The following is a 115,343-nucleotide window of genomic DNA, read 5'->3' on the forward strand; positions in this document are numbered from 1 at the left end:
CAATATGCGTTTGAGAACGGCAGAAACTGGCCCTTGTGTTTGGCGCAATTACAAAGCGGGTGAGTCTTCACGATACGGTCTGTGCAGCTTACTTCCAGGACAATCAGGCTCTAGTTGACTGGGTGCAATGGCAACCTCTCCGTTCCGTTGTCCTCTGCATCGGTGATGGTCATGATGGCATTTGGAACGTGATCAAACTCCTGGCTCCTGAGTATCAACGGCGTGAAATCCTCGACTGGTATCATCTGATGGAAAATCTCTACAAGATAGACCCCAAGCAATGCTGCTTAGAGCGACTGAAAGCTTTGCTCTGGTCTGGTTTTGTCGATGAGGTCTTAGCCATACTCAAACCCCTCCCACATCACCCTGCTCAGTGTTTTCGGGCTTATCTGCGCAAGCATCGTCGCCGTCTTGTCAATTATTGCTTATACCAGTCTTTGGGACTTGACATTGGTTCTGGGTCTGTTGAGTCTACCGTGAAGCGCATTGCTGCCCGTGTCAAACTGACTGGTGCTCAGTGGCTTTCTTCTTCTGCTCCTCACATTCTTCGCCTTCGTTGTGCCTATCTTAATGGTGCTTTTGTCCTAAGCAATAATACTTAGTTCTAAACTGGGATGCTCCCGGTTAGGAAGAGGATGGGTGTTCAGATTGACAGCGTTGCCAGGTAGCGATCGCTTCCATCATTGCATCAATAGCCTCGCGCTGTTCCTGCACCGATCGCGCCGTGCGATTCACCACAATGCTAAACACCAGCGGCGTGGGACTGCTGGGGCGGAGATAGCCCGACAGCGCCGAAACTCCCGTCATTGTGCCTGTTTTCGCGGCGATCTGACCCCGCACAGTGGCAGATGTAAGCCGACGGCGCAGCGTGCCGCTTGTGCCGCTGATCGGGAGCGATTGGATAAACGGGACAAAGATGGGCGGGGGCTGTTGGGTCATGGCTTGGAGGAGTTGAACGATCGCATCGGGGCTAACGAGGGTATGGCGAGACAGGCCCGAACCATCAACGAGGGCGTAGGCATCGGAATCAACGCCAATGTTGCTCAGTTGCACCGCGATCGCTGTTAACCCGGCCTCCCCTGGGCCCAACTGTTGCAGGAGGGCTTCGGCGTAGAGGTTGTTGCTGGGTTGGTTGGTGGCGTGGACGAGGGATGCGAGGGTGGGGGATAGGTGGGTGGTGCTAGGGGCGATGTCGGGTGGGGGCGCGATCGCACTGTCGGCCACGGTAATGCCCGCACGATTGAGGGCAAACCGCAGGGTGGCGAGAAAATAGGCCGTCGGGTCAAATACCGCCATCCCCCAAGAGGAATACCGCCCCGCATTGGCCGCCAATTCCCCGGTGATCGTTAATTCATTCGTGCCAAAGCGGCGGCGAATTTCCATACTGTAGGGGGTATCATCGGGAGCCGTCACCCCTTGATTAATCCAATCCCATTGCCGCAGCGCGATCGCATCGTCGCTTTCCAACCGCACCGCCTCCCCCACCCCTTGGGGCAACAGCGTGATTTGAAAAGCATTGTCATTGAGCATCAGCCGATTCACCGCCATGCCGTAGTAAAAATTGAGGTCGTACTGTTCCCAGGTGTCGGGGCGTTGGGCAGAGGCGGGAACCGCATCATCAACGGTGAGTTGCTCAATGTGGCGCACCCCTTGCGATCGCAACGCCTGGGCCCATTGGGTTAAATCCGCCGTCTTCAGGCTCGGATCACCGCGCCCGGAGAGGTGGAGGCGATCGAGGCGGGGGGCAGTGCCGAGGCTATAGATGGGCGTGGAAATTTGGAAATCGGGGCCGAACTGGAGCAGGGCGGCGGCGGTGGTGAAGAGTTTGACATTGGAGGCGGCGATCGTGTGGATCGCGCCGTTGTGATTGTAGATCGGTTCACCTGTGGGCGGCGCGACGACAATACCCCAGTGCGATCGCGCCCATTGGGGCTGCTCGATCACCCCCTCCACTGCGGCAGCCAGGGAAGCCGGACAGGTGGCCGCTGCCATTGCCCCCGGCATTTTTACCCCAAACCCCCCCACCAACAGAGCCGCGATCGCGCCAATCTGCCGACCGCGCTGCCGTGGGTGAGCGTCACCCTGTACAGTAGCCCTAAGCTCCCTCATTACTTCCCCTTGGGTCATGATTAAACTCTATACCAACCGCCTCTCGAATAATGCCCGCCGCGTCCAGGTTGCGCTGCTTGAAAAAGGGCTAGAGGCGGAGTTGATTCCAGTTAAGCTCAACGGTGAACAGTTTCAGCCCGATTTTCTCGCCCTCAACCCCTTTCACAAAGTGCCGGTGCTCGTCGATGGCGATCTAACGTTGATCGAATCCTTAGCTATTTTGGACTATCTCGACGCTCAATATCCCGATCCACCACTATTACCCACGGCCCCCCGCGATCTCGCCCAGGTGCGGATGCTCACCCAGGTGCAGGTGCAGGAAATGACACCGTTAATTTTTCCCCTGCTCAAGGAAAAAGTGGGGATTTCCGTGGCGGCGGACGTTGTGGAAACGGCCCAAACTCAGATGCAAATGGTATTGAGTTTCTACGATCGCCACCTGATCGAGCACGATTTTTTCATCCCCGGCCAATTCACCCAAGCGGATATTGTTGTGGGTGTATCGGTGGCGATTTTAGATGCGTTTTTAGGGTTCGATTTAACACCCTATACTAATCTGGCCGCCTGGTACGATCGCCTCTACCAGCGCCCCAGTTGGCAAACCACCCAACCCAACCCCATGGAAGTGATGACCGCCCTACCTCAAATCCGCGCCGTCTTGAAACAGCGGAGTTAAGGGGATGATCTGGCGTTGGTTACGGAGGAGTGCGATCGCGCTCTTAGCGATTTGTGTCATTCTCCTCGCCTACATGACCCAAATTGAACCCCGTTGGCTCCAGGTGCAGCGGTTGGATCTCACCCTGTCCCATCTGCCAGCGGCGTTTGAGGGGTTTAAATTGGTACAGATTAGTGATCTCCATGTGGATTCCCTGGACGATCGCACCTTGGCCCGTGCGATTCGTCTCGTCAATCGCCAAACCCCGGATCTCGTCGCGATCACGGGGGATTTCGTCACCCAAAAGGATAATTTAGAGCGCGATCGCGATCGTCTCGCCATTCTCAACACCCTCCAGTCCCAAACCGTCGCTGTCTTGGGCAATCACGACCATTGGACGAATCCGATCATCGTACGGCATATCCTGCGTGTGGCAGGCATTGAGGATCTGAGCAATCGTGTCGTGCGGATTGAACGCGAGGGGGGACAGGTGGCGATCGCAGGTATTGATGACCTCATGGGCGGTCATCCCGATCTCCCCCAGGTGCTCGACGCACTCCCCCCGGATAGCTGCGCGATTCTCCTCGTCCATGAGCCGGATTTTGCCGACTCCGCCGCCGCCACCCACCGCTTTGATCTCCAACTGGCGGGCCATTCCCACGGCGGCCAAATTCGCATCGGCCCGCCCCGCATCCTCCCCCCCTACGCCCGCCGCTACCCCCTCGGCCGCTACCAGGTTGAGGAAATGATCGCCTACACCAATCGCGGCATCGGCATGACCTCCGTGCCGATGCGCTTCGGGAATCGCCCGGAAATCACCGTGTTTCACCTCCATGCTCCGGTTTAACGGCCCTAGCCCTCTCCAGTGGATTAGGTACTGGACTGACAGGGTTAAAACAGGACATTAGGGAGTGCTGGAGGCAGTTGCCGTTGAATTGGGAAGCCCGTTTCTGGATGCGAAGCATCAGAGTCGGGTAGTTCACGCTCAGCCCTCAATCTCTGCTTTTGCTGTCCAGATTTGGCATGAGATGCGCCCCGATCGCCCTATGATGACTGTTAATTTTAAAGACTCGCCATGACCTTCCTCGACTATCCCTACGCCTCCCAACGTCGCGTCACCTTTGGCACTCGGGCCATGGTGGCCACCAGTCAACATCTGGCCAGTTTGGCGGGGTGGGAAATGTTCCAAGCCGGGGGCAATGCCGTCGATGCGGCCGTCGCCACAGCGATCGCCCTCACCGTCGTTGAACCCACCGCCAACGGCATCGGCTCCGATGCCTTTGCGATCGTTTGGGATGGGCAACAACTCCACGGCTTAAACGGGTCGGGGCGCAGTCCGGCGGCGATGGAGCGCGATCGCTACGGCGACACCATCCCCACCACCGGCTGGCCCACCGTCACCGTTCCCGGCGCAGTCTCCACCTGGCAAACTCTCTCCGAACGCTGGGGAAAACTCCCCTTCGCCCAACTCTGCGCCCCCGCGATCCGCTACGCTGCCGAAGGCTTCCCCGTGTCCCCCGTCACCGCCCAAACCTGGGAGCGGGAAGCGCGACGCTTTGCACAGGTACAAGGGGCAGAATATGAAGCATTTAAAGCGGTGTTTTTCCCGGACGGTCGCGCCCCCCAAGCCGGGGAAATTTGGCGCAGTCCCGGCCATGCCGCCACGCTGCAAACCCTTGCGGATGAGGGCGGCGCGAGTTTTTATCAGGGGAGTTTAAGCGATCGCATCGTCCGCTTCGCCGCCCAAACCGGAGGCAACCTCACCGCTGCCGACCTCGCCCAACACCGCAACCACTGGGTCACCCCGATCAGCACCCCCTACCGCGATGTCACCGTTTGGGAAATCCCCCCCAACACCCAAGGCATCGCCGCCCTGATGGCCTTAAACATCCTCGAAGGCTTCGACCTAGCCGCCGATCCCCGCGATTCTGTAGCCAGTTTTCACCGCCAAATCGAAGCGATGAAGCTCGCCTTTGCCGACATCTACCGCTACGTGGGCGATCCGGGAACGATGGAACTCACCACCGCTGATCTCCTCTCCAAGGACTACGCCGCCCAACGTCGGGGCTTGATTGGCGATCGCGCCCTGCCCCTCGCTGACCCCGGTTTCCCCAAAGGCGGCACGGTCTATCTCTGCACAGCGGATGAAACCCTGATGGTCTCCTTCATTCAGTCCAATTTTGAAAACCTCGGCAGCGGTATCCTCGTTCCTGAAACGGGCATTTCCCTACAAAATCGCGCCTGTGGCTTCAGCCTCACCCCCGGCCACCCCAACGAACTCGCCCCCCGCAAACGTCCCTTCCATACCATCATCCCCGCCTTCCTCACCCGCAACGGCCAAGCCCTCGGCCCCTTCGGCGTGATGGGCGCACAGATGCAACCCCAAGGCCATGTGCAAATGGTCGTCAACACCACCGACTACGGCATGAACCCCCAAACCGCCCTGGATGCTCCCCGCTGGCGATTTTTACGGGGCGATCGCGTCCTCCTAGAAACAGGCGTGAACGCAGATATCGCCGCCGGTTTGGAAGCCTTGGGCCATCGGGTCAGCATCACCCCCGCCTATTATGAATTCGGCAAGGGTCAGATGATTCTCCGCGACGGCTCTACCCTCATCGGCGGCACAGAACCAAGGGCCGACGGGAGTGCGATCGCGCGTTAACCATGCCGATATTTTCGAGTAAAAAAAGCCGCATTCAGACGCACAGCAGCATTTAGCCTGAATGCACTCGCGATCGCTACCTCCGGCTCATAAAGTTTATGGTGTAAATTAATCAAAACAAAATAATGTCTAGTTCAGGCTCAATTAGTGCTGCTCATCATTGATCCCGATGGCTGTGGTTGATTAGACAAAACAAGTCTTGATGTTTTTTTACATTTCTTACGAAATAGCCCTGGTTCGCTATGACCAGGAAACCCATCATTGCTATACTCATAGTTAGAGCTTCATGCATTAGCACCGTTGATTTTAACGACGTTGTGACGGTTTCAGCATTAATCCTGAATTAGATATTCAAAACTAAAATGACTGAACAAGAGTCTGATTTTACGGCTGACTATCACATCGATTGCACCAAGCCATCAGTTGACGAAAAATTGCGCATAGCCTGGCAAAAAATTGTGGATATGCTTGCAGAGGTGACCCGTGTTCCGGCGGCGTTGGTGATGCAAATTCATCCCACGACCATTGAAGTTTTTTCCACTTCAAATTCGGAATCGGCTAATCCTTATGAGCGGGGAGAGACTGCGGATCTAGGCAATGGGTTGTATTGTGAAACGGTGTTGCGATCGCAAGCCCCGCTCCTCGTTTCCAATGCCCTCGCTGATCCGGATTGGGATCATAACCCTGATATTGAACTAGGGATGATCTTCTATTACGGTGTGCCCATCCTGTGGCCTGATGACACGTCCTTCGGGACATTATGCATCCTTGATAATCAAGAACATCAACTCGATGACTGGATGCGTGACCTCATTCATGTGCTCAAGACGAGTATTGAATCCGGTTTAAAAATTCTTTATATGCAGCAGCAACGTCTGCAAGCCACCCTCCAACTCAATCAAGTCCTCGAAAGCACAATCATGGCCTTGGTGAGTACCCTGGCTTGTCGTGATCCCTACACGGCCCAACATCAAAAACGAGTAGCAGATTTAACGGTAAGAATTGCCGTCCAAATGGGACTTGATTCTGCACTGCACCAAGGCTTATATCTCGGAGCAGCTATTCATGATGTCGGTAAAATTTATGTTCCTTCGGACATTTTAAATCGTCCAGGTAAACTGTCCGTCGCTGAGTTTGAAATCATTAAATCTCACCCGATGGTGGGGGCGCAAATTGTGAAAGATATTGCTTTCCCCTGGCCGATTCAAGATCTCATTTTGCAGCACCATGAACGTCTTGATGGCAGTGGCTATCCTGCGGGTCTAGTCGGTGATCAGATTTTGCTCGAAGCCCGGATTTTATCGGTGGCGGATGTGGTAGAAGCGATGAGTTCCCATCGACCCTATCGCAGTGCCTTGGGTTTGGATGCGGCTCTCGATGTGGTGCGATCGGGGCGTGGCATCCTCTACGATGCGGATGTGGTGGATGCTTGTTTATTGCTATTTGAACAACAGCAATATCGCAACAATTGGGACAGTAAAATTTACGCCGATCAACGATATCAATAGGGCATCTTTTCAACCCAAGTGGCTAGCTGAATCTGGGCTGAGTGAGCTAGAGGCTCACACTACTATTATTGAAATTCTCTCTGCACCAGTTTCCCCGTCGAGCCTGATGGATGAGCAAAAGCCCTCTGGGAGAGGGCTTTTGAGCAATATTGAAGCGGATTAGGGATGGCGAGGCTTAGAAGCGATGACCCACGCCAAACTGAAGGCGGCTGTCGCCCGTGTTGGTGATGCCAAAATCAGCCCGCAGGATGCCGATGGGGGAGTTGACGCGCACCCCAGCACCGTAACCAAAGCCAGTTCCTGGTTTCGTGGCTTCCGCTTCACCGCTTTCGCCCACTTGGGCAGGGGTGGAACCGAGATCGCTGGCAAAGTCAGCAAAGACTACCCCGGAAACCGGTGAACTAAACAAGGGCACGCGATATTCTGCCGAAGCGAGGACGTAACTGCGACCGGCGGCTAAATCACCAGAACCGAAGCCCCGCACCGTATTCGCCCCGCCGAGTAAGAATGTTTCATAGGGGGGTAAATCACCGATGGTTGTGCCGCCTTGGACATTGAAGGCGAGGACTTCGGGATTGTCTTGATTCAAAATGCGGGTGGCTTGGTAGGTGGAGTAGCTGGCGTTGACTTGGTTCATCAAGATATTGCCGCTACCGAGGGGGATCGATTGTTCGCTACTGAGGGAGACAACCGAGCCGGAGGTGGGGTTGAGGGGGTTGTCGCGTTGGTCGTTGCGGAGTTGGGCGCGGACGGTGTAGATGTCGTCAATGCCGGATTCGCTGGCGGAGAGGGCGTTACCGTATTGATCAACGGGGGCAAGGTCGCCGTCGGCATCGCGAATGCTGACGCGGCGGAAGTTGACCCCGACGGAGGTATCCCACTCATCGATCGCACCATTGACCGCGACACCACCCCCAAAGCGACCTTCACGGGGGCGATCGCCATTTTCTAAATACACATCTTGGTCGAAGTTGCCGGAAATCCCCCGTTGGCGGAAGGCGGTGATGCTGTAGCCCAGTTGATCGGGGTTCGTGACGCGATAGGCGCGGCTGAATTCGGTGTTAAATTGCATATCCCGCGTCCCGATCTGGAGGTCAAGACCGAGATTTTGACCAATGCCGCCGACGTTGCGATCGTTATAACTGACGGAACCAAACACGCCGGAATCTTTGCTATAGCCACCGCCGACATTCACGCCCCGCGTTGCAGCTTCATTGAGTTCGTAAATCACATCAATGGTGTTGTCACCGCGATCGGCAAGGGCGATCTGGGCGTGCTCGAAGAGGCCGAGGCTGTAGAGTTGGCGCAAATCCGCTTGGGCCTGTTCGACCTTGAACACCTCTCCCGGCTTGACGCTCAGGTGTTCGAGGACAAAATTATCACGGGTGCGGCCATCGGTGACCATCCCTTCATCATCGGTAAACTGAGCCTGCACTGATCCCACTACCCCTTCACTGACGGTGATGCTGAGGCTGCCGTCTTGCTGCGATCGCACATCCTGCACTTTCGCCAATACATAACCATTGTCCTGATACCAGGTGTTGAGCCGTTCAATCCCGGCGTTAATGGTGCTGGGTTGCACTGCTTGACCGAGTTGCTGGTCAAAGAGGGTGGTGGCAATCTCTGGGGTTAAAACGCGGGCATTATTGAGTTGCACTCGACTGACGACGACGGGATTGAGGGCGTATTGCACTTGCCAGCCTTGGTCGTTGGGGATGGCGTTGACCTGCACATCGTTGAAGAGTTGGGTGCGCTTGAGGGCGGCGAGATCGGCGTTGAGTTGGCTGGCACTGGTGGCCTGGCCGGGTGCGGTGGCGATCGTGTTGCGGGCAATTTGGATCAGTTCGGGGTTGGCTCCGATGATCTCTACGTCGGTGGCCATGACGGCGAGATCCTGCGTGATCGGGGCAGTGGGGCGGCGGTTGGCAGCTTGGGGTGAAAATTCAGGCCGTTGGGAAAATTCGGGGGTGGCTTGGACGGTGACAGGTTGCACCGGATTCGCAAAGGCCGCGGGTGCAATCAGAGTCAAGAGGGTGGTGGGGAGGAGAGCAGAGCGCAACATAACGATTATCCTTGTGAATCGGTGCTAGATAAACGTTATGACTGCTGAAATCCCCACGGGTTGCGGGATTTGGAGCGGTTTGTCATCTGGCACAGGGGGCACTGTGACAGTTAAACAGGCGGCGATCGCCCCTTTTCCCCAAACCAGACCAGGCAGCTTTAGCCCCTTGCCCATCAAAAAAATCCCCCTGAATTCACAGGGGGAGCGCAGGGGATACTGTGCAAAATTACCGATTACAGCGTGAAGCGAAAATCGGGCTTAAAGCCTAAGGTGAGGGGGTTTTGGGGGGCGTATTCGTTGAATAACTCCGTGGGACTGGATTTGATCTCGAACAGCGGCGCGGGGGTGTTGAGGGCGATCGCACTCTGCCACGCGGGGCTGATGGGGATAATTTCGTAGGCCTCAAACACACTCTCCCAATCGCCAAACAAGCCATCAAATTCTGTCGCCAGATCAGCAAAGGACACAGCGGTTTCGTTCAAAAAGTCCGCTCCAAATCCGAGATCCTCAAACTTGAGGGCAAACTGGGCATTCTCCCAAGGGGACAGATCTGTAAAGGTGGCGATCGCCTCATCCCAATTCACCACCGACAGTTTCAACGCCGCCAGATTAAACTGGGGCATCGTAAACGCCGTGCTCAGATTCACGGATTCCCACATCATTTCGGCGGTGGGGGCGTTGGGGTTGGCGGGGCTGAAGTAGCTCACCTCGTCGCCGTCGGGAAATGCCGTCACGTCCATCATGAGTCCCGATTCTAACGGGGCACGACGCACAGAACCCACCACATCTTGGCGAATGGTGTCCAGATCCCGTTCAAGCTGTTGGAGGAGGGGAGGAGTGGCCGCCCCAGCAGAAGCGGAGACGGAGCGGGCCGGAGCGGGCGATCGCCGTACCACAGGCGGCACAGGAGACGGGGCGGGAGCTTGACGGGCCACCTGTGCCGCCGGTAAGCCGCCTGTCCGTTGGCGATTCGCCGCCGTGGACGGGGAAATTAAATCATCAAAGCTGCGGTTGTTGCGGTTGATCTCCTGAAAATCCATTGTCCGCACCGCCGACTGTTGGGCTGGCGTTTGGGGGTTAATCGCTGTCCGCACCATAGGGTCATTTTCAATGGGGGTGGCCGTCGGCATGGGGCTTGGGGCGGGAGGGGCGGCCTGGGGTCGAGGTGGCGGTGGGGCAATATTGACCGAGGGGGTGGGTTCGACATCGAGAACGAGGGGGGCAGGCGCTGGGATTGGGGCGGCGATCGCTTCGGGGGGGGTCACGATGGGTTGCGATGCGATGGGTTGCGATGCGATCGCCTCTGGCGCATCGGGCATCGCTTGGGCAAGCTGAATATTATTCGTTTTCACCAAGGTGCGCTCGACCAGGGAAACATCTTCCACCGCTTGAGCCGCCATATTCCCCAGAGCCACCCAACCCAAGGCCACCGAAGTGGAGTAGGTCATAAACCAAAATTTTGTCATCTTAAACATCCCCTTATGATTATTTCGTCGCTCAAATCACTCATGATCATCAATCTATGATCACCATTAATAGATCATAGACAGTGAAGCCGCATCCGTAGAAGGGCAACATCGCTGAATTATGGTGAATGTTTACACCAGTTAGCAATCTTGATCGTGCAATACCCGTGAGCACAGATGGCCAAGTACGGGTTTAGGGCGCAATGTGGCCCACGAGTTCCGGCCCAGTCCATTCGAGGGTGTCGCCGATCGCATGACCGTCATGATAAGCCGCAAGGAGCACTTCACTGGTTTTGCCCCAGGCGATCGCACCATCCGCCGCCAAGGAAATCGCCCCCAGATCCCGCTTATTTTGGGACGCTTCGGCCATGGATTTTGCGATCGCATCCGCCAAGCTCATCCCATCCGTCACCCGAATCACAATCTTCGCCGCCAAACATTCATCGATAATATCTTCGCCGATGCCCGTACAACTCACCCCGGCTTGAGGGGTGGCGTAGTTCCCCGCCGGCATTGCCGAATCACTAACCCGACCAATCCGCTCAAACCCTTTCCCCCCCGTGGAGGTTCCCGCCGCAATACGCCCGGCTTGATCCAACACCACCACGCCAATCGTGCCGCGCCCTGCTTCGGACTCTGCCCCTAGCTCCTGCTCGGCAATCACCCCCGCCATGGTTTTGTCAAAATCGCCCTTACGCTCGGCGAGCCATTCATTCAAGCGCAGATCCGTGAGGGGATTATAAATCGGGGTGTTGAGTTCCCGGAGCAGTTCCGCTGCGCCCTGGTCAGAGAGGACGCGATCGCTCTCCGTTTGCAAGGTTTGAGCCAACTGGATCGGATGCTGCACCCGCATCACATTAATCACACCGCTAAACCGTTGGGCCGTCCCATCCATCAACGCCGCACTCATCCGCACCTGGCCATCAGACTGCAACACCGACCCCGTCCCGGCGTTAAACCGGGGGTGATCTTCGAGTAATTCGCACCCCTTCACCACCGCCGCCGCCGCCGCCGCCCCCTGGAGGAGATCGTCATACACAGCGGCGACAATGCCATGGAGGGCCTCCCGCACCACAGCCAAGCCCCCTTTACCTTTTAAAGAACTACCGGCTCCACCATGGATAATCAATTTCGGTTGCATGGGTTTTACGTTGGGATGGGAAATTTTTGCATTGTTGATCTTATCGCGTCTTGGGTTAGAGTTTTAGGAGAGATCTGAGTATGAATCTGGAATGTTCATGCATCGGGTCTAACCGTTGTATTCTTGGTGCCGGAGCAGGTATTTGTGCCGAAACAGTCCCAAAAATCGCTACTGGGGTCAATGGATGATATTCCCATTGCCCAACGGGATCTGCCCAACTCATCCCCACGCCGATCCCCCTGGTTGATCCTCGTGGGGGTGGTGCTGGGGGGAGGGGCGATCGCCGCCGGACTCGCCTTCTGGACAATGCAACAACCCCAACCCACCGCCACCGAATCGGAACCGATCGAAGCCGCCGACCCCCCCGATCCCGTGGAAAACATCCTCGGCCATTTACCCTACGAGGAAGCCAACCCAGACGATTTAACCGCCATCACCGCCGATGGCTCCATTCGGCTCCGTCCCGCTGCGGCAGACCGCTGGGTCGAAATGGTGGACGCGGCCCGCCGTGATGGGATTACCCTCGCCGCCCTGTCGGGCTATCGCACAGAAGCAGAACAGGATTATCTCTTTTTCGAGGTTAAAGAACAGCGCAATCAACCCCCCAGCGAACGCGCTGAAGTGAGTGCCCCCCCTGGCTTTAGCGAACACCACACGGGCTACGCGATCGATATCGGCGATGCCAACCGCCCGGACACTCACCTGACCGTAGACTTTGAAAATACCCCCGGCTTTCAATGGCTGGACACCAACTCGGCGCGTTTCGGCTTTGAACTGTCGTTTCCCCCCGACAATCCCCAAGGCATTGCCTATGAACCGTGGCACTGGCGATTTGTCGGCGATTCAGACAGTTTAGAAACCTTTTACCGTGCCCAAAATTTACCCCAATCCCCCGCAAGCCCATGACCTACGAACTGGAAAACCGTGAATGGTGGGTGGAGCGGTGGCTAGAACTCCTTGATTCCTATCGATTTAAAAAACGGCTAGAGCGGGCCCGTCGCTATTCCACCGAAGGCAATGTGATTAGTATTGACTTCCAGGGGGCGCGGGTGGTGGCCCATGTCCAGGGCAGTGATGAGGAACCTTATGTAGTGTCTTTGTCGCTGAATCCGTTTAGTAATGAGGATTGGCGCTATGTGATTAGCACCATGTCTCAGAAATCTCTCTATTCGGCGCAGTTGTTGGCGGGGGATATGCCGGCAGAAATTGAGGAGGTGTTTACGGCTAATGGGTTGAGCTTGTTTCCGTTTACGCTGTCGGAAATTCATTCGCGCTGTACCTGTCCGGATAAGGCGAACCCCTGTAAACACATTGGGGCGGTGTATTACCAGTTGGGCGATCGCTTCAGTGAAGATCCCTTTGTCCTGTTCCAATTGCGCGGCCGCACGAAGGCCCAGATCCTCGATGCCCTGCGCCAATTGCGCGGCAAGGGCAACCGCAAGAGCCGCAACCCGAAAAAAGGCGGCACGAAGCCGGGTACAGTGCCCTTGGTGATGAAGCAGTTTTGGGTCTACGATGAACCCCTTGATCCCTCTCTGGTGGCGATCGCACCCGCCCCGGATCAGCAAACCGTCCTCGATCGCCTCGGCCCGATTCCTCTCCCCACCGCCGAAGCCCAAGACCTCCACCGCACCCTTGCCGAGGCCTATAACCAGATTTGCCAAAATGCGATCGCCCTGGCCCTCAACCGCGATTGATACAGACTCAATCCCCCCTAACCCCCCTTGATTAAGCTAATCCTGTAGGGGTTTGGAGACAGCCTGAGCCCCCTGCTTAACAAAGAAAAAACGTTCAATCGCAATAGCCAGGACTTTGACCCCTGGCAGTGGTTGCCTTCGAGAAGGAGCAAAGCCCACTAACTTCGTCAACGCCAGCGTAGCCTGTCGCAGGGAGTCAACAGCTTGGCCCGAGAGCTGATGCAACAACCTGAGTTCATCGGCATCAAAAAGCGTCTGAGCCGACTGTTCAGGGTCTTGACGCAAGGCATAAGTCAACCCGAGAAGCCGCCAAGCGACCACCGAGTAAAAAGTTAAGGCATTGACCAAGGTATGCACATCGTCAAATTGGAGCCGCTCCACATTTAACGCCCCAGACTTGAGAGTGAAGTGAAGCCGTTCAATGCGCCAACGCAGAGCATAGAAACGGAGGATGCGTTGGACATCCGCTGCCGTTGCCACCGGTAGACTGGTGAGCAAAGACCAGCACAGACTGTTGTCAGCGTCGAAGCAGTCCACCTGCGTTTTCCCATCGACACAAGCGACCTCGGTAGCCATAACCAGCGTAAGGGGCTGCGTCTTGTGGCGAGCGGGGCTCAAATCTTGACGCGGGTAGATGTAAACGGTTGCCGCCTGCAACTGCAAGGTCACGTCTACCGTTCGTCCCTTGCCCTCATACAGCCGCTCAATCTGCACTGAATACTGCCCGTAGTCGTCGAGCTGCTCAGCGACATCCGGCAATGGACAGACCGTTCCGGCGGCAGCCACTTCGACGCGGCGGGGTTGACACACCCGCACCAGCAAATCCACATTGGGCTCACGCTCAGCTTTGAAGAACTCGAAAATATCCCCTTCTCGGTCACAGATGACCACCCACCGTCGGTTTGACCCTTGGGCTTGTTGGTTGACCGCAACCAAGCCCTTGAACCACTTTTGAGATTCTTTTTGCGGCGACGGCCAATCTATCGCCCCCCCTCGCGTCCAGTACTGTTGATGGATTAGTCCTAGGGGCTGCCCCTCCTGCTCCATGAGCAACACATTGTGCTGCTTAGGGGGTTGAAGATATCCTGAGAGATAAAGCCCAGTAAGGCTATGGAGGTTAGACTATGCCCAAAATGATGAGGAGTAAGCACAGTAGAGATGTCAGAGTTTAGCCAACTCAACGCCTTCCGCCCCCAGGTAAAAAAAGTCTGAACCAAGCCTATGAACGTGCCTACGAAAAACCCAACTTGTCCTTTTCGAGTTGTATGGGCAACAGCTTTAGGCAAACAGTGGCCGGTTTGTTTGCCCGCAAGGACATGAACAGTGCAACGATGTTGTCCGGTCACGTGGCATCCACCCAAGCCCGAGTCCAAGCCAGTGAGAGTGAGTATCTCATCGCGGCTCAGGACACAACGTACTACAACTACTCAGGTCAGACGCAGATGTCGGGATTGGGGAGAATCCAGGGTAAGGTGCGGGGACTGATGCAGCACAATGTGTTGCTCATGGAGCAGGAGGGGCAGCCCCTAGGACTAATCCATCAACAGTACTGGACGCGAGGGGGGGCGATAGATTGGCCGTCGCCGCAAAAAGAATCTCAAAAGTGGTTCAAGGGCTTGGTTGCGGTCAACCAACAAGCCCAAGGGTCAAACCGACGGTGGGTGGTCACCTGTGACCGAGAAGGGGATATTTTCGAGTTCTTCAAAGCTGAGCGTGAGCCCAATGTGGATTTGCTGGTGCGGGTGTGTCAACCCCGCCGCGTCGAAGTGGCTGCCGCCGGAACGGTCTGTCCATTGCCGGATGTCGCTGAGCAGCTCGACGACTACGGGCAGTATTCAGTGCAGATTGAGCGGCTGTATGAGGGCAAGGGACGAACGGTAGACGTGACCTTGCAGTTGCAGGCGGCAACCGTTTACATCTACCCGCGTCAAGATTTGAGCCCCGCTCGCCACAAGACGCAGCCCCTTACGCTGGTTATGGCTACCGAGGTCGCTTGTGTCGATGGGAAAACGCAGGTGGACTGCTTCGACGCTGACAACAGTCTGTGCTGGTCTTTGCTCACCAGTCTACCGGTGGCAACGGCAGCGGATGTCCAACGCATCCTCCGTTTCTATGCTCTGCGTTGGCGCATTGAACGGCTTCACTTCACTCTCAAGTCTGGGGCGTTAAATGTGGAGCGGCTCCAATTTGACGATGTGCATACCTTGGTCAATGCCTTAACTTTTTACTCGGTGGTCGCTTGGCGGCTTCTCGGGTTGACTTATGCCTTGCGTCAAGACCCTGAACAGTCGGCTCAGACGCTTTTTGATGCCGATGAACTCAGGTTGTTGCATCAGCTCTCGGGCCAAGCTGTTGACTCCCTGCGACAGGCTACGCTGGCGTTGACGAAGTTAGTGGGCTTTGCTCCTTCTCGAAGGCAACCACTGCCAGGGGTCAAAGTCCTGGCTATTGCGATTGAACGTTTTTTCTTTGTTAAGCAGGGGGCTCAGGCTGTCTCCAAACCCCTACAGGATTAGCCCGTGGGAGAGGGTTGGGGTGAGGGCATGATTTAGAGTTGCTGATCGATCGCTTCTCCCGCTTCGATGCCGCGTCGGATGCAGTCACCGAGGGCGACACCGTCGGTGTAGTTGCTGCATAGGGTGAGGTGGGGGTGGGCTTTGAGGTGTTCGGCCATGACGGAGAGGCGATCGCAATGCCCTAGGGTGTATTGGGGAATCGCTTTTGACCAGAGTTTGACGGCGAGGACTTTCGGGGTGCTGTCGGGTTTGACGAGAATGTTACTGAGGTCTTGGTGGACGGCTTGGGCGATCGCGCCTTCATCCATCGTCGCCACCGCCGGATCAGTGGAGCCACCGATAAAACTACTCAACATCACCCAACCTTCGGGCGCACGACCGGGGAAGAGGGTGGATGACCAGATGGTGCCAAGGGTGCGGATACCTTGGCTGCGGGGGTTGAGGTTGCCAAAGCCGTGGAGCGATCGCACCAACGCCGTTTTGGGATAGGCCATCACGGTACAGGCTACGGCAGGATAGGGAATCGCTTGTAATGTGGTGCTTAACTCCGGCATCAGGGGCGCGAGGAGGGGGGCCACTCGATGGGCAGGAATCGCCAAAACGAGGGTGCGCGTCTCGATGGTTTGGCCGCCGTCGGGGGTGTCAAAATGGGCGCGATAGCCCTGTTCCAACGGTTCGATCTGGGTCAGCGTCCAGCGGCAGCGGAGGCGATCGCCCAATCGAGCAGCGATCGCGTTGGGTAGCATCACCATGCCCTCGCGAAATGACCCCAACTGGCCCGGCTTCGTGGTGGGCAGATTGGGATCAACAGCGGGGCGATCGGCTTTACCTTGCCGCCGCGATCGCATCGCCCCCGCCACAAGGCCACCGCCCAGGGTTTCGAGGCGATAAATTTTCCGAAAGGCTGCCGCCATACTCAGGGCGTGGACATCCCCAGCATAGACCCCCGACACAAAGGGCGAAATCAGCCGCTCGGCCACTTCTGGGCCTAAATGACGGTTAATAAATTGCCAAATGGTTTCATCGCCGCCTTGGGCCTGAATGTGGCTTCCGACCAAGGGCGGCACAAACCCCAGCGCCCCGAACAGGGCCCGCAGTTTCCCCGGCACACTCAGCAGGGGCGATCGCACCGCAGTCCCCGGACTCATGGGTACAGCCAAGAGACGACCTTGCCAATAGACCCAGCGGGGCAGTTTGCGATCGGCAAAGACGAGGTCATCCTTTAGTCCCACATCCACCGCCAATTTGAGCAGGGTCGGATTCGGTTGAAAACTGTTTGGGCCCTCCTCCCAGAGAAATTCACCCTGTTGGCGGCTAATAATATTGCCCCCCACATCGGGGCTAGCTTCCGCGACGAGAATATTGCGATCGCGCTGCTGCAAGGTATGGGCAACGGTCAAGCCACTGAGACCGGCCCCCACAATCAGACTGTCTAACATAGGAGGAGAGCATAGAGAAACAGGGCTTAGTTTACCACTTCATCAGGTGTGAAATAAGGTTTCCAAGTACGCCTTGGCGCAGGCCGGATCGAGGGATTGCGTGGATTGCAAGGGGCGCTGACTTTGGCTGAAGAGCAAGAAAAACGAGAGCGCGGCTGTCATCACTTGGTCTTGATCCCAGGTGGGATGCTGATCGAGGTAATTCCGCAACGATTGGTGTAGGTCTTCAGGGATTTCTGTCAAGATGCTGATTTGAGTTGTCATGATGACCTCACGAGCAGGGACTAAGCAACGAAATGATCGTCAGTGTTGCGAGCGTTGCTCACCACCAACACAGCCGAAGAGGGGAGCCGTGGCCAATCAGCCTCGGGTGAGTGACAGTGGGTTATCACTGGCGATCGCCCCAATGACAACACCGCAGGGAGAACAGCCGACGCAGGACAGGTTCACACCACAATGACCATCGGCAAGGCACGAATGTTGAAAAACCGTGGGCGTGACTGGCAGGTTTTTCACGACTGTTAATCGTAGGTTAATTACGACTCTATTCCTATTTCGGGGAAAATGGGGGGATTTGTCAATGCTGAGAAATGTTAACAGCTACTTTAGAAAAGCTAAAGATTTACGACAGAATAAGGGTCTGAAGCCCTTTTTTGTTACACAACTTTACCTAAACTCAGTGTGCCCACCTTTGCCCCAGCGCACCACCGCCAATCGCTGATCACACCAGAGACTCGGTCTTCGCTTTTTGATTCTGTGGAGAACCCGTTTTTTTCTGGGGAAAACCGCCGTAAAACCTGTGGAAAAGCTGGGGATTGAGTTGGGGAAAAGCGATCTAAAAAATAAGAATTACAAAGTTGCTTTTTCGTGGCCTGTGGAGGCCCGATCGCGCCGCCATCGGGTCATTATTGCGATCGCACTCGGCGATCGCGTTCCCCTCCCCAGCCGATCAACCCACACCGTATGATGAATAGGCGCAGCCCTCACTTGTGGAACCCATGCCCACCTCCCAAACTCGACTACTTAAGATTGTTGGTCTCTATCTCGCCCTCTGTGCGATCGCCGTGATCATGCTTTTTCCCCTGCTCTGGCTGATCAGCACCGCCCTCAAATCCCCTAGTGAGCAGGTCTTTAGCTTCCCCCCTCAACTGATTCCCCAAGCCCCCACCCTCGCAAACTTCCGCACCGTCTGGCAGAGCTACCCCTTTGGGCAATATCTCACCAACAGCGTCATCGTTGCCAGCCTCACCGTCACCCTCAACCTGTTATTCTGCTCCCTCGCGGCCTATCCCCTCGCCCGCCTCTCTTTCCGAGGGCGTGACGTGATTTTTGCGAGCGTCGTCTCGACGATTATGATCCCGTTTCAGATTGTGATGATTCCCCTCTACGTCCTCACGGTGCAGCTTGGGTTACGCAATACTTATTTAGGAATTATCTTTCCGGCGATCGCCTCCGCCTTTGGCATCTTCCTCCTCCGCCAAGCCTTCCAAGGTGTCCCCAAAGAACTTGAAGAAGCCGCCCGCATCGATGGCTGCACCGAACTCGGCCTCTGGTGGCACGTGATGATTCCTGCCGTGCGCCCAGCGTTAGCCACCCTCGCCATCTTCGTCTTCATCGGTTCCTGGAGCGACTTCCTCTGGCCGCTGATCGTGATCGATCGCCCCGAATACTACACCCTCCCCCTTGGTGTGGCGAATCTGGCCAGCACCTTTTCCCTCGATTGGCGACTGATTGCGGCCGGTTCCGTAATTTCCATCCTGCCGATTCTAATCGTGTTCCTCTTCGTGCAGCGGTATATCATCCCCACGGCAGCCGGCAGCGGCGTGAAGGGGTAGATCATGGTTTTTCGCCCTCATCCCCAGCCCTTCTCTCACAGGAGCTTTTGATCCCCCTAAATCCCCCTTAAAAAGCTAATCCTGTAGGGGTTTGGAGACAGCCTGAGCCCCCTGCTTAACAAAGAAAAAACGTTCAATCGCAATAGCCAGGACTTTGACCCCTGGCAGTGGTTGCCTTCGAGAAGGAGCAAAGCCCACTAACTTCGTCAACGCCAGCGTAGCCTGTCGCAGGGAGTCAACAGCTTGGCCCGAGAGCTGATGCAACAACCTGAGTTCATCGGCATCAAAAAGCGTCTGAGCCGACTGTTCAGGGTCTTGACGCAAGGCATAAGTCAACCCGAGAAGCCGCCAAGCGACCACCGAGTAAAAAGTTAAGGCATTGACCAAGGTATGCACATCGTCAAATTGGAGCCGCTCCACATTTAACGCCCCAGACTTGAGAGTGAAGTGAAGCCGTTCAATGCGCCAACGCAGAGCATAGAAACGGAGGATGCGTTGGACATCCGCTGCCGTTGCCACCGGTAGACTGGTGAGCAAAGACCAGCACAGACTGTTGTCAGCGTCGAAGCAGTCCACCTGCGTTTTCCCATCGACACAAGCGACCTCGGTAGCCATAACCAGCGTAAGGGGCTGCGTCTTGTGGCGAGCGGGGCTCAAATCTTGACGCGGGTAGATGTAAACGGTTGCCGCCTGCAACTGCAAGGTCACGTCTACCGTTCGTCCCTTGCCCTCATACAGCCGCTCAATCTGCACTGAATACTGCCCGTAGTCGTCGAGCTGCTCAGCGACATCCGGCAATGGACAGACCGTTCCGGCGGCAGCCACTTCGACGCGGCGGGGTTGACACACCCGCACCAGCAAATCCACATTGGGCTCACGCTCAGCTTTGAAGAACTCGAAAATATCCCCTTCTCGGTCACAGGTGACCACCCACCGTCGGTTTGACCCTTGGGCTTGTTGGTTGACCGCAACCAAGCCCTTGAACCACTTTTGAGATTCTTTTTGCGGCGACGGCCAATCTATCGCCCCCCCTCGCGTCCAGTACTGTTGATGGATTAGTCCTAGGGGCTGCCCCTCCTGCTCCATGAGCAACACATTGTGCTGCATCAGTCCCCGCACCTTACCCTGGATTCTCCCCAATCCCGACATCTGCGTCTGACCTGAGTAGTTGTAGTACGTTGTGTCCTGAGCCGCGATGAGATACTCACTCTCACTGGCTTGGACTCGGGCTTGGGTGGATGCCACGTGACCGGACAACATCGTTGCACTGTTCATGTCCTTGCGGGCAAACAAACCGGCCACTGTTTGCCTAAAGCTGTTGCCCATACAACTCGAAAAGGACAAGTTGGGTTTTTCGTAGGCACGTTCATAGGCTTGGTTCAGACTTTTTTTACCTGGGGGCGGAAGGCGTTGAGTTGGCTAAACTCTGACATCTCTACTGTGCTTACTCCTCATCATTTTGGGCATAGTCTAACCTCCATAGCCTTACTGGGCTTTATCTCTCAGGATATCTTCAACCCCCTAATACATATGACTTAGTAAAACCCCTACAGGATTAGCCCGACGACGCGGCCGAGAATGTTGGCAATACTGGGGTTGCTCAGGAATTGCCCCACTTCCTCCGCGTTCAAGCTAAATTGCTCAAACCTGTGGAAAAGATTCGCCCCTGCTTGGGTTCCACCCTGAAGAGCGTCGGTGTTGCCGTTGTGGGTAATGTGGGTATTCGTGCCATCGGGGGCGGGGGTGATGGACTGGGCGAGGGCAACATTGGCAATCAGGAGGGTACTCGATCCTAGGATCGCGGCACAGCTAGGCAAATTCTCCATGATGAGTTGAGGATCACTGTGGGAAAACGTTTGGGAGGGTCATCCTGAAAAATGCCGTAAAAATACGGATGTTTCCGTGTTTTTACTGAGACGATTGTTGGATTATCGGCTGTTTCTAATCTGGGTGGGACATCTTCAATCATTAACCCAAAAGTGCGGGTCATTCTCTAATTCCGATAATGGTAATTATCGGTAATAAACTTGCGCGATCGCCCCCTGTCATCCAAAGCAGCGGGGAGTTGTGACCCATCAGCGACAAGGGCCTCGTACACTAGATCACCGTAGACTGTTTTGGGGGTTTCGTGATGAGCCAGGTTTCAGAACCACAGATGATCGCTGCCGCTGCTGCCATCGCGCCACGCCGTTGGAGTATTGAGGCCAGTGAGGCACTGTATCGAGTTCATGACTGGGGCGAGCCGTATTTTGCGGTGAATGCGGCGGGTCATGTGATGGTGTCGCCCTTGGGCGATCGCGGCGGGTCGTTGGATCTGTATGAACTGGTGGAAGGGTTGCAGCAACGGAATTTAGAGTTACCCCTGTTGATTCGGTTTCCGGATATTTTGGGCGATCGCATCGAACGCCTCAACGCCTGCTTTGCGCGGGCGATCGCTCGCTATCGCTACCCCGGAACCTATCGCGGCGTATACCCAATCAAATGCAATCAAAATCGCCATCTCATCGAAACCTTAGTGCAGTTTGGCGAACCCCATCAATTCGGCCTCGAAGCCGGATCAAAACCGGAATTAATGATCGCCCTCGCCAGTTTGCCCCCCAACCAAAGCCCCCACGAGCCGCCCCGCTTATTAATCTGCAACGGCTACAAAGACCGCGAATATATTGAAACCGCCCTCCTCGCCACCCGTCTCGGCCACACCCCGGTTTTGGTGATTGAACAATTGGATGAATTGCGCCTGATCTTAGACATCAGCCAGCAACTAAACATCCTCCCCAACCTGGGTGTGCGGGCCAAATTAAACACAAAAGGGTCGGGACATTGGGGCAATTCCACGGGCGATCGCGCTAAATTCGGCCTCACCATCCCCGAAATTCTCGCCGTCGTTCACCAATTAGAAGCCGCCGAGCGTTTGCCCTGTTTACAGCTTTTACATTTTCATGTGGGGTCACAGATTTGCGCAATTCGGGTGATTAAAGATGCGATTCGAGAAGCGGCGCAAATTTATGTGGAATTGGCGAAATTGGGCGCGAAGATGCAATATCTCGATGTGGGGGGCGGGTTAGCGGTGGACTATGACGGTTCCAAAACCCAAACCGCCGCCTCGAAAAACTACAACATGCAGAACTACGCCAACGATATTGTCGCGGAAGTACAAGAGGCCTGCGATGCCGCCCAGGTGATGGCTCCCACCTTGGTCAGTGAAAGTGGACGTGCGATCGCCTCCCATCAATCCGTCCTCATTTTCGACATCCTCAACGCCAATTACCCCACCCCCGCCACCCCCCCCACAATCACCGATCACGATCACCTCATTCTCCGCAATCTTTGGGAAACCTACGAGACGATTAGCCTTGATAATTACCAAGAGGCCTATCACGACGCGGTGCAATTCAAAACCGAAGCAATCAGCCTCTTTGGGTTTGGTTATCTATCCCTCGCCGAACGAGCCAAAGCGGAACAACTCTACGGTTGTTGTTGCCATAAAATCTTTAATCTCGTGCGCCATCAAACCCCGATTCCCGATGACTTAAACGACCTCGAACAGAGCTTAACCGCCACCTACACCGCCAATTTATCCGTTTTTCAATCAGCCCCCGATAGTTGGGCTATTTCCCAACTATTCCCCATCATGCCCATCCATCGCCTCACAGAAGAACCCACCGAACGCGCAATTCTCGCAGATTTAACCTGTGATAGTGACGGCAAAATTGATCGATTCATTGATGCCCACCACGCCAAAAACGGCCTCGAACTCCATGCCCTCAATGTCAATGCCAACCATCACCAAGATCCCTACTATTTAGGAATGTTTTTAGTGGGAGCTTATCAGGAAATTATGGGGAATTTACATAATTTGTTTGGCAATACCAATGTGGCCCATATCAGGATGACTCCGAAGGGCTATCACGTTGAGCAGGTGGTGCGGGGGGACACGATGCGGGAGGTGTTGGGCGATGTGCAATACGACGGGGATCACCTTCTAGAAACCCTACGCCAACGCACGGAAATCGCTCTGCAAGAAAAGCGCATCACCCTCACTGAAGCCCAACGCCTCCTCCAAACCTATGAACAGAGTTTAAATAGTTACACCTATTTAACATCTGAAGAATCACGCTAATTGGATGAAGGAATCGCGCTAATTGGATGAAGGAATCGCGCTAATTGGATGAAGGAATCGCGCTAATTGGATGAAGGAATCACGCTAATTGGGGTGAAGAAATCACGCTAATTGGGGTGAAGGAATCACGCTAATTGGGTGAAGGAATCACGCTAATTGGGGTGAAGGAATCACGCTAATTGGGGTGAAGGAATCACGCTAATTGGGGTGAAGGAATCACGCTAATTGGGGTAGCGAGCTAGAAGCTCGCACTACAGCGGATTTCAGGCAGTGTGAGCCTCTGGCTCACTGATACCCGCTTCAGAGATACCCGCTTCAGAGATACCCGCTTCAGCGAGCTAGAAGCTCGCACTACAGCGGACTTCAGGCAGTGTGAGCTTCAGGTAGTGTGAGCCTCTGGCTCACTGATACTCGCTTCAGAGATACCCGCTTCAGACTAGCAACTTGACTTCTGTATCAGCAGTAGCCCGCTGGGCGAGGGGCTGAAAGCGGGGGTTAGGTTTTGAGGTGGCGGGCGGGGATGAGGTGACGGATCAGGGCTAAGCCGCAGAGCCAGAGGAGAAGGGAGGGGCTGGTTTCGGGGATGGGGGTGCTGGGTTCGGGGTCGGGGGCTTTGGGGGTGAGGAGGTAAATGTCACCGCTCATGCCGGTGGTGAGTCCGGAGGAGGCGATCGCTAAAATCTGCCCTTGGTCATTAATGGCCGTTGCGGCCCGAAGGCGATAGTCCACCGCACCAAAGAGCGGGTGGTTAATGGTTTGGGTGAACCCGGCGAGGGCATTCAGATCATAGGCTTGGCCGTTTTCCCAAAGCATCGCTGTCCAGCCGATGCGCCCGACGGTTTGGCTTTGGGTGTTGCGATCGTAGAGGTGCGCGGCGGTTTCTGACCAAAACTGACGGGTATCAAGGGAGAAGGGAGAATCGGGCCAGGTGGCTAAGCTGGCGGCATCGGTGGGGCCAAAATAGGGCTGTCCCTGCCGGGTGTCGAGATCGAATAATCCGAACGAGCTTGAACCTGGCAAGGGCATCAGCACTTGATTGTCGTTATTAATGCCGTAAACATTGGCAACACCTAACCCCAGCCGTTCGCCAGTATTGACGTTAAACGCATAGGTGGTGCGTGTGAGTCCCATCGATTGACTAAACACCGTCCAACCCGCTTCGCTAATCCCTAGCACTCTCGTATCGCCTTGGGGGTTCATGCCGTACTGGCCGAGGTAAATGCCCCCTTGTTCAGCATCCCAAGCGTAGGACTGACGGCCAAGGCTGCTCCCTTGGACGGCGTAGGTCATGATCTGGTAGGTGGCTTGACCGTGATTGTTTAAGTCAAAGCCGGTGGCGAGATAATCTTGACCAAAGGCAGCCACGTAGCTCATGGATGAGCTATAGCCGGGGAGGCGGGTGGCGGTGTAGAGGGATACAGCGGCGGCGGCGGTGGTGTTGAGGCAGACCAGGGCCACGCTCCAGAGGGGAATGAGGGAGAGTTTGAGGGAAAACATGGGAAAAATGTCCTACGAATAACGCACAACGGGGGCGGTTAGGCTAGAAGGATAAGGGGGGGGTGATGGGATGGCGCGATCGCACCACGGCTGGACTATTCGGGATGAACAGACGAAAGGTGCTGAGTATCGTCCTAGGCCTTTATTCCCAGTCTAACCAAGGAAATGGAGCGCGATCGCCCTATGCAATCATTTCGTAATAGTCTCCCCATCCTCGCGCCGCATTTCCCTAGGGCCAACCCTGCCGCGAGGGAATCCGGCCAAGGCAGGGGACAACACCCCCTAGAATGGAAGACTAGGCATTTAAACGCAGTATCAACAGATTTAACGTAGACGAAACATGGGTAAGACGATTTGGGAACTGGATTTTTATTCGCGCCCCATCTTTGATGAGAACCGCAAAAAACGCTGGGAAGTGCTGATTTGCGAGAGTCCGATGGATGTGACGCAAGCACCCGATACCCTGTTTCGATTTAGTCGCTTCACGGATAATCAATCCGTGAATTCGGCCTGGTTAAAGGGAGCAATTCAAGAGGCGATCGCCCAAGCCCCGAACCCGCCCCAACGGATTCGCTTCTTTCGTCGCCAGATGAACAACATGATCCTCAAAGCCTGCGAGGATGCTGGCATTCCTGCCGCCCCCAGTCGTCGCACCTATGCCCTGACTCAGTGGCTCGACGAACGGACGAAATCGGTGTATCCCCAAGAAGAGGGCTACGACGAAAGCGCAGCCAAAACCTCTACGGTGCAATATCCGGCCATGAATGCGATCGCGCTCCCCGATGCCGTACGCGGTGACAAGGCGGATCGGTGGGCGATCGTCTCCCTCCCGGCGGGGGATTTTGCCGAACTGCCCGACTGGGAGATCGCCTTTGGGGAATCCTTTCCCCTCACCATGCTCGGCATTGACGATCAAACCCCAATCCCCGGACTGATCATCTTTTCCCCCCGTGCCACGCCCCTCGCCGGTTGGATGTCCGGGCTGGAATTGGGCTATCTCCATCTAGAGACGAAACCCGTGCCGCGCCTTTGGCTCGAAACCGGAGCCAGTGATAGTTGGATTTTAGTAGACCTGAAAACTCCCGACACCCTCAAGGAAGGCCAGGAGTTTGAAGCCGCCCTCGCCCGCGCCCACGGTGTCCACTTTCTCGCCATCCAATCCCCCCAAGAGTCCGAAGCCTTCGCCGGATTTTGGTTATTGAAAACACCGTAACCCTATCCCGCCTAAGTCTTCACCACCGAGGGCATGGAGACCATGCCCTTACCTGAGCCAATGATTGAGAACGTTCGTAGTGCAGTTTTAACGGTTCGCCCGCTGCTTGTAGAAAATAGGCGAGCTTCTGAGCTTCTAATCGCCCTAATCCATAACCAGGCTTTTTGTAGCGGTCGAAGAGGTGAAGCAACAATGCACGCGCACGGGTCATCCCTGGAGAAGCAGAGGATTTGCTCTGTGCCTTGGAATGCTGCTCCAGTTTTTGGGCTGTATTAACAGTTAAGGGTTCAAATTGGATGACCTGAACCAGAGGAAGATCAGCAAAGGCAACTTCAATCATGGGCTTTACGCTTCACCTTCGTAATCCACGGCCAAGAGACGTGGTGATAGTGGAATGCTCATGATCTTATCCTGTTGTCAAACTCTGATGGTTAACTGGGTTTGGGGCGCGGTTCGCCGATGATTGAAATTGCCACGCCAATCAGGAGGATCACGCCGCCGAGGAGGACAAAACGGCCGGGGATTTCGCTGAAGAGGGCCCAGCCCATGAGGCTAGAGCCAATGGGTTCAAAGAGGATGGCGAGGGTGACGATGGTGGGGGAAATTTGGGTGACTGACCAGTTAATCACGGTGTGGCCGATGAGTTGCGGCAGGATGGCCATGAGGAGGATGCAGCCGTAGACGAGGGGGGGATAGCCGAGGTAGGAAATGTTGAAGATGGGGGGGAGGGGCAAAAGAACGATCGCAGCGACGGCATAGGCGATCGCCACATATTGACCGATGCTCAACCCGCGCCGCTGGGCTTCGCGACCGAGCATGAAATAGAAACTCGCCATCCAAGACCCCACGAGGGCGAGGGCATCACCGAGGAGGGGCGCGGTTCCCGATGCGCTGCCCTGAGCACCGCCCCAGGCAATGACCATGCCGCCGGTGAGGGCGATCGCAATGCCGCCCACGGTGATCCCGGTGGGTCGTCGTCCAAACCAGAGCCAACTGAGGAGGGCCACCCACACCGGGTTTGTGGTGACGAGGGCGGTGGAGGCGGCGATGGAGGTGAACGAGAGGGAGGTGAACCAGGTGGCGAAGTGGAGGGCGAGACAGCATCCGGCGGCGATCGCATAACCCCAAGTGGCCCCGGAAATGGTTTTCACCGGGAGCGATCGCCACGCGGGCACGAGGAACACACTGGCCATCACCAACCGCATCGCCGCTAAAAATAAACTAAATCCCAACCCCTGCGTTGCCGCACTGGCTAAGGCGACCCGGATAATGGGGGCCGAGGTGGCGACGGCCATCACCCCCAGGATTAAAATCAGCCAAACCTGCCAAAGGGCGGGTTTTTGAGGAAACACAGACATACAGCACATGGGATAGAATTCCCCAAACTGCGGAAGACTTGGGATCTTCTGCTAGGGTCGAACTTGGCCATTCTAAGGGGCAGAGAACGGCGATCGCTCGGTCTCCCATTGCCTATGCTACGGTGAAGGAAAATTGTGCGATCGCTCCTCACCATGGGCTTTTTCTCATTACTGCGTCGTCGTTCTCCCTGGTCTACCGTGCTGAAAGTGGGATTGGGTCTAGTGGCGATCCTCACAATTAGCCTCGGTTTGCGCCTCACCCTCGCCGCCCAGCAGCCCATTGATGCCGTGCTCGTGTTGGGGGGTAGCATCCGCCGCGAAATCTACGCCGCCCAAAGTGTCGCCCAACAGCCTGACATTCCGGTGTTAATTTCCAGTGGATCGCCGCCGCCTTGTATCTTTTTGGTGTTTGAACGCGAACAGGCCTTAAGCGATCGCATCTGGCTCGAAACCTGCGCCCACAACACCTTTGAAAACTTCTACTACACCACTCCGATTTTGCGCCGCTGGCAAGCCCGCCATGTGCAACTCCTCACCTCCCCATCCCATCTCCCCCGCGCCCTCTGGCTGGCTCGGATTCACCTCGGCATCCATGGCATTTGGGTGGCACTTGATCCAGTGGAGGAAACAGGGCGACCGGGCAATACTGAATCCTGGCTCAAAACCGATGTAGATGTGCTGCGCAGCGTAGCTTGGGCGGTGGTGAGTTTAGTGTGGAAACCGCCGTGCGATCGCGTCCGTCCCCTCACCCAAATCAACCTAGAACGCGCCCTCCGCCAAGGCTTCAAATGTGAACATCAAGGCCAACTCGATCGCCTCATCCAAGAGCGACAAAAGACCCTCTCACCATAATGCTATCGTGGGAGAATTAGCCATCTAATCCCATCCCCGCTATGAGTAAATCTCTCCCCAATCTACCCTCATTGGCAACATTGTTATCGGGACAAAACATTGTATTTGGGGGGATTATCTGGTCAGTGGTAACCTTCTGGTTTTTCGCCCTCTTTAGCATTCCGATTCCCGGTGAAGAGAACCCCCTCTGGTATCTGCTCGGCACGTATGCCCTAGAAACCCTACCCTTCATCCTCGCCACCTGGCTCTGTTACCGCAACTGGAAAAGCCCCCAAATTGCCAGCGGTCGAGATGTGTGGCTCTTCATCGGCCTCGGTCTCGGCTCCTATTCCATCGGTAACTTCCTCTTTGGCATGTGGGAACTGTACTTTAATCTTGATCCTGAAATTTCCCCCGCCGACCTTTTTTACATCAGCTTCACCATTTGCGTCGGCTTTGGCATGATTTTGGCCGTGCTTCCCCGTCGTCTCAACCTTGAACCCAAACAATGGTTAATTGTCGGAGGTGTTGCTGTTTTGGGGACTCTCCTCGCCGTATGGCTCAAACTCGCGACGATCAATAAGGAAGAGGCGATCGCTGAAGTCCCCCCCACCCCCAGCACCGAAGCCGTCCAACCTGCTCCCGCCGCCGATCCCAACGCTCCCGCCGCCGTCACGGCCCCAGCCATTCCTGCAGCAGAAGCAGAAAGCGAAAAGCTGCCGCCAGGGTGGGTGATGGCCTTGGATGAGTTTTTGGTGGTGTTTGCCACGCCGGTCAACTTGTTTTATTCCATTTCAGATGTGGCGTTAATGGTGATTGCAGCGACGTTGCTGATGGCATTTTGGGGGGGGCGATTTTCCCAGTCGTGGCGAATGATCGGGGCGGCGGCGTTGGCGAAATATGTGGCGGATTTGGCGTTTTATGTGGCGTTGTCGTTGCCGGGTAACTACGAAAGTGGCGGCTTGATGGATGTGTTTTATGTGTTTAGTGGGGTGTTGTATTCCATTGGGGCGGCGTTGGAATATGACGTGTCTACGAGTCGTTCCGGGCGGGGACGACGGCGACGGGGCGGGGGTTAGGCAGGACTGGATTGAGTCGTTAAAACACGTTGAGCATTTGGGCGGCTTGGAGCAGGCCAGGGATGGCGGTGGGGGGCCAATTGCCTTCGGCGCGGCGGCCCTGGTTAAGGATGAGGCGGAGGCTGTAGTGGTGGGGGAGGCCGTCGGCTTCGAGCCAGAGAGATTCACCCTCGACGGCGCAGGTGAGGTGTTCTTCGGCCATGAGTTCGGGGGTGATCGAAGCGATCGCATCGCCCAACTGTTGCAAGAGGCGACAAAACTCCTGAAGCTCCACCACCGTCAGTTCCACCGCCCAATCCTCCCCCCCCACCAATCCGGCATAATCCTCCGCCTGCGGATTCCACCCCAACCGCCAACCCTCCCCAGTTTTTAAAATTCGTTCCACCCTGGCCACACCCCTCGATCAAAAATTCTCAAATTTCTCGATCCAACACCAACGAAGCCCTGGTTTCATAGTAGGGTTAAGAGTGATGAAATGCACGCTGAATCATAGTTTGAGGGATCACCATGGCTTTTGAATATCCGGAGGACTTGAAGTACCTCGACTCCCATGAATATGTCCGCTTGGATGGCGAAATTGCCACCATTGGGATCACATCCTTCGCCCTTGACCAATTGGGAGACATTGTCTTTCTGGAATTGCCGGAAATGGGCGATGATGTCGAAGCGGGCGAAGGATTTGGCACGATTGAATCAGTGAAAGCGGTGGAGGATCTCAAAGCCCCCATCAGCGGCACGGTGATCGATCGCAATGAAGGGTTGATCGATGCGCCGGAATCTCTCGCAGAAGATCCCTACGGCGAAGGATGGTTAATCAAAATTCGCATCGCCGATCCCGATGGGGATCTAGAGGATGTGTTAACCGCTGCGGAATATAAGGCCCAGGTCGAAGGTGACGAAGAATAAGGCCGTGCTTCGCAGAGCCTGAGTTGATCGAAGGTTGAGTCTGTTCAAGCCTCAGCCTTCTGTTCTAGTGAACTGCTCAAACAAAAATGCGATGTTGCAGCGAGGGCATTTGGCGGCGCACTTGGTGGAGACAGTCGGGGTTAATTTCTGCGATCGCCATCTCCTGATCCGACCCCGCATCCGACAGCACCGTCCCCCACGGGTCAATAATCATCGCATGGCCGTGGGTGTGGCGCAGTCCGTAATGATTCCCCGCTTGGGCCGGCGCAATCACATAACAGGTATTTTCGATCGCACGGGCTTGAAGCAACACTTGCCAATGGTCTTTCCCGGTGTAGGCGGTGAAGGCAGCCGGCACAAACAACACATCCGCCCCCGCTTTGGACAAGTGGCGGTAGAGTTCCGGGAAGCGCACGTCATAGCACACCGATAACCCCAGATTGCCAAAGGTCTCAGAGGCATAAATCTTGGGCAACTCATTCCCCGCCATCACCGTACTCGATTCGCAGTAGGTATTGCCATCGGGAAGATCCACATCAAAGAGATGTACCTTGTGGTAGCGCGTCAATTCTTCCCCATTGGGCGCGATCAGCAGGGCTGTATTACAAACTTTATCCCCGGAGGCGGTGGGAACAGGAAAGCCTCCCCCCAAGAGCGTCACTTGATAGCGTTGGGCCATGGTGCGGAGAAATTGCTCGCTTTTTTCTGCGATCGCCGCTGCCTGAGCCATTTTCTCTTCCTCAAGACCCATGAACGAGAAATTTTCAGGTAAACACACCAACTCAGCCCCGCGCCGCACCGCTAGATCAATGCGCTCCTCGGCCTCTAGCAAGTTTTCCATTAAATTCGGTTTGCTCGTCATTTGAAGAGCGGCAGCGAGGTAAGGCTTCATGGATGTCTATCGGTTACAGGTCAAGGCGTTGAGATGATTTCAATCATACCGTACTCAGTTCCCTACGACACAGGGAACTGATAACAATCAACAGAAAGGATTGATCGAGATCATAGGGTATCGGTGGCTTTCTTCAGTATTCTTGCGAATGAGGGGAATAACCTTCACGGGGTCTCACCCCTTCCGGTGATATTGAAAGGATGATGTGTTGTGGCTAGTATTCGTGAAATCGTTCAAGATGCATTTCGTCAAGGCTATCTCTGCGTCGAGGCAGAAAACAAGCTGCGGCACTTACTGCTAAGCTGCACAGCCGATGATGTGGTCTTATTTACCCAGCTTCAACTCGCCATCATGGACGGACGAGTCACCCAAGAAGCCCGCGAACAGTTTTATCGTCGCCAAGCAATGACCACTGTCGCGGTCTAACCCTAGGAATTTTCGCTGATCCATCACCCCAGTTGCACGTCTGGATTGGGTCTGAATGAGCCAGAGGCTCACACTCCCAGGGCTGAATTAATCTGGATTGGGTCTGAATGAGCCAGAGGCTCACACTCCCAGGGCTGAATTAATCTGGATTGGGTCTGAATGAGCCAGAGGCTCACACTCCCAGGGCTGAATTAATCTGGATTGGGTCTGAATGAGCCAGAGGCTCACACTCCCAGGGCTGAATTAATCCTGTGGAGTGCGAGCTTCTAGCTCGCTGCAAAATAAAATCTCGCTGCAAAATAAAATCTCGTTGCAAAATAAAATCTCGTTGCAAGATAAAATCTCGTTGCAAGATAAAATCTCGCTGCAAAATAAAATCTCGTTGCAAAATAAAATCTCGTTGCAAAATAAAATCTCGTTGCAAAATAAAATCTCGCTGCAAAATAAAATCTCGCTGCAAAATAAAATCTCGCTGCAAAATAAAATCTCGCTGCAAAATAAAATCTCGCTGCAAAATAAAATCTCGCTGCAAAATAAAATCTCGTTGCCCTGATCTCAGGCGTAGCTGAGGGGGAAAGAGTGGGGGGTGAGGGATTTTAGGGAGCAACAAACCGAAATTTGGCTACTCTCTTAATCTGAGGCGGTTAACGTCTGCTCCACTTGGGCTTCGGCAGCATGGACAATGGTGCGGAGTTGATCCAAGAGAGCGGGATCAACCTGTTGCCAGAGGCCGCGCTGATGGGCTTCGAGTAAACGCTCGGTCATGTCCCGCAAGGCCCAGGGATTTTTCGCCTCAATGAACGATCGCACCGCCTCATCTAATACATAAGCCTCCGCCACCCCTTGATACATAAAATCCTCCACACAATGGGCCGTCGCATCGTAGGCAAACAAATAATCCACCGTCGCCGCCAACTCAAACGCCCCTTTATAACCATGACGCATCACCCCGGCGATCCATTTCGGATTCACCACCCGCGACCGATAAACGCGGGTGATTTCTTCATTGAGATGGCGGACTTTGGGGTTTTGGGGTTGGGAATTGTCGCCGAAATAGGTGATCGGTTGTTGCCCGGAAACGTGGCGCACCGCTGCCGTTAAACCGCCTTGAAATTGATAATAATCATCGGAATCGAGCAAGTCATGTTCGCGATTGTCTTGGTTATGGAGGACAATTTGGCGATCGCTCAACCGCCGTTCAAAGGCTTCCGGCGCGGCATGACCCCGCCCCGAACCGGTGTAGGCGTAGCTGCTCCAATTCATATAGGCCCGCGCCAAATCTGCGTCACTCGTCCAATTTTGCGCCTCAATCAACCCCTGTAACCCGGCTCCGTAGGCTCCCGGTTTCGAGCCGAAAATCCGGTATTGGGCACGGGTTTGGGCTTGGTCGGGGGGGAGTCCGGCGGCTTGCCACTGGGTGCGATCGCATTCCACCTGGGCAGCGAGGGGGTTTTGATCGGCGGGTTCGTCGAGTTGGGCGACGGTGGTAATGGCGCGATCGAGCAGGTCAATTAAATTGGGGAATCCATCCCGGAAAAACCCCGAAATCCGCACCATCACATCCACCCGCGGCCGCCCCAACACACCCAGAGGAATCACCTCAAAATCCACCACCCGCCGCGCCAATCCATCCCAAATCGGCTGCACCCCCAACAGGGCCAGGGCTTGAGCCACATCATCGCCTCCGGTGCGCATCGTGGACGTACCCCACACCGAGAGGGCGAGACGGCGCGGATAGTCCCCCTCCTCTTGGGTGTAGCGTTCGATCACCCGCTCGGCAGCGACGCGCCCCACTGACCACGCGGTTTCGGTGGGAATGGCGCGAATATCCACGGAGTAAAAATTACGGCCCGTGGGTAATACTTCCGGACGGCCACGGGTGGGCGCACCACTGGGCCCGGCGGGGATGTATTCCCCATTTAAACCCCGCAGGAGTTGGGTGATTTCGTGGCGGGTTTGGGCGAGGTTGGGGATTAATGTGGTGGTGATCCAGTGGAGTTCAGTGGTAGTGGCGGGGCCTAATACCCTCATCCCCAGCCCTTCTCCCACGGGAGAAGGGAGTCTGAAGCCCTCTCCTGCGGGAGAGAGTTGGGTGAGGGTTGGCATAACCTGAGTTTCGATCAGTTGAATCGCGGTTTCTTCCAAATATTCCACAAGATCGCCAACGGTTTTTTGGGGAGATTCAGGCGTAGAAATAGCCGTGCTGTAGTCTTCATTCAGCAGGTCGGGATCGTAGCCGAGATCGGCGGCGATCGCTCGCGTCAGACCCAACCGATGGAAACCGGGAGCGCGGGCGATCGCAATCACCAAATCACGCCACTGTCGCCCCGTGGGAACCTGACCGAAAATATGTAAGCCGTCGCGAATTTGGGCTTCTTTCAGTTCGCAGAGATAGCCATCGGCACGGGTGAGAAAGGCCGCGAGGGATTGGCGATCTACAGAATCAATGCCTAGATCTTGGTTAAAATTGCAAGCTTGGACAGCGGCGGTGATGCGATCGCCAATCAAATTTAACCGCGACGGGTCAAGGGTTTGGGCTTCGTAATATTCATCAATTAACGCCTCAATCTGCTGCAATGGCCCGTACAATTCCGCACGAGTTAGGGGCGGCGTGAGGTGGTCTAAAATCACCGCTTGGCTGCGTCGTTTTGCCTGAGAACCTTCCCCCGGATCATTAACAATAAAGGGGTAAAAATTCGGGATTGCCCCTAAAGCAACTTCCGGATAACAGTGATTGGACAGGGCCAAACTTTTCCCCGGCAACCATTCCAAATTGCCATGTTTGCCCACATGAACGATCGCATCGGCCCCAAACTGCGATCGCACCCAATAGTAATAGCCGAGATAGTCATGGGTAGGTTCTAAATCCGGGGCGTGATAGTTGAGACTGGGATCGCGATCGTAGCCCCGCGAGGGTTGAATCCCGATGAAACTATTGCCCAATTGCAACCCGGCAACTTGAATAGATTTCCCGTCAAATTCCCCCCAGCGAGCGATAACACCCTGTTGCACCGCCTCCGGTAGAGTTGCGAAATAAGCCCGATAGTCTGCCACCGGGAGGGATTGATGCACCCGACGCACGCCCCAACTTTCCGGATCATTGGTCACACTTGCGGTGAGTTGCCGGATTAGATCATCACCGGTTGCGGGAATATTGCCGACGCTGTAACCCTCATTCTGTAGAGCGTTGAGGATTTCGATACAACTCGCGGGCGTATCCAAACCCACGCCATTGGCAAGACGGCCATCACGGTTGGGATAGTTGGCAAGGATGAGGGCAACGCGGCGATCGCGCTTCGACTTGCGGCGCAAGTTGACCCATTGGGCGGCGAGGTCGGTGATGAAGGTGATGCGATCGCGCCTCGGTTGATAGACCACCACATCCGTTTCGAGTTGCTCATGGCGTGTTGCCACGGATTTAAACGAAATTGCCCGCCCAATAATCCGCCCGTCTACCTCCGGCAACGCCACATTCATCGCCACATCACGAGGACTTAAACCCTGTGCGCCTGCTTCCCATTGGGCTTCTGTGCCACCGCTGAGAATGGCTTGGATAATCGGTACATTTAGATCTCCCCACAGTTTCGGCTGCTGTTCTTGCCCTAATTTTGCCAGAGAAAAACTGGTGGTATTAATCAGTACATCAATTCCGGCTAATGCCGTTAATAATTCAGCTTGTAATTCCTGGTCTTGTAATGAAGAAATAAACACAGGGCGGGGGGTAATTCCCTTGGCTTGTAACGCATCACAAAGGGACTGAATCGGGGCAGTATTTCCCGCTAAATAATGGGCGCGATAGAAGAGAATGCCCACAGTTCCAGATACCCTCATCCCCGGCCCTTCTCCCCCAGGCGCAGGGAGTTCTAAGCCCGCTCCCGTGGGAGAGGGTTGGGTGAGGGCCCCCAAACGCGGCACAGGCTGCGGCGGTTTCGTGGCGTAAGTTGTGCCTAAGCCGTGATTGCTCACCCAGCGCAAACTGTGGGCAATATTTTCTATGCCGCCTTCAATCCAATAATTCCAAAGCTGATTAACCACGCCTAAAGATGCGGTGGATTGGCTGATCAGTTCGGGATCGGGGCGATCGTCACCGGGCAACACGCAGAGCAAAGCCCCGGTTTTCGCCGCCACCTCCTTCACCACTTCCAACCCATAAGACCAATACGATCGCCCCCCCAACAGCCGCAGCACCATCACCCGCGCCGAACTCAGCACCTGGTCGGCGTAGTCGTCAATGCTCAGGGGTTGTTGAAGTTGGAGGAGGTTCACCGCCCGCACAGCGGGAAAGTCGGCGGGGAGGTGGGGCAGAGCGGCGGCGAGGGTTTGAATTTCGGTGTCGGCGCTGGTGAGAATGATGATCGGGGCGGGGGTTTGTGCAATGAAGATGACCCCGTCGGTGTCGGGAGTCCACCCGCCGGGTGTGGCTGCGATGCGGTGCATGGGAATTCTCAAACGTAGACTAGGGGTTTATCCTAGCCTATTTTTGAGCGGTCTTCGTGGGTGAGCGGTGGGGGGTTAAGCTTGACGACGTTTGGTGAGATAGCCGGAACCGAGGGCGGCGGCGATCGCTAACAGTGAGCCGGGTTCTGGAGTGCTTTTCACCGGAGGACGGGTCGCCGGAGGGCGGATCACCACAGGGTTTTTGACCGATGGTGGCGGAGCAATCACCGTCAATTTGGCATAGAGATAGGCATCACTGCTGCCTCCTTCTTGGGAGATAAATTCATCCATTAAGTTACCCCCCAAACCGGAACTAAAGCCAGCGAGTTCTAGGGTGTACTGACTGCCATTGAGTTCAAACCGTTCCGCCGCAAGGGCATTATTCCAGACAATGCGATCGGCACAGTCCGTGACGCTGTAGTAGGCGCAGGTGCCATAATTGGGGGTTTCTTCAATGTCGAGGGTGTAGTTAAACGATTTCACCCCCAGCTCGGCAAAGTCTAACGCGAGGCTGAGATCGACGGTGTAAGGCGCACCATACCAAAGGGTTTTATTGTAGTGGCGCAACCGCCCCAGGTTAAAAATGTCCCCCGATGTGATCTCTGTTTCTCCCACGCCGAGAAAGCCTAAGCCACTTTTGCCACCGGTGGGAACCCAATAGGCGGGATATCCCCAGCGCACTTGGGTTTCTTGATCGACCGTTTGGTATTGGATGAACTCTCCGGCGACGGGATTACTCCAACTGCCGGAGGTGGAGTTAAGGGTGAAGGCGATCGCATCTGGGGCGATCGCGCTAAGTCCCACGGCCATTGCCCCGATGATTGGCAGGGATGAGCCTGAGATTTGGAGATGTTGGGCAAACGATTTCAACATTTTAGGGTTTAGGTTGAGAGAGTATTGAGCCTCTGACTGAAGGTGGGCGATCGCACAGTCCATTGCTAACCTAACCTGCTCCCTCACGCAAATCACACCCTTTCTTAACCTGCTGATTAAAACTCGTAGGGATCGCGGGGGGTGGGGATCGTTTCGATCGTATCGGCGGCGATCACTAATTGCCGCCGCCCGTCGAGGTCTTCGGTGATCATCGAGCCTTGGACTTGGAGCCAACTGTCTTGGGGGTAGTCGTCTTGACTGCCGGGGAGTTGCACGGGTAAGCCAATGGGGTAGGCATCGACGGCACAGCAGGAAATCACAAACCGCGACAGGAGCAGATAATTATCCGGCAATGTGGGGGGATGCACCACGAAACCGGTCACATCTACGGCTTGGTCGGTGTAGGCATCGGGTTCGGGATAGGCGTTGAGGGTGCGCACCCAGTCAATCAGGCTGCGGTCTTCGGGTTGGGTGGGGTTGTAGAAGGATTGGGCTTCGACGCGGGTGTAGGGGAGGCTTTCCCCTGCGCCGCGTTGGAGAGCGACTTCACTAGAGAGGATGGCGGGGGGGATGATGAAGCCGAGGATCGCCGTTCCCAGGAGAAGACCTGCCCCCAAACCGGGGGGAAAAAGGGTGACGTGCTGCATGGGGTTGGTGGGGCGTTGGCTGCGACTGACGAGGCTTTTGGCGCGGAGGGCACTGAGGATCACAAAGCCAATTCCCGCGATAAAAACGAGGAGATTGTAGTTGGGATGGATCAACAGTTGCAGTTGACCAGCGAGGCGAAATTTGATCAGCAAAAGTCCCCAGTTGAGGAGGGCAAAGACATCAAGCCACGGGGAAATTTTGGGATAAAGGCGTTGTAAACGCAGCATGGCAGCACCAACGAATCAATGATCGAGCCGGGATAGGCCTAGAAGAAGTAACTGTAGGATAGCGTCAAGAGGAGGGTGAGTTGAGCGGCGATCGCAAACAGATAAATAATTACCCTCGGTTTAAAGATCGACAACAACAGCCCAGCCGCCTTGAGATCCACCATCGGCCCGAAGACCATAAACGCCAAAAGTGATCCGGTGGTGAAGGTGGAGGCAAAGGCAAGGACAAAAAAGGCATCCACCGTCGAGCAGATCGACACCACCGCCGCTAGGAGCATCATCGCCAAAATCGAGGTGAGGGGACCTTGACCCAAACTCACCACCAATTCACGGGGGGCCAGGACTTGGATCGAGGCAGCGATCGCACTCCCCACCACCAACATCCCCCCCAACTCACGCAACTCCATCACCATATTTTCCAAAAACAGGCGCACATTCGCCGACGAAAAGCGTTCCACCGGTTTCGGTCGAGGCAGATCATCGGGGGTCGCCATTTCCAAACGCAAAGGGGATTCCCCCTGGCCCAGTAAATAGGTTCCCGACTGTAACAAGGTCGGGCGTTCCGGTTCTTGGCGAGTTTGGATGCGGTAGAGCACCCGTTTCGCCAAATCCGGCTGCATCATCGGGCGGGGGTCACGTTGGAAACTAAAAATCCAGCCGATCATCGTCGCCACAATTAATGAAAACACAATGCGCAGCACCACCACTTGGGGCTGATCCCGAAAGGCGACCCAGGTGGCCCAAATCACGATCGGGTTAATCGTCGGAGCCGCGAGCAGGAAGCCAATCGCGACAGAGGTGGGCGCTCCCTGGGTGAGCAATCGCCGCGCCACCGGAACATTGCCACATTCACACACCGGGAACAAGAACCCCACGCAACTGCCAAAAAATGCCCCCAAAATAGAGTTTTGGGGCATCCGTTTGATTAATTGCTGTTCATCGACAAAGAACAAGAGGGCACTGGAGAGAAGAATCCCCAACAAAAGGAAGGGCAAGGCCTCCACTAATAAGCTAATGAAGAGGGTGAAGCCGCTATGCAGTTGACTCATGGAGGGTAAAGTAAGCGATCGTCATGACTGGGTAACAATTTCCAAACATTTCCCCATTCTATCGGGGTGAATCCCGCTTTTGGCCCTCCCCTAGTCCTCTCCCACCGGCTACGGCTGATCCATAACGCGCCACTGTTGACCTCGCCTGCATCGTTGATCCCCTGAATCAGGGCAGCGATCGCACGACCCACAACAGAGAATGACCGCAATGCCCGCCGGCGATCGCGCCATCTAGCCATCCAAACTCTTTAACGGGCACATCTCAGTTACGCTAATCCGTGACATACTCCAGACAGCGATACAAGTATACGCTTCTGGCTTCTCCCACCTACTGCATCTGTAACGATCTCTATTTCTAGAGCGTAGGATTCGAGCTTTTTAGACTCACCCAATCCTCTCCCGTGGGAGAGAGCTTTTTCTCCTTTCTCCTGCGGGAGAAGGGCTGGGGATGCGGGTGATCTCTGGCAAGCCATGGGAATCTGCAAACGTGAGATGCACCCTCTTTAACCCTTGCCCTGAGTTCAGTCCAGCAAATGTGACGTTTTGTGCCGATGAGCTACGGGGATCGCTTGGCTTAGACTACAGTGCTAATTGAGAATTATTACTATTAAGGTTATACTACATCTCATCAGTAGATCCTCAATTTCCAATCACTCACCCCCCCCATCACCATGACATTACTTGAACTATCGGTCGGCCAAATTGCATTAGTGGACAGCATCAGTGACAGTGTTCACGGCCCAGGGCTGGTGTCGCGTTTAGCCGCCATGGGCATTGTGCCGAATAAGCCGATCCAACTGCTGCGCAAAGCGGCCCTAGGTGGCCCGCTCCACCTGCGTATCGGCAGCACCACCGAAATCGCGATGCGGCGTTCCGAAGCCTGTTTAGTCCGGATCAATATGGAGGAATAATTTGCATTTCTCCTGCTTCTCCCTGTCCATTTACCTCAGATAACGATCATGAGCCATTGTCAACCTGCAACCGTGCAACCCTCACGGGTGGGCGTTCAGAAACGAATCGCGCTACTCGGACAGCCCAACACGGGAAAATCCACCTTTTTTAATCGCTTGACCCAGTCCAACGCGGCGATCGCAAATTGGCCCGGTCTGACGGTTGACCTGTTTCAAGCCCGCGTCCAATGGTCGGGGAAAACGGTGGAAGTGGTGGATCTGCCGGGTATTTATGACCTCAATGGTTTTTCCGATGATGAACAGGTGGTGCGGCGGTTCCTGGAAACCTATGGGGTTAATGCGGTGGTGGTGGTGCTCAATGCGACCCAAATTGATCGACAGGTGCGCCTCTTGTTGCAGGTGAAATCCTTGGGCATTCCCACTGTGGCGGTGTTGAACCTGGCCGACGAAGCCAAACGCTACGGGGTGCAATACGATGCCCAAGCGTTGAGCGATCGCCTCGCCATTCCCATCCACTCGATCAGCGCCAAACATGGCACAGGGTGTCAGCGGGCGATCGCCACCATTACCCACACCGTCGAACACAGTGCCGAAGCCGTCACCGTTCCCCACCTCAACACAGTTCTCGCCGCCTATCCCATTCCCGAAGCCGACATTGAAACCCTCTTACGGGGGGTCGTGCAAATGCCGTCCTTAACCGCCCGCACGATCACCCACACCATCGATGGCGTGATGTTGCACCCCCTCTTTGGTCTGCCGATTTTCTTCGCCTCCATGTTTGGGGTCTTTTGGCTAATTTGGACGGTGGGTTTGCCCAGTGCTGACCCTGTCGATGCTGTCACGGGATGGTTCCAAACCGTCATCCTTGAGCCGGTTCTCTCCGTCGCGCCCCCATTGGTTCAAGACCTTGTCCTCAATGGCATCTGGGCTGGATTCGCGGCTCTGCTGTCCTTCGTGCCGTTGGTGGCGATCTTCTTTGTGGTGATGGGTCTTCTAGAAGGCAGTGGTTATCTGTCCCGTGCCGCCTATTTGATGGATGCTCTGATGGGACGGTTGGGGTTAGATGGTCGGGCCTTTGTCTTGCAGATGATGGGGTTTGGTTGTAATGTGCCCGCGATTATGGGGACACGGGTGATGCGCAGTCGAGGGATGCGGCTGCTGTCGATGTTGGTGATTCCCTTTTCCCTCTGTTCAGCCCGGTTACAAGTGTTTGTGTTTATTTTGGCGGCAGTGTTCCCCAATCGTCAGGGTGCGATCGCCCTCTTTTGCCTCTATGTCATGAGCTTTGTCAGCGCCTTCACCCTCGCCGCCCTGCTCAGCCGCTTCGACTACTTCCAATCCCGCGATCCCTTCGTCCTCGAACTTCCCCCCTACCGCCTGCCGACGATCCAGCAAGTCTTCCTGCGCGTCTGGGGTGAAATGAAAGAATTCGTCGCCCGCCTTTCCATCTTCATGGTGATCGGCAGCAGCTTAATCTGGTTTCTCACTAGCTTCCCCCAAGGCAGCACCGGCCTCGACACCTTCGCCGGTCAACTCGGCGGCCTCTTCCAACCCCTGATGGAACCCCTAGGGATTAACCCCTTCCTCACCGTCTCCCTAATCATCGGCTTCGTTGCCAAAGAAGTCCAAATCGCCGCCCTCACTGTCCTCTACGGCCTCAACAATCACGCTATGGCCGTCGAACTGGGCCAAACCCTCACCACCGCCCAAGGCTTGAGTTATTGTCTCTTTAGCCTCCTCTATCTCCCCTGTCTCACCACCCTCGGCGCGATCTGGAGTGAGTCGAAATCAGTGCGCTATACAGCGATCGCGGTGATTGTTCCCTTGGTGACCGCTTGGCTGTTGAGTTTCATGTTTTACCAGGGGATCACGCGATTGCCTTGGGCAGGCTAAGGGGCGATCTTGACGGAGCGGCTGCCCATCTCCATCGATCATGCTCTGGGATGGGCAGCCTGTTTAACCTGGCTTTAGAGACTGGCGGACTCGACAGCGATCGCCTCACCCACAGCCGATGCTGCCATCTCTCCATTTCCACAACGTCCCGCCCGTTGGCCACGGCCGTTACCCTGCGCCATCGCCGCATCGCCGTGCCGTTGCTGTTGTCCACAGCCTCGCCCCTGTCCCCGTCGGCCTAGACCCCGCCGAGGATGTTGTGCCATCACATCCCGAACTGCGCCAATCAACTCGCGCACCGGCTGCCATTCGGCTTCACCATGGGCATCACATTGGGCTTCATAGTCCCTTAACACCGCTTCGAGTTCCATCCGCATCCGTCCACCTAGCACGCCCTGGCCACAATCCAACTGCTGCCCCAGAGACAGTAGTTCATCCTTGAGGGCCGCCGGAACTCGAATCGTTTGGGTTTCACCATGCTGCCAATTCCCTTTCCGACCGGCTCCCGCCCGCATTCCACCTCGACCTTTCATGATTTTGATCCTCAAAATAATCGTTTCAATACATTCACTATAGCAATTTTTGATTTTGTGTCAATATCTATAAGTCTTGCTGGGTAAGATCTATAGATATTGTCACAAAATTGAGAGTATCCACCCCTACCCCCCGTCGGAATCCATCCAGACGTGCAACAAAACGAATCCCTTGGGCCAGGGTTTTGGAGTAGGGCCCAAGGGATTTAGAATCGGGAAGCGGGGGCACGATCGCGCCCCCCGCACCGCTCTTACGGATCAGTACGATCGCGGTTTGCATTCACCAACGTTTCAGTGATTTCCGAGAGGGCGATCGCCCCCAGTTCCCCCGATGCACGGGTACGGATACTCAAGGTCTGGGCCGCCACTTCCTTTTCGCCCACGATCGCCATCACCGGCACTTTTTCCTTCTCCGCATTGCGGATTTGCTTACCGAGGCGATCGCCACTGGCAATCTCCACCCGTAGCCCCGCCGCCAAAAGCTGCGCCTGTACCGTCTTCGCATAGGGCAAAAACTCATCACTCACACAGAGCAATCGCACCTGCACCGGAGCCAACCAAAACGGGAAATCCCCCGCATATTCTTCAATCAAAATCCCGATCAACCGCTCCAATGACCCAAAGGGCGCACGGTGAATCATAATCGGTCGTTGCCGTGATCCATCCTCGCTCACATATTCCAAATCGAAGCGATTCGGCAGATTATAATCCACCTGCACCGTTCCCAATTGCCATTCGCGATCCAACACATCCCGGAAAATAAAATCCAACTTCGGCCCATAAAACGCCGCCTCACCCGGAGCCTCAAAATACTCCATGCCCAGATGTTGCACCGCCCGCCGAATCGCATTTTCCGCCGTATTCCAGATCTGATCCGAGCCAATATATTTATCCGATTCCGGGTCACGAAAACTCAGCCGCGCCTTAAAGTTTTTCAACTTCAATTTACCAAACACCGACAGGATGAGATCCACCACATCGAGAAACTCTTCGTCTAATTGTTGTTCCGTGACAAACAGGTGCGAATCATCCACCGTAAAACCCCGCACCCGCGTTAACCCGCCCAATTCTCCCGACTGTTCATAGCGGTATACCGTGCCAAATTCCGCCAACCGAATCGGCAATTCCCGATAGGAACGCAGGTCATTTTTATAGATTTGAATATGAAAGGGGCAGTTCATCGGCTTCAACACAAAGCCCTGCTCCGCCGCTGCGGCCGCCTCACTTTCCGCCATCATCGGGAACATATCTTCCTTGTAGTTCTGCCAATGGCCGGAGGTTTTAAACAAGTCCACGCGGCCAATGTGGGGCGACACCACACCGAGATAACCCCGCTTGGTTTGTTCTTCGCGCAAAAACCCTTCCAATAATGTCCGAATCACCGTCCCTTTCGGAGTCCACAACGGCAACCCCGGCCCCACCACATCGGAAAAGAGGAACAGGCCTAATTCTTTCCCCAACTTGCGGTGATCGCGTTTGAGGGCTTCGGCCTTGCGGCGTTTGTATTCTTTGAGTTGTTCGGGGGTTTCCCAAGCCGTTGCATAGATGCGTTGGAGTTGTTGCCGATTTTCATCGCCGCGCCAATAGGCCCCGGCCACACTTTCGAGGGCGATCGCTTTCGGGTTCAAATCCCCCGTATTCTCCACATGGGGCCCCGCGCAAAGATCCCACCATTCTTCCCCCAAGTGATAGAGGGTAATTTCTTCGCCTTTAATCAGGTCGCTGAGAATTTCCAATTTATACGGCTCTTCGATCTGCTCGATCCGTGCCTGGGCATCGTCGCGGCTGACCGCTTCGCGCACCACTGGCAGTTTCTTTTTAATGATCTTGTCCATCTCTTTCTTGATGGCTTTCAAATCCTGCTCCGTGAAGGGTTCCGGATTATCAAAATCGTAATAAAATCCCGTTTCTGTCCAAGGGCCAATCGTCACCTGTGCCGTGGGGAAGAGTTTCTGCACAGCCATCGCCATCACATGGGAGGCGGTGTGACGGATGCGCTTCAGGGTGTCCGATTCGCTGGTACGGAGGAGCTTAATCGGTTCGGGCGCAACATTTTCAGCACTGGACATGGACAAATTCACCTTAACGTTTTTCAACAGTTTTGACAGCAATGGGCGCAATCCTACCCGGATTCCGCGTCGTGACTATTGTACCGCTGTGGCATGGGTTTTGCTGCGATCGCGAATCCCAGGCCACAGCCACGATAGCATGGCTGCCCGATGGACTGACCCAGAAGCCGACCATCACGCTGGGATAGAATAAAGTTACTATGCCAGACTGACAGAGGCACAATAACGACGAGATGCGATCGCCAATGGTCAAGTGCAACCGATTGATGGAACAGATGCGATCGCACCCCTCACAAAATAAAGACAAGCGATCGCGGCCGAGAGTAGGAATCGAGGTGATTAATCTCCCGAACGATGCCCAGTCACTTTTGATCATGAACCATGTGTTGACATTGTATATACAAAACTCTTACATTATGTAAGGCATATTCTCTTTAAAACAGTAAGCGAATGAACACCTCAACCCATGACGGGTCAGTTAGCCAGACCCGCGATGCTGATTGACTGACAAAAGATCATGTTTGAATCCCGAAACCCCTTACCAGGAAAGGGGTTTAGCGTTAGAGAATTGGATGCCCCTGATCTTGAGCCATCTCGGTGTTGAGTACAGATCGGCAAAAGCCTTACCAGTCCTTGGTTATGCTTGCTTGCTAGGGTGATCGCTGAAACACCCAGGGGGTAAGGATTTCCAAAGTTTTGTCAGTCAATCAGCCCGCGATGTCACAATCAATATTCGAGCTAAACAAAATCAACGAGATGTCATTGATCGTGCGGCTGAAGTGCAGGGCAAAAGTCGTTCAGAATTTATGCTTGAGTCATCTTATCAGAAAGCCCAGGACGTGCTTCTAGACAGAAGTTTCTTCGGGTTAGATACACCTAAGTTTCAGCAATTTGTCGCGCTGCTCGATGCGTCACCCACGCAAGATGAGAAGTTACATACAGTGCTAACAACCAAAGCTCCGTGGGACTAAGTCGAGATCAAGATAAGCTTTACCCGCCCGAAAAACTGAATTCGTCACATCAGATTGAAAGTTTTGACTCAGGGAACAGTCAGCTAGACGACTGGCTTAAGCACCGTGCCCTGAAAAATGAGTTAGGAGGGGCCTCTCGCACGTACGGACTCTGCGCTGGCAAGGTAGTTACTGCCTACTATTGCCTGGCCAATGGAGCAGTGGCACAAACGTCTGCAACAGGTCGAGTTCGGCGCAATATGCCCGATCCGATTCCAGTTATGGTGATTGGACGATTAGCCGTTGATAGGCACTGGCAAGGTAAAGGCATCGGGCGTGCTCTCCTGCGAGATGCAATTCTTCGCACTCTGCAAGCTGCTGAAATTGCAGGAATACGTGCGATTCTAGTACACGCTATCTCGGAAGATGCGAAGCAGTTTTATGAGAAGTGTGGTTTTGTTGCTTCATCTCTTGATCCAATGACACTGATGGTGAAAGTTGATGATGCTCGTGCCTCACTTAATTCGCAAACCTGAACCGTCTTCGGTGTTTCTAGCGATTTGATTGATTGTTGAGTGTTCGGGCGCAAGCGAACTGTTCAATGAACCCGATCGCGCCCCTCACACATCCTTTCCCCTCAGCACTCACACCCTCCCACCGCCTAGAGTAGGATTCGAGGTGAACCCTGTCCAGTCACTTTTGATTTCGTAGGAGCGGGACGAATCAATCTGTAGAATAATTCTCTAATCAGCCTGTTAAAAGTATCAAGATATGAGTGAAATTGAATTTTTGGGTTTTAAGCAAGTGAACCCAGATGATTTTATAGCCGTTGTCAATGAGGATTCGCTGAGAACCCATTTAATCGATCACCCGTATTTTGATGCGACCAGTCTTCAAGCATGGATAGACGATAAAATTAATGTAGATGCCATGGATGGCTGTCGCGTTCGGGCAGTTTATATCGATGGAATACTAGCAGGCTGGTGTGGAATTCAGCCAGATGATCATGGCTTTGAATTGGCGATCGTTATCTCACAAAAATTCTGGGGTTTTGGGATCGCAATTTTCAAAACGCTCATGTGTTGGGCTAAAGAGCTAGGGCATAAAGAAATACTATTTCACTTGCTCGATAGTAGGCCCGAATACAAATTCCTGAAGAAAATGTCCACTAACGTTCATAAAACAGAATTGGCAGGTCGGTGCTTTACAACTTATCACGTGAAAGTAGGTGAATAGTGTCCCCAACAACTGCTAACAACGACGAGATGCGATCGCATCCCTCACACATTTGAACAGGAGCGATCGCGCCTCACCCACTTACGCATTAAATAACTTATCCAGTTGACCCTTTACCCACTGCACCGGGTTTTGATTGTACTCCGATGGATTGAGCAGTCCCAACTCCCGCAACCGCCGTTGTTGCAGCGATAGTTCTTCCTCATGTTTCCCCATCTGCTGCACAATCACTTCATACAGTCGGGGCTGGCTTTGCAACAGTTGATTAAACCCCTGGGGATTGATTGCAAAGATTGTCGTGTCTTCCATGGCTCTCACGGTCACCGTTCGAGCAATGCCCAGCATCAATGAGAACTCACCGATAAATTGTCCAGCCTCCAAAACCGTTGGGGGTTGATCCAACCCCGTCACCACATAGCCCACTGAACCCAACAAGATAATATAAAATGCATCGCCTGCATCGCCCTCACGATAAAGGATTTCATCGGTTTCTAGCCGCCGTCGATAGCCAACCTCCACCAGCTTTCGCAATTCCAATTCCGTACAATTTTCAAAATATGACACCTGCCGCAGTAAATCTCGAACCGGGATGGGTTTCGTTAAGGGATCAATGAAGTGATGGCGCGGTTGTTGTAACTCCGAATGATGGGGATAGTGTTCTGGCGATGAGGTAATTAACACATTGGGGTTGCGCTGCCATACATCCAACCGGGGGGATGCGAATTGAATACCGCGCTGTCGTAGATTTTGCTCAATGATGAAATGCAAAGAGCTTTCCGTTTTGTATTTAAGGTCAATGCGCGTGACCCAAACCCACAAGACAAATTCCAGCGCATAATCACTAAATTTCGTGAAATAGGCTTCGGCCGGTTTCTCAAACGACACTGTCTCTTCTGTATAGGCCGAATCGAGTAAGGCTTCAATGACCAAAACCGGATCACTTTCGTGGGTGACATGCACGGGAATCATCGCCCACCCTTTTGTGTTGTGATACGTCCAATTGATCACATGATCGCTGATCAGTGAACTGTTGGGAATTACAATATGCCGGTGCGTGAAGGTTCGCAGTACCGTTGCCCGCAGCGACACCTCAGTGACATACCCCGTTAAACCCTGCCACTCGATAAAATCGCCTACCTTAATCTTTCCCTCGATGAGCAGCATCAGCCCGCTAATAAAGTTGCGGGTCATGTCTTGCAGACCGAAGCCAATACCGATCCCCAAGCTACCCGCAATGACCGCGAGGGACGATACGTTTACGCCAACAACTTGGAGCATCAGAATAAAACTAAACGCACCGATCGCATATCCCGTGATGATCGCAATGGACTCTCGATTACCTTGTCGTAACCCCAAGCGTTCCAGCAGAAATCGCACCAAAATCTGCCGACAAACGATCGCAATCAGAATCGCGATCGCTAAACTTGCAACCAGAGGGAGAATACTGCTGAGCGTAACCAGGCTGTCGCCAATCCGGAGGAATGGGATATCCACGACTGCCAGCCCGTTCAATAGATTGTGCATAAGAGACCCGCCGCCCTGATGACTAACGTACAACGTAAATTTTAAGGTGCTTATGTCCGCTGTATATCCAGGGTTGTTGAGAGTGCATTGAGCCACTTTTCTGAAAGCCCTGCTTGATGGACATTTCAATAGAAGGTAGACAGTTGTAAGTATTCAAGCAGAAGTATGCGAGCAGCTACAGACTCACAGCAGTATAATGTACTACTCATATGCTTATGTCAGGCTGTTTAATTCCAGAGTCACTTAGTTAAGACCGAAATGGAGTACTTTAGGTGCTTACTCAAATTAAATTAAGAAATTTCAAGAGCTATAAATCAGGCACTCTGCAACTTGGACGCTTGACAGTTCTCATTGGAGCTAATGCTTCTGGAAAAAGTAATGTAATTGAATCGCTACGCTTACTAGCAAGAATCGCTGAGGGAGAACGACTTAGCCTTTTAGGTGGATCATATAAACAAGATGAAACGATTTTCCGGGGAGGAGTAGAAAATCTTGGCTATCGAGATTCAAAAACATTTGGTATTTCTTGCGTGACAACAGAGCAAGAGTGGAAAGATTTTTCAATTGATTTAAGTCTTGGAGCAGATGGAGATCTTCACGTTACCAAAGAAAAAATAACAAGTCACACTTCAACAGTTCCTCTATACGAAATTACTAGTGAACCTCAAGGAGCTGGAAGTGATGTTTTTGTTACCTATAATAATTTCGCCAGAGGTGGGAAAAAACCCAGCATCGTATGCAGTAGCCATATGGCGATTTTCACACAGCTTTTAAGTGATATTCGATTCCGCCCAGAAAATACTAAAAGTCGAAAAATAATTCCTAAGGTAGCTGAAAAATATGTTCGATGGTTGAGTAGTATTGTATTTCTTGAACCAGAACCAAGTTCAATGCGCACCTATGGACATAAAGTTGATAAGATACTCAAAGAACATGGCGAAAATCTTTCAGGAGTAATCTATAACCTATGTCTTAATCCAGATACAAAAAGTTCGGTTCTGGATTTTGTTCAAAGTTTACCTGAGCAAGATATTGAAAATATCAATTTCATAGAAACACCTCGTGATGAGGTTATGCTACAGCTAACTGAAACATTTGGCGGTGTATCAACTACCTATGATGCTTCCATACTTTCAGATGGAACTTTACGCGTGCTCTCTATTGCTGCAGCAATGCTTTCTGCACCTGAGCAAAGTTTAGTTGTCATTGAAGAAATCGATAACGGCGTACATCCTAGCAGAGCAGCAGATTTATTAGAACGAATTTCTGATATTGCAAAGAATCGTGATTTACGGGTTCTAATTAGTAGTCATAATCCCGCACTTCTTGATGCCTTGCCTGATGAAGCTATTCCTGAAACTGTATTTTGTTATCGAAGTCCTCAAGATGGATCAAGCCAGTTAATTAGGTTACAGGATATTCCTGACTATCCCGAACTCATTGCTCAAGGATCTGTTGGACACCTCATGACTCGTGGACTATTAGAACGTTTTGTTAAGCAACATCCCGGAATAGAGCAGAAAAAGAAGCAAGCAATGGAGTGGCTAGCGTCTCTTGCTGATCTAGGAGAAATGAGAGAATGAAAGCAGTCGCAATTGTTGATACATCTATCTTCTGTAATATTCTTAATATTCCTCATATGAATAGTGAGCGAACTCAAGTAATGCAAGAATTAAAAAGTTTACTTAAAGAAAGTACCAATCTTCTTCTGCCCATGGCTGCCGTCTATGAAACAGGGAATCATATTGCTCAACTCACTGATGGTAGAAACCGGCGTCAATTTGCTGAATTTTTCATCACGCAAGTTAAGGAAGCGATAGAAGGGAAAGCACCTTGGCAAGTTATGCAACTGCCAGATATAGAGGAGGTGGGAGAATGGCTAAACAATTTTCCTGATTCGGCAATGCGTGGCGCAGGTATGGGAGACTTATCTATCATCAAAGAATGGGAGAAAATAACTAGGATAACACCCAATTACCGTATTTTTATATGGTCTTTAGATAGCGATCTTCAAGGATATGATTATAGTCCTTGATTCTAATGATTAAAAGTTGCCTGGCAATGTTAACCTTATATGTAAGAAATTGTTCAATTTCGAGAAAGTTTGATTGATTCTAGGTTTTTGCAGAAAACTAATAATTCAAATACAGCAGGCAGCTTTGGGCTGTTGCTGCTGAACCTAAAGTTCTTCGCCGTCGCCCAACTACACCATTCAATAAACCCGATCGCACCCCCCACCGATCGCACCTCACTAATCCTTATCCCTAAACGATCGCACTCTGAAAGGGTGTGCTTTGATTGGTTCCGAGGACGCGGTTGAGTTTGCCGCTTTGGTAGCCTTCGAGGTCGAGGGTGACATAGGTGAAACCGAATTCTTCAAACCGGGCCACCAATTGCGGCAAATCCGTTTGGGCCACGAAGTCTTTGATGTGCCCCGGTAAGAGTTCAATCCGGGCGGTGTCGCCTGCGGAACGGACGCGGATATTTTGCCAACCGAGGCGGCGCAAGTGGACTTCGGCACGACCGACGCGCTGCAATTTTGCCACGGTGATTTCTTCGCCGTAGGGGAAGCGGGAACTGAGGCAGGGCTGGGCGGGTTTGTCCCACCAGGGGAGATCGAGGGCGCGGCTGATTTCGCGGACTTCGGCTTTGGTGATGCCGAGTTCGGCGAGGGGCGATCGCGCTCCCCGTTCTTGGGCGGCTTGGATGCCGGGGCGGTAATCGTGGAGATCATCGGCGTTGACACCATCGACAACGTAGGGATAGCCGCGATCGAGGGCGAAGGGTTTGAGGGTGTCGTGGAGTTCGCTTTTGCAGAAATAGCAACGGTTGACGGGGTTGCTGGTGTAGTCGGGGTTCTGCATTTCGTGGGTTTCAACGCAGTCGTGGGGGATGCCGATCGCGGCGGCTTGAATCCGCGCATCTTCGAGGTCTTCCGGTAGCAGGGACGGCGACATGGCCGTGATCGCGAGGGCGCGATCGCCTAATACATCAAACGCCACTTTCGCTACTAAGGTACTGTCAATCCCCCCGGAATAGGCAATCAAGGCCTGCTCCATCTCTGCAAAGAGCGATCGCAGTTGTTCTAATTTAGTCGTTGTCATAATAGATAGTTAAAGCGTATTAATAGTGTTCGCTGATTTCACTGTAGCGAAGTTGACTCACGCCTTGATCCCCCCGGCTGCGCCGACCCCCTTAAAAAGGGGGTGTTTGGTTTGTTTCGGATCTGGGTAAGTGAGCCAGAGGCTCTCTTTCTGGAATCCTCGTCTAGTGTAAGTGAGCCAGAGGCTCACACTCCTCTTTCTGGAATCCTCGTCTGGTGTAAGTGAGCCAGAGGCTCACACTCCTCTTTCTGGAATCCTCGTCTGGTGTAAGTGAGCCAGAGGCTCACACTCCTCTTTCTGGAATCCTCCGTAGTGCGAGCTTCTAGCTCGCTGCTGCTTCTAGCTCGCTGCTGCTTCTAGCTCGCTGCTGCTTCTAGCTCGCTGCTGCTTCTAGCTCACTACTGCTTCTAGCTCGCTGCTGCTTCTAGCTCACTACTGCTTCTAGCTCGCTGCTGCTTCTAGCTCGTTGTCCTAACGGGGTGGGGGATCATCCCACATCCAGATCGATCGCCGCCGAACCGCCCCGTACCAAAAGCTCTAGCATTGATCCCAATTGCAGCCAAATTAACACCGTCGTCGGAATCACCGTAATCACGGCAATGCCCCAGGCAAAGAGCGCCCCAATCTGAAACACCGAGAGACATTCCCCCATAAAGAGCGTCAGGAAAATCGTCATCAGGATATAGGCCAATGTTCCCGATGCGGTTCTGTAGTTGATGCGGTCTTGAGTCTCACGATTGGCATACCAGTAGTCCACTTGATATTCCAATACATCTTTAAAAATGAAGCCGGTAGCGATCGCAAAAAACGTCGTGATCATGATCGCCGCGCTGAGTGCAGGTAAAACCATAGGAAGGCAACAGGTTAAGAATTGTAACAGCATTATACCGCCCCCCGCGATGCCCTCACCATCGGATCGTCTCACCCCTCCAGCCGTTCCCTGCCTAGAATAGGAGCAATGTTAAAAAACGTTACCCCCATCCCACCCATGTCTATCGTTAGCCTCCTTCGCGCCGAAACCTACGACGCTGCACCCCTGGCCGCGTCTCTTGAGCAACTCCTCGCGCCCCTCGGCGGTATGGGTGCGATCGTCAAACCGGGCGATCGCGTCCTCCTCAAACCCAACCTCCTCACCGGCAGCCGTCCCGGTCACGAGTGCATCACCCGCCCCGAACTCGTCGCCGCCGTTGCCCAACAGGTGATCGCCGCTGGGGGCAAACCGTTCATGGGCGACAGTCCCGCCTTCGGCAGTGCCAAAGGGGTCGCCCGCACCAACGGCTACCTGCCCATGCTCCAGGATCTCAATATTCCCGTGGTGGAATTTCACGGCCACCGCTACGCCATCGATGCGGAAAATTTCGACCATCTCCGCCTTTCCAAAGAAGCCATGGATGCGGATGTGGTGATTAACCTGCCGAAAGTGAAAGCCCACTGTCAACTGACGATGACCCTGGGGGTGAAAAATCTGTTCGGCTGTGTGCCGGGCAAAATGAAAGCCTGGTGGCATCTCGAAGCCGGGAAGGATCAAGACCGCTTTGGGGAAATGTTGGTACAGACGGCTAATGCGATCGCGCCCAATCTCACCATCCTTGACGGCATCATCGCCCACCAAGGCAACGGCCCCAGCGGCGGTGAAGCCCGTCCCCTCGGCATCCTCGCCGCCTCCCCCGACGTTTTCGCCCTCGACTGCGCCATCCTCGACCTCCTCAACGTTGACCCCCACACCGTCCCCACCTACAACGCCGCCGCCCGCCTCGGCCTCAACCCCGAAACCCTAGAGTTTCCGTTACTCACACCGGAAGAGTTGGCGATCGCAGATTGGAAACTCCCCGACACTCTCGTCCCCATCGATTTCGGTGCGCCCCGCATCCTCAAATCCACCTTCAAACACCTCTACATCCGCTGGATCAAAGAACCGATGCAAACCTACAGCAACACGAAATAATTCTTAAATGCCCTCATCCCCATCTGGCAGGAGTGAGCCGGAGGCTCACACTACCATTGCTGTCAATCCTCTGTAGTGCGAGCTTCTAGCTCGCTATCCTGGTTGGGGGAGAGGGTTGGGTGAGAGTAATTGTAAAAACTCTCCGGAATCGCTCCCCCCCGATGGGGACAAAGGAATGGTAGATGCACCCTGATACATAACCCCCTCGCTTCCGGGCGTGGGGATTTTTTTTGCCTATTGATGCGGCGCAGGGTCTCAAGGCGGTTTGTTATGATTATCCGGATTTAATTGTGATTAGGTAACGCTGCCATGAGTGAGTATCGGGTTGAAACGGATTCCATGGGCGATCGCCCATTGCCCCAGGATGTTTATTACGGGATTCAAACCCTCCGCGCCACGGAAAATTTCTCCATCAGTGGGTTAAAACCGCTCCCCACCTACGTCGATGCGGGATTACTGATTAAAAAAGCCACCGCGATCGCCAATGGTGAATTGGGCTGCATTCCCACCGAAATTAGTGATGCGATCGTCAAGGCGGCTGATGAAATCTTGGGCGGTCAATTGCGGGATCAATTCGTTGTGGATATCTACCAAGCCGGGGCGGGCACATCCCACCACATGAACCTGAATGAAGTCCTTGCTAATCGCGCCCTCGAACTCCTCGGCGACACCAAAGGCAACTATACAAGGGTCAGCCCCAACGACCACGTTAACTACGGTCAATCCACCAACGACGTGATCCCCACCGCGATCCGCATCGGCACATTGTTGGCCTTGATCCACACCCTGTATCCGGCGTTAGACAGTGCGATCGCTGCCCTCAACACCAAAGCCAGCGAATTTCAAACCGTCGTCAAATCCGGCCGCACCCACATGCAAGATGCCGTCCCCGTTCGCCTCGGCGAAGAATTCCGCGCCTGGGCCCGCATCCTCACCGGCCATCTCACCCGGATCAAACTCGCCGCCGAAGATTTATGGGTTTTAGGTCTGGGGGGCAGCGCCTCCGGCACGGGTATGAACACCCATCCTCAGTATCGTTTTCGCGTTGCGGAACTCCTGGGCGAATTTATCGGCCAACCCCTCACCGTCGCGCCCCATTTAATGGCCGCGATGCAAAGTATGGCCCCCTTTGTGAATGTGTCGGGATCATTGCGCAATTTAGCTCAGGATTTGGTGAAGATTTCCCACGATTTGCGCCTGATGGATTCGGGGCCAAAAACGGGTTTAAAAGAGATTCAACTCCCCCCTGTGCAACCGGGTTCTTCAATCATGCCCGGCAAATATAACCCGGTGATGGCGGAAATGATTTCCATGGTGTGTTTTCAGGTGATGGGCTATGACACAGCGATCGCATTTTGCGCCCAAGCGGGTCAACTGGAATTAAACGTGATGATGCCGCTGATCGCCTACGATTTAATTCACTCGGTGGAAATTCTCGGTAATGCCGTCCAAGCCCTCAGCGATAAATGTTTAAGCGGTATTGAAGCAAGGCGCGATCGCTGTTTAGGCTATGCCGAAGGAACCCTATCGTTAGTGACTGCATTAAACACCCACATCGGCTATCTCAACGCCGCCGCCGTCGCCAAAGAATCCCTCACTTCGGGTAAATCTATCCGCGAAGTTGTCCTCGAAAAGGGACTCATGGACGAAGCCACATTATCCGACGTGCTCAACCTCGAAACCATGAGCCAAATGATCAGCGATCAAAGTTAAGATACGCTCAAAAAATACGTGCGGCACGATCTCAAAATCATCAACGTTTATCGTTGCCGCACCCCATTTTTGATTACACTAAACTCAGATCAACAGGTTTGTTAAACGTATCATGTGATCCATGAAGTAATGTCGAACCGCTCTCAAGTTCAAAAAATCGTCGAATTTTTAAGATCTCGTCCCGGCGATCGCTACAACGCCCGACAAATTGCAGCGGCTATTGTTGAAGCCTATCCAGAAGATTATCGCGAAAAACGTCAAAATTCTCGCTTCGCTGATGAGCGAGCCTTTTTATCTCAAGTTGTTGCTGAAATTGGATCTCAAAAAAATCAAATCACCAACAGTGAGCCGCGCATTTGTTGGCAAGATAAGCCCCGGCCACGGGTCTATTGGTATGATTCGGAAAACGTCACCACTTCCCAGACTCAGTTACCCAAAATAGACAGCGATCGCATCCCTGAAGCAATCATCACAACACCCCCATCCTTCAATGAACACGATCTCTATCCCCTGCTGATTGAATATCTCAAAACTGAACTCAAACTATATTGTCAACGCATTGATGAGAAGCGATCGGGTAATAGTCGGGGCAGCGGTGGCAATCAATGGTTACATCCGGATATTGTCGCGATGCAGCCCGTGGATAAAGAATGGCATGAATTGATTCGGAGTTGTGTCAAACAAGGAGCAGGGCAGACCGTTCGCCTTTGGTCATTTGAAGTCAAAAAAGAATTAAATCTCTCCAATGTACGCATGAGCTTTTTCCAAGCGGTGAGTAATTCAAGTTGGGCGAATAGGGGTATTTAGTGACAACCTCAATGGCTGGGGGAAATGTTGAGCAAGAATTACGGATGCTCTCGGCCCTCCACGGCATCGGCATTATTTTGCTTAATCCAGAGAACCCGACAGAAAGCGACATGATGCTGCCCGCCCAAGCACGGCCCGAAGTGGATTGGCAATCCGTGAATCGTATCTTGATTGAAAATGCTGATTTCAAAGACTACATTGAATTGGTGTCTACCTATTACCAAACCGGACGACTGCGCTCCAGAGATTGGAATAAAATCTAATGGCTTGATTCTAAAGGTTTAACGTAAGGTGGGCAATATCTGTCTTGCTTCAACTTTAAGATAAGATCAGAAACAAAAAATGAATTTTCATTAACTTCTTTGTAAAAAGAGTTTAAGTTAAGATTACTGTTCTTGCATAATCAACATTGATGCGTAAGAAAAGTTGAATTTTACCTAGAGTCTTCCCTCTTCTCAATTACAATACAAGTGTTGTAAACACATTGGTGCTTTGTTATGCGGCAAGTGAATCGACCTATTGCGTATTTTTTATGGTGTGCGTGTTTCCTCGGAATTTGTGGGTTGCAACGCATCTACTTGGGCAAAGTAATCAGCGGCGTATTATATTTGTTCACATTCGGTCTGTTTGGTGTGGGTCAATTGGTTGACTTATTCTTAATTCCTAACCTGGTGCGATCGCGCAACGCGACGACTCTGGAAAATCTCACCCCATCCTCGCCTGAACTGGAGAACGTGCCGACTGTTTTGGATGGGGTTACCCCAATGCTGAAGCTGCTCAATGCAGCGAAGGAAAAGGACGGTGTGTTGTCTTTAGCTCAGGCTGCTATGCTGACGGAGCTGGAACCAGAACCACTCAAGACGCTGCTCGAACAAGCGGTGCGTGAAGGGTATGCAGACATTGGTAATGACCCAACAACTGGAGCGATTCGGTATCGCTTTGATCTGTGATGCTTCAACACCTGCGCGATCGCATTTCCCACTGGACCCAACAGATTCAGCGTCAACCTAACTCCTCAAAGGCTTATATTCAGCGGGGGATGGCGCGGTTTATGGCGGCGGAGATTGAGGGCGCGATCGCTGACTTTGACCAGGCCGAACAGCTTGATCCGACGGTCACGCCTTACCTGTGGCAGCGGGGTCTAGCCTACTACTATGCCGAGCGGTACGAGGAAGGGGCGCGGCAGTTTGAGCAGGATTTGGCGGTGAATGGGGCGGATGTGGAAGAAACGGCCTGGTGGTGTCTCTGTGCGGCGCAGCTTGGGGGGATGGAGGCGGCGCGATCGCAGGTATACGGCCCGGAACCGCAACCCGTGCGCGATCGCCGTCCGATTATGACCCCCATTCACCAGATGTTTACGGGGCAAATCGGCCCGGCTGACCTCCTCAACGCGAGCCAAACCCTGGGCAAAACTGGCCAATTTTACGCCCACCTCTACGCGGGACTGTATGGTGAAGTGACTAGAACCGCTGGCCTGGAGTTGATCCACAGGGCGGCTAACAATTTTCGCCTTGATGATTATATGTGGCACTTGGCCCGCGTCCATTGCCAACTGCGATCGCCCGGTTGAGGGGATGCGCCATAATACCCACAGCACACCTTAAAGAATTGCGATCGCACCATGTCTGTTCAGGTTGAATTTTTGCCCGATGGAGTCACCACCACCGCCGAAGTGGGCGAACCGATGCTCACCGTTGCCGCCCGTGCGGGAATTACGATTCCCACGGGCTGCCTGATGGGGTCTTGCCATGCCTGCGAGGTGGAACTCGCCGACGGAACCCCGATCTGTGCCTGTATTACCTCAATTCCTGCTGGTCAACCCCATGTGACGATCAACCTCTATACCGATCCTCTCTGGTAATGTCTAGATTACGGCGAGAATTCTGAGCAAAACCCATCGCCTGCACCGATTAAAATAGGGGTTGCCTCCCCTTATTCGTCAGAATCCATGTGTCGTAACTTTAACGTCTGCCTGAGTCCCGTTAAGATTGAGTACCTTTTTTTCTCGAAACACCCGGCCACCGGAACCTACAGCCTCCGATCGCCCAGTGTGATTCAAGCGGATTTGCACGACCGAAATACCTACGCCACAGCGGTGGCCGAGGACTGCTCAAAGCGCAGCACGAAGGCAGGATATGACGCAGCGGGGATGGCGATTGGGACGATTCCCCTCGATGGCATCTTTGCTCATTTAGAACCCTACGCCGATCGCACCGCACTGTCCCACGCGGAAATGACGGATTTGGCCGGGCAGATTAAAGCGATCGCCCAAACGCAAATTAAAGTGTCGCGGGATGGGGGCGACCTGCTCAAAACTTGGGATACACTCCTCGAACGGGTCACGCTCCAGAACAATGAATTCCTCACCAACTGGGAAACCCATGTGCGCCAAGCCTCCCAGGGGGATATGTATTCCGAGAGCAACGCCCACCCCCATCAGGAGAATTTGACGCGATCGCGCCTGCGCCTCTATCACCTCAGCAGCCAAGGCGACCTCTTTTTTGAGGAACGGGATAACGACCTTGGCCCTAGCTTGTTTTCCGACACCCATAATGGCGACATCAACGATGCCGCCCGGTATAAAAGTTTTCTCGCCTACGAAGGGTTTCTCTTTAACTCCAATTCTGATTCCTGTGTTGAACCGGCCCTGAAACGGTTTCTCTACGAACATCTGCGGGCAGATCAACTGATCGGAGCCTTACACCGCCTCGCCTACATTGACCCGGACTATCTCGACTGCGACAGTGCCACCGTCAACAGCGACGGCAAAATCGGAGCCTACGATCTCGGCATTGAATTCGCCCACAAAACCCTCCAGGTCAAGTTAAGCGGCAAAACCATCGCCTTTCACCATCACAACGGGCAAGCGATCGCCCAATTCACTCAACAGGGGTTTCTCCGCGACACCGAACTGTCCGAAGCCAGTCAAAAAATTTCCCAACTTCTCGAACTCGCCGCAATCATGGCTGCCGCCGGAGCCGAACAGGTCACCATCGCCGCCGCCCTCCTGGCCCGCATCCTGGAATATTCCGACCCGAAAAACAAATTCACCTTCCAATCCTTCACCCCCCTCGGTCAACCCAGTTACGGGATGCTCGGCGGCGGCACTTACACCATGCTCCGGGGCGGCACCGAACGGGGCGGCGAAGAAGGCGGCGAACTGATTTTCTATCTCCCCAAACCCTACGACCTCAGCAATTACAACCGCGTTGCCTTCCTCTCTGCGTCTGAAGAAAACGCCCTCAAAGAGCAAATGGTCTTGCTTAACCCCCATGGGTTGGAGAGCGATCGCACCGAACTCGCCGAAGCCTCCATCCAAGAAGTCACCTTCCTCAACAACATCCGCGCCACCGCCCACATCACCGAAGGCGTTGCCCCCATCTACGACGTGCTACCCGGTGAAATTGTCGAAGTCACCGCCGACGGTCAGGTACGAATGTTCAACATCTATCGCGGCCAAGAAATCCCCCTGATCAGCATCGAACGGCAAAAACAAGCCGATGCCTACATCCATGCCGATATTCGCCAAGAACGCCTCGCCCCCCTCAAGGTGTTTAACATCCAATATCGCGATCTCAACGATCGCCCCATCCCCTGCCCCTACAACAAATACGGCGAAGAAATCATCGTCATTCAACCCCTCGCCCTCCAGAAAAATAGCGAGAAACTTTTCACCATCACCCAAGATGGCCAGGTGAAACTCCGCACCGGGGCCGACGGGATTGGTTTGGTTATGGGTACAGAGGACGAGGTGATCCGCCGCCAACGGATTCAAAACCTGACGCAGATCGTTACCGGAGCAGCCGGCACGTCGTTTTTAATCAATATGATCGCGGGGAATCTGTCGCGAAAATTGGGCTTAAATACCCTGCCGGTGGTGAATTTAGATGGGTTCACCGGATCGGATACGATTCCGCCCTCCGTGGGTCGTGACACGCTCTTTTTGGCTAATTCCAATTCTGGGGGCACATCCGACACGATTAAGCTCACCCATGAACTCGCCAGTTTACCCGCCGTGATTAACCGCATTGAGGCGGAAATTGAACGGCGTGATCCGAATCTGGCGGAGGTAATTGTAGCCCAAGCCCGGCTTGCGGAATTGAAGGAACTGGTCAAACCCGACACCCAACGCACGGATTTACCGCCCCATCTCCAGGATTTTATTGCCACCAAAACCCCCTGGATCTATGTGGTGACGAATATTGAGGCCAGTCCGCTGGGGAATATTGGCCGGGGCTTGGATGCGGTGATTCAACCGGCAGCCGGGGCGGGGATTACGAACCTGCCAGAAGAGGAATGTGTGGGATCGACCTTTGCGGCGATGGCATCGTTGCAATGGCAATTAGCCTTACATACCTATTTAGGAGAGGTGCGGGGCGATATTTCGGCGACCTATGCTCAGAAAATCTATGGGGAGTTGGCCCTGTTACCGGAGGTGGCGAAGCAGATTGTGGGCGATCGCACCCTCATTCATGAAATTGAAACCATGAGCCATGAACTCGTCGGCGGCAATTTCGATTTTGTCTATACCGGCTATCTGGACGGCGTGCCCGAAGAACAAGCCCACAAAGCCGCTGAAATGATTCAAGAAATGTTCGCCGGCTGGCATTTCTTCCAATTCCAGCACGGCAAATATGCCCACATGAAACGCCGCACCCGCTACACCTTGGGGTCGATTCTCGGCCACAATGCGCCACCGCCGTCCTGGCCGTTTTTCAATGCGCGGGCGATTAAATCCGCCGCCGAAATTGGCCCCCGTGTGGCGACCTCCTTTTTCATTGCCCATGAGCGCGATCGCGATCGCCTCGCCGCCATCCCTGACTACGCCCCGGATTATATTTTCACCTACCCCGCCGATAGCATCGTCCTCTATCCCTTTCAGGTGATCATCGTCAGTCATCTCATTTCCTATTTCTGGGGGCTGAAAAAGAAAGAATTGGCGCAGATGATCGAAGGGTGGAATCAGCCTTTTGTGGATGCCCTCTTGCAGGTTGACCCCCAAGCGATGGAGATTGACGATGCGGTGCGATCGCCCGTCACCCACCACGCCCAAACCGTTTTGCAAGAATTCAACCACACCTGCCACACCACCCACTATTTCGACCGCATGGAAGGGCAACGCCGGGAAGGCATTCTCACCACCCTAAGCCTGCTCGCCGGCGACCAAACCCCCGACGATCGCCCCCACGAAATCGGCGGCTTTCTCGGCAGTGAACAGGGCGCGATCGCGATCCAAACCCACCGCCGCCCCGCCGCGCCCCTCGACCACAAAACCTATCTGATCGTCCTCAAAGACCTCGCCCTCGAACTCAGCAACGGCGAACAGTCCAAACAACTCACCGACCATTTCCTCGTCGATGAAAGCGGCGCAACCCGTCCCTCTCAGGTCAAAATTTCCCGGCCCCACGGCAGCGATCGCACCCTGTACGAAAGCGACTATCTCGCCGAATACGAAGGCCTCGGCACCTTTTACGATGTGGAACCCGTCCACCCCCCCAAAATCGCCAAAGCCAAAAAAGGCTGGCTCTAACCTATTCATCAAATCAGCGGATACGCTCCGAGCCGTAGTGCGGGCATCTTGCCCGCTACGGCCTAGAGTCAAGCATTCTAGCGATGTATAGCCCCATTTACTGATTATCCCTGCTCAATACGAGCAGAGATAGTCAATGTTCCTACGGGTTCAAACTTGTGCAATGTGGGGTTGACAGGCTGTTATGAGGCGTTTTCATCCTCTTCTGAAACCTTTTCTTCCTCTGCGGGTTCAAAATTGGGGTCGATCACATCATCGGGGAAAATGCGGTTCCAATCTTCGACAAAACTGCCGCCCCGTTCGGAATTAATTCGCAGCCAGCTTTGGTCTTCCACCATTTCGTAGGAGAGGGGTTGCGAGGTGGTTAAGCCCAGATGGCCGCTTGCTCGCAAGACTTCGGGCGGTTTTTCCTGCATTAATTCTTGGATTGCTTCAATGCGACGCGGCACGGCCGGATGGGTATCGCTATCCCGCAGCGTTCCCGGTAAGCGTGACAACATTTCCAAACCCCGCAGACATCCCGACGCATCAAACCCCGCCGTCACCGAATATTCATAGCCGATGCGATCGGCTTCCGCTTCATGGGTGCGAGCGAGATTAGAAATGCGTTCTTGATATTCGCGGGATTGGGAGTTACGAAATTCCTCTTGCCAGTCAACGCTGCGGGAGGTGCGGATCGCGATGTGCTGCTCGGTATGGTGCGCCATTTCGTGACCCACGACGCAGGCCAATGCCGATACATCCCCCGCCATTTGATCCAATAACCCGTAGTGAACGATCACCAAATTCACTTCCGTGGCATAGGCATTAATCAGGGAATCATCGGCCACCACGACGCGCCACGGGTGATTATCTAGATCATTGGCCCGTGCAATCCGTTCCACAATGCGATAGAGCATATAGAGGTTGTGGGGCAATTCTTCGCGGGCTTTGTCGTAGTAGGATTCAGTTTCGGCATCGGTCGCTAGGTCGCCTGGGGTTGTGGATCGGGGGGTGACTTCTGCGATGGCGGTAGGCGCGATCGCCCACGGTAACGCGCAAGCAATGAGGGTGGTGAGCAGCGTGGCAGGGGTTTTAAACAGGTTCAACATCGCGCTTAAGCAGAATAACGACAACGGTGGGGATCAAAACTGAGGGCGATCGCACCATGGATTGCAGGGGGCTAATCGGGTCAATATGACTTCTATAAAGGTAAGGCTACAAAATTTTCCGGAACTGTTCCGTAAAATCCAAGCTGAGGATCATGGCAGACTGGATGATCGAAAAAATAATGGAAAAAATGCGTTAACGCTCAAAATATCGATTTCTATTGCCATCCATTATATCGAGGACAATCGAGCATCGTCGTTGAGGTCAGCAGTTTTTTGACTGTCACGGTGTGAACTCCTCGCAGGGGCAAGGATAAACTTCAGACTCTCTCGGTCTTCAAGCCCCGCCGAATTTCGACCACTGCCCGCGTAAAATAATGGCATTACCCTGGTTCAATCCTGCATGAGCACCCTGTTAGCCCACCGTTATGAACTCATTGAACCCCTGAGCCAGGGCGGGTTTGGACAAACCTATTTAGCCCGCGATCGCCACCTGCCTGGTACGCCGATCTGCGTCGTTAAACAACTGCTCTTACCCTCTCAAGGCCCAGAGCATCAACGCGATGCCCTCCGTCTTTTTGACCAAGAAGCCAAAACTCTCTATCAACTGGGCAATCATCCCCAAATTCCCCGCCTGCTGGCCCATTTTGAGAGCGAAGGCCAAGCCTATCTAGTGCAGGACTACATTGAGGGCCACACCCTAGATGCGGAATTGGGGAAACCTTGGGCAGAGCCAGCGGTGCGAATGCTGTTGCGGGATAGTTTGACGGTGTTGGCCTTTGTCCATCAACAGGGGGTGATTCATCGGGATGTGAAGCCGAGTAATTGGATGCGGCGACAGGAGGATGGGGGGCTGATGTTGATCGATTTTGGGGCGGTGAAGACGATCGCACCCCAATCCGCCCCGACGATCGCCATCGGCACGCCGGGCTATATGCCCCTCGAACAGTTGTCCGGCTATCCCCAACCCGCGAGCGATCTCTATGCCTTGGGGGTTATTGCTCTCTATGCCTTGACGGGTCAACGTCCGGAACAGTGGCCCACCTCTGATCCGTTAGATCGGCTGCGATCGCTCTCCCTCAGTTCCGATCTCACCACCCTCCTGACCCGCTGCCTGCATCGAAATTGGCGCGATCGCTACCCCGATGCCGCCGCTGCCCTCGCCACCTTCACCCCCCACGCCGCCGCTGCCAATCTCCCCACCCAACCCGCCCCGGCCTTGGCTCCCACCACCCTCACCCCCAAAGCCCCCACCCCCGTTAAGTCCAGCGATCGCCACCGTCAAATTCTTCTCAACAAAGTGCGGAATGCTTGGGTGAAGGGGGTGTTAGAGCGATCGCTCCATGGGCGGGTGATGCTGGAATTGGGATTAAGCGATCGCAGTGATGTCCTTGAACGGCCTTGGGGCGTGGTATGGCAAGATGGCAAGGCGGAACAGCCGTTAACAGCGGGGGAAACGGTGGGGCGGCGATTTCAGCAGTTGGGGGCGGGGCGATCGCTCCTGATCTTAGGCGAACCGGGATCGGGGAAAACCACCACATTGCTAGAACTAGCGCGGGATCTGATTCACCAGGCGGAACAGGATGCCCAGGCCCTAATTCCCGTGGTGTTCAATTTGTCATCCTGGCGCGGCCAGGGCAAACGGGAGGCGCAACCCTTGGCGGCGTGGATTGTGCAGGAATTGCAGCAGCAGTATCAGGTTGCACCCTTGATCGGTCAAGATTGGGTTACGGGTCAGCACTTGTTACTGTTGCTCGATGGGTTGGATGAGGTGCGATCGCAGTGGCGATCGCCCTGCGTCGAGGCGATCAATCAATTCCTCACGGACTACGGCCAAACGGAGGTGGTAATCTGTAGTCGGATCGCAGACTATCTCGCCCTCACTTCCCGGCTCCGTCTCCAAGCCGCCGTCCGTATCCAACCCCTCAACCTCGACCAAATCCAGCAGTATCTCAGTTCCCACGGGTCTGGCCTCACCGCGATCCGCACTGCCCTCGCCCATGATGTGGCACTGCAAGAGTTGGCGCGATCGCCCCTGATGCTCAGCATCATCACCCTCGCCTATCGCGATCTGCCCACCGAACCACTCACCTACACCGATGCCCAAAGCCTCCGCACCCACCTGTTCAACACCTACATTGATCGGATGCTCCAGCGCGATCGCGATCGCACCTATTCCCCCCACCGCCTCCGCCGCAGTCTCCGCCGCCTCGCCCAACAACTGCAACGGGACTCTCAAACCATTTTCTTGATCGAACAAATGCAGCCCACCTGGTGCGACACGCCCCGCCGCCGCCGTTGCTACGCCTTGGGGGTGGGGTTCATCGGTAGCCTGATCGCGGGCATCGTCGCCGGGATTAACCTCGGCATTTTGATTAACCCCATCGCGGGCATTAAAGCCGGTTTAATTCTGGGCATCGGCGGCGGCCTAGTGCTAGGTATTACCTTCGGGGCGCAATTTCCCCCCATCGAACCCGTGGAAATGATTCGCTGGTCTGGGCGCAAAGCCCGCGCCAACCTCTGGCCCGGTCTGCGGATTGGGGGTCTTGTGATGGTGATTTCCATCCTGGCCTATGTGCTTTTTGGCTGGACGCTGGGCTGGACTCGTACGATCGCAGAAATCCTCCTCTATGGCTTCTGTGGCTTTGGCACGGGGATTATTTTCATCCTCCTCCAGGGCCTCACCGGGGGCAGCATTCCCACCAGCGTCACCCCTAATCAGGGCATTCAGCGATCGCTCCGCTACACCGCCTTTTTTGCCCTGATCGGCGTTGTCACCCTCACGATTCTCGCCGGGATGATCGGCCTGCCCCTCACCGTTGGGATGTTGATCGGATTCATTTTCGGCTGCGCCTCTCCCCCTGGCGTGGCCTGCATTCAACATTTCACCCTCCGCGTCATTCTCTATTTCGACGGCTCCCTCCCCTGGAACCTCGCCCATTTCCTCAACACCGCCACCCGTTTGATTCTGATGCAAAACGTCGGCGGCGGGTATATTTTCATTCACCGCCTCTTGCTCGAACATTTCGCCACCCTCCCAGATTAAGATCCGTGGATCAACTGTGAACCGCTCCGCTCCTGTCCGGTAGAATTTTTGGGTAATTCTGTGATGGGAGAGTGATCCGTATGCCTCGAATATTTGGGCTTTTGAAATGGGGATTGGTGGGAACTGTGGGCATTGTGGGGGGCCTGTGGGTGATTAATTTGCCCGTTCCTCCCCTGCGGCAAGCGATCGCCAAAACGGCCCCCATCTTGTTAACTCCCAGCTATTTCAATATGGATCGCAACTATCGAGCCGCGATCGCCAACGTCGAACAGTCCGATCAACTGATCAACCAAGCCACCAGCAGCGCCGATATTGAACTCGGAGCCGAAAAAGTCCAAGCCGCTCAAAAAAACTTAGATCAACTCCCGGTGTGGTTTTTGGGGTATCAACCCGTGCGCTATTGCCAATGGTTTAGCTGTGGTTGGCGGTTCACCGTGGATGAATTTCAACAGGCGCGGCAACGGGTAGGCCGAATGGATGCCCAGGTGTTTCAAGAACGCAACGCTTTCACCCAACTCCAACAGGCCGAAGCAAGCTTAAACGCAGCTAAAGCGCAACATCAACAGGCCACCGATGACACCCAACGCCAAGCTGCGATCGCAGCTTGGCAAAGCGCGATCGATCAACTCACCCAACTGCCCCCCACCACCCTCGCCGGACGCACCGCCCAAACCCAACTCACCGCCGCCCAACGAGATTTCCAAGCTGTCACCGGCCTCCAAGCCAGTGCCCAACAGACCAACACCCTGATCAGTGCGGCCAAAGCCTTTGGCAAACAAGCCGCCGAAGCCTCCCAAAATCCGCCCCACACCGTCACGGAATGGGACGCGGTGGCGAGCTTGTGGCGGAGTGCGATCGCGCAACTCCAGCGCGTCCAACCCGATGATGCAGGCTACACCGAAGCCCAAACCCTCAGCGCCCAATACCAAAGCAACCTCGGCCAAATCAACACCCGCAAACAAGCCGAACAAGCCGCCGTCCAAGCCCTCGAACGAGCGAACCGACAAATCACATCACTCCTCGCCTCCACCCCCAACGACGCGGCCCAAGTCAATCGACCCCAAACTGCTGCCCAAATTCAAAGCATCATCAACGAACTCGAAACCATCCAAACCGGAACCACCGTCCACCCCCAAGCCCAAGACCTCCTCAAATTTGCCAAAGCCAAACTCAACGAATTGCAGTGATCAACACATCCAGCCCAGCGATCAAAAAAAGGAAACGTTAATGGCGCTTCCTTCTGATGATTTGGTGAATGGGTCTCGCTCGTGAATTCGACGAGGATGTCTGAAACGTCAGAAATGATGCAATCAGCGCACCCTCAGCCCTCTAACTTAATCGTTTCAGACATCCTCTAAGCGTCGGAAGTGGGGGTCATGCGCAGCACCGAGGAGAGGTAGGCGACTAACAGACCGATGCTGAAGCCCATCACATTCCGGAAGATAGGGAGCCAATCGGAGGTGCGCGTTACCACTGGGCCAATGCCGAAGGCGATAAACAGAATGCCCCACAGCGGCGAAAAGATCAGCGCCCATTGCCAAGCAATGACCTGGCCTTCTTTGCGGGGCACAGCCGCTAAACCACAGATCACGCCGCCGAGAATTGAGGTGATCAGGGTGAGAATCCATTGTTCTTGGGGGAGGCCGGGAACCACATCACAGCCGCCGTCCTTGAGGCATTGGGTGACGGCACCGATCGCATGGACGATGGAATTATTCGCGCCGTTGTCCCGCACGTAGTAGAGGTTGCCGAAGCGGGTTTGCAGTTCAATCCAAAAGGTGCGGGGCAAGAATTCATAGACATCATCGCCAACACTGAAGGCGAGGAGGTTGCCCCCCCGTGAATCGGCGACGAGCAGGATGCTGTGGTCGTCTAACCCCCAGAAGGGAATGACGGCCCGGCCGGGGCTTTGGTCGTACTGGGTGAGGACGCGCACCTTCCAGCCGGTTTCGTTTTCAAAGGTTTCGAGGTCTTTGATCAGGCTGTCTTCCTGGAGGCTGGGGAGGAAGTTGGCGAGGTCAACGATGGGGGTTTCGGTGCTGGGGAGGAGTTCGGGGTTGTCGAAGGCTTGGGCGGGGGCTGCCATGAACCAGGTAGAGATGGCGAGGAGGCCGGCAAAAAGGGGAATTAAAATTCGTTGGGTTAAGCGATGTGCCATAGCGATCGGGAGGTTAGATTGCGACAGTGGACAAGACTATGATGATGAATGCGGTGTCTTAACTTTACAATTGTTAACCGTATTTTAAGAATAAATATGAAGATTAGCCAATTTTTAGGCGAGATTGGGGCGCGATCGCACCCGTACCTACCCCAAATCAGGGGCGATCGCACCCCGTCAAAATCGAGGGGAACGAACATCCTATGATAAAGGGATAAGATCAACACCCCCGCCTCAGCCAAGCGCCGAAAATCCATGCAATTCATTGACTACGCCGAAATTGAAATTAAAGCCGGAGACGGAGGGGATGGGATCGTTGCCTTTCGTCGTGAAAAGTACGTACCTGCGGGCGGCCCGGCGGGCGGGAATGGGGGGCGGGGCGGCTCCGTCTATCTCGAAGCAGCGGTTAATTTACAAACCCTGCTGGATTTTAAATATCTGCGCCTCTTCAAAGCCGACAGTGGCAAGCGGGGCGGCCCCAACAAACGCACCGGAGCCTCTGGGGATGACCTGATCATCCAAGTGCCCTGCGGCACGATGATCTACACCATTGACCCCGAAACGGAGGAAACCACGCTGATCGGGGATTTGGTGGAGGATGGGCAACGGCTCCGGGTGGCGGCTGGGGGCAAGGGCGGCCTGGGTAACCATTGTTTTCTCACCAACAGCAATCGCGCCCCTGAACTCGCCCTGCCGGGCCGCGAAGGGGAACAATGCCGCCTGCGGTTGGAATTGAAATTATTGGCCGAAGTGGGCTTAATCGGTCTCCCCAATGCCGGGAAATCCACCCTGATCGCCTCCCTCTCTTCCGCTCGTCCGAAAATCGCGGATTATCCCTTCACCACCTTGGTGCCGAATTTGGGGGTGGTGCGGCGGCCGACGGGGGATGGCACGGTGTTTGCGGATATTCCGGGGTTAATTGCGGGGGCCCATGCGGGGGTTGGGTTGGGTCATGATTTTCTGCGCCATATTGAGCGGACGCGGGTGTTGGTGCATTTGGTGGATGTGACGGCTCCTGATCCGGTGGCGGACTATCACACGATTCAGGATGAACTGACGGCCTATGGCCGGGGCTTGGGCGATCGCCCCCAACTCCTCGCCTTGAACAAAATTGACGCGATGGATGCAGAGATGAGCGATTTTATCCGCGCTGAATTTGCGAAAGTGACCACCGCCCCGATTTTTAACATTTCCGCTGTGTCTCAAGCGGGCCTCGATCCGCTGCTCCATACCCTCTGGGAGATTCTCGATCAGGCCGCTGCTGAGGCCGCCGAAGCTCGATTAGCCGCAGCACGGGAACAAGCACGACTCAATGCGAGTGCGATCGCCCCTGCGGAACCCCAGGTTTAAAGTTCGCTACCCTAGCAACAGAACGGGTAAAACCCTCAAACACTCTAGGAGAATTCTCTATGCGCATGCTCCACACCATGCTCCGCGTCGGCAATCTTGACGAATCCCTCGCCTTCTACTGCGATGTTTTAGGCATGAAGCTCCTTCGCAAAAAAGACTATCCCGGCGGTGAATTTACCCTCGCCTTTGTGGGCTATGGGGACGAATCCGACAACACCGTGATTGAACTTACCTATAACTGGGGCACAGACCACTACGACATCGGCGGCGGCTATGGTCACATTGCCCTAGGGGTGGAAGACATTTACAGCAACTGCGAGCAAATCAAAGCCCGTGGGGGTAAAGTCGTCCGCGAACCGGGCCCGATGAAACACGGCACGACGGTGATCGCCTTTGTGGAAGATCCCACCGGCTACAAAATTGAATTGATCCAACTCAAGGCCGCTCCCCAAGGGGACACCGCCGCCACCGCAGGAACCGCTCGTTAAAACGATCGCGCCTGTGACATACTCCAGACAGCGATACAAGTATACGCTTCTGGCTTCTCCCACCTACTGCATCTCTCAACCGTCTCTTCATCCTTCCTTTATAAAGAGCTTGGCCATCTGCCAAGCTCTTGGTGATCAACGCTGTCTAGAGTTTGGCGGCGCGATCGCTCACGGGCCAAAACAACGGTAATAGGGGTGAGTGGCGATCGCTAATAATTCGCGATCGCCCCGACTATCGCCATAGGCATAGATTTCATACCCCCCCAACTCCCCCACCAGTTCCCGCAGCCGCCGCACCTTTTCGGGCCCATAACAATTCGCCCCGTCAATCTCCCCCGTCAACCGCCCCGCCACCGTCACTAAGCGCGTCCCCAACACCCCATCCACCCCTAAGCGTTCAGCCAAAGGCCGCAAATACAGTTCCGGTGAAGCACTGACGATCAGCGTTCGGTGTCCCTGGGCTTGATGCCAGCGGAGCCGCTCGACGGCTGCGGGGCGCAGCATCCCCCATAGGTATCGATCCGTAAACCGTTCCCCCCATGCCGTCACCGTAGACCGTTCCCATTGCCCCAAATATTCCCGACAAAACGCCTGCTTCAGCCGTTGGTTGTCAATCTGCTTGAGGGCGTAGCGAGCGATCGCCGGCATCAACCTCACCAGCCCCCCCACAAAGCGTGGCCACCCCCGCACAACGCAAAAAAATAGCAGAAGTGATTCCCGTTTCGTTAAGGTGTGATCCAGATCAAAAACAGCTAAAATCATGTATTTTTATGCGTTTCAAGGTCTCTCAGTATAATCACGTATTTTATTAAGAATAAAAGAATATAAGTCACGTAGAAACACTTATTTTTTATTTCAAAAAGAATAAGTCAAAGCCAGACCTGACAAGACTTTCACGATCTTCGGATTCATGCTAAACTAAGGTCAAGACAGCACAGTCTACTCTAAAATCATTGCATTTCACAGCCTCAGGATTTACAGCAGCTTTAAACTCCCCCCAGCAAAAAACAAGTTTATGTAAAACCCCATTTTTAATCTTCCCACCCCCTGATTTTTCTCCTAGACTGTTAACAGATGTATTAAGTGAGTCCCAAAAGTCCTATGAAATCCTTCACCCTGAAAACCCTCAGCTTGACCCTTGCCGCTGCTACCGCTTTATTCTCCGCTGGCGCAGCTAATGCCCAAGCCATGAACCTACGCGACAGCAACGAAGACCTCTTCAATCTCTTCAACAGCATGGTCAACTCCGAGCGCTTAGAAATCAAAGACAGCGCCGCGAAATTAATTGACCTTGATCCCGAAACCCTGCGCTGGCTCGATGGCGCTCAACCCCTCGAAGTCTACTTCATCAACGAAGGCGCAAGCTTGCGCAACATCCTGTCTTACTCCGTCAACAGTGGCGAAAAACAAACCATTTTCAGTGATGTCTCTTCGTCTGAAAGTATCATCGCCGAAGCAGACGGTGCTTTGCGCTTGGGTGATGGTGTCAGCCTCGGTACCTTTACCGGTGACACCCAACTCGACTTCTACCTGAAGCAGTACAACGCGAAAACGGGTAACTCCCGCTACACCTTCGGCACGAAAGCGGGCGAAAACCCCGATGGTCTCCAGCACTTCATCGCCCGTTCCTACTACGATGAAGCCACTGCTGAATATTGGACGCTGATCGGCGTTGAAGATTTGTTCGGTACGAAAGAATCCGGCAAATCTGACCGTGACTTTAATGATGCTGTCTTCGCTGTCCGTGGTTTGACCGGCGATCCTGTGCCCGGAACGACTCCGGTTCCCGAACCTGCTACCTTGTTAGGTCTCTTGGGTGTTGCTGCCCTGGGTGCGCTCAAAGTCCGCCGCGACGAAGCCTAGAACGGTTCGTTTGGGATGATTGGGACTGCATCTTCAAGTTAGGAGCCTAACCGAAGGAGTTGACGAAGCTGTTCTTCATTGAGGGTTTGGATACCGAGTTCCTGCGCCTTCGCCAGTTTAGAACCGGCTTTCTCTCCCGCCACTAGGTACCTTGTTTTTGAACTAACTGAACTCACGACTTTGCCGCCGGCCTGTTTAATCAGGTCGGCGGCTTCTTGGCGGCTGAGGGTGGGGAGAGTGCCGGTAATCACAAAGGATTGCCCTGCGATCGCATCATTCACGCTCTCTTCCGCCGCCACGGGTTCCGGCTGACGCTCAAAACACAGCCCCGCCCTTTGCAGGTCAGCGATTAGGGCTTGATTGGCGGGGTCTTGAAACCAGTGCGCCACTGATTCGGCAATTTCAATACCAATGCCATAGACCGCCTCAAGATCGCTCACCCGTGCCTGGGCTAGTTGTGCCACGGTGGGGAAGGTTTGGGTGAGGACTTCGGCGTTGACTTTACCCACATGACGAATCCCTAAACCGTAAAGGACACGGGCGAAGGGTTGGGCTTTGGAGGCGGCGATCGCATTCACTAAATTTTGCGCCGATTTTTTCCCCATCCGCTCCAGGGTGAGGAGTTGATCGGGGGTGAGATTGTAAAGATCTGCGAGCGATCGCACCAACTCCACCGCCACCAACTGCGCCACCCACTTTTCCCCCAAACCCTGAATATCCAAGGCATCCCGGCTGGCCCAATGCTCCACCGCTCCCCGCACGATCGCCGGACAAGCCCGATTCACACAGCGCGTCACCGCCTCATCCGTCGGACGCACCAGGGGCGTGGCGCATTCGGGGCAGGCCGTGGGCATTTGAAACCGAGCCGTTTGGGGAGGGCGAAGCTCTGTTAAAACCCGCACCACTTCCGGGATAATCTCCCCAGCCTTGCGAATAATCACCGTATCCCCGACGCGAATATCTAACTCTGCAACGCGATCGGCATTGTGCAGCGTTGCCCGCTGTACCGTCGTGCCCGCCACCTGTACCGGCTCCATAATCGCCATCGGGGTTACGGCTCCGGTGCGTCCCACATTCACCGCGATCGCACTCACACGGGTGGCCACTTCTTCGGCGGGATATTTGAGCGCGATCGCCCAGCGGGGGAATTTTTGGGTAAAGCCCAACTGGGTTTGTAATGGCACGGGGTTCAACTTCACCACCACCCCATCGGTCATGTAGGGCAGTTCCCGCCGCGCCGTCTCCCACTGCTCAAAATAGGCCCACACCGCCGCTAAATCCTCACATTGTTGCCGATTCGGATTCACCCGTAACCCAAGGGATTGCAATAGTTCGAGGGCCTCCCATTGGGTTTGGGGATGGCGATCGGGGTCGGAGGGAATGTGGAGGGTATAGGCGAAAAAGTCGAGGCGACGCTGATCCACCACTTGGGGGTCAAGTTGGCGCAGGGTTCCGGCGGCGGCGTTGCGGGGGTTGGCGAAGAGGGCATCCCCAGCGGCGGCGCGTTCGGTGTTGATCCGCTCAAATTCCCCTAGGGGTAAGAAGGCTTCGCCCCGAATTTCGACGCGGGCGGGGGGGTGGGGTGATTGAGCTTGAGGGGAATGGAGCGGATCGTGCGGATATTTGGGGTAATGTCTTCACCGGTAACGCCATCGCCACGGGTCACGCCACGAGTCAAGACCCCATCTTCGTAGGTGAGGGCGATCGCAGACCCATCAATTTTCAATTCACACACATAATCAAACGCCGGAACCGTGGCGGCGTGGCGTTGCCAGCGGTCTTGCCAGTGCTGCAATTCGCCTAAATCAAAGGCATTTTCGAGGCTGTAGAGGGGAATATTGTGGCGGATGGAGGGAAAATTTTGGGTGGGGCGATCGCCCACTCGTTGCGTCGGACTATCGGGGGTGATCAGGTCTGGGTGTTGCTGTTCGAGGTCTTGCAGTTCCCGATAAAGGGAGTCATAGACCGAATCCGGCAGGATCGGATCATCGAGGACATAGTAGGCATAACCGGCCCGTTGCAGTTCTTGACGCAGTTGGGTCGCACGTTGGGCAGAATCAGCAGGAACAGCCATAGCGAGAAATGACGAACAGTAACGTTCTTCTATGCTACGGGTTGATCGTCCCGGATGCATTGTCCAGCCTTCCCGGTTCGGTGTCGCCCGTTGCTGAACATCAAACCCCTCACACCGGAATCCGGTTAACGGCGTAACTGGAGGGGAGTTCCAGATTGTAACGTGCCACGCACTTGACCGATCGCCACCAGACCTTGCCGATCGCGCACCTCCACCCATGCCGCGCGATCGCTGGATTGGAAAACTTGTCCCGGCGTGATCTCACTGGGATGAATCCCCACAATCAACAGAGCGGCGCGATCGCCTTCAACCGTGACCGCGATCGCTGCCGCCGTGGGGTTGGGTTCGTCAATAAAATACATCGGCTCTGCCTCATAGCCGCTGCCCTGTTCCGCTTCCCAGAGCGAACGTTGTCGATAGAAGCGAGGCATACTCCTGTTGATATGGGCGATCGCATCATAGGGCGTTGTCTCGGTTTGCCAGAGATGTTGCGTCAGACGATAGGTAAACGCCCCCGCACTAAAACCCGGAAATTGTTCATCAATCGCCAATTGCAGCCGTTGGGCTCCGGCCAAAACCACACCATTCGCCACCCCCGCACGATACCGCTCGACAAACTGATCATGGGTCCAATCGAGCCGCGCTAACCAGTCTTCTTGATAGGCTTTTTCTGCGTCAGCAATGGTGATTTTTTCATTAACATCGCGCGATCGCACCCGCAAATCACGAGTCGCCCCCCCAGCATGACAACTATCTAAAACCGCTGTGAAATTCTCCGTTTTGAGCGCCGACATTAACAGGAATAACGTATGTCCCATAATGTCATTAACGCTTCCCCCTTCATCCGGATATCGACTCGGCAACGTCGAATCCACCGGAACAAATGTACCGTTCATGCCTCGATGTCTGCGATCGACAAAAATCGGATGCGGATCGCGCACTAATGACCCATGCCCCGAATAGTGGAACATTGCCACATCCCCCGGTTTAGCCTGTTTAATTAAATGCTCTTCAAAGGCATCAAGAATACTTTGCCGCGTCGCATCGGCATCCAGCAACATCACCACATCATCCGGATGAAAGCCGAACCGATGCACTAATAACCGCTGCTGCAAAATCGCATCATTAACGCACCCTTTGAGGGGAGCTTCTGCATAGTCATTGATGCCCACAATCAGGGCGAGTTTACGCCGGGTGGGTTGAGCGAGCACCGTTTGCTGGTGGCTGAACACCTGATGCAGTCCGGCGGTGGCGAGGGCGGCTCCGGTGGCTTGCAGAAAGTGGCGACGTGACAAATTAACCATAGGGGTTTAGCCGAAATCTGAAATTACACCTTTGAGTTTAGCGAGGGAGCCGAGCGATCGCCGTAACCGTCCCAAAAACTCGTTGGTTGAGCGAAGTCGAAACCAAAACCCAACAACAATGCCCCCTTTGACTCCGCTCAGGGGACAGTTACGCGATCGCCCCCCGTCAAAACTCCCCCTGCATCGTAAACGCCGCCCAATAATAGGGGGCGCGATAATCGCCCCCACTGAGCCAAAATTCTAACTGGGCTTCCCGCAATGCCGTATGCGGATCACGTCCGTCTTGCCACATGGCTTGATAATATTTGGTCATTAGATCGGCAGTTCCCACATCGCTCACACTCCACAAACTCACCAAAACCCGCTTCGCTCCCGCATACATAAACCCGCTGGTCATCCCCACAATTCCTTCCCCCGCCACATCATTCCCCGTCCCCGTTTCACAGGCACTCAAGACCACCAATTCCGCATTTAATTTCAGGTTATAAATATCCTGTAAATGGAGAGCTGAATTCTCGAAAAATTCACCGTTTTCTTGATAACTGGAGAGGGCTAAATTGGAGAGTCGCGCATTGTCTTGAATACAGCCGTGGGTGGCGAGATGCAAAATATTATATTGGTTTAAATCAGAGCTGGTGGCGGTGGCGTGGTTGGCATCGAATCCGGTGGCGAGCAAGGTTTCTCCATTGGGAACTAAGTTAAGAATATTTTTCGCTTCGATCGCGGTATTCTCCAACCGTTGAAACCCTAAACATCCGGCACGGGTGGCAATTTCGAGGGGAATTAATTCGGATAGGTCTTGATTGCCGAGGTCTTCGGGGTTGACGTTATCGGCGAAGCGATCGTCGTTAGCTTCAAAAACAGGGTCGGCGATGAGAGCGATCGTTTTGGGGGCGGGGGCGCGATCGGCCCAGGTTTGGCGTTGGATGGCGAGGGTGGTGGCGGAGGGCAGATTGATAATTTCGTGTTGCGCGATCAGGGGGACGGTGGGCAGGGTGTCGCCAGGAACTTCGGGGGGCGAAACAGGCAAGGGTAGGGCGGCAAAAGGCAGGCGTTGCAGTTTACCGTTACTGACAATGAGGAGGCGTTTATCGGGGTTTTTTTCGGGAATAGTCCCCAGTAACATTTGACTAAGTGCATCCCCTTGGGATAGGTCAGTAAACGTTGGATCACGCAGTTTTTCGAGATACGCATTCACTGCCATCTCAATTGTAATTCTGTCTGGCAATTCCATGATGTGTAAATCTGTCTTACTGACAACAAATAAGAAACCACGAAATTCACCCACGACATATTCTAATAACAGGGTATTATGATCGAGAATTTGATCTTGAACTTGTTGCAGGGTTAACGGTTCAGGGAATTTTAGTTGAGCGTAAGCGGGGCTTTGGCTGCGAATTTGGCTCTCGACGGTTTGCAGGTTTTGGAGGGTTTGTTGGATTTTGGCTTTAATGGCATCAATTTCGGCTTGGCTGGCGCTGCCGCCTTTGGTGAGGGTGATGCGGCGTTGTTCGGTGGCGCTGAGTTGTTGAGTGAGTTGGCGTTCGCGATCGAGGAGTTGGGGATCTACGCCAGCACGGATGTCGAGGTTAGCTTCGGCGAGTTGTTCGACGAGAACACGAGCACGGATACCCTCACTCAATTGAAAGGCTTGGGCAGCATAGTTTTCAGGGCTGTTAGGATTCTGCTGATGCAGTGCCATCAAGATGTCAAGATACAGTAAGTAGTAACCTTGAACGGTGGCAACGTAGGCTTGGCGCAGTTCCCCTGGTGGGGTTGCAGTGCGGAGTTGTTCAAAGATGTCAAGTGCCGATTGAATGGTACGCCGGGCATCTGTGGGATTTTCCTGTTCGAGGTGAACCCAAGCCATGTTACCGAGGGTCTGGCCTTCGCCATCCAGGTCACCAACTTTGCGTTTGAGTAATAAGGCTTGGTCATAATAGGCTAAAGCCTGGTTGTAGTCCTCTAAATCACTATAACTTCGCGCAATATTATGGAGTGTTGTGGCCCTATCGCGATCATTCCCGATCTCTTGATCAATGGCTAAAACTTGCTGCAAAGACTCTAATGCTTGGCGTTTTTGCCCTAACACACTGTAAACAAGCGCCATATTATTGAGTAGGGTTGCTTCCCCGGCGCGATCGTCTACGGCTTGATATAACGGCAAAGCTTGCTCGTAGTATTCTAAGGCTTTACCCATATCCCAAAGGTCATGATAAACCGTTCCAATGTTATTCAATGTTGTGGCTTCTCCGGCGCGATCGCCCACTCTTTGTAAAAGAGGTAAAGCTTGGTTAAAGTAATTCAACGCCCCGCGATATTCCCCCCAGTTACTATAGACAAGACCAATACTATTGAGTGTAATTGCTTGCTGATTTTGTGCAGTTTGTTGATCTTGATCGGTTGTGTTTTCAGTTAGCTCTTGCCAGAGAGTTAATGATTTTTGATAGGTTTCTAATGCTTCAGCTCTTAACCCTAAATCAGCATAAACATTTCCTGAATTCAATAACACAGCGGCTTCCCCAAATGTATTATTGACCGCTTGATAGAGAGGAATCGCGGCTTCAAACTTTTCTATTGCTGCTCGTAACGAGTCCGCCGTCCCTTCTTGAACCAGCGCATATCCTTCATCAAAAAGCTGATCAGCTTCATCTCCTTCCGCACTTGGCACTGCAACTTCATTATTCGCCATTGCACCTTGCAAGGTAATCTGATATTCACCAACTTCTCCTGCCTGATAAGAATTCGCCAGTATTGAATACTCTCCATCAGCAGGCAAAGTAATCACAAGTCTCGCGTTTTCATTCTCGCCACCGTCATTATTTTGAGCAATATTATTGCTATCGGGATCAAGCAAGATTACTAAAGCATCAAACTCATCGCTGACTAAATCAATCTTGAGCGTTTCGCCTGCCTGACCCGTAAAAGTATGAACATTGAAATAAGAGCCATCCAAGTCAAAAACCCGACTCTCTTCGCTTAGTTGCCCTTCAAAAACTAAAGGTTCCCGTTGTGGCGAGTCTTGCGCCAGGAGCCATTCTTGGGGGAATTCCGGCTCAAGTTCCATACCCTGGCAGGCGGGGACACCTGTGCTACGGGATTCGTTCGCTCCACCCCCCGATTGCCAACATCCAGCCCATTCACCGAGACGCGCTTCCACTGGCGCAACTACCTGTCCCTCCCCTGCCCACAAACCCGACAGCAATAGACCCCCCACAACCCCCAAACGCCAAGACATCACGACCCACCCCAACCCCTACAAAACAATGGGCACAGTCTAACCTGAGTCATCCACAACCAACCACCCCGTTTCATAAAGTGCAACCTCGCCCACCGCTACACTAGAAAGAGACCTCTGCCCCTAGCCATGACACCTCGAACTCAAATTTTGCAAGAACTCGATAACCTACCTGATGACCTTCAGCAGCAGGTATTGCAATTCATTCAAGCTCTGCGCCAACAGCAAGTAAATTCCCCGCAGACAGGCAACGCCTGGGATACCCTCGCTACACTCACCGGGACAATCGAAGCCCCCAGCGATTGGTCAATCCAGCATGACCACTACCTCTACGACACCCCGAAACAAGCCCAATGAGTCGAGAGCGTCTCTTTTTAGATACCGCCTTCATTCAAGCCTTGCTCAATGCTCGCGACGATGCCCACCCCCAAGCAAAACAACTCTTTCCAAGGGTTCGTAATGCCGCTGAAGTTTGGCTCACTGAAGCCATTTTGGTTGAAGTGGGTAATGCGTTGAGTCGTTTCAACCGTTTTGGGGCAGTGCAATTTATTGAGCAGTGCTACCACACCCCGAATATCAGCGTTGTGACCGTTGACGCAGAACTTTTGAGGGCAGCATTGCAGCTTTACCAATCCCGTCCGGATAAAACTTGGGGACTGACCGATTGCATCTCGTTTGTTGCCATGGAACGAGAAGGATTGAGTCTAGCCCTAACAACAGATCAACACTTTGTCCAGGCAGGTTTCCGCGCCTTGATGCAGTCTGCATGAGTTCTACTCTCGAACCTGGGGCGATAAACCTGCTAAAGCCTTCCGAAACTTGGCAGTGGTGTGAGCATTCACAACGCTTCCGGGTCTAGAACCTGCGTCTGGCCTGCGCGATATTCTGCCATTGCCTCAGCCGCCAACGCCGCCAACCCATCTTGAGACCGAGCAAACGCCTGATCCCACAGCGTCTCCGCCGCAATTTCGTCCAAAATCAACGCCGCGATCATGTCTTGTTGCTCATCTGACAACGCTTTGATTTGATTCCAAGCCGTCTCCAATAATTGAGTCATGGACTAAATCTCCCAGCAGCCGTCAAAGTCTAACCTGATTGTAGTCTTTGCCATCCCTTACCCCCCCACCAACCACCTCGTTTCACAAACTGCAACCCATTACTCTATGGTTGGTCTTGCTCCTCTACATCTGGGCTATCCTCAAGCTCCAACTCCTATAGGGTGACCCCTGCGATTTTTAAAGATGGGCGCGATCGATATTCCCCAACCCTGCAAAAGCGGTACGATTTTGCGCAATAAGCGAAACCGTTCTATTATCCGACCCTCTTGACGACCCTCCTGACGACCTTGCTCAAGAGCACATTCCTCAACTTCCTGCACGATCGCTTGATAAAACGTGGACTCCTGCATCGCTCGGCTCCTCATAACCTGTTGAATCACATCTGCTTCTAAATTTTAGACCGGCAAAGACTGCCGTTGCCGCCTCTAAATTTCCCTGCATTTGGGCATCAGTCGCGATTGACACGATCCGATGCTTAATCTGCTAGAGCAAGCCCACCGCATCCGGCTGTGCTGCCTGGGACAAAATGGCAACCCAACCACCGAACCACTACGCCACCCCATAATCCGTAAACTGGCGTTTATAGGGAGGATGCAACCCCAACACAATATCCTCCCGTAATACACCCAACTGAATAAGATCCACCGCCGGGTCAATATCAGTCATATTTTCTTGCAGCCAAATTTTGCCTTGCTTAATATCAAAGTGCATCATGGGATGATAAATTCGCTGAGAACCATCCCAACCCACATCCAACCAAAGATAATGATCGCGCACGTCATCGAGTAACAATTGTGTTTCAAATTGCTCATTTTCCTGTTTGTCTTCAGTATATTGAGCCAATACAGTCTTAATGCTTTGACGATAATGAACTAGCTTATCCATTTAACTAGGCCTCCTACATTTGAATCATAAACAATTAGTTTTAACTGATATTCTTGGATTGCCAAGTTTGCGAAAGAAGTCTGAAAGAAGCGCTGGTAAGTCTCTAACGGAATGGCTAAATACAGTATTCGCTGTGGGTCAACTTCTTGAAGGACAAGACGATAACTTAAAAATTGCCCCAATGCCCCATAAAAATCAGTCACGACCGACGGATTAACAAAACTCTTAATTTCTACAGCAATTTGCTCATGCCCACGCTCCGCTGCAAGAATGCGTTCTGCGGCTAAGTCGATCTCAAACTTAACCCGCTCCCACTTGAGTCGGTACGGATCAGCCGTAATCGTCCAGCCCTCTTGTTCTAGTGCGCTCTTGACTAGATCGTGAAAAATATCCCTAGCCATCGCCAAAATTCATGACATTGCTTCCATTTTGTCACGTCTCCTTCAGACGGGGTGGGTTGCTGTTGGGTTTCGCACGGTTATTTGCTGCCTGAGCCGTGCCCATCGCACCAAACACGAAATCAACTCACGACAATTGACTTACTCCCCCGTTTAGAAAACGGGGGATTCTGGGATCAAACAGCAATAGCAGGCAACGCCTGTCTGACATCACCTAACCCAATGGCTGAAGCCCCAGCCACTTTAATATTCATCGCCGCATTCTCATCCCGGTCATTCTCTGCCGAGCAACTGGGACACCGCCAATGGCGAGTCTCTAAATCCAGATGCTCCAAAATATGACCACAACTTGAACAGGTCTTGCTCGAAGGGAACCAGCGGTCAACATAGACCACCCGCTTCCCCTTCTTCGTCGCCACCCACTCCAGGATTTGCAGAAACTCCCCGAAACGCCAAAATCACTCACCTTTACCCCCCAGAGCCGCTGCATCGCCTTGAGGTTCAAGGTTTCAAAACACAGCCCATCAAACTGATTCGTCAGTTGATGGGCTAACTTCCAAAACCAGTCCCGCCGTCGATGGGCAATATCTTCATGCTTGCGGGATAAGTTTAATCGGGCACGTTCCCGATGGGCTGAACCCTTTTGCTTACGGGACAACTCTCGACTTGCTTTGCGAACCGAGTTAAGTGACTGCTTGAAGAACAAGGGTGCATCAATATTGAACCCCTCCGAACAGGTCAGAAACGTCTTGAGTCCAAAATCAAAACCAGCAATGTTACCTGTCTCGGTTTTGACTTCAGGCTCTGATGGCGTATCGACAGTGACAATCATGAACAGTTCTCCCAAGGGAGTTCGTTTAATCGTCACGGTCTTGACCTTGCCCTCAATGGGGCGAGAGTGCCAATATTGATAGACTTTGTTCCCAATCCTGACCCGGTTGCCACCGAGGAATTTGTACCCAGCTTGCTTGAGGGTGAAGGATTTGTACTTTCGGGTCTTCTTAAAGTTTGGCAGGCGAACGCCTTTTTTGTTGTGCTTGAAGAAGAGTTGATAGGCTTTCTCAATCCGTTGGCAGATATCCTGTACGGCTTGAGAACCCACCTGCAACCACCAGGGGTTCCGTTTCCGAAGCTTGGCGATGTGTTTTTGCAGTCGGGCGCAGTTCAAGTGCTTGCCCCACATTCGGTAGTACCGTTTGTGGAGGGCAACACAATGGTTGTAGATACGCCCTGCGGCATTGATTGTCCGCTTGAGGTATCTATTCCGCTTATGCTGGTAGAGCTTGAACTTGAGCGTTTTCATGGTTGCTATGATACCTCGGTATCACGGCTGAATAAATTCAGCCCTTCGCTTATATCCCCCGTTTGGAAAACGGGGGATATAAGCTTTACATTCGTAACAGGAACCCTAGACGAATCCGGTGCGATCGCCTATCCTGCGAGCAGTTCTTGATCCCTAAGCCCATGACGCAGACGGCACAAAAACGCTATCAAACGGGCATCCGTTGGATCATCGGGTCGGGTGCGATCGCCCTGCTGAGTGTGGGCGGAGTGGCCTGGTGGCTTTGGCGGCCCACCGCCTCCACGGTAGAGGTGGAAGTGATCACCGTGGAGCGGGGGGATGTGCTCAAAACCGTGACAGCGGGCGGTTTGGTGAAGGTGGGGAATCAACAAACCCTCAACGCCCCGACGACGGCGAATAATACTGCGATCGTTGAGCGAATCGAGGTGACCATTAACAGCCCGATTCAAAATAACCAAATCTTGATGCGGTTACGGAATCCCGACGGCTTGGCTCAACTCGAACAAAAACGCCTCGAAATTACCCAAAAACGTTCAGAGGTCGCCACCCAACAGCGCGAGGTGCAACAGGCAGAGGTCAACCTCCTCAAAGCCCAACGTACCCAACGCAGTCAGGCCGATAATCGTACCGCACTGCAACAGGCTGAACTTGCCCTCTCCCGTGCCCAAGAAGACTTACGCAGCCTTGAACAGGATATCCCCGACCGAGAAGAGAAGGTACGCACCACAGCGGATCTCGTCGAACAGGGGTATCTGGCAGCGGAGGAATTACAGCAAGTGCAGCAAGAGTTACGCAATGCTCAAGCTCGCCTCGCCAATCAACGGCGGACGGTGGAAGAGGCTCGCTTAACGGTGACGAATTTGCAACTGGAGCGATCGCAAACCCTCAACGATCAACAGGATACGATTCAAAGCCAACAGATCGCCCTGGCCAACAGCCGCCAAGCGGTGGAGGTGAGTCTGCAAGCCTTGGCTGTGGCACAACTCAATCTCCAACGGGATGAAGAAAGCTTCGCCAACAGTAGCCTGATTCGGGCGACGACAGACGGGCGTGTTTTGGCGATTCATGCTCAAACGGGGGATGTGTTGCAGGCGGGCGATCGCCTCCTCACCATTGGCGACCCCCGCCGCGAAGAAGTGGAAGTTCAACTCACCACCCTCCAAGTCCCCCTGATCGCCATCGCCCAACCTGCTACTGTGGAAGCGATCGGAACCGTGTCCGGCACATTTCCGGCGCGGGTGGAACGGGTGGACAGAGTGGCGATCGCATCGAGCGAAAGTAGTTCCTTTGGGGGTGGGGATGATCCCGGTCGGGTGGCGGCGGTGATTATCCTCGAACGGCCGAGCGGCACATTAATTCCCGGCAGTCAAGTCAGCGTCACCATTGAAGTGGAAGCCGAGCGGAATGTGGTTGCTGTGCCGTCGCTGGTGGTGCAAGAGGAGGGGGATTCTGCCTATGTATGGATCATGAGTGAAGCCGGGACTGCGGAAAAACAACCGATTGAAATTGGACTCCAGGGGGACGAACGCACCGCCATTCTCGATGGCTTAGAGGCGGGCGATCGCATCATTTCCCCCTCCCCTGACCAATCCCTCACCGAGGGCAGCCCCGTGAAATCCAGAGACACCCCCCCACCGGAGGAGGCCCCATGAGTCAGTTGGGCGTGATGGATCTGATCGGCTTGGCGGTGCATGCCCTGCGGCGCAATGGATTGCGGACAGGTTTAACCGGATTGGGTATTTTCCTCGGTGTAGCCGCCACCAGTGCCACCCTGCAAGTGCAGCATATTACCAGCCAACGGATTCAACAACGGTTTGCCGAACGGGAAGCCCCCCGCGTCCAAGCGTGGGTGTGGCGGCGGGGCCAACTGGCGGATCTAGCGGCGATTCAAACGGAGTTGGCGGGGGTTGCCTCGGTGAGTGCGGCGATGGGGTTAGGGTGGTCGCAACAGGCCATCTATCAGGATCGTTCGGTTCCTGTCCAAGGGATGGCCGTCAGTGATACCTATTTCACCACCACCGGACGGCAAATGGTTCAAGGTCGCTACCTCAATGCTACGGATTTTTCAGACTATCGCTCTGTGGTGGTGATTGATCAAACCTTGGCCCAACAGATGTTTCGCGATCGCGACCCCATCGGCACAAACATTTACCTGAGCGGGATGGCGTGGCAGGTGGTGGGGGTGATGGAAACGAAAACCACTGAGCAGCGCGGCTCAGGGGAACAGGAGGGGGAATTGGTGATTCCCCTCAGCACCCAAATGGCCTTAACCGGACGGCAACAGGTGGATCACATTTTCGTGCGGCCGGATGATCTCAGGGATTTAGAACGCCTTGAAGGTCAAGTGAAAACCCTCCTCCAACAACGTCACCCGGAATACTTACAGGGGATTTGGGCCCAGTTTGATGCACCCCGCACAGCAACCAACGTGGCGGATATCCAAGCGGATCAGGAGACGTTAGCCACGGCGACGCGATCGCTGTTAGGTGTGGGGGCGATCGCATTGGCGATCGCCGGTGTCGGAATTGCCAATATTACCGTGGCCAGTACCCTCGAACGGACGCGAGAAATTGGCCTGCGGCGGGCGATTGGGGCGACTCAAGGGGATGTGCTTTGGCAGTTTGTTTTAGAGTCGGTGGTGGTGAGTGTGGTGGGGGGCGTGATTGCGATCGCCACTATCGAAGGGGTCACCCTCGGCATCACCCGCTATGAACCCTTTGGATTACCTGCCTATGAATTTAATGGCCGCAATGCCCTGTTGGCCTTAGGGGCGGCGATCGCCGTGGGGATTGGGTCGAGCGTCGCCCCCGCCCTCCGCGCCAGTCGCCTTGATCCCGTCAAAGCCCTCCGGAGTTGATCCCCCATGGCCCTGTCTCCCCGCAATCTTTTGATCATCACGCTCAACGCCCTGCGCGGCAATCCGATCCGCTCGGCGTTAACCACCGTGGGCATTTTCATGGGGGTGCTGGCCGTCAACGGTACGCTGCAAGTCCAAACCATCAGCCAAGGCCTGATCGCCCGTCAACTCAACGCCCAAATCGCCCCGCAACTCTTCACCTGGATTGATCCCGGCATTACCTCCCGCGAACAAGCCCAAGCGATCGCCCGTCTCGGCGGGGTGGAGGCGATCGCCAATGATGCCTGGGGATGGTTTGGCCCGGTGAGTCGTCAGGGGCGCGAAGTCATGACGATGACCCTGCTGGTCACGCCCAATTTTGCGGACTTTAACGGTCTCAAGGTGGTGGCCGGGCGGTTTTTTACACCCCAGGAAATGCAGGATTTTCGTCCGGTGGGGGTGCTCGATCAAGCAGCGGCGGCGCAACTCTTTCCCGATGCAGATCCGATCAATCAAACGCTGATCGCGCAGGGTGATGCCTATCGAATTGTGGGGGTGATTGAGATGAAGCCCTTTGAACAGGACGGGCAAACCTATTCAATGCTGTTAGTGCCGCTGAGTTTGGCCCATGCTCAGGCCGGTCAAGAACGGATTGGTTCGTTTAGTCTGCGGCCGACGGATTGGCGAAATCTGGAGGCTCAGCAGGCAGAATGGTTAGAACTGTTAGCGGCGCGATTTCCTGATCGTGATTTTGGGGCCTGGCACAATGCCGAAGCGATCGCCGAACAGCACGACATTCTCACCCTGATTTCGCGGGGATTGTTTGGGGTGGGGTTGGTGGCGCTGGTGATTTCGGGGGTGGGAATTGCCAATATTACCTTTGCGTCAGTGATTGAGCGCACGCCGGAGATTGGGTTACGGCGGGCGATCGGGGCCACCCAGGGGGATATTCTCTGGCAATTTTTACTCGAAGCGGTGATTTTAAGTATGATTGGCGGGATGAGCGCGATCGCGGTCGTCGATGGCACGACACGCATCGTGGCGGCAACCTTTGACCTGCCCTATACCTTTCAATTGGAGACTGCTGCGATGAGTTTGGGAATTGCGATCGCTGTGGGGGCAGGTTCAAGTTTTGTGCCTGCGCGACGGGCGAGTAGAATTGAGCCGATGTCTGCATTACGGAGTGAGTGATGTCCCGTCTTCCTTTACCCAGTTGGCTTCACCACACCCGGCTGTTGATGGTGGCAACGATTAGCACGATCGTGCCCTTAACCGTCATCGCCCAAGGCTCGCCACCATCGCCATCCCCTGAGTCAGACCGCGATCGCGCCTCCGCCCTAACCTCCGACCCTCTCACCCTGTCCGATTCACCCGAACTTGCCCGCACCGTTCCCCCCTCGTCCCCATCCACCCCGCCTCACCCTTCCCTCCTCCAGCGAATTAAAACCACCTTGGGGATTAACGCCCCAGACTCCCCCGCCCCGGCAACACCTCCCCCGAATTCAACGGCGGATCGTCCCCTGGCATCGCGGCCCGCTCAACGCGATCGCGTCTCCTCCCCTCGTTCTGATTTTGATCCCGTGGCGTTATTTCGCTCCCCCGCCCCGCCCCGCTTACCCGCCCAATCCTCCACACCAGTTAGCCCCAACGCGACCGGCGTACCCCTGACCTTGAACGAAGCGATCGCCCTAACGGTGCTCCACAATACCCAAGTCCGCAACCAGTACCTGGATCGGATTGTGGATCGCGCTCGTTTGCGCACGGCTGAGGGGGAACTGTTGCCGAAATTTACGCCGATGTTAATGAGCGGTGTGGTGGATAACGTCGGCGGCCAAGGGACACGGACAGAGGTACGGGCGGCGGTTTCGTGGTTCACACCGACGCGGGGCACGCTGAGCGTTGATTGGCGATCGCAACTCAACAGCGTTCAAGACACCGAAGACAGCCAAGGCTTTAGTGTTACCTATCGTCATCCTCTGCTCCGCTACGGGGAAAGCGCGATCGCCCATCTCGACCGTCGTCGCGCCCTGATGCGAGATGACATTAACCAACTCACCCTGCGCCAAACCCTGATCGACGAAGTGACCGACACGATTCGACAATACCGATCGCTTCTCCTCGCCCAAGAACAAGTCACCCTCACCCAAACCTCCCTCACCAACGCTGAACAACAACTCCAACGCCAACGGGCCCTCGTGGCAGCCGGACGGGAGGCGCGATCGAGTCTCTTTCGCACCGAGCAAAATGTGGCGGATTTTCAAAGCCAACTCTTGGCGGCTCGGAATGCGGTGCAGTCGGCACAGTTGGCCCTGATGAACCAGTTGGGGATTAATCGGGATTTAGATGTAGTGGCGATCGCCGACCCCAACACCGCCCCGCCCAACCTCGATCCCCCTACCCTCGAACAGGTCAGCCTCGCCCAGCGCCCCGACTACCTCAGCGGTCAGTTGGGGCTACGCATTGCCACCCTCGACCTGCGCCAAGCCGACAACAATCGCCGCTGGAATCTGGATCTCGAAACCCAATACAACGATGCCACCGCCCAACCAGGGGACTGGTCAGCGCAAATGATTTTGACCCGACGTTTAGGCGATCGCCGCCGCGACCATGAAGCCTTTGAAGCCAGTCGGGTCGAACTCCTCAAACAGGAAAATAATCTCGCCCAACTTGAAGCCGATATCCGCATCGCTGTCCGCAACCAAATCCGCCAAGTCCAACTCCAAGCCGAGCAACTCCAACTCGCCCGCCGCGCCGTAGACCTTGCCCAACAGGAACTCGCCGCCCAAGAAGCCCTCGTTCAAGCCGGGCGCGGCGATGCCTTCCAACTCCAAGAGGCCCAACGACAACTCTTAACCGTGCGTAATAACGAGCTACAGCAACGGGTGAACTATCTCAATGCGATCGCCGAACTCGATCAAGTCCAGGGGATCACCCTCGATCGCTGGGGAATTCAACTCGATCCAGCCCAGGAGTGACCCCCTCTCTTCCCGATCAACAGGCAAGCACAACAGTTAAGCTGTCATTATCAAACATAAATTAAAATTATATTATTCAAGGGTTTTTATTTTTCGGGTTTATCAATAAACTGAGGAAGAACGCAGCGATCGCTACGTCTAGACCATCCTTGCAAGGGACATCTCCCCCTTATTTTTCCGATGAAAACCCCTCAACCGTCCTCCTTACCTTGGTATCGTTGGCTCAATAGCCATCATGTTGTCCGGTTATTAGAAACAGTTCAAGACCTGATTGTTATTGGTCTGTGCATTGGGTTATTTAGCTTTATGGTGTTGCAACTACGGGAGATGGTGCTTTCATTACTTCCCCCCCTGCAATTTCAAACGGTTACTTCTGATATTCTTTTTCTCCTCATCCTCGTCGAACTCTTTCGCCTGCTGATTATTTACTTGCAGGAACACCGTGTTTCGATTGGTGTGGCGGTCGAGGTTTCAATTGTCTCGGTGTTGCGGGAAATCATTGTGCGCGGTGTGCTCGAAACCCCCTGGTCACAGGTTTTAGTGGCCTGTCTTTTTCTGTTAGTCTTAGGCGCATTACTGATCATCCGAGTGTGGATACCGCCTACATTTGACGGCATTAACCCAGAACAATTTATCTCTCAGCGACATCGTTCACGGCATCCGTCTCAGGAGCCAGAGCATCAACCCTTAAGCTCAGACACAATGAGCCATCCCCAAAACTCAAAATCCTCGGTCTCCAATCTACTCACAGAACAGATCAATTGAGGCGATCGCACCTCGCTCATCAGTGCGGACAGAACAAGCGGATTTAGCATCTTGTATCTCAGGTTTTGCGGATCTTGACTGTCTTATCAAGATGCTGTCGCTCTTGTTTTTTGAGAATGACAGCATTTTGATTATCGAGCCAAGATTATGATTTTTGGTGCGGTAGAGTCTTGGTTTATGTCGATTTAGCCCACTTCATCTAGGGGAATTGATAACGTTTTGGCAATTTGTTCAGGGCTTAATCCGAAGGAGAGGAGGCGGGCGATCGCAGTCTTGCGATCCTGTTTTAATTGCTCCACTTCCGCCTTAGCTGTTTCAGCCTCAGCCTGTGCTTTTTCGGCTAACTGCCCTAGTTCCACATACCCTAAAAATCGCTCACCATTGGGTTTATAAATATTGAGCGTTTCAGGGGTTAATTCAAACCGAATCTTGAGTAATGGACTTTCCCAATTAAGTAGATCGGGAACTAACACCAGCGTTTGATCACAGCGTTGCCAAGCCGTCAAATCATTCCGATCCGGGTCGTAGAGGTAATATTCTCTCACCCCGTAATACTCATAAAATGCCAATTTCTTGGCCATTTCACTAAACCGATTCCCCGGCGATAATATTTCAAACACCACCTGCGGCGCGATGCCCTCTTCGTCCCATTGTCGATAGGAACCGCGATATCCCTTGGGCCGACCGATCGCCACCATCACATCCGGAGCGCGACGGGTCTGATTATCTCCTTCGACGGGATACCACAGCAAATCACCCGCAACGAAAACATCGGGATGATCCGCAAAGAGCAACTCTAGATTTTCTTTGATCGTGACAATCCAGTGAAACTGTAATGTGTTGTCTGACATGGGTTGACCATCACTATCGGGATAGACGATTTCCGAGCGTTGGAGTTCTTGAACCATGATCTGTTCTCGATCTGAACGATGAAACTATTGTACCCCTACAGATTTTGGAAATCTCGATTCAAAAGGGGCTGAAACCCGTGATCGGCATCATGCGTAGCGGGAAACTATTTTGCGAGGACGCGATCGCTCACCCCCTGCACCAAGGGCCGGAACACCTCCACCAACGCCGCCCGACTCACCGCCAAACTCGGTAACGGTCGGCTGCCGTAATCCTGCCCCACTTGCAGCGGAAACACCGGATCGGGGTCTAGGGAAACAAACGCCCCCCCCGCCGCCTGTACCAACACCCACACCGCTGCAATATCCCAAATTTTCGGAGTCGCCTCCAGACCGCCCAGGGCGACCCCCGCCGCCACCAGCACATGGTTATAACTCGCCACCCCCAGCATCCGGATTTTGCAGGGAAAGGGCTGGGTCATCACCGCTGTGCTGCGGGCACAGAGGTTGAAGAGTTGATTGGGGTTGGGGTCGGCGGGGCTGGTGTGGATTGGTTTGCCATTGAGGTAGGCTCCGGTGGGGCTGTCGAGTCCGGTATTACCTGCCCAGTAGCCGTGAAAGGTTTGGGCAACGGGGGGGAAATGCACCAAGCCAAACACCGGCCAACCGCGATAGAGCAAGCCGATGGAGATCCCCCAGAGGGGAATCCCCCGCGTGAAGTTGGTTGTGCCGTCGATGGGGTCGATGATCCAGCACCAATCCTGGGCGGGGAAGGTGTGGAGGGTTTCTTCGCTGAGGATGCCGTGATCGGGGAAACGGGCAGCGATCGCTTCTCGAATCCGTTGATCCGACCATTGATCCGCTGCCGTTACCAGGGAGCCATCGGTTTTACATTCAGCGGTTAAGATCCCCGCACGGGGTAATAAATAGGCGGCGACTTCTTGAGTAATGCTTGTGGCAAAGGCCAGCACATCATCCCAAAAGGTGGCCGGGGGATTGAGGGGAGAAGTCATAGTAATCAACACCGGGAGAGAACCATTATTTAGAATATCGGCGGGAAGCCCCGCGCTGTACCGGCAAGGTCAGCGTCGGGATGAGAGCCGCGTGACTGAGCGGAGCAAAGGAACAAACTATCCCTGCCTCTCATCAGGCAACTGATTAACCTAAAGAGGGGTTGATGTTAAAACAAGAGTATGTTGAAAGCCTTCAAGGTCAGAATTTACCCCACCGATGCGCAGTCTGTGACACTTGCCCAGCATTTTGGCTGTGCAAGATGGCTGTGGAATCACAGCCAAGCCGGAGTTGTCTAGCGCGGGTAAGGTGATTGGACTTGACTTGGGATTGACAGACTTCGCGATCGCGTCTGATGGTTCCAAGTTTCCTCATCCACGTCCTCTCAACAAGTATGAACGCAACCTAAAACGGAAGCAGCGTAAACTTGCCAGACGCAAGAAAGGCAGCCAGAACCGGCACAAAGCACGCTTAAAGGTTGCCCAGGTTCACTCTAAAATCGCCAGAGTCAGGGAAGACTTTCATCACAAACTATCCCGCAAGATAGTGAACGAAAACCAAGCCATTGTGGTAGAAGATCTAGCCGTTAAGAATAGGGTCAAGAATCACAATCTAGCCCAAGCAATCAGCGATGTTGGTTGGGGTCAGTTCTGCACCATGCTCAAATACAAGCAGAGTTTGAAGGTAAGGTGTACCTGGAGATTGGGCGATTCTTCCCCTCTTCCCACCTCTGCTCAAACAGGCTGCTACCGCTAGAAAAGATGGATCTCTCGGTGCGCTCGTTTGTCTGCCCTCACTTTCAGGAACGGCATGATCGAGACATCAATGCGGCAATCAAGATCAGACAGGCAGGCTTGCGGATTTTGGCCTCAGGAAGTGGGGCTTCTGCTCTAGGACGCGATGTCAGACCACAGGGAGGGAGGCGCAAGTCTACCCTCTCCGAGGCTGTCGCGGTTGATTAGAGAAGCCCGCGCTGTATGCAGAGCATCAGCGTCGGGTACTTCACCCTGTTGAATAACCCAAATTGCGAGTCTGGATCAGGCCGGAGATCTAGCCGTAGCAGTTCTCACCCGTCGAAGATTAAAAGCCCCGCCTCAGAGCGAAAACCCGTTAACACGGGTTCCGGAGTGGGTGTCAGCCCACTTTCGCTCTGAGCCAAGAATTTTAGTTCTGGGCGGCGCGGAGTTCGCCAACTCATCCCCACCAAGCTTGGGTTTTGCCTGAATTGTCATCCTCTGTCGTACGAGCGTCTCGCTCGCTGTCCTGGGTTGATCGAAGGGGGTTGGGAAAGAGGAGATTTTTTAATCCCGACAAATTTTGTCGGGATTGTTTGACGGTCTTTTTTTGCCTGTGCTACTATCAGGCAACCGTTGAACAGAGAACACGATCAACCCATGACCCAAACAATCCTCAAGCACAGCGAATCCGCCACCTTCACCCACCTCAAATCCAAAGAAGGCGACTACACCTACGACCTGTTGCCGATCAATATTTGTGAAAACACCTTTGCGCCCCTCGAAGTGGCCTACGACTACGACAAGATTCGCGCCACCGTCACCCGCGAAACCATTGCCGCTGGCCCAAACTCGATTTGGCGTTATCGGTCGTTCTTGCCCGTGGCGACGGATAACGTGATTGATGTGGGAACGGGGATGACTCCCTTGGTGAAGTCCACGCGCCTCGCTCGTCGTTTGGGTCTGAAAAATCTCTACATTAAAAATGATGCGGTGAATATGCCCACCTTGAGCTTCAAGGATCGGGTGGTGTCGGTGGCTCTGAGCCGGGCGCGGGAATTGGGATTCTCCACGGTGTCCTGTGCGAGTACGGGAAATTTGGCGAATTCGACGGCGGCGATCGCAGCCCACGCGGGTCTAGAATGTTGTGTCTTCATCCCCTCGGATCTCGAAGCTGGTAAAGTCCTCGGCACCTTGATCTACAACCCCACGGTGATGGCAGTCAAAGGCAACTACGACCAAGTCAACCGCCTCTGTTCTGAAGTGGCCAACACCTACGGCTGGGGCTTCGTCAACATCAACCTGCGCCCCTACTACTCCGAAGGCTCGAAAACCCTCGGTTTTGAAGTGGCTGAACAATTAGGTTGGCAACTCCCGGATCACATCGTCGCCCCGATCGCATCCGGCTCCCTTTACACCAAAATCCGCAAAGGCTTTGAAGAGTTCGTCCAATGCGGCCTCGTGGAAGACAAGCCCGTGCGCTACAGCGGCGCTCAGGCCGAAGGCTGTTCCCCCGTGGCCCAGGCCTTCAAAAATGACCGCGACTTCATCGACCCCGTCAAGCCCAACACCGTCGCGAAATCCATTGCGATTGGTAACCCCGCCGACGGCGTGTATGCGATCGAGCAAGCCAAGCAAACCAACGGCCACATTGAATCCGCCACCGATGCTGAAATCATCGACGGGATCAAACTTCTCGCTGAAACCGAAGGCATCTTCACGGAAACCGCAGGCGGCACGACGATCGCAGTCCTCAAAAAACTCGTTGAAGCCGGTAAAATCAGCCCTGACGAAACCACCGTCGTCTACATCACCGGCAACGGCTTGAAAACCCAAGAAGCCGTCCAAGGCTACATTTCCGAACCCCTCACCATCGAAGCCAAACTCGACAGCTTCGAGCGGGCTTGGGAACGTGCCCAAACCCTCGAACGCCTCGACTGGCAACAGGTTTTAGTCTAAGTCCCTTGCCCTCACCCAACCCTCTCCCACAGGGAGAGGGCTTCTGGCTCCCTTTTCCCTAGGGGAGAAGGGTTGGGGATGAGGGCTATTCTAGCCATTCTTTCTAGTTCTATTCTTTTGAGTTCAAGTCACCATGGCGATTAAAGTTTTAGTTCCCACTCCTCTGCAAAAATTCACCAATAATCAAGCGGTGATCGAAACCACGGGCAGCAATATCATCGAATTGATCGACCAACTTGAGGCGGCCTGTCCGGGGATTAAAAACCGGATTTGTGATGAAACCGGGAAGCCCCGCCGCTTTCTGAATCTGTATGTCAACAGTGAAGATATTCGCTTTTTGGACAATGAAACCACGGCCCTCAACGATGGCGACGAAGTGAGCATTGTCCCCGCTGTGGCTGGGGGTTAATCCCGGTTCTACAGGGTTTGTCACGTTTGCGAAACTGCGATCGCAGTTTCGCAGCATTCAACGGTTAATCACAAAGCCCTAGTGCGATCGCATTGGGGCTTTTTCTTGGGAAATGACACGGATAATCCTGGGGAGCGATCGCCCTGTTTGACCCCGACGAAGGGAGCGATCGCCCCGCCCGACGATGACCGATCAGCGATCGCCCTCCTACCATGGTTCAATGGGAAGAAAGCCCCCTCTTTTTGGCCCTCTATTCCCCCCAACGCCTCATGTTAGCGAAGCGAATTTTGCCCTGTTTAGATGTCAAATCTGGCCGTGTGGTCAAAGGTGTTAACTTTGTCAATTTGCAGGATGCGGGTGATCCGGTCGAACTCGCCCAGGTCTATAACGACGCAGGAGCCGATGAACTGGTATTCCTCGACATCACCGCTACCCACGAAGACCGCGACATCATCTTGGATGTGGTCTATCGCACCGCCGAGCAAGTGTTTATTCCCCTCACCGTCGGCGGCGGGATTAATTCCTTAGACAAAATCAAAGAATTATTACGAGCCGGAGCGGACAAAATTAGCATTAATTCCTCAGCGGTGCGTCATCCGGATCTAATTAAGGCAGCGAGCGATCGCTTTGGGAATCAGTGCATTGTGGTGGCGATCGATGCCAAGCGCCGCCCCGATCCGAGTAATCCCGGCTGGGATGTCTACGTGCGCGGCGGCCGCGAAAACACCGGCCTCGATGCCCTCACCTGGGCCAAAACCGTCACCGCCAACGGCGCAGGGGAAATCCTCCTCACCAGCATGGATGCTGACGGCACGCAAGCCGGGTACGACCTCGACCTCACTCGCCAAATTGCCGATGCGGTTGATGTGCCCGTGATTGCCTCCGGTGGCGCGGGGACGACCGAGCATATTTACCAAGCCTTCACCGAAGGACGAGCCGAAGCAGCCCTTCTAGCATCTCTGTTGCATTATGGTCAATTGACCGTAACGGAAATTAAAGATTATCTTCAGCAACATCAAATCCCTGTACGCCTGTAGGACTGCAACCTTTCCCGGCTTAACAACGCTCAACATTCTGTAGATTTATAGATTAGAATAAGGATGGTCGTTACAAAACGTAAGATATGTTGATTCCTATTCTAATTTTTGATGTGGCACTTGTCGCATGGTCACTCCATCTCATGCAAGAGGCTGTTCAAAAACAGGAATTTTCGTTGATGCTGGCCGGAACCTTAGTTTCCCTTTCGGCGGCGGCACTCCTCGTCGTCTATTTTCTGATGAATAACTGTTTGAGTTCCCTCAGTGGGAGTAACTATATCTCCTATTTTTAAGCTCCCCTCTGCCCAGTCCGATTTTTTTCGCGCCAACACTTGACAACGACCAGCTTAATCAGACATAGTAAATAACGCACGATTCGGGGTTATAGCTCAGTTGGTAGAGCACCTGCATGGCATGCAGGGGGTCAGCGGTTCGAATCCGCTTAGCTCCATAAATTAAAACCAAAATAAGCACAGCACCAAACCAAAAAATAGGATGCTCGTAGCTTGTACTGTCAGGGCGCAGCCGTAACCCACCGATTAAGGGGTGGGGCGGATCAGTCCGAAGACGGAGGTGTAGCCATGGAGGAAGGTGGTTTTGCCGACGGGGCCGATTTCGCCGTTGCAGAAAAAGCCACCGATGGGGATCGTGCCGAAATAGCGCTGAAACAGTTGGGAATCAAAATTGGCTTGGCCGTACAGCCCTTCACCGCGACCGAGGCAGGAAAACAGGAGAGCACCAGCGGGGGCGACTTGGGGGGAGCGGGCGAGATGTTCTTGGAGGTGGCCTTCGAGGTCGTCGGCGGAGGTTTTCGCGTCGCGGAGGTGGAATTGGATGCGCTGGCCAATGCGGACGCGATCGCCGATCGCGATCGCTCCCTGTTTCGGATCAACCCCTAACAGATTGCGAATCAGAAAATCCCCCCGCCCCAACTCCCGCTTAAACACATCCCGCACCACGCCGATAAACAGGGAATTTTGGGCCAAGGTGCGATCGCTCTCTTCGAGGCTTTCGATCAAGTCTCGCAGCAAATCCAGCGGGGCGCGAATCGTGGACGCATCTTGGGTGGACAGTTGCAGGAGAATGTTGCGATCGCCCGCTTCAACGCGATACACCTCCCCGATCGGACGGCAGCCCTGGGCCACAATCGTATCGAGGCGGATCTTGCCACTGAGGGCCACCCCCACCGTCCCTTCCCGCAGCAGCCCCAAATCCGGCGCATGGGGCGCATCAAAAAACAACCCATTGGGAACCCCCATCATCCCCGCACTCGCCAACCCCCCCAACTTCACCGCCGCCGGATAGGCAAAATCCAGCCCTTCGAGCACATCGGTAATATTGGCCTGCATTGGGTCCGCCAACAAAATAAAATCCGGTTGGGTCTGGGGGTCAACCCCGACGCATTCAACCCAGGCCTGGGGCGGACTGTCGGGATCGGGTAATTGGGCAGCGGGTAAATAAAACGGATGCACCGTCACCCCGGAAAAAACCCCCACACATAAACTTAAGGCCGGGTTTTGCTCCACTTCTTGGGCATGACCATCGGCATCAGTGCCAATCACGCCGCCGCCACCACAGCCAATCAGGCAGCCCATGGGCAACGCCTCCCGCAGGAGGGGGACGAGGCGGGGGTATTCGCTGGCGTAGGCAGAGGAGATAAACACGATCCCCAAGTCAGGGCTTTTTGATAATGATCCCCGCAGTTGTTCCACCACATCCGCGATCGCACCTTCTAAAGAGGGACAGGTAGAAAACGCATTCAACCATTGAAAGGTCTCGATCATCACGTTAGCCTCACGAACCTGAAAACACGGACTGCCTTGGGATTAAGCACAGTAAACTGTCTCAAGTATAGAGAAGTGTTGCCAAACTCCAAAGCCTAATCCGCCCCCACCCTGACGAAATCAGCAGGCGATCGCCACATCCTTAAATAAACCGATCAACCCAGTCGCGAACCGAAAGGGATTCGCTAATATGGTCAATGAACCATAAATGACCGTTCAAAAACGCCTAATCCTAGACTCAGAACCCGGAGATGTCGCTCAGAGCGATTCTGTTTTAGATCTCCCTAGTCTTGTACGATCAGCGACAATATATTTAGAGGACTCATGAGCAACAATATCGACACGAAAATTGAACAAGAGCGCGAAAACGCTCGCAATGTGTGCAGCACCGAAGGGTCAACCTCCGCTGAATGTGCTGTCGCGTGGGACTCCGTTGAAGAGTTGCAAGCCGAAGCCGCTCATCAGCGTTCCACAAAGCCCAAAAAGAACTCCTTAGAGCAGTATTGCGATGACAATCCCGATGCCGCAGAATGCCGCATCTACGATGACTAAGCCAGCCTCACCCTGCTGGTAACCCCAGATCAACGCAGCGAGTTCCCCCCTCGCTGCTATTTTTTTGGAATCAACACCCTCTAAAATGATGGGGCAGCAGTTGGAGCGCAACGAAATTAAGTATGCAAGATGAGATTTGGCTACAGCCTTGGATCTGGCTTGATTACAAGCTGGCGGTACTCTTCACCGTGATTGTGCCCTTAGTGTTATTCATTTGGTCACTGTTGAAGCGACAAGCTGCTCTGACTCGCTTACTGGTGATCTATTGGCGCGTGGCGAGTTTGTTGATGATTACGGTGTACCTCTTGATTCCCGGTTGGCCGGTGGGGTATTTAACCGGATTTTTGGCGCGGCTTTTGATTCCGACCGCCCTATGGTTTTGGGCGGATTTAAACGAAGATATTGCCGACCAGCCCCCCAACCCCTTTAAGCTAGCCCTGACGGGATGGCGGTGGGCGGTGTCGGTCTATTGTGCGATCGGAACCTTTGCCTCGATTCCGTTCCTCTCCTGTGCCTTTTCCCGTGCCGCCCTCAGTACTCCCTTTTGTCAGGTGTGGCGTGAACCTCCGGTGCTCTATCGGGAATGGTTCCATGCCAACTCTCAACCGGGCTTTTTGGGGTTTCTCGGCGCGGTGGGCTTGACCATCTACGCGCTCTACTTTGGCTCGTTCATGATTACCCGCCTCGGCAAGCGGGGCCGATCGGCAATGGAGCAATAGTCAGAAGAGGAGACGCAGCGCGTTAAGATTAAGAGACGTTAAGCTCTACGCGCTTGCACCACTATGACCCACGTTCCCACGTCCCGCATTCGCAATTTTTCGATCATTGCCCATATTGACCATGGCAAGTCAACCCTCGCCGATCGCCTCTTGCAAGCGACGGGTACGGTTGAGCAGCGCAAAATGAAGGAACAATTCCTCGATAGTATGGACTTGGAGCGGGAACGGGGGATTACGATTAAGCTCCAGGCAGCGCGGATGAACTACACCGCCAAGGATGGCCAAGAGTATGTGTTGAACTTGATCGACACGCCGGGCCATGTGGATTTTTCCTATGAGGTGTCGCGATCGCTGATTGCCTGCGAAGGGGCGTTACTGGTGGTGGATGCCTCCCAAGGGGTCGAGGCTCAAACCCTGGCGAATGTCTACCTCGCCCTCGAAAGTGATTTAGAAATTATTCCCGTTTTAAACAAAATTGATCTGCCGGGGGCGGAACCAGAACGGGTGCTCGAAGAAGTGGAAGAGGTGGTGGGTCTCGATTGTACGGGGGCAATTATGGCCTCGGCGAAACAGGGGATCGGCATTGATGAAATCCTCGAATCTATTGTCCATCTTGTGCCGCCGCCTCCGGATACGGTGGATAAGCCGCTGCGGGCGTTGATTTTTGATAGTTATTATGACCCCTATCGCGGCGTGATTATCTATTTTCGGGTCATGGATGGCACAGTGAAGCAGGGCGATCGCATCCACCTGATGGCCTCCGGGAAACAATACGACATCGATGAATTGGGTGTATTGTCTCCCACCCAAGTTCCCGTGGAAGACCTCCACGCCGGAGAAGTGGGCTACATTTCCGCCGCGATCAAAGCCGTGGCTGATGCCCGCGTCGGCGACACGATTACCCTGGCCAGCGAACCCGCCGCCGAACCTCTCCCCGGTTACGCCGAAGCGAAATCCATGGTCTTCTGTGGCCTGTTCCCCATCGACTCTGACCAATACGAAGACCTGCGCGAAGCCCTCGAACGCCTCCGCCTCAACGATGCCGCCCTGGCCTATGAGCCGGAAACCTCCAGCGCCATGGGCTTCGGCTTCCGCTGTGGCTTCCTGGGTCTGTTGCACATGGAAATTGTCCAAGAACGCCTCGAACGGGAATACAACCTCGACCTGATCACCACGGCCCCTTCCGTGGTCTATCGCGTCACGACGATTAAAGGGGAAGTGCTCGAAATTGAAAACCCCAGCCACCTGCCGCCGCCCCAAGCCCGCGAAAAAATCGAAGAACCCTATATTCACCTCGAAGTGATTACCCCCGAAGAGTATGTGGGGACGCTGATGGACTTGTGCCAGACGCGCCGGGGTGAGTTTAAAAATATGCGCTATTTCACCAGTAAGCGCACGACGTTAATTTATGAAGTGCCCCTGGCGGAAATTGTCACGGACTTTTTTGATCAACTCAAGTCGCGATCGCGCGGTTACGCCAGCATGGAATATCATGTCATCGGCTACCGCACCAATCACCTCGTGCGCCTCGATGTGATGGTGAACGGTGATCCGGTGGATTCCCTGGCGATGATTGTCCATCGGGATAAGGCCTATGGCGTGGGGCGGCTGATGGTGGAAAAACTGAAAGAACTCATCCCCCGCCATCAATTTAAAATCCCCTTACAAGCGGCGATTGGCTCGAAAGTCATCGCCAGCGAACATATCCCCGCCCTCCGTAAAGATGTCCTCGCCAAATGCTACGGCGGCGACATTTCCCGGAAGAAAAAGCTCCTGCAAAAGCAAGCCAAAGGGAAAAAACGGATGAAGTCTATCGGCACGGTGGATGTACCCCAAGAGGCGTTTATGGCCGTGCTCCGCATTGATAATAATTAATCGTGTTCTGTGTTGACTGAATTTTGAATGCGATCGCCCTCTATGTTCAACCACCATGCCCACCCAAACCGCCCCCCTCCTCCATCAACAAATTCTCACCGTCCAAACCCAAGGTAAAACCCTCCACGACATCACCCGCCAAGTAGAGCAAGTTGTGGCCGATTCCGGCATTGTCACCGGCCTCTGTGTGGTCTTTGTGTGCCACACCTCCGCGAGTTTGATCATCCAAGAAAACGCCGACCCCGACGTGCTGCGCGACCTTAACCACTTTTTCGCCAAACTCGTCCCCGAAGATGGCCGCAGCTACATCCACTCCGCCGAAGGCCCCGACGATATGCCCGCCCACATCCGCTCGGCGATCACCAAAACCTCAGAAAACATCCCGATCAGCAACGGCCGCTTGGTGTTGGGAACCTGGCAAGGACTCTACCTCTGGGAACATCGGCAACGCAGCCATCGCCGCCAAATCGTGATCCACAACAGCGGCTTGGGTCGCACCTAAACCATTAGGCAACCCCCTCCACGGATTCAAAAATCAATCGATCAAATCGGAACGAACGGTGCATAATCCGCTACGGTTAACAGTGATCCGTTATGCTGCTTTGCCATCCTATGTTCACCCCTGACGAAATTGCCGCCGAAGGTTTGAAACCCTCTGAATATGAAGAGATTGTCCAGCGTCTCGGTCGCCATCCCAACAAGGCCGAACTGGGGATGTTTGGGGTGATGTGGAGTGAACATTGTTGTTATAAAAATTCGCGGCCCCTCCTGTCGCAATTTCCCACCACGGGGCCGCAGGTGCTCGTGGGGCCGGGGGAAAATGCGGGCGTGGTGGATTTGGGCGACGGGCTGCGCTTGGCGTTTAAGATTGAGTCCCATAATCATCCCAGTGCGATCGAGCCGTTCCAAGGGGCGGCGACCGGGGTGGGGGGGATTCTCCGGGATATTTTCACCATGGGAGCGCGACCGATCGCAATCCTCAATTCTCTCCGCTTTGGCTCCCTCGAAAGTCCCCGCACACGCCGCATCTTTAGCGGCGTTGTCGAAGGGATCGCCCATTACGGCAATTGTGTGGGTGTGCCGACGGTGGGGGGCGAGATTTATTTTGACCCGGCCTATAGTGGCAATCCCTTGGTGAATGCGATGGCGTTGGGGTTGATGGAGACCGATGCGATCGTTAAGTCGGGGGCTGCCGGGGTAGGGAATCCGGTGCTGTATGTGGGATCGACGACGGGGCGCGATGGCATGGGCGGCGCGAGTTTTGCCAGTGCGGAATTAAGTGATGCGTCAATGGACGATCGCCCCGCCGTACAGGTGGGTGATCCGTTCTTAGAAAAGTCCTTGATTGAGGCCTGTTTAGAAGCCTTTAAAACCGGGGCGGTGGTGGCGGCCCAGGATATGGGCGCGGCGGGGATCACCTGTTCGACCTCGGAAATGGCGGCCAATGGGGGTGTTGGTGTGGAATTGGATCTTGACCGCATCCCCGCCCGTGAACCGGGAATGGTTCCCTATGAATACCTGCTCTCGGAATCCCAAGAGCGGATGCTGTTTGTGGCGGAAAAAGGGCGTGAACAGGAATTAATCGATATTTTTGAGCGCTGGGGCCTCCATGCGGTGGTGGCGGGTCAGGTGATCGAAGAGCAGGTTGTGCGCATCTTCCATCAGGGCAGTATCGCGGCGGAAATTCCCGCCTCCGCTCTCGCAGACAATACCCCGCTCTATCACCATGAATTGATCAGCGAACCGCCCGCCTATGCCCAAGCCGCTGCCCAATGGACGGTGGATCAATTGCCGGACTGTTCCCATGAAGGGATTGAGATCAACGGGGAGATGATGGGCTGGAATGAGGTGTTGATGCGGCTGTTGGAAGTGCCGTCGTTGGCCTCGAAGCATTGGGTGTATCAACAATATGATCACCAGGTGCAAAACAATACGGTGGTGATGCCGGGGGGAGCGGATGCAGCGGTGATTCGGTTGCGATCGCAACTCGACGGCCAACCCACCCAACGCGGCGTTGCGGCCACCACGGACTGCAACCCCCGCTATGTCTACCTCAACCCCTACGAAGGGGCGAAAGCCGCCGTCGCCGAAGCTGCCCGGAATTTAAGCTGTGTGGGGGCTGAACCCCTGGCGATTACTAATAACCTCAACTTCGGCAGTCCCGAAAAATCGACGGGTTACTGGCAACTGGCCCACGCTTGCCGGGGGATTGCCGAGGCCTGCCGCGAGTTGAATACTCCCGTGACGGGGGGGAATGTGTCCCTCTATAACGAAACGTTTGACAGTGACGGCAGCCCCACCGCCATCTATCCCACCCCGGTAATTGGGATGGTGGGGCGCGTCGATGATGTGACGCAAGTGTGCGGCCAAGGGTGGCACCATGAAGGCGATCGCATCTATCTGTTGGGGTCCCAAGCGCCGCGCACCCTCGGCGGTTCGGAATACCTCGCCACCATCCATCACACCGTTGCCGGCCAGCCCCCCGTCGTGGACTTTGACCACGAGCGGGCTGTCCAGGCCACCTGTCGCGAAGGGATTCGGCGCGGTTGGGTGCGTTCGGCCCATGACTGCGCCGAGGGCGGTTTGGTGGTCGCCCTGGCGGAATGCTGCATTAGTGGGCATTTTGGGGCGGTGATGCGCCTGGAGCATCCGGTGCAGCGGTGGGATGAATTCCTGTTTGGTGAGGCTGCGGGGCAAATTTTGGTGTCGGTGCAGTCGTCGAAACATGAAGAATGGGAAGACTTTTTGCGATCGCGCCTCGATCAAAATTGGAGCATGATCGGCCTCGTCACCCTCGCCACCTTGCAAATTCTCACCCCCGACAACACCTATGCTTTGGCGATTCCCGTCCAACGGTTACGCGATCGCTGGCTCAACGCGATCCAATCCCACTTCCCCACAGCCAAGTCTTAATCCCCCTCCCTCGGTAAATTCGCCCATTGTTTGTCACCCCCTCTTAAGGGAAGATTAAGACATATTAAGGTTAGAATCAGCGTACCGCGACCTCAACGACAGAGAGGCCGCGATCGCGAGTGATAGCACCTCGCCACCCATTCCAGAACTCTAGGTTTTTTGGCCCATTCAAGGAGCAACACCACCATCATGTTTCCCCATCCCTCCGATGCTATTGATGAGCAACAGTCCCTCACCCGTTCCCCTGAACACCCCGACAAGATGGAAGAAGCCTGCGGGGTGTTCGGTGTTTATGTTCCCGGTGAAGCCGCCGCCAAGCTCGCGTACTTCGGACTTTATGCCCTGCAACATCGGGGCCAAGAATCCGCCGGTATCGCTGCCTTCGACGGGGAAAACAGCACCTGCTACAAACATATGGGGCTGGTGTCGCAGGTGTTTAATGAAGACATCCTCGACGACCTCAAAGGCGATCTCGCCATCGGCCACACCCGCTACTCCACCACCGGATCGAGCCTTGTGGTCAATGCCCAGCCTGCCGTAGTGGAAACGCGCCTCGGTAGCTTGGCCCTCGCCCATAATGGCAACCTCGTCAACACCGCCGAACTCCGCGCCGAACTGACCCGCCGCAATTGTGAATTCATCACCACCACGGACTCGGAAATGATTGCCTTAGCGATCGCCGACGAAGTCAACCAAGGCAAAACCTGGCTCGATGCCGCCATCAGTGCCTTCAAACTCTGCCAAGGTGCCTACAGCCTCGTGATCGGCACACCCCACGGCTTCATGGGCGTGCGCGACCCCAACGGCATCCGCCCCCTCGTGATCGGCATCCTCCCCGGCAGCCCCAACCGCTACGTCCTCGCCTCAGAAACCTGCGGCCTCGATATCATCGGCGCGGAATACCTGCGCGACGTGGAACCCGGCGAACTGGTGTGGATCAACGACGAAGGCCTCGCCTCCTTCCATTGGGCCGCCAAACCAGAGCGTAAACTCTGCGTTTTCGAGATGATCTATTTCTCCCGCCCCGATAGCCTCGTCCACGACGAAACCATCTACAGCTACCGTAAGCGCCTCGGCCAACAACTCGCCCGCGAAACCCACACCGACGCGGATCTTGTGGTCGCCGTCCCCGATTCCGGCGTTCCGGCTGCGATCGGCTATGCCGAAACCTCGAAAATCCCCTACGCCGAAGCCCTGATCAAAAACCGCTACGTTGGCCGCACCTTCATCCAACCCACCCAAGTCATGCGCGAAGCCGGGATTCGGATGAAACTCAACCCCCTCAAGGATGTCCTCGTCGGTAAACGGGTGATCATCATTGACGACTCCATTGTGCGGGGAACCACGAGCCGCAAACTGGTGAAAGCCCTCCGCGATGCAGGCGCGATCGAAATTCACATGAAAATTTCCTCCCCCCCCGTCACCCATCCCTGTTTCTACGGCCTCGATACCGACACCCAAGACCAACTAATCGCCGCAACCAAATCCGTCGAAGAAATCGCCGCCCACATTGGTGTCGATAGCTTGGCTTATCTCAGTTGGGAAGGGATGCTATCGATGACAGGCGACGACCCGAAGCATTTCTGTTCGGCCTGCTTTACGGGTAATTACCCCATCGACATTCCCGAAAACATCAAACGCGCCAAACTGATCCTCGAAGAAGTGAAGGCTTAAGCCTGTCCCCCCCAAACCTCTCCCCCTCTCCTCGTAACTTGGCTCTGCCAAGTCATGTCCAGCGCGATTCTTTAGGGTTGGTCGTAGGGACTTCACGGGCCAATGAAGGGTTCTCCGGAACCGACGATACAGGTAGCGATTAATAATCCTGGAGGGTGCGGCCGCTGATGGTGTTGAGGGTGTCGGGGGTGGGGGTTTCGCTGTCGGTGTAGTAACCGGCGGCGGTTTTGGCGGCGATTTCGACGCGGGCATCGTCGGGGATGTAGTGGTCGGGGATGGGGACTCGTTCGATGATTTTGATGCCTGTTGAGGCGATCGCATCATATTTCAGGTTACTCATTGACACCCAGCGATCAATGCGGGTGATGCCGAGCCAATGGAGCACATCGGGCATGAGTTCCTGAAAGCGCATATCCTGAACCCCCGCGACGCATTCCGTGCGGTTGAAATAGGCATCGGCGCGATCGCCCCCCGCTTGACGTTTACGAGCGTTGTACACGAGGAACTTCGTCACCTCGCCCAAGGCCCGCCCCTCCTTGCGATTGTAGACAATCACCCCTGCGCCCCCGGCTTGGGCTGTGGTGATACAGACTTCAATGCCATGGACAAGATAGGGGCGACAGGTGCAGATATCCGAGCCGAACACATCCGAGCCATTGCATTCATCGTGAACTCGCACCGCCACGGGCCGCGCTGGGTCTGCGATCGCCGTCAAATCTCCCAACACATACACCGTCATCCCGCCGATGGGGGGTAAGAAAATCTCTAAATCCGGGCGCGTTACCAATTCCGGAAACATGCCCCCGGTTTGCTGAAAGAGCGATCGCCGCAGCACCGCCGTTTCCACCCCTAAGCGTTGCGCAATCCCCGGCAAATACCACACCGGATCGATCGCCACCTTCGTCACCGCCAAACTCCCCCCGGTTTTGACGATCGCACCATCAACGCAGATGTGACCCTGAGTCACCATCGCCTGAATTTCCGGGAGGTTGATTTGGGCTTTTGTGATCGCGATCGTTGGGCGAATATCATAGCCCTTGGCGATCAACTTGCTGTAAACCTCATCCACCACCGCCCCAAAGGGATCAAGGGACACAATCTTTTCCGGGTTGCTCCAACTGGGATAGGGGCCCACGGGCACAATCGGCGAGGTGTGGGTCAAGTCTGCACGATGATCCGCCTGGAGGGAGCCACTCGCCACCGCCAACGCCCGATAGACCGCATAGGAGCCGGAATGAGTGCCGATGACGTTGCGGTGAATTTGATCGGTTAGACTGCCAATTACCGGCCCCCGCTGCCCTGGATCAGGGTTGCCCCAATGGATAGGGAGGGGTTTATTTTTGGTGCTGGGGTGGGAGGTGAGGACGATGTGCTGAGACTTGCGCGGCTTGTTCATAGGGCCTCGGAGTACCTACCGTCTAGGGGCGAATTTTTTAAGGCCTGATTCTAACAAATCCCACTGCGGCCGACGGTGAATCGGGTGCGATCGCACTCTAGCCCCCTGTAGAGAATTCACGATCTAGTCTGAGTGACCCTTGGGGGAACGTTGAGATGCGTTTCCCGACGGTATCCTCTCGCCGCAACGTGATCCGATTTGCTAACGACAGACGGAGGCCACTATCACCGGTGCGTGTGCCTTGATAGTAGCCGCGCAGGGTTTGAACACCGCCAAGGGTGAACCCTTCCGAGGCAAGGAGGGGCCCCTGTGAATTGGAGCTTGTCTTGAAAGAGACAACCCCTTTAAAGGACGGCTTCTTCGGGGATGCGATGCTTAACGACGCGAAAGACTTCGATCATCTGTTGCTTGCCTTTGAGGGCGAGGGGGCCCCAGCCTTCCACCTCGAAGCGATCGCCTAAATATTGGAGGGTTTCTTTGGCAATCAGGACGCGGCAATCCGTGGGTTGGCGGTGTTTTTCGCAGGATTCAAGGCGAGAGGCGGTGTTGACGCTATCCCCCAATACGCCGTATTCAAGGCGGTCTTTGCCACCGAGGGAGCCGACGACGACAGGGCCGGTAAAAATGCCGATCCGCATTTGAATATCGGGGAGGCCTTGGTCATGGTTGCGTTGGTTGAGGGCGGTGAGGCGATCGCTAATGGCCAAGGCACAATACACCGCATGTTGGGCATCGAGTTCCACCTCGGCCTTTTGAATCCGGGACAGGGGCACGCCGAAAATGGCCAGCACGCCATCGCCGGTAAATTTATTGACAATGCCCTCACGGGACAGGACTTCGGAGGTGATTTCACCCAAAATATCATTGAGCCAATCGAGCAGTTCTTCCGGCTCCATTTTTTCTGAGACGGTGCTAAACCCTTTGATATCGAGGAAGAGAATCGTGGCAGTGAGGCGAATCCCCGGCAGTTTCCCGGCTTTGAGGAGTTTATCGCGGCCTTGCCAGAGGGCTTCGGCAATTTCCGGGGAGGTGTTTTGACCGAGCAACTGCATGACGATTTGGCGGCGGCAATGGTCATCGTAGGATTGATAGGTGACGATCAAGGCGGCTGTGAGCAACACCCCCAGGACGGGGGTGATGATCGGTATCCACAGGGATTGTGTGGCGAAGAGGGCGAAGCCACCGCCGAGGATGAGCACGATGCCGCCGCCGATGCAACTGATGAGCAGGATGGGGTGTCGGAGTCGCCAGGCAACAATGCTGCTGAGGAGGGCGCTGGCGATGAGGCTGACCACTTCGGCCCAGGCGGGCCAAAACCGAAAGAGGGGGCGATCGCCTAAGGCCGCATCAATAATCTGACTCACCACCTGGGCATGAATCACCACGCCGGGAACCTTGCCATCCCCGGAGAGGTTGACACTGTGGGGCGTGGGCTTGCGATCGAGCAAACTCGTGGCACTGCTGCCGATCAGGACGATGCGATCGCGCACCAACTCCGGATCAACCTCGCCCGCCAACACCTCACTGAGGGTCACAGTGGCGATCGCCTCCTCCGCCCCCCGATAGTTCAAAAGCATCTGATATCCCCCCGCATCCGCCTGCTCATAGCCCCCCGACGTAGGCGTTAGCTGCAAAAACGGCGCATCCCCCAACTGCACCGTATTGGCATAACGCGAACTCTCGATCGGCTCAATCCCCTCCACCGCCAAATAGCGCAGGGCCAACTGCATCCCCAACGCCGTCCCCACCCCTCCATCCGGTCGCGGCAAATAGAGAAACGCCCGCCGCACCACATTATCCAAATCCGTCGGCAAATTATTAAACCCCACCTGTTCCGACGGTGAGGCAGGCGGCGGCGGCACAGCCTCCAACGTCCCCACCGGAATCGTCTCAATCGCCACCACATTGCTAGCTTGGAGTTGTTCTGTCAGTGCCTCTGATCCCGGCTCGACCGCAAACTCCCGATACAGATCCAACCCAATCACACGGGGTTGCTGCGCCTGTAAATTACGGAGCACCTCTGCCAGCACCGCATCCGTCAGCGGCCAACGCCTTTGGGCTTGAATATCCGCCTCGGTGATGGCCACGACGGTGATCCGTTCATCGGGCGGCAGTTCCGGAGACTGGCGCACCATCAGGTCATACATCGCCAGTTCTAGCCGCTCTAACCCCCCGATCGCCCTCACCCCCAACAGGCTCCCCGACACAATCACCACAGACACCACAGCAACGTTAAAGCCTGTCCAATCCGGCAATCGCTCTTGAATACGGCTGAACAGTGGGGGCAATTTTGAGAGTTGGCGTTCCATAGGGAGGAGGAAGGAGGGAGATGTCGTCACAATGCCGGGAAGACTGACCGTTCAGCCGCTTTTTTCTCTACGCACCCCATAAATTGAAATCAGCCGTCTATGATATGAAAAGTGACAAAACTTAAAAAAAATTTACTCTTGGTACAACATAACAACTCAAGGACCCTTTGCCCGTCTCCGCATCACCAAGATTCTGTTGCACGAATTCACACACTCTATGGTTAGCTCCGCATCCAGTCTGGATCGCTTTAAACAGTCATTGATCAAAAAGGTCTTATTTGGGAATCAACCGACCCCCGAACTGATCGCCATTTTAACGGTTTATTTTGTCCAAGGAATTTTAGGCCTCTCCCGCCTTGCCGTCAGCTTTTTCCTCAAGGATGAGCTACACCTCAGTCCGGCCCAGGTGGCGGCCTTGGGTGGGGTGGCGGCGTTGCCTTGGGTGATTAAGCCGGTGTTTGGCTTTTTGTCTGATGGGTTTCCGCTGTTTCGCTATCGGCGGCGGCCCTACCTGATCCTGTCGGGGATTTTGGGGATGGCGGCGTGGTTGTCCTTGGCGATGGTGGTGAATTCAGCGATCGCGGCGACGGTGGCCATGCTGGCGGCTTCCCTGTCGGTGGCGATTAGTGATGTGATCGCGGATTCGGTGGTGGTGGAGCGGGTGCGCCATCAAACCAACAGCGAGGCGGGATCGCTCCAGTCCTTAAGCTGGGGGGTTTCGGCGCTGGGGGGGCTGGTGACGGCGTACCTAAGCGGCTGGCTGTTGGATGCGTTCAGTATCCAGGTGGTGTTTTACATCACGGCGACGTTCCCGCTGCTGGTGTCGCTGGTGGCCTGGTGGATTGTGGAGCAGCCGGTGGCGAGCGATCGCAACCATCTCGCCCTCGTCCGCGAACAAGGCCGCAACCTCTGGCAGGCCGTACGTCAAAAAGCCATTTGGCTCCCGACGCTCTTTGTCTTTCTCTGGCAGGCGACCCCATCAGGCGAATCGGCGTTTTTCTTTTTCATGACCAATGAATTGGGCTTTGAAGCGGAATTCTTGGGCCGGGTGCGCCTAGTGACGAGCTTGGCCTCGCTGGTGGGAATTTGGATGTATCAGCGGTTCTTGCGGGCTGTGCCGTTCCGGGTGATTCTCGGCTGGTCTACGGTGATTGCGGCGGGTTTGGGCATGACGATGTTGCTCCTCGTCACCCATGCCAATCGCGCCCTAGGGATCGATGACCATTGGTTCAGCTTGGGGGATAGCCTGATTCTAACGGTGGTGGGCCAGATCACGTTTATGCCGGTGTTGGTGCTGTCGGCGCGACTCTGCCCGCCGGGGGTGGAGGCGACGCTGTTTGCGCTGTTGATGTCGGTGTGGAATTTGTCTAATTTAACGTCCCAAGAGTTGGGGGCACTGTTGACCCAGGTGTTGGGGGTGACGGAAACCAATTTTGATAACCTCTGGCTGCTGGTGGTGCTGACAAATCTTTCGACGCTGCTGCCGTTGCCGTTTTTGGGCTGGTTGCCCGCCGGCGAACCGGAACCGGAGGCGATCGCTCCCCCCTCCCCTCCCCCTGAACCCATCACCACCCCGCCGGAACCCGTTTTGCGATCGTAGTTCGATTGCGTTGGGATGAGTGGCGATCGCTGCAACTCTGACGCGGTGGGCATTACCCACCCTAGAAAACCTGTACTTTATTCGCTTATTTTTGGATTGTCTCTCATGCAAACCCTCGATTCTTCCGCTACCACAACGCCCTATTTTGACCGTAAAGACTGGCAACGGGGCTACGAATCCCAACGCCAGGAAATCAGCACCGTTGTCGATCGCATCACCGGCACAATTCCCCCGGAATTGACCGGGACGTTATTCCGTAACGGGCCCGGCTTGCTAGATATCAATGGCGAACCGATTCATCACCCCTTTGATGGGGATGGGATGGTGTGCGCGATCGCCTTTCGAGACGGTCACGCCTATTTTCAAAACCGCTTCGTCCGCACGGAAGGCTTTGTCAAAGAACAGGCCGCCAAGAAAAGCCTCTATCGCGGCGTGTTTGGGACGAAACGCTCCGGCGGTTGGTTGGCGAACCTGTTTAATTTGAACGTCAAAAATATCGCCAATACAAATGTGATCTATTGGGGCGATCGCCTCCTCGCCCTCTGGGAAGGCGGCAAACCCCACCGCCTCAACCCCCACACCCTCGAAACCCTCGGCCTCGATGACCTCGATGGCATCCTGGACAAAGGCGGCTCCTTTTCCGCCCATCCCCGCATTGACCCCGCCAGCATCCTAGATGACGGCCAGCCCTGCCTCGTTAACTTCTCGATCAGCCCCGGCCCCGTCACCACCCTCAACCTCTACGAACTCAGTCCTGACGGCAAACTGTTACGCAAGCAATCCCACCCCGTCCCCGGTTTTGCCTTCATTCACGACTTCGCCATCACCCCCCATTACGCCCTCTTCTTCCAAAACCCGGTACAGTTCAACCCCCTCCCCTTCCTCCTCGGCCAACGGGGCGCGGCGGAATGTATCAAATTCCAACCCGACCAAGACACCAAGGTGATCATCGTCCCCCGTGATCCCAACTCCAACCGTACCGTCCAAACCTTGAACGTCCGCGCCGGGTTTATTTTCCACCATGCCAACGCCTGGGAAGAGGACGAAAACACGATCGGGATTGACTCGATCTGTTATGCGGATTTCCCGGAAGTGGAGCCGGATTCTGATTTTCGGGAGATTGATTTCACAAAAATTGATCCAGGCCAGTTATGGCGTTTTCGGTTTGATCTGCATACCCGTGCCGCGACGGCCCACTTGATCGAATCCCGCTGTGTGGAATTTCCAGCCATCCATCCCCATCAAGAAGGGCGCAGCTATCGCTATACCTATCTCGCCGCTGCGGCCCCCCCCACGGGTCACGCTCCCCATCAAGCTCTCCTTAAACATGACTTTGCCACGGGAACGCAGCAGTTTTACTGCTTCGGGCCGCGTCAGTTTGTGACGGAGCCGGTTTTTGTGCCCAAACCGGGCGAGACCGATGAAGATGCGGGCTGGGTGTTGACGATGGTGTACGATGCCGATCGCCACGGGTCGGATTTGGCTATTTTTAACGCCCAGGATCTCGAAGCAGGCGCGATCGCGACCCTCCATCTCGATCTACACATCCCCTTCGGCCTCCATGGCAACTGGACAGATCAGATCTTCTGGCCCAACGAGGCCGCCTAGTGCCGCCGCGCTGGCATCTACCCTGGTTCGCTGTGATTGGGATTGTGTTCGTGATGCTGCTGTTGTTAGTGGCGGGGTTGAATGGGGTGCTGGTGCGGGGGCGCGATCGCTTTGATCAGGGCTGTCTCCGCTGGGAGGATGGCGTGGAAGTGCTGATGACTGGGGCGGATTGTGCGACATCTCCCACGCTTAAGACCCATCACTCGACGGGATCAACCCCGATCCCGTAACCCCCACCGCCGGGAGTGGCGATCGCAATACAAGCGGGGGATTGTGTTGCGATCGTTGCCGTACTGACCAAGTCCTCAACCCCATAGAGTAGCCAGCGGCTTGATGTGTCGCGGGTTGGTGGGTTGCCGATGGCGGTGCTGGCTACAGTTTTGGGGCGCGATCGGCAACAAGATCAAGGACGGGTGGGGGCTTGGCTGTTGCAGGAGTTTTCGGGAGGATAGACCGTTTCTTGTCGTTTGGGTGATGCTCGCCCTACACCTTGATCCAATCGATGTACGTTTGCTCAGTCCGGTAGGAGTAGTGTTTGAGGCGGATCACCTCTCGAACCACATCCAGCAGCTTCTTCGGAGGTGGGGTAGCGGTCATGGGGAAAACAATCCGTATAAAACGCTGATCAGGAGATTATCCGGAAAATTTCCGCATAACATCCCTATAAAGGATGTTATGCGGATGAAATCTTACTAAAATTCCTATATGGGCGATTAGATGGAAAAAATCCGTATAATTCATAGTTATGTGTAGAAGAGCAATATAAGGAATACGATGGCAAAGAATTTTCAAGATGATGACAGAGAAGAAGCTATGATTGCTCTATTTGATCTGTATAAAGATGAGACAGAGGGACGTTCAGGAGTAGATGCTTTTCTAAAAATAGATGGAAAAACTATTCCATTTGAACTGAAAACGACATCGCAAGGCTCTGTTACCACAGTAAGAGACTTTGGGCCAGATCATGTCCGAAAGTGGAAAAACAAACATTGGCTCATAGGCTTTTTTATTAAGGGTAAGGAATATTACAAGTATGGTTCCCCCTCCATGATGTCAGACTGGATTAACAACAAAGAAAAATATATTGCTCCAGATTTCAAATTGGCAGAGCTTGTGCCAGCAAAAATAAAACTCCAAGATATGTATCAAATTATAGGTAAAAAAGATATTTACACATATGATGATGCCAAGGCTATTCAAAAAATGCAGTACAAGAAAGAACAATATTTGCAGTTACAAGATTTGGATCAAGGATATAGCCCCGATAGAATGCTGGAAATAATCAAAGATCGGGCGCAGTATTTAATAGAAAGGGGAAGCACCTTAAATAATCCACATATTCCTTTTGGTTATTTTGAAGGATGGACAGAAATAACGGCTAATCATGCCGAGAAATTGCGTATTATGGTTCGAGAATATCTGGAGAAAAATGCCAATGACACAACCTCAAAATAATACATCTGTTTATAAAAATGGCGCTCAAAAAGTGTATGATATTACTGATGAAAAAAGAGCATGGTATAGAAAAATATCTCACGAATCACGCCTTTCTAAACTTTCCGCAGAAGAAGGACTTATAGATAGTATCCATGAAGTAAATACACCAAAATTTGACCCTGATTCATTAATGCCTCAATTAGAATGCAATGGTTTAACCACAATCAGTCTGTTTAGCGGAGGTGGTGGTTTAGATTTGGGTTTTCTTAGGGCTGGCTACAAGCACATAGCGTCTTATGAGCTTATACCTATATGTAAAGATACCCTAACTGCAAATATTAAATCCACAAATATATATTGTGGTCCAGACGAGGGCGATGTAAAGAAAATAAATTGGAATATTTATAAAGATCAAATAGATATTGTTCATGGTGGGCCACCATGCCAACCATTTTCAATAGCAGGAGCACAAAAAGGTGCAGATGATGAAAGAAACATGTGGGGAGAGTTTAGCAGAGCAGTTAATGCGATAAAACCTCGTGTGTTTATCGCAGAAAATGTACCAGGAATACTTAATCCAAAGTTTAATGATTTTGTAAAAAAATATATATTGGATGAACTGGCAGATTATTCAATAACTACATTCAAAATGCATACTGCTGATTATGGGGTACCACAGATTAGAGAAAGAGTTTTCTTTGTTGGCTTTCGAAGCAAATCCCAATTGAAAAAATTTACCCCTCCTTGCCCCACGCATACTTGGGATCATTTAGGAAAAAATGATTCTTGCCATACTTGTTCTTTATTTGACATGGGACTTAAAAAAACAAATGGAGTTAGGGACTATTTGGGGTTACAAAACATTGGATTTGATAATTTGGCTCCAACTATTAGAAGTGCCTTTACGGGGAAGAGAAATACAACTTCTATCTTAAATAGCACAGCAGGTCAAAAAGCTTGGGGGGACATGCAAATATGGCCTAACGGAGTTCAGGCGAGTAGGGAAAAGGCATCAGCCTTTCCCGCTAAAAACAAACACTTTAGACTGTCGGTTCAAGATGTTGGTTTAATTCAAGGGTTCCCAGAGTCATGGAAATTTGCAGGAGCGGTGTATCAGGTTCTTGGTCAAATTGGCAATTCAGTTTCACCTCCTGTCGCGTATCATGTCGCGGTAAGTGTCTTAAATGCATTGAAAAACACATAACCAGTCGCTGCGCCGGACGGCAATTCCGCTGCGCTCCAAGCGCCCATGAAGCATGCGTTAGCATCCTTGCCTGATGCTGTTCAAACACGTTCTCAGTTCACATGGAGCCATAGCCCCCGCCGCCGGGAGTTGCGATCGCAAGACAATCCCCTGCTTGCATTGCGATCGTGGCCGTACTCCCCAACTCCTCAATCGTCCCATCGGCCCGCTCGATCCAATTGTGCCCCGTTTGGCCCGCACCGCCCCCCGCCAAGCCAAAGGGAGCCACCCGCCGCCGTCCCGACAAGATCCCCGCCGTCATCGGTTCTAAAAATCGTACCCGCCGGATCACACCATTGCCCCCCGGATAGGCCCCCGCGCCACCACTGCCGGGCCGAATCGCAAACCGTTCCAACCGCACCGGAAACCGCCATTCCAACACCTCCGGATCGGTGAGGCGCGAGTTTGTCATGTGGGTCTGTACCGCATCCGTCCCGGCAAACCCTGGCCCCGCACCACTACCGCCGCAAATCGTCTCGTAGTATTGATATTGGTCATTGCCGAAGGTGAAATTATTCATCGTCCCCTGGGACGCGGCCAACTGACCCAACGCCCCATAAAGACAGTCCACCACCGCTTGGGAGGTTTCCACATTCCCCGCCACCACCGCCGCCGGATAGCGCGGGTTGAGCAGCGAACCGGGGGGCACGATGATCGTCAAGGGCGTTAAACAGCCCACATTGAGGGGAATATCGTCATCCACCAAGGAGCGAAACACATAGAGCACGGCAGCCTGACAGACCGCGATCGGGGCGTTGAAATTGCTGCTCACTTGGGGAGATGTGCCGGTGAAGTCGATCGTGGCGCTGCGGCTTTGGGGGTGAATCGTGATTTTGACCTGGATCTGTGCGCCGTGGTCGAGGGGACAGGTGAACTCGCCGTCTTGGAGATGGGCGATCGCTCGTCGTACCGATTCCTCTGCATTGCGTTGCACATGACCCATATAGGCCTGTACCGTCGCCTGACCGTATTGGGAAACCATGCGCCGCAATTCCTGCCCGCCTTTTTCGTTGGCGGCAATTTGGGCGCGAAGATCGGCGAGGTTTTGGTCAGGATTACGGGCGGGGTAGGGGCCAGCGGTGAGGTGGGCGACGATATCTGCTTCGCAAAATTGGCCCTGATTGACGAGGCGCACATTGTCAAATAACACCCCTTCTTGATCGATGTGGGTGCTGTGGGGCGGCATCGAACCGGGGGAAATGCCGCCAATATCGGCATGGTGGCCCCGTGAGGCAACGTAGAAGGCGGGGCGCTCCGAGTCCAAAAAGATGGGGGTGATCACGGTGACATCGGGTAAATGCGTGCCGCCGTTGTAGGGGTTGTTGAGTAAATACACATCGCCGGGTTGGAATTTGTCCCCTTTGGCGGCGATCAGGCTTTCAATGCTGGCACTCATGGAGCCGAGATGGACGGGAATATGGGGCGCGTTGGCTACCAGTTGCCCGGCCGGGTCGAAGAGGGCGCAGGAAAAGTCGAGGCGTTCTTTGATGTTGACGGAATAGCTGGTGTTTTGGAGGGTTGTGCCCATTTGTTCGGCGATCGCCCGAAACCCGTGGTTAAAAATTTCCAGCAATACGGGATCGACAGACTCCTCAGAAACAAGAGCCTTAAGCCCCTTGTCCGGAGGTATCGCTGGCATCAGTTCAATCACCAAATGGCCGTAAGCGTTCACCGTCGCTCGCCAGCCCGGTTCAATCACATTTGTCCCCGTCGCTTCGATGATCAACGCAGGGCCTGCGATCGCATCATCCGGTTGTAATTGATCCCGCTGAAACACCGGGGCATCCTGCCAAGCCTGCGCGGTGAAAAGGGGAACGGTGGTCAGCGGTTGGGGCGGTGTGGTGCGGGGTTGAGGTTGAGGGGGTTCGGTCGCGGTGGCGGCTGGGGCGATCAATTCGACGCTGAGGGATTCGATGATCAAGGGGCGATCGCTCATCGTGAAGCCGTAGCGTTGGCGGTATTGGTCGTTAAACGCGGCGATCATGGAGGCGCGATCGCTCAAGTCCACCGTCAGGGTGCTATCGGTGCCTTGATATTTAACTTGGGCTGTGTGGCGCTGCTCTAGGTGATCAATCGAGGTATTTTGGGCCCGCAATTCCTCACAACCTAGGGCGGCCAATTCCTCACAAATCGCCCCCAATTCTGGGATCAATTCCTCCGTTAACGGTGCTTCCACCGCCCGCTCATGGATCACCCGCACATCCGCCAAGCCAATCCCATAGGCCGACAACACCCCCGCATAGGGATGAATCACAATCCGCCTCATTCCCAACGCTTCAGCGATTAAACAGGCGTGCTGTCCCCCCGCTCCACCGAAGCAGCAGAGGGTATAACCCGACAGATCATAGCCCCGTTGGAGGGAGATTTTTTTAATCGCGTTGGCCATGGTGTTGACGGCGATGTGTAAAAATCCCGTGGCAATTTCCGCCGGACTGCGATCGTCGTTAATCTCTGCGGCAAGGGTGTCGAATTGCGCCGCGACAGTAGCCCGATCCAAGGGGCGATCGCCATCGGGGCCAAACACCGCCGGGAAAAAGTCCGGCTG

Annotated in this window: 98 protein-coding genes, 1 tRNA gene and 4 pseudogenes (1 of these 103 cut by a window edge); 61 read left to right on the plus strand and 42 right to left on the minus strand. The window is 54.3% G+C overall.

Annotated features, from left to right (window positions below):
- Window positions 1-35 precede the first annotated feature (35 nt).
- A complete protein-coding gene (locus SPI6313_RS00235; protein ID WP_072619188.1) occupies window positions 36-602 on the plus strand; it encodes a hypothetical protein in 567 nt (188 codons plus the stop codon).
- 22 nt (window positions 603-624) lie between these two features.
- On the opposite strand, the gene dacB is transcribed toward SPI6313_RS00235, so the two are convergent.
- A complete protein-coding gene (gene dacB, locus SPI6313_RS00240) occupies window positions 625-2,109 on the minus strand; it encodes a D-alanyl-D-alanine carboxypeptidase/D-alanyl-D-alanine endopeptidase (protein ID WP_175551025.1) in 1,485 nt (494 codons plus the stop codon).
- Window positions 2,110-2,125: 16 nt separating this feature from the next.
- Here dacB and SPI6313_RS00245 point away from each other — a divergent pair, with 16 nt between their 5' ends.
- The 4 genes from SPI6313_RS00245 (at window position 2,126) to SPI6313_RS00260 (ending at window position 6,934) form a co-directional block, all read left to right on the plus strand.
- Window positions 2,126-2,785: a glutathione S-transferase family protein gene (locus tag SPI6313_RS00245; RefSeq protein WP_072619190.1), complete on the plus strand. Its 660-nt coding sequence runs from the start codon at window positions 2,126-2,128 to the stop codon at window positions 2,783-2,785.
- Window positions 2,786-2,789: 4 nt separating this feature from the next.
- The gene (locus SPI6313_RS00250) at window positions 2,790-3,611 is read left to right on the plus strand and encodes a metallophosphoesterase (RefSeq protein WP_072619191.1); all 822 of its coding nucleotides are present in this window, start codon (window positions 2,790-2,792) and stop codon (window positions 3,609-3,611) included.
- A 228-nt stretch (window positions 3,612-3,839) separates the two neighbouring features.
- Window positions 3,840-5,426, plus strand: a complete 1,587-nt coding sequence (locus tag SPI6313_RS00255; RefSeq protein WP_072619192.1) for a gamma-glutamyltransferase family protein — start codon at window positions 3,840-3,842, stop codon at window positions 5,424-5,426.
- 362 nt (window positions 5,427-5,788) lie between these two features.
- A complete protein-coding gene (locus tag SPI6313_RS00260; RefSeq protein ID WP_084668816.1) occupies window positions 5,789-6,934 on the plus strand; it encodes an HD domain-containing phosphohydrolase in 1,146 nt (381 codons plus the stop codon).
- 175 nt (window positions 6,935-7,109) lie between these two features.
- Here SPI6313_RS00260 and SPI6313_RS00265 read toward each other — a convergent pair whose 3' ends face one another.
- From SPI6313_RS00265 to SPI6313_RS00280, 3 genes are all read right to left on the minus strand, one after another.
- Entirely contained in the window at window positions 7,110-8,996 is a 1,887-nt protein-coding gene (locus SPI6313_RS00265) for a BamA/TamA family outer membrane protein (RefSeq protein ID WP_072619193.1), read from the minus strand.
- A gap of 233 nt (window positions 8,997-9,229) precedes the next feature.
- Entirely contained in the window at window positions 9,230-10,462 is a 1,233-nt protein-coding gene (locus SPI6313_RS00275) for a hypothetical protein (protein WP_139276410.1), read from the minus strand.
- Between the two features lie 193 nt (window positions 10,463-10,655).
- A complete protein-coding gene (locus SPI6313_RS00280; RefSeq protein WP_072619196.1) occupies window positions 10,656-11,603 on the minus strand; it encodes an isoaspartyl peptidase/L-asparaginase in 948 nt (315 codons plus the stop codon).
- A 144-nt stretch (window positions 11,604-11,747) separates the two neighbouring features.
- On the opposite strand from SPI6313_RS00280, the gene SPI6313_RS00285 reads away from it, so the two are divergent.
- Window positions 11,748-12,509, plus strand: coding sequence for a M15 family metallopeptidase (locus SPI6313_RS00285; RefSeq protein ID WP_245788503.1), 762 nt, complete (start codon window positions 11,748-11,750; stop codon window positions 12,507-12,509).
- The gene (locus SPI6313_RS00290; RefSeq protein ID WP_072619198.1) at window positions 12,506-13,300 is read left to right on the plus strand and encodes an SWIM zinc finger family protein; all 795 of its coding nucleotides are present in this window, start codon (window positions 12,506-12,508) and stop codon (window positions 13,298-13,300) included. Before SPI6313_RS00285 ends, SPI6313_RS00290 begins: the two co-directional genes overlap by 4 nt.
- A gap of 36 nt (window positions 13,301-13,336) precedes the next feature.
- On the opposite strand, the gene SPI6313_RS00295 is transcribed toward SPI6313_RS00290, so the two are convergent.
- Window positions 13,337-14,356 (minus strand): IS4 family transposase, encoded by a 1,020-nt coding sequence (locus SPI6313_RS00295; RefSeq protein WP_281248328.1) that lies wholly within the window; start codon window positions 14,354-14,356, stop codon window positions 13,337-13,339.
- Window positions 14,357-14,565: 209 nt separating this feature from the next.
- Between SPI6313_RS00295 and SPI6313_RS00300 the strand changes: the two genes are divergently transcribed.
- Window positions 14,566-15,816: an IS4 family transposase gene (locus SPI6313_RS00300; protein ID WP_072619200.1), complete on the plus strand. Its 1,251-nt coding sequence runs from the start codon at window positions 14,566-14,568 to the stop codon at window positions 15,814-15,816.
- A 32-nt stretch (window positions 15,817-15,848) separates the two neighbouring features.
- On the opposite strand, the gene hemG is transcribed toward SPI6313_RS00300, so the two are convergent.
- Window positions 15,849-17,255, minus strand: a complete 1,407-nt coding sequence (gene hemG / locus SPI6313_RS00305) for a protoporphyrinogen oxidase (protein WP_072619201.1) — start codon at window positions 17,253-17,255, stop codon at window positions 15,849-15,851.
- A 42-nt stretch (window positions 17,256-17,297) separates the two neighbouring features.
- The gene (locus tag SPI6313_RS00310; RefSeq protein WP_072619202.1) at window positions 17,298-17,519 is read right to left on the minus strand and encodes a DUF2811 domain-containing protein; all 222 of its coding nucleotides are present in this window, start codon (window positions 17,517-17,519) and stop codon (window positions 17,298-17,300) included.
- Window positions 17,520-18,054: 535 nt separating this feature from the next.
- Here SPI6313_RS00310 and SPI6313_RS23220 point away from each other — a divergent pair.
- Window positions 18,055-18,222: a hypothetical protein gene (locus SPI6313_RS23220; RefSeq protein ID WP_175551026.1), complete on the plus strand. Its 168-nt coding sequence runs from the start codon at window positions 18,055-18,057 to the stop codon at window positions 18,220-18,222.
- Between the two features lie 31 nt (window positions 18,223-18,253).
- A complete protein-coding gene (locus SPI6313_RS00320) occupies window positions 18,254-19,090 on the plus strand; it encodes a carbohydrate ABC transporter permease (protein ID WP_072619204.1) in 837 nt (278 codons plus the stop codon).
- Window positions 19,091-19,165: 75 nt separating this feature from the next.
- Here the strand turns inward: SPI6313_RS00320 and SPI6313_RS00325 are convergent, their stop codons facing one another.
- Together SPI6313_RS00325 and SPI6313_RS00330 are read right to left on the minus strand one after the other, a co-directional pair.
- On the minus strand, window positions 19,166-20,416 hold the full coding sequence (locus tag SPI6313_RS00325) for an IS4 family transposase (RefSeq protein WP_072619200.1): 1,251 nt from the start codon (window positions 20,414-20,416) through the stop codon (window positions 19,166-19,168).
- A gap of 221 nt (window positions 20,417-20,637) precedes the next feature.
- Window positions 20,638-20,916, minus strand: coding sequence for a two-partner secretion domain-containing protein (locus SPI6313_RS00330; protein ID WP_072619205.1), 279 nt, complete (start codon window positions 20,914-20,916; stop codon window positions 20,638-20,640).
- Between the two features lie 305 nt (window positions 20,917-21,221).
- On the opposite strand from SPI6313_RS00330, the gene speA reads away from it, so the two are divergent.
- Window positions 21,222-23,210: a biosynthetic arginine decarboxylase gene (gene speA / locus SPI6313_RS00335; RefSeq protein ID WP_072619206.1), complete on the plus strand. Its 1,989-nt coding sequence runs from the start codon at window positions 21,222-21,224 to the stop codon at window positions 23,208-23,210.
- Between the two features lie 495 nt (window positions 23,211-23,705).
- Here the strand turns inward: speA and SPI6313_RS00340 are convergent, their stop codons facing one another.
- Window positions 23,706-24,707: a hypothetical protein gene (locus SPI6313_RS00340; RefSeq protein ID WP_072619207.1), complete on the minus strand. Its 1,002-nt coding sequence runs from the start codon at window positions 24,705-24,707 to the stop codon at window positions 23,706-23,708.
- A gap of 340 nt (window positions 24,708-25,047) precedes the next feature.
- Here SPI6313_RS00340 and SPI6313_RS00345 point away from each other — a divergent pair, with 340 nt between their 5' ends.
- On the plus strand, window positions 25,048-25,920 hold the full coding sequence (locus SPI6313_RS00345; protein ID WP_072619208.1) for a Tab2/Atab2 family RNA-binding protein: 873 nt from the start codon (window positions 25,048-25,050) through the stop codon (window positions 25,918-25,920).
- A gap of 19 nt (window positions 25,921-25,939) precedes the next feature.
- On the opposite strand, the gene SPI6313_RS00350 is transcribed toward SPI6313_RS00345, so the two are convergent.
- Together SPI6313_RS00350 and SPI6313_RS00355 are read right to left on the minus strand one after the other, a co-directional pair.
- Window positions 25,940-26,260 (minus strand): hypothetical protein, encoded by a 321-nt coding sequence (locus tag SPI6313_RS00350; protein ID WP_072619209.1) that lies wholly within the window; start codon window positions 26,258-26,260, stop codon window positions 25,940-25,942.
- Window positions 26,261-26,351: 91 nt separating this feature from the next.
- Window positions 26,352-27,278, minus strand: a complete 927-nt coding sequence (locus tag SPI6313_RS00355; protein ID WP_072619210.1) for a DMT family transporter — start codon at window positions 27,276-27,278, stop codon at window positions 26,352-26,354.
- 153 nt (window positions 27,279-27,431) lie between these two features.
- Here SPI6313_RS00355 and SPI6313_RS00360 point away from each other — a divergent pair, with 153 nt between their 5' ends.
- Both SPI6313_RS00360 and SPI6313_RS00365 read left to right on the plus strand, forming a co-directional pair.
- Window positions 27,432-28,130, plus strand: coding sequence for a YdcF family protein (locus SPI6313_RS00360; protein WP_072619211.1), 699 nt, complete (start codon window positions 27,432-27,434; stop codon window positions 28,128-28,130).
- Between the two features lie 41 nt (window positions 28,131-28,171).
- Window positions 28,172-29,188, plus strand: a complete 1,017-nt coding sequence (locus tag SPI6313_RS00365; RefSeq protein WP_072619212.1) for a hypothetical protein — start codon at window positions 28,172-28,174, stop codon at window positions 29,186-29,188.
- A 19-nt stretch (window positions 29,189-29,207) separates the two neighbouring features.
- On the opposite strand, the gene SPI6313_RS00370 is transcribed toward SPI6313_RS00365, so the two are convergent.
- Window positions 29,208-29,573 carry a DUF1818 family protein gene (locus SPI6313_RS00370; RefSeq protein ID WP_072619213.1) on the minus strand — a complete coding sequence of 122 codons (366 nt, stop codon included), beginning with the start codon at window positions 29,571-29,573 and terminating at the stop codon, window positions 29,208-29,210.
- 122 nt (window positions 29,574-29,695) lie between these two features.
- Here SPI6313_RS00370 and gcvH point away from each other — a divergent pair, with 122 nt between their 5' ends.
- Window positions 29,696-30,094 carry a glycine cleavage system protein GcvH gene (gene gcvH / locus SPI6313_RS00375; RefSeq protein WP_072619214.1) on the plus strand — a complete coding sequence of 133 codons (399 nt, stop codon included), beginning with the start codon at window positions 29,696-29,698 and terminating at the stop codon, window positions 30,092-30,094.
- 76 nt (window positions 30,095-30,170) lie between these two features.
- Here the strand turns inward: gcvH and SPI6313_RS00380 are convergent, their stop codons facing one another.
- The gene (locus tag SPI6313_RS00380; protein ID WP_072619215.1) at window positions 30,171-30,986 is read right to left on the minus strand and encodes a carbon-nitrogen hydrolase family protein; all 816 of its coding nucleotides are present in this window, start codon (window positions 30,984-30,986) and stop codon (window positions 30,171-30,173) included.
- Window positions 30,987-31,196: 210 nt separating this feature from the next.
- Here SPI6313_RS00380 and SPI6313_RS00385 point away from each other — a divergent pair, with 210 nt between their 5' ends.
- A complete protein-coding gene (locus SPI6313_RS00385; protein WP_072619216.1) occupies window positions 31,197-31,412 on the plus strand; it encodes a hypothetical protein in 216 nt (71 codons plus the stop codon).
- A 172-nt stretch (window positions 31,413-31,584) separates the two neighbouring features.
- Here the strand turns inward: SPI6313_RS00385 and SPI6313_RS24265 are convergent, their stop codons facing one another.
- From SPI6313_RS24265 to SPI6313_RS00410, 5 genes are all read right to left on the minus strand, one after another.
- On the minus strand, window positions 31,585-31,944 hold the full coding sequence (locus SPI6313_RS24265) for a hypothetical protein (protein WP_245788506.1): 360 nt from the start codon (window positions 31,942-31,944) through the stop codon (window positions 31,585-31,587).
- Window positions 31,945-32,042: 98 nt separating this feature from the next.
- Complete coding sequence (gene cobN, locus SPI6313_RS00395) at window positions 32,043-35,849, minus strand: cobaltochelatase subunit CobN (protein WP_072619218.1); 3,807 nt, start codon at window positions 35,847-35,849, stop codon at window positions 32,043-32,045.
- A gap of 75 nt (window positions 35,850-35,924) precedes the next feature.
- Window positions 35,925-36,722 (minus strand): choice-of-anchor K domain-containing protein, encoded by a 798-nt coding sequence (locus SPI6313_RS00400; RefSeq protein WP_072619219.1) that lies wholly within the window; start codon window positions 36,720-36,722, stop codon window positions 35,925-35,927.
- A gap of 116 nt (window positions 36,723-36,838) precedes the next feature.
- Entirely contained in the window at window positions 36,839-37,597 is a 759-nt protein-coding gene (locus SPI6313_RS00405) for a TIGR03943 family putative permease subunit (protein WP_072619220.1), read from the minus strand.
- 38 nt (window positions 37,598-37,635) lie between these two features.
- The gene (locus SPI6313_RS00410) at window positions 37,636-38,646 is read right to left on the minus strand and encodes a permease (protein WP_072619221.1); all 1,011 of its coding nucleotides are present in this window, start codon (window positions 38,644-38,646) and stop codon (window positions 37,636-37,638) included.
- A 671-nt stretch (window positions 38,647-39,317) separates the two neighbouring features.
- Here SPI6313_RS00410 and SPI6313_RS00415 point away from each other — a divergent pair.
- Together SPI6313_RS00415 and feoB are read left to right on the plus strand one after the other, a co-directional pair.
- Window positions 39,318-39,557, plus strand: a complete 240-nt coding sequence (locus SPI6313_RS00415) for a FeoA family protein (RefSeq protein WP_072619222.1) — start codon at window positions 39,318-39,320, stop codon at window positions 39,555-39,557.
- A gap of 45 nt (window positions 39,558-39,602) precedes the next feature.
- The gene (gene feoB / locus SPI6313_RS00420) at window positions 39,603-41,450 is read left to right on the plus strand and encodes a ferrous iron transport protein B (protein WP_072619223.1); all 1,848 of its coding nucleotides are present in this window, start codon (window positions 39,603-39,605) and stop codon (window positions 41,448-41,450) included.
- Between the two features lie 74 nt (window positions 41,451-41,524).
- Here feoB and SPI6313_RS00425 read toward each other — a convergent pair whose 3' ends face one another.
- The 3 genes from SPI6313_RS00425 to SPI6313_RS22590 all read right to left on the minus strand — a co-directional run bounded on the left by SPI6313_RS00425 (window position 41,525) and on the right by SPI6313_RS22590 (window position 44,428).
- Window positions 41,525-41,983: a hypothetical protein gene (locus SPI6313_RS00425; RefSeq protein WP_139276412.1), complete on the minus strand. Its 459-nt coding sequence runs from the start codon at window positions 41,981-41,983 to the stop codon at window positions 41,525-41,527.
- 251 nt (window positions 41,984-42,234) lie between these two features.
- On the minus strand, window positions 42,235-44,052 hold the full coding sequence (thrS, locus tag SPI6313_RS00435) for a threonine--tRNA ligase (RefSeq protein WP_072619226.1): 1,818 nt from the start codon (window positions 44,050-44,052) through the stop codon (window positions 42,235-42,237).
- A gap of 13 nt (window positions 44,053-44,065) precedes the next feature.
- Window positions 44,066-44,428, minus strand: coding sequence for a hypothetical protein (locus SPI6313_RS22590; RefSeq protein WP_175551027.1), 363 nt, complete (start codon window positions 44,426-44,428; stop codon window positions 44,066-44,068).
- 355 nt (window positions 44,429-44,783) lie between these two features.
- Between SPI6313_RS22590 and SPI6313_RS24940 the strand changes: the two genes are divergently transcribed.
- From SPI6313_RS24940 to SPI6313_RS00450, 3 genes are all read left to right on the plus strand, one after another.
- The gene (locus SPI6313_RS24940; protein ID WP_425443117.1) at window positions 44,784-45,023 is read left to right on the plus strand and encodes a type II toxin-antitoxin system TacA family antitoxin; all 240 of its coding nucleotides are present in this window, start codon (window positions 44,784-44,786) and stop codon (window positions 45,021-45,023) included.
- Window positions 45,014-45,538: a GNAT family N-acetyltransferase gene (locus SPI6313_RS24945; protein ID WP_072619228.1), complete on the plus strand. Its 525-nt coding sequence runs from the start codon at window positions 45,014-45,016 to the stop codon at window positions 45,536-45,538. Before SPI6313_RS24940 ends, SPI6313_RS24945 begins: the two co-directional genes overlap by 10 nt.
- Before the next feature lie 235 nt (window positions 45,539-45,773).
- Window positions 45,774-46,238 (plus strand): GNAT family N-acetyltransferase, encoded by a 465-nt coding sequence (locus tag SPI6313_RS00450; RefSeq protein ID WP_072619229.1) that lies wholly within the window; start codon window positions 45,774-45,776, stop codon window positions 46,236-46,238.
- Window positions 46,239-46,319: 81 nt separating this feature from the next.
- Here the strand turns inward: SPI6313_RS00450 and SPI6313_RS00455 are convergent, their stop codons facing one another.
- The gene (locus SPI6313_RS00455) at window positions 46,320-47,732 is read right to left on the minus strand and encodes a mechanosensitive ion channel domain-containing protein (RefSeq protein WP_217650445.1); all 1,413 of its coding nucleotides are present in this window, start codon (window positions 47,730-47,732) and stop codon (window positions 46,320-46,322) included.
- A gap of 302 nt (window positions 47,733-48,034) precedes the next feature.
- On the opposite strand from SPI6313_RS00455, the gene SPI6313_RS00460 reads away from it, so the two are divergent.
- On the plus strand, window positions 48,035-49,345 hold the full coding sequence (locus SPI6313_RS00460) for an AAA family ATPase (RefSeq protein WP_072619231.1): 1,311 nt from the start codon (window positions 48,035-48,037) through the stop codon (window positions 49,343-49,345).
- Window positions 49,342-49,797: a hypothetical protein gene (locus SPI6313_RS00465; protein WP_072619232.1), complete on the plus strand. Its 456-nt coding sequence runs from the start codon at window positions 49,342-49,344 to the stop codon at window positions 49,795-49,797. The genes SPI6313_RS00460 and SPI6313_RS00465 overlap by 4 nt, the downstream gene beginning before the upstream one ends.
- Window positions 49,798-50,026: 229 nt before the next feature.
- Here SPI6313_RS00465 and larE read toward each other — a convergent pair whose 3' ends face one another.
- Both larE and SPI6313_RS00475 read right to left on the minus strand, forming a co-directional pair.
- Window positions 50,027-50,866: an ATP-dependent sacrificial sulfur transferase LarE gene (gene larE / locus SPI6313_RS00470; protein ID WP_072619233.1), complete on the minus strand. Its 840-nt coding sequence runs from the start codon at window positions 50,864-50,866 to the stop codon at window positions 50,027-50,029.
- A gap of 487 nt (window positions 50,867-51,353) precedes the next feature.
- The gene (locus tag SPI6313_RS00475; RefSeq protein ID WP_072619234.1) at window positions 51,354-51,716 is read right to left on the minus strand and encodes a hypothetical protein; all 363 of its coding nucleotides are present in this window, start codon (window positions 51,714-51,716) and stop codon (window positions 51,354-51,356) included.
- A gap of 138 nt (window positions 51,717-51,854) precedes the next feature.
- Between SPI6313_RS00475 and SPI6313_RS00480 the strand changes: the two genes are divergently transcribed.
- From SPI6313_RS00480 to SPI6313_RS00510, 7 genes and pseudogenes are all read left to right on the plus strand, one after another.
- On the plus strand, window positions 51,855-52,811 hold the full coding sequence (locus SPI6313_RS00480; protein ID WP_072622930.1) for an Npun_F2552 family protein: 957 nt from the start codon (window positions 51,855-51,857) through the stop codon (window positions 52,809-52,811).
- A 309-nt stretch (window positions 52,812-53,120) separates the two neighbouring features.
- Window positions 53,121-54,524: an aspartate ammonia-lyase gene (locus SPI6313_RS00485; protein ID WP_072619235.1), complete on the plus strand. Its 1,404-nt coding sequence runs from the start codon at window positions 53,121-53,123 to the stop codon at window positions 54,522-54,524.
- A gap of 129 nt (window positions 54,525-54,653) precedes the next feature.
- Window positions 54,654-55,594 (plus strand): annotated as a pseudogene (locus SPI6313_RS23225) (COG2958 family protein).
- 234 nt (window positions 55,595-55,828) lie between these two features.
- Window positions 55,829-56,281, plus strand: a complete 453-nt coding sequence (locus tag SPI6313_RS00495) for a TM2 domain-containing protein (RefSeq protein ID WP_072619236.1) — start codon at window positions 55,829-55,831, stop codon at window positions 56,279-56,281.
- Window positions 56,281-56,901, plus strand: a complete 621-nt coding sequence (locus SPI6313_RS00500; RefSeq protein WP_072619237.1) for a tetratricopeptide repeat protein — start codon at window positions 56,281-56,283, stop codon at window positions 56,899-56,901. Before SPI6313_RS00495 ends, SPI6313_RS00500 begins: the two co-directional genes overlap by 1 nt.
- A gap of 51 nt (window positions 56,902-56,952) precedes the next feature.
- Complete coding sequence (locus tag SPI6313_RS00505) at window positions 56,953-57,192, plus strand: 2Fe-2S iron-sulfur cluster-binding protein (RefSeq protein ID WP_072619238.1); 240 nt, start codon at window positions 56,953-56,955, stop codon at window positions 57,190-57,192.
- 87 nt (window positions 57,193-57,279) lie between these two features.
- On the plus strand, window positions 57,280-60,861 hold the full coding sequence (locus SPI6313_RS00510) for a hypothetical protein (RefSeq protein ID WP_072619239.1): 3,582 nt from the start codon (window positions 57,280-57,282) through the stop codon (window positions 60,859-60,861).
- Between the two features lie 182 nt (window positions 60,862-61,043).
- Here SPI6313_RS00510 and SPI6313_RS00515 read toward each other — a convergent pair whose 3' ends face one another.
- Window positions 61,044-61,952, minus strand: coding sequence for a M48 family metallopeptidase (locus tag SPI6313_RS00515; protein ID WP_072619240.1), 909 nt, complete (start codon window positions 61,950-61,952; stop codon window positions 61,044-61,046).
- Window positions 61,953-62,352: 400 nt separating this feature from the next.
- Between SPI6313_RS00515 and SPI6313_RS00520 the strand changes: the two genes are divergently transcribed.
- Both SPI6313_RS00520 and SPI6313_RS00525 read left to right on the plus strand, forming a co-directional pair.
- Window positions 62,353-64,995 (plus strand): protein kinase domain-containing protein, encoded by a 2,643-nt coding sequence (locus SPI6313_RS00520; protein ID WP_072619241.1) that lies wholly within the window; start codon window positions 62,353-62,355, stop codon window positions 64,993-64,995.
- An 80-nt stretch (window positions 64,996-65,075) separates the two neighbouring features.
- Entirely contained in the window at window positions 65,076-66,182 is a 1,107-nt protein-coding gene (locus tag SPI6313_RS00525) for a hypothetical protein (RefSeq protein WP_072619242.1), read from the plus strand.
- A gap of 167 nt (window positions 66,183-66,349) precedes the next feature.
- On the opposite strand, the gene SPI6313_RS00530 is transcribed toward SPI6313_RS00525, so the two are convergent.
- Window positions 66,350-67,153 carry a TPM domain-containing protein gene (locus SPI6313_RS00530; RefSeq protein ID WP_072619243.1) on the minus strand — a complete coding sequence of 268 codons (804 nt, stop codon included), beginning with the start codon at window positions 67,151-67,153 and terminating at the stop codon, window positions 66,350-66,352.
- Window positions 67,154-67,408: 255 nt separating this feature from the next.
- Here SPI6313_RS00530 and obgE point away from each other — a divergent pair, with 255 nt between their 5' ends.
- Both obgE and gloA read left to right on the plus strand, forming a co-directional pair.
- Window positions 67,409-68,503, plus strand: a complete 1,095-nt coding sequence (gene obgE, locus SPI6313_RS00535) for a GTPase ObgE (protein ID WP_084668818.1) — start codon at window positions 67,409-67,411, stop codon at window positions 68,501-68,503.
- A gap of 59 nt (window positions 68,504-68,562) precedes the next feature.
- Window positions 68,563-68,991 carry a lactoylglutathione lyase gene (gene gloA, locus SPI6313_RS00540; protein WP_072619244.1) on the plus strand — a complete coding sequence of 143 codons (429 nt, stop codon included), beginning with the start codon at window positions 68,563-68,565 and terminating at the stop codon, window positions 68,989-68,991.
- Window positions 68,992-69,159: 168 nt separating this feature from the next.
- Here the strand turns inward: gloA and SPI6313_RS00545 are convergent, their stop codons facing one another.
- Complete coding sequence (locus SPI6313_RS00545) at window positions 69,160-69,753, minus strand: HAD-IB family hydrolase (protein ID WP_072619245.1); 594 nt, start codon at window positions 69,751-69,753, stop codon at window positions 69,160-69,162.
- A 339-nt stretch (window positions 69,754-70,092) separates the two neighbouring features.
- Between SPI6313_RS00545 and SPI6313_RS00550 the strand changes: the two genes are divergently transcribed.
- Window positions 70,093-70,854: a DUF4114 domain-containing protein gene (locus SPI6313_RS00550; protein ID WP_072619246.1), complete on the plus strand. Its 762-nt coding sequence runs from the start codon at window positions 70,093-70,095 to the stop codon at window positions 70,852-70,854.
- 38 nt (window positions 70,855-70,892) lie between these two features.
- Here the strand turns inward: SPI6313_RS00550 and ligA are convergent.
- Window positions 70,893-72,928 (minus strand): annotated as a pseudogene (gene ligA, locus SPI6313_RS00555) (NAD-dependent DNA ligase LigA).
- A gap of 8 nt (window positions 72,929-72,936) precedes the next feature.
- On the opposite strand from ligA, the gene SPI6313_RS24625 reads away from it, so the two are divergent.
- A complete protein-coding gene (locus SPI6313_RS24625) occupies window positions 72,937-73,065 on the plus strand; it encodes a hypothetical protein (RefSeq protein ID WP_281248330.1) in 129 nt (42 codons plus the stop codon).
- Here the strand turns inward: SPI6313_RS24625 and SPI6313_RS00560 are convergent.
- A complete protein-coding gene (locus SPI6313_RS00560) occupies window positions 73,054-74,232 on the minus strand; it encodes a caspase family protein (RefSeq protein ID WP_072619247.1) in 1,179 nt (392 codons plus the stop codon). The genes SPI6313_RS24625 and SPI6313_RS00560 overlap by 12 nt on opposite strands.
- 166 nt (window positions 74,233-74,398) lie before the next feature.
- Window positions 74,399-77,470, minus strand: coding sequence for a CHAT domain-containing protein (locus SPI6313_RS00565; protein WP_139276414.1), 3,072 nt, complete (start codon window positions 77,468-77,470; stop codon window positions 74,399-74,401).
- 129 nt (window positions 77,471-77,599) lie between these two features.
- On the opposite strand from SPI6313_RS00565, the gene SPI6313_RS00570 reads away from it, so the two are divergent.
- Entirely contained in the window at window positions 77,600-77,827 is a 228-nt protein-coding gene (locus SPI6313_RS00570) for a DUF2281 domain-containing protein (protein WP_072619249.1), read from the plus strand.
- Window positions 77,824-78,240 carry a type II toxin-antitoxin system VapC family toxin gene (locus SPI6313_RS00575; protein WP_072619250.1) on the plus strand — a complete coding sequence of 139 codons (417 nt, stop codon included), beginning with the start codon at window positions 77,824-77,826 and terminating at the stop codon, window positions 78,238-78,240. Before SPI6313_RS00570 ends, SPI6313_RS00575 begins: the two co-directional genes overlap by 4 nt.
- Window positions 78,241-78,308: 68 nt before the next feature.
- Here the strand turns inward: SPI6313_RS00575 and SPI6313_RS00580 are convergent, their stop codons facing one another.
- The 4 genes and pseudogenes from SPI6313_RS00580 to SPI6313_RS23230 form a co-directional block, all read right to left on the minus strand.
- Window positions 78,309-78,527, minus strand: a complete 219-nt coding sequence (locus SPI6313_RS00580; protein ID WP_072619251.1) for a hypothetical protein — start codon at window positions 78,525-78,527, stop codon at window positions 78,309-78,311.
- Between the two features lie 550 nt (window positions 78,528-79,077).
- Window positions 79,078-79,413 carry a XisI protein gene (locus SPI6313_RS00590; RefSeq protein WP_072619253.1) on the minus strand — a complete coding sequence of 112 codons (336 nt, stop codon included), beginning with the start codon at window positions 79,411-79,413 and terminating at the stop codon, window positions 79,078-79,080.
- A complete protein-coding gene (locus tag SPI6313_RS00595; RefSeq protein WP_072619254.1) occupies window positions 79,401-79,814 on the minus strand; it encodes a XisH family protein in 414 nt (137 codons plus the stop codon). The genes SPI6313_RS00590 and SPI6313_RS00595 overlap by 13 nt, the downstream gene beginning before the upstream one ends.
- Before the next feature lie 173 nt (window positions 79,815-79,987).
- A pseudogene (locus SPI6313_RS23230) lies at window positions 79,988-81,114 on the minus strand (RNA-guided endonuclease InsQ/TnpB family protein).
- Between the two features lie 161 nt (window positions 81,115-81,275).
- Between SPI6313_RS23230 and SPI6313_RS00605 the strand changes: the two are divergent.
- The 5 genes from SPI6313_RS00605 (at window position 81,276) to SPI6313_RS00625 (ending at window position 87,690) form a co-directional block, all read left to right on the plus strand.
- Window positions 81,276-82,766, plus strand: coding sequence for an efflux RND transporter periplasmic adaptor subunit (locus SPI6313_RS00605; RefSeq protein ID WP_072619255.1), 1,491 nt, complete (start codon window positions 81,276-81,278; stop codon window positions 82,764-82,766).
- Window positions 82,763-83,971 carry an ABC transporter permease gene (locus SPI6313_RS00610; RefSeq protein WP_072619256.1) on the plus strand — a complete coding sequence of 403 codons (1,209 nt, stop codon included), beginning with the start codon at window positions 82,763-82,765 and terminating at the stop codon, window positions 83,969-83,971. Before SPI6313_RS00605 ends, SPI6313_RS00610 begins: the two co-directional genes overlap by 4 nt.
- 6 nt (window positions 83,972-83,977) lie before the next feature.
- Window positions 83,978-85,141, plus strand: coding sequence for an ABC transporter permease (locus SPI6313_RS00615; protein WP_072619257.1), 1,164 nt, complete (start codon window positions 83,978-83,980; stop codon window positions 85,139-85,141).
- Window positions 85,141-86,925, plus strand: a complete 1,785-nt coding sequence (locus tag SPI6313_RS00620) for a TolC family protein (protein WP_072619258.1) — start codon at window positions 85,141-85,143, stop codon at window positions 86,923-86,925. The genes SPI6313_RS00615 and SPI6313_RS00620 overlap by 1 nt, the downstream gene beginning before the upstream one ends.
- A 180-nt stretch (window positions 86,926-87,105) precedes the next feature.
- Complete coding sequence (locus tag SPI6313_RS00625) at window positions 87,106-87,690, plus strand: phosphate-starvation-inducible PsiE family protein (protein ID WP_084668820.1); 585 nt, start codon at window positions 87,106-87,108, stop codon at window positions 87,688-87,690.
- Window positions 87,691-87,875: 185 nt separating this feature from the next.
- Here SPI6313_RS00625 and SPI6313_RS00630 read toward each other — a convergent pair whose 3' ends face one another.
- Window positions 87,876-88,598 (minus strand): Uma2 family endonuclease, encoded by a 723-nt coding sequence (locus SPI6313_RS00630; RefSeq protein WP_072619259.1) that lies wholly within the window; start codon window positions 88,596-88,598, stop codon window positions 87,876-87,878.
- Window positions 88,599-88,705: 107 nt separating this feature from the next.
- A complete protein-coding gene (locus tag SPI6313_RS00635) occupies window positions 88,706-89,551 on the minus strand; it encodes an inositol monophosphatase family protein (protein WP_072619260.1) in 846 nt (281 codons plus the stop codon).
- A 180-nt stretch (window positions 89,552-89,731) separates the two neighbouring features.
- On the opposite strand from SPI6313_RS00635, the gene SPI6313_RS23830 reads away from it, so the two are divergent.
- The 7 genes and pseudogenes from SPI6313_RS23830 to SPI6313_RS00675 all read left to right on the plus strand — a co-directional run bounded on the left by SPI6313_RS23830 (window position 89,732) and on the right by SPI6313_RS00675 (window position 94,139).
- Complete coding sequence (locus tag SPI6313_RS23830; RefSeq protein WP_084668821.1) at window positions 89,732-89,848, plus strand: helix-turn-helix domain-containing protein; 117 nt, start codon at window positions 89,732-89,734, stop codon at window positions 89,846-89,848.
- Window positions 89,832-90,511, plus strand: a pseudogene (locus tag SPI6313_RS24950) (RNA-guided endonuclease InsQ/TnpB family protein); the annotation flags it as partial. The gene SPI6313_RS23830 and the pseudogene SPI6313_RS24950, both read left to right, overlap by 17 nt.
- Window positions 90,512-90,943: 432 nt before the next feature.
- Window positions 90,944-92,242, plus strand: a complete 1,299-nt coding sequence (gene thrC, locus SPI6313_RS00655) for a threonine synthase (protein WP_072619261.1) — start codon at window positions 90,944-90,946, stop codon at window positions 92,240-92,242.
- 133 nt (window positions 92,243-92,375) lie between these two features.
- Complete coding sequence (locus SPI6313_RS00660) at window positions 92,376-92,651, plus strand: MoaD/ThiS family protein (protein WP_072619262.1); 276 nt, start codon at window positions 92,376-92,378, stop codon at window positions 92,649-92,651.
- A 269-nt stretch (window positions 92,652-92,920) separates the two neighbouring features.
- Complete coding sequence (hisF, locus tag SPI6313_RS00665) at window positions 92,921-93,688, plus strand: imidazole glycerol phosphate synthase subunit HisF (protein WP_072622931.1); 768 nt, start codon at window positions 92,921-92,923, stop codon at window positions 93,686-93,688.
- 86 nt (window positions 93,689-93,774) lie between these two features.
- On the plus strand, window positions 93,775-93,981 hold the full coding sequence (locus SPI6313_RS00670; protein ID WP_072619263.1) for a hypothetical protein: 207 nt from the start codon (window positions 93,775-93,777) through the stop codon (window positions 93,979-93,981).
- A gap of 85 nt (window positions 93,982-94,066) precedes the next feature.
- Window positions 94,067-94,139: transfer RNA gene (locus SPI6313_RS00675), tRNA-Ala, on the plus strand.
- Between the two features lie 88 nt (window positions 94,140-94,227).
- Here the strand turns inward: SPI6313_RS00675 and SPI6313_RS00680 are convergent.
- Window positions 94,228-95,472, minus strand: a complete 1,245-nt coding sequence (locus SPI6313_RS00680) for an FIST signal transduction protein (RefSeq protein ID WP_072619264.1) — start codon at window positions 95,470-95,472, stop codon at window positions 94,228-94,230.
- Window positions 95,473-95,796: 324 nt separating this feature from the next.
- On the opposite strand from SPI6313_RS00680, the gene SPI6313_RS00685 reads away from it, so the two are divergent.
- The 6 genes from SPI6313_RS00685 to purF all read left to right on the plus strand — a co-directional run bounded on the left by SPI6313_RS00685 (window position 95,797) and on the right by purF (window position 103,205).
- Window positions 95,797-96,024 carry a Calvin cycle protein CP12 gene (locus SPI6313_RS00685; RefSeq protein WP_072619265.1) on the plus strand — a complete coding sequence of 76 codons (228 nt, stop codon included), beginning with the start codon at window positions 95,797-95,799 and terminating at the stop codon, window positions 96,022-96,024.
- A gap of 122 nt (window positions 96,025-96,146) precedes the next feature.
- Entirely contained in the window at window positions 96,147-96,743 is a 597-nt protein-coding gene (locus SPI6313_RS00690; RefSeq protein ID WP_072619266.1) for a DUF3177 family protein, read from the plus strand.
- 63 nt (window positions 96,744-96,806) lie between these two features.
- Window positions 96,807-98,618, plus strand: a complete 1,812-nt coding sequence (gene lepA, locus SPI6313_RS00695; RefSeq protein ID WP_072619267.1) for a translation elongation factor 4 — start codon at window positions 96,807-96,809, stop codon at window positions 98,616-98,618.
- 55 nt (window positions 98,619-98,673) lie between these two features.
- On the plus strand, window positions 98,674-99,120 hold the full coding sequence (locus SPI6313_RS00700; RefSeq protein ID WP_072619268.1) for a secondary thiamine-phosphate synthase enzyme YjbQ: 447 nt from the start codon (window positions 98,674-98,676) through the stop codon (window positions 99,118-99,120).
- A 110-nt stretch (window positions 99,121-99,230) separates the two neighbouring features.
- On the plus strand, window positions 99,231-101,531 hold the full coding sequence (gene purL / locus SPI6313_RS00705; RefSeq protein ID WP_139276416.1) for a phosphoribosylformylglycinamidine synthase subunit PurL: 2,301 nt from the start codon (window positions 99,231-99,233) through the stop codon (window positions 101,529-101,531).
- A gap of 189 nt (window positions 101,532-101,720) precedes the next feature.
- Window positions 101,721-103,205 (plus strand): amidophosphoribosyltransferase, encoded by a 1,485-nt coding sequence (gene purF / locus SPI6313_RS00710; protein ID WP_072619270.1) that lies wholly within the window; start codon window positions 101,721-101,723, stop codon window positions 103,203-103,205.
- 139 nt (window positions 103,206-103,344) lie between these two features.
- Here the strand turns inward: purF and SPI6313_RS00715 are convergent, their stop codons facing one another.
- Window positions 103,345-104,601, minus strand: coding sequence for a GTP cyclohydrolase II (locus SPI6313_RS00715; RefSeq protein ID WP_072619271.1), 1,257 nt, complete (start codon window positions 104,599-104,601; stop codon window positions 103,345-103,347).
- Between the two features lie 344 nt (window positions 104,602-104,945).
- Window positions 104,946-106,910 (minus strand): CHASE2 domain-containing protein, encoded by a 1,965-nt coding sequence (locus tag SPI6313_RS00720; protein WP_072619272.1) that lies wholly within the window; start codon window positions 106,908-106,910, stop codon window positions 104,946-104,948.
- 217 nt (window positions 106,911-107,127) lie between these two features.
- On the opposite strand from SPI6313_RS00720, the gene SPI6313_RS00725 reads away from it, so the two are divergent.
- The 3 genes from SPI6313_RS00725 to SPI6313_RS00735 all read left to right on the plus strand — a co-directional run bounded on the left by SPI6313_RS00725 (window position 107,128) and on the right by SPI6313_RS00735 (window position 110,348).
- Window positions 107,128-108,510, plus strand: a complete 1,383-nt coding sequence (locus SPI6313_RS00725; protein ID WP_084668822.1) for a folate/biopterin family MFS transporter — start codon at window positions 107,128-107,130, stop codon at window positions 108,508-108,510.
- A 105-nt stretch (window positions 108,511-108,615) separates the two neighbouring features.
- Entirely contained in the window at window positions 108,616-110,118 is a 1,503-nt protein-coding gene (locus SPI6313_RS00730) for a carotenoid oxygenase family protein (RefSeq protein ID WP_072619273.1), read from the plus strand.
- Window positions 110,118-110,348: a hypothetical protein gene (locus SPI6313_RS00735; protein ID WP_072619274.1), complete on the plus strand. Its 231-nt coding sequence runs from the start codon at window positions 110,118-110,120 to the stop codon at window positions 110,346-110,348. The genes SPI6313_RS00730 and SPI6313_RS00735 overlap by 1 nt, the downstream gene beginning before the upstream one ends.
- Before the next feature lie 253 nt (window positions 110,349-110,601).
- Here the strand turns inward: SPI6313_RS00735 and SPI6313_RS24955 are convergent, their stop codons facing one another.
- Window positions 110,602-110,715, minus strand: coding sequence for a phage integrase N-terminal SAM-like domain-containing protein (locus SPI6313_RS24955; protein WP_425443042.1), 114 nt, complete (start codon window positions 110,713-110,715; stop codon window positions 110,602-110,604).
- A 177-nt stretch (window positions 110,716-110,892) separates the two neighbouring features.
- Here SPI6313_RS24955 and SPI6313_RS00740 point away from each other — a divergent pair, with 177 nt between their 5' ends.
- Window positions 110,893-111,573: a hypothetical protein gene (locus SPI6313_RS00740; RefSeq protein ID WP_072619275.1), complete on the plus strand. Its 681-nt coding sequence runs from the start codon at window positions 110,893-110,895 to the stop codon at window positions 111,571-111,573.
- Window positions 111,554-112,759: a DNA cytosine methyltransferase gene (locus tag SPI6313_RS00745; RefSeq protein WP_072619276.1), complete on the plus strand. Its 1,206-nt coding sequence runs from the start codon at window positions 111,554-111,556 to the stop codon at window positions 112,757-112,759. The genes SPI6313_RS00740 and SPI6313_RS00745 overlap by 20 nt, the downstream gene beginning before the upstream one ends.
- 97 nt (window positions 112,760-112,856) lie before the next feature.
- Here SPI6313_RS00745 and SPI6313_RS00750 read toward each other — a convergent pair whose 3' ends face one another.
- Window positions 112,857-115,343, minus strand: partial view of a hydantoinase B/oxoprolinase family protein gene (locus tag SPI6313_RS00750; protein ID WP_072622932.1) — the 3' portion only. Its footprint extends 1,137 nt past the window's final position; 2,487 of the gene's 3,624 nt are visible here — the last part of the coding sequence; its start codon lies off the right edge, out of view; it ends in the stop codon at window positions 112,857-112,859.

Source organism: Spirulina major PCC 6313, from assembly GCF_001890765.1.
Taxonomy (GTDB): Bacteria; Cyanobacteriota; Cyanobacteriia; order Cyanobacteriales; family Spirulinaceae; genus Spirulina; species Spirulina major.

Bases quoted from the DNA above. Each gene is read 5' to 3' on its own strand.
- dacB (WP_175551025.1), bottom strand. From the start codon at position 2,109: ATGAGGGAGCTTAGGGCTACTGTACAGGGTGACGCTCACCCACGGCAG.
- SPI6313_RS00245 (WP_072619190.1), top strand. From the start codon at position 2,126: ATGATTAAACTCTATACCAACCGCCTCTCGAATAATGCCCGCCGCGTC.
- SPI6313_RS00250 (WP_072619191.1), top strand. From the start codon at position 2,790: ATGATCTGGCGTTGGTTACGGAGGAGTGCGATCGCGCTCTTAGCGATT.
- SPI6313_RS00255 (WP_072619192.1), top strand. From the start codon at position 3,840: ATGACCTTCCTCGACTATCCCTACGCCTCCCAACGTCGCGTCACCTTT.
- SPI6313_RS00260 (WP_084668816.1), top strand. From the start codon at position 5,789: ATGACTGAACAAGAGTCTGATTTTACGGCTGACTATCACATCGATTGC.
- SPI6313_RS00265 (WP_072619193.1), bottom strand. From the start codon at position 8,996: ATGTTGCGCTCTGCTCTCCTCCCCACCACCCTCTTGACTCTGATTGCA.
- SPI6313_RS00275 (WP_139276410.1), bottom strand. From the start codon at position 10,462: ATGACAAAATTTTGGTTTATGACCTACTCCACTTCGGTGGCCTTGGGT.
- SPI6313_RS00280 (WP_072619196.1), bottom strand. From the start codon at position 11,603: ATGCAACCGAAATTGATTATCCATGGTGGAGCCGGTAGTTCTTTAAAA.
- SPI6313_RS00290 (WP_072619198.1), top strand. From the start codon at position 12,506: ATGACCTACGAACTGGAAAACCGTGAATGGTGGGTGGAGCGGTGGCTA.
- SPI6313_RS00300 (WP_072619200.1), top strand. From the start codon at position 14,566: ATGGGCAACAGCTTTAGGCAAACAGTGGCCGGTTTGTTTGCCCGCAAG.
- hemG (WP_072619201.1), bottom strand. From the start codon at position 17,255: ATGTTAGACAGTCTGATTGTGGGGGCCGGTCTCAGTGGCTTGACCGTT.
- SPI6313_RS00310 (WP_072619202.1), bottom strand. From the start codon at position 17,519: ATGACAACTCAAATCAGCATCTTGACAGAAATCCCTGAAGACCTACAC.
- SPI6313_RS00320 (WP_072619204.1), top strand. From the start codon at position 18,254: ATGCCCACCTCCCAAACTCGACTACTTAAGATTGTTGGTCTCTATCTC.
- SPI6313_RS00325 (WP_072619200.1), bottom strand. From the start codon at position 20,416: ATGGGCAACAGCTTTAGGCAAACAGTGGCCGGTTTGTTTGCCCGCAAG.
- SPI6313_RS00330 (WP_072619205.1), bottom strand. From the start codon at position 20,916: ATGGAGAATTTGCCTAGCTGTGCCGCGATCCTAGGATCGAGTACCCTC.
- speA (WP_072619206.1), top strand. From the start codon at position 21,222: ATGAGCCAGGTTTCAGAACCACAGATGATCGCTGCCGCTGCTGCCATC.
- SPI6313_RS00340 (WP_072619207.1), bottom strand. From the start codon at position 24,707: ATGTTTTCCCTCAAACTCTCCCTCATTCCCCTCTGGAGCGTGGCCCTG.
- SPI6313_RS00345 (WP_072619208.1), top strand. From the start codon at position 25,048: ATGGGTAAGACGATTTGGGAACTGGATTTTTATTCGCGCCCCATCTTT.
- SPI6313_RS00350 (WP_072619209.1), bottom strand. From the start codon at position 26,260: ATGATTGAAGTTGCCTTTGCTGATCTTCCTCTGGTTCAGGTCATCCAA.
- SPI6313_RS00355 (WP_072619210.1), bottom strand. From the start codon at position 27,278: ATGTCTGTGTTTCCTCAAAAACCCGCCCTTTGGCAGGTTTGGCTGATT.
- SPI6313_RS00360 (WP_072619211.1), top strand. From the start codon at position 27,432: ATGGGCTTTTTCTCATTACTGCGTCGTCGTTCTCCCTGGTCTACCGTG.
- SPI6313_RS00365 (WP_072619212.1), top strand. From the start codon at position 28,172: ATGAGTAAATCTCTCCCCAATCTACCCTCATTGGCAACATTGTTATCG.
- gcvH (WP_072619214.1), top strand. From the start codon at position 29,696: ATGGCTTTTGAATATCCGGAGGACTTGAAGTACCTCGACTCCCATGAA.
- SPI6313_RS00380 (WP_072619215.1), bottom strand. From the start codon at position 30,986: ATGAAGCCTTACCTCGCTGCCGCTCTTCAAATGACGAGCAAACCGAAT.
- cobN (WP_072619218.1), bottom strand. From the start codon at position 35,849: ATGCACCGCATCGCAGCCACACCCGGCGGGTGGACTCCCGACACCGAC.
- SPI6313_RS00400 (WP_072619219.1), bottom strand. From the start codon at position 36,722: ATGTTGAAATCGTTTGCCCAACATCTCCAAATCTCAGGCTCATCCCTG.
- SPI6313_RS00405 (WP_072619220.1), bottom strand. From the start codon at position 37,597: ATGCTGCGTTTACAACGCCTTTATCCCAAAATTTCCCCGTGGCTTGAT.
- SPI6313_RS00410 (WP_072619221.1), bottom strand. From the start codon at position 38,646: ATGAGTCAACTGCATAGCGGCTTCACCCTCTTCATTAGCTTATTAGTG.
- SPI6313_RS00415 (WP_072619222.1), top strand. From the start codon at position 39,318: ATGACATTACTTGAACTATCGGTCGGCCAAATTGCATTAGTGGACAGC.
- SPI6313_RS00425 (WP_139276412.1), bottom strand. From the start codon at position 41,983: ATGAAAGGTCGAGGTGGAATGCGGGCGGGAGCCGGTCGGAAAGGGAAT.
- thrS (WP_072619226.1), bottom strand. From the start codon at position 44,052: ATGTCCAGTGCTGAAAATGTTGCGCCCGAACCGATTAAGCTCCTCCGT.
- SPI6313_RS22590 (WP_175551027.1), bottom strand. From the start codon at position 44,428: ATGATCAAAAGTGACTGGGCATCGTTCGGGAGATTAATCACCTCGATT.
- SPI6313_RS00450 (WP_072619229.1), top strand. From the start codon at position 45,774: ATGAGTGAAATTGAATTTTTGGGTTTTAAGCAAGTGAACCCAGATGAT.
- SPI6313_RS00465 (WP_072619232.1), top strand. From the start codon at position 49,342: ATGAAAGCAGTCGCAATTGTTGATACATCTATCTTCTGTAATATTCTT.
- larE (WP_072619233.1), bottom strand. From the start codon at position 50,866: ATGACAACGACTAAATTAGAACAACTGCGATCGCTCTTTGCAGAGATG.
- SPI6313_RS00475 (WP_072619234.1), bottom strand. From the start codon at position 51,716: ATGGTTTTACCTGCACTCAGCGCGGCGATCATGATCACGACGTTTTTT.
- SPI6313_RS00480 (WP_072622930.1), top strand. From the start codon at position 51,855: ATGTCTATCGTTAGCCTCCTTCGCGCCGAAACCTACGACGCTGCACCC.
- SPI6313_RS00485 (WP_072619235.1), top strand. From the start codon at position 53,121: ATGAGTGAGTATCGGGTTGAAACGGATTCCATGGGCGATCGCCCATTG.
- SPI6313_RS00495 (WP_072619236.1), top strand. From the start codon at position 55,829: ATGCGGCAAGTGAATCGACCTATTGCGTATTTTTTATGGTGTGCGTGT.
- SPI6313_RS00500 (WP_072619237.1), top strand. From the start codon at position 56,281: ATGCTTCAACACCTGCGCGATCGCATTTCCCACTGGACCCAACAGATT.
- SPI6313_RS00505 (WP_072619238.1), top strand. From the start codon at position 56,953: ATGTCTGTTCAGGTTGAATTTTTGCCCGATGGAGTCACCACCACCGCC.
- SPI6313_RS00510 (WP_072619239.1), top strand. From the start codon at position 57,280: ATGTGTCGTAACTTTAACGTCTGCCTGAGTCCCGTTAAGATTGAGTAC.
- SPI6313_RS00515 (WP_072619240.1), bottom strand. From the start codon at position 61,952: ATGTTGAACCTGTTTAAAACCCCTGCCACGCTGCTCACCACCCTCATT.
- SPI6313_RS00520 (WP_072619241.1), top strand. From the start codon at position 62,353: ATGAGCACCCTGTTAGCCCACCGTTATGAACTCATTGAACCCCTGAGC.
- SPI6313_RS00525 (WP_072619242.1), top strand. From the start codon at position 65,076: ATGCCTCGAATATTTGGGCTTTTGAAATGGGGATTGGTGGGAACTGTG.
- SPI6313_RS00530 (WP_072619243.1), bottom strand. From the start codon at position 67,153: ATGGCACATCGCTTAACCCAACGAATTTTAATTCCCCTTTTTGCCGGC.
- obgE (WP_084668818.1), top strand. From the start codon at position 67,409: ATGCAATTCATTGACTACGCCGAAATTGAAATTAAAGCCGGAGACGGA.
- gloA (WP_072619244.1), top strand. From the start codon at position 68,563: ATGCGCATGCTCCACACCATGCTCCGCGTCGGCAATCTTGACGAATCC.
- SPI6313_RS00545 (WP_072619245.1), bottom strand. From the start codon at position 69,753: ATGATTTTAGCTGTTTTTGATCTGGATCACACCTTAACGAAACGGGAA.
- SPI6313_RS00550 (WP_072619246.1), top strand. From the start codon at position 70,093: ATGAAATCCTTCACCCTGAAAACCCTCAGCTTGACCCTTGCCGCTGCT.
- SPI6313_RS24625 (WP_281248330.1), top strand. From the start codon at position 72,937: ATGACGAACAGTAACGTTCTTCTATGCTACGGGTTGATCGTCCCGGAT.
- SPI6313_RS00560 (WP_072619247.1), bottom strand. From the start codon at position 74,232: ATGGTTAATTTGTCACGTCGCCACTTTCTGCAAGCCACCGGAGCCGCC.
- SPI6313_RS00565 (WP_139276414.1), bottom strand. From the start codon at position 77,470: ATGTCTTGGCGTTTGGGGGTTGTGGGGGGTCTATTGCTGTCGGGTTTG.
- SPI6313_RS00570 (WP_072619249.1), top strand. From the start codon at position 77,600: ATGACACCTCGAACTCAAATTTTGCAAGAACTCGATAACCTACCTGAT.
- SPI6313_RS00575 (WP_072619250.1), top strand. From the start codon at position 77,824: ATGAGTCGAGAGCGTCTCTTTTTAGATACCGCCTTCATTCAAGCCTTG.
- SPI6313_RS00580 (WP_072619251.1), bottom strand. From the start codon at position 78,527: ATGACTCAATTATTGGAGACGGCTTGGAATCAAATCAAAGCGTTGTCA.
- SPI6313_RS00590 (WP_072619253.1), bottom strand. From the start codon at position 79,413: ATGGATAAGCTAGTTCATTATCGTCAAAGCATTAAGACTGTATTGGCT.
- SPI6313_RS00595 (WP_072619254.1), bottom strand. From the start codon at position 79,814: ATGGCTAGGGATATTTTTCACGATCTAGTCAAGAGCGCACTAGAACAA.
- SPI6313_RS00605 (WP_072619255.1), top strand. From the start codon at position 81,276: ATGACGCAGACGGCACAAAAACGCTATCAAACGGGCATCCGTTGGATC.
- SPI6313_RS00610 (WP_072619256.1), top strand. From the start codon at position 82,763: ATGAGTCAGTTGGGCGTGATGGATCTGATCGGCTTGGCGGTGCATGCC.
- SPI6313_RS00615 (WP_072619257.1), top strand. From the start codon at position 83,978: ATGGCCCTGTCTCCCCGCAATCTTTTGATCATCACGCTCAACGCCCTG.
- SPI6313_RS00620 (WP_072619258.1), top strand. From the start codon at position 85,141: ATGTCCCGTCTTCCTTTACCCAGTTGGCTTCACCACACCCGGCTGTTG.
- SPI6313_RS00625 (WP_084668820.1), top strand. From the start codon at position 87,106: ATGAAAACCCCTCAACCGTCCTCCTTACCTTGGTATCGTTGGCTCAAT.
- SPI6313_RS00630 (WP_072619259.1), bottom strand. From the start codon at position 88,598: ATGGTTCAAGAACTCCAACGCTCGGAAATCGTCTATCCCGATAGTGAT.
- SPI6313_RS00635 (WP_072619260.1), bottom strand. From the start codon at position 89,551: ATGACTTCTCCCCTCAATCCCCCGGCCACCTTTTGGGATGATGTGCTG.
- SPI6313_RS23830 (WP_084668821.1), top strand. From the start codon at position 89,732: ATGTTGAAAGCCTTCAAGGTCAGAATTTACCCCACCGATGCGCAGTCT.
- thrC (WP_072619261.1), top strand. From the start codon at position 90,944: ATGACCCAAACAATCCTCAAGCACAGCGAATCCGCCACCTTCACCCAC.
- SPI6313_RS00660 (WP_072619262.1), top strand. From the start codon at position 92,376: ATGGCGATTAAAGTTTTAGTTCCCACTCCTCTGCAAAAATTCACCAAT.
- hisF (WP_072622931.1), top strand. From the start codon at position 92,921: ATGTTAGCGAAGCGAATTTTGCCCTGTTTAGATGTCAAATCTGGCCGT.
- SPI6313_RS00670 (WP_072619263.1), top strand. From the start codon at position 93,775: ATGTTGATTCCTATTCTAATTTTTGATGTGGCACTTGTCGCATGGTCA.
- SPI6313_RS00680 (WP_072619264.1), bottom strand. From the start codon at position 95,472: ATGATCGAGACCTTTCAATGGTTGAATGCGTTTTCTACCTGTCCCTCT.
- SPI6313_RS00685 (WP_072619265.1), top strand. From the start codon at position 95,797: ATGAGCAACAATATCGACACGAAAATTGAACAAGAGCGCGAAAACGCT.
- SPI6313_RS00690 (WP_072619266.1), top strand. From the start codon at position 96,147: ATGCAAGATGAGATTTGGCTACAGCCTTGGATCTGGCTTGATTACAAG.
- lepA (WP_072619267.1), top strand. From the start codon at position 96,807: ATGACCCACGTTCCCACGTCCCGCATTCGCAATTTTTCGATCATTGCC.
- SPI6313_RS00700 (WP_072619268.1), top strand. From the start codon at position 98,674: ATGCCCACCCAAACCGCCCCCCTCCTCCATCAACAAATTCTCACCGTC.
- purL (WP_139276416.1), top strand. From the start codon at position 99,231: ATGTTCACCCCTGACGAAATTGCCGCCGAAGGTTTGAAACCCTCTGAA.
- purF (WP_072619270.1), top strand. From the start codon at position 101,721: ATGTTTCCCCATCCCTCCGATGCTATTGATGAGCAACAGTCCCTCACC.
- SPI6313_RS00715 (WP_072619271.1), bottom strand. From the start codon at position 104,601: ATGAACAAGCCGCGCAAGTCTCAGCACATCGTCCTCACCTCCCACCCC.
- SPI6313_RS00720 (WP_072619272.1), bottom strand. From the start codon at position 106,910: ATGGAACGCCAACTCTCAAAATTGCCCCCACTGTTCAGCCGTATTCAA.
- SPI6313_RS00725 (WP_084668822.1), top strand. From the start codon at position 107,128: ATGGTTAGCTCCGCATCCAGTCTGGATCGCTTTAAACAGTCATTGATC.
- SPI6313_RS00730 (WP_072619273.1), top strand. From the start codon at position 108,616: ATGCAAACCCTCGATTCTTCCGCTACCACAACGCCCTATTTTGACCGT.
- SPI6313_RS24955 (WP_425443042.1), bottom strand. From the start codon at position 110,715: ATGACCGCTACCCCACCTCCGAAGAAGCTGCTGGATGTGGTTCGAGAG.
- SPI6313_RS00740 (WP_072619275.1), top strand. From the start codon at position 110,893: ATGGCAAAGAATTTTCAAGATGATGACAGAGAAGAAGCTATGATTGCT.
- SPI6313_RS00745 (WP_072619276.1), top strand. From the start codon at position 111,554: ATGACACAACCTCAAAATAATACATCTGTTTATAAAAATGGCGCTCAA.